The organism is Acidisarcina polymorpha (assembly GCF_003330725.1).
GTDB classification, from domain to species: Bacteria; Acidobacteriota; Terriglobia; order Terriglobales; family Acidobacteriaceae; genus Acidisarcina; species Acidisarcina polymorpha.
Map to the genome: position 1 here is coordinate 230,686 of NZ_CP030840.1, position 115,343 is coordinate 346,028.

Genomic DNA, 115,343 nt, shown 5'->3' on the forward strand with positions numbered 1-115,343 from the left:
AGCGCCCATGGATATTACCCACTTTGGTTCCGGCATCTGGTCATACAGGCGGCGTATGACCGGCGCCATCTTCTGTGACACCCGGCCCGCTATCACCATGAGGTCCGATTGCCGGGGCGAAGGCCGGAATACTTCGGCCCCAAATCGCGCAATATCGAATCGCGAAGCTCCCATGGACATCATCTCGATCGCACAGCAAGCGAGTCCGAAGGTCATCGGCCATACCGAACTCTTGCGCACCCAATTGATCGCAAAATCCAGAGATGTCATGAACACACCCTCGGGTTGCTCATAACCGTAATTGGCTTCTCGCACCTTCTCGCGATTTTTCGAGCTGCTCTCGAGCGAACCGAACAAATATCGATCTGAAGTCGCTAGTGACATATTCTCAATATACCTCCGATCTAACTCATTCCAGACGTTTTTTGCGACTTTCGCCTGCTTTTTTCAAAAGGGAGCACTTAGATTTCGCTCCATGCGACAGCACTACTTCACGGACCGCTTATGCAGGCCGATGGAATCGCACAGCTTTTGGATGTAGAAAACAATGAGGTCGAGCTCAAACATTTTGAGCTTCGCTGCACTTCGGGATGACGGCCGCCGCCGCAACCCGACCGCTCCAGGGTTGGCATTCCCGCCAACCGGCGCTACTTCCTGTGAGAGGCATCTCCATACTCGATTGATGAACCTGATACTCTGACCATCGAAATCAACTTTATATCGCGTGTGCTCAGTCAGGTTGAAAGCGAACAACTATGCAGAAAATTGAAGCGATCATTCAGCCATCGAAGCTCGATGCAGTAAAGGATGCCTTGATCGAGGCCGGCGTCGAAGGCATGACCATCCTTGAGGCTCGCGGTCATGGCAGGCAAAAGGGTCATACCGAGTTCTACCGGGGACGCGAGTACACCGTCGACCTGTTGCCAAAGATCAAGCTGGAGATGGTCGTCAGGGATGAAATGGTCGAGAAAACCGTACAGGCGATCCTCTCTGCCGCGCGCTCAGGCAAGATCGGTGACGGCAAGATATTCATCACCCGAGTGGATGAAGCCATTCGCATCCGAAACGACGAACGAGGCGAGACTGCCCTCTGATACTGCTGCAGAATAGGACCCGGATGCCAGCGGCCGCGGGTCCGAGCTCAGTCCTTCCCCCTGGACGGCGATTTTTGTCCCTTTGAATTCGCAGCATTGCCTGTAGACTTTTTTTACCCAAGTAAATCGGCCTTGACCAGTTAGGCCAAATCATCTTCGGCCACGGGCGGAGTTGCCGGAACTCTCTCAGTTACCGCTTCTCCGGCCTGCGAATACTGCTATACCAGGGGGAAATTGTCGCTAGCATGACCGACGGTGCACTTCTCTCTCAACTGAGAGAGACTTACCAGCAGGAATTCGTGAGCCTCCGCCAAAGCTTTGAGCGGAGCGGCGACGGTGCGGCCATCATCCGACGGCGTGCGATTTCAGTTGATACGCTCTTCAAAGCATTGTGGAGACAGGCGCTGGGCAAAGAGGTTGACCGTTCTGGCGTAGCTGTGGTTGCTACTGGCGGTTATGGCCGCCGCCATTTGTTTCCCTACTCCGATGTCGATTTGCTCTATATCTTTGCGAACGATGAGGCTGAGCGAGAGTTCCGGGAAGCGGTACAGATCGCAAATCAAGGGCTTTGGGACATCGGCCTTCGCGCCAGTCCCGCCATGCGGACCTTGAAAGAATGTGAAAGGATCGATCCAGACAACCTCGAGTTCATTGTTTCGACTTTAGACCGGCGTTTCATCACCGGCGACAACACACTCTACCGGCGATTTCAGATAGATATACTGCCTGGTCTCCTGCTTCGCGAGGGCAACGCCATCACTCAGAAGCTAGCCGAGATGGCGCGTGTCCGTCATGCGAAATACGGCAACACGATCTTTCACCTTGAACCCAATGTCAAGGAGTGCCCTGGCGGTCTGCGGGACTACCAACTGGCGCAATGGATCACGCTGCTACGGTACCTGCACGACCAGCAAAGCTGGCCTAAAGAAGTCGGCCCCACGTTTCAGAACGGTTCGAATGATTCCGAGTCGGCCTTCGACTTCCTCGCCGCAACTCGATGTTTCCTGCATTTCCGCCGCAACCGCGATGACAACACTCTGGATTGGCACGCGCAGGACGAAGCAGCGGCGCTTAGCATAGGCCTGGAAACGCGCGGCACCGCCGACCCGGCCTACTGGATGCGCACCTACTACCGGCATGCCCGGGCGGTTTTTCGCCGCGCCACCCTGATTCTGGAAAGTCTCCCGCCGGCCCGCCAGTCGTTCTACCGTCAGGTGCGGCGGCGACGCACACCTATCGCCGGCACCGACTTCTTCCTCGAACAAGGCCGGATCGACCTCGATGAGACCGCCTCAGTCAATGAAGCCGATAGCATTCTTCGGGTCTTCGCTTTAATCGCATCTCACGGATACTCGCTCACGCAGAAAGCCGAAGATCGGGTAGCCGAGTCACTGCCGGTGCTAGCTGTCCACATGCCGGAGGGTCCGTTCCTGTGGAACTGCCTTCGGGAGATCCTGCTCGGTCCCCATGCCGCCCATGCCCTGCGCACCATGCATGCGCTCGGGGTCCTCGAATTACTCATCCCGGAATTTCACGGCATCGATGCTCTAGTGATCCGGGATTCCTATCATCGATACACGGTCGACGAACATACATTCCTGGTGATTGAGAATATTCACCAACTGCGGCAGCTCCGGCAGGATGGCGAACAGCGCTTCGCGGCGCTTCTACCCCAAATCGAACGGCTCGACCTCTTTCTACTGGCGATCCTGCTGCACGATACCGGCAAGGCGAGACGCAATGGGGATCACTGCGCAGCCAGCGTCGAACTCGCGGAAAGCCTGCTCGCGCGGCTCGACTTTGATCCGGAAGAGCGCGAGACCGTCCGCTCGCTGATCCGCAATCACCTCAATATGTCGCTCGCGATGCGCCGGGACATCTTCGATCCGGAGAATATTCGAAGCTTCGCCGAATCCGTCATCAGCCAGGCCAATCTCAAGATGCTTTGCCTGCTGACCTACGCGGACATCAAGGCCGTGCACCCCGGTGCGCTAACTCCGTGGAAGGCTGACGCTCTGTGGCAGCTTTACATCTCTACTTCGAACCTCCTCGACCGCAGCGTCGATGAAGTGCGCTATCGAGGTGAGGCGGACAGCGGAATGCTGAACCGCATACTCGCTCTGGTACCCGACCGCAAGGAAGAGCTTCGCGCCTTTCTGGAAGGCCTTCCTCAACGCTACCTGCAGAGCCGATTGCCGGAGCAGATCCGCAACCACTTCAAAATGGCTTTAGATCTTCCTAACCAGCCAGTGCAACTAGCCTTCCGCACAACACGTCAGCTCTGGGAACTCACCCTGGTGACCATGGACCGCCCATTGCTCTTCGCCGATATGGCCGGAGCGCTCTCTGCCTGGGGCATGAACATTATCAAAGCCGACGCTTTTTCGAATGAAGCCGGGCTGATCGTCGATACATTTCAATTCACCGACACCTTTCGCACCCTGGAGCTGAATCAGAGCGAGATCGGACGCTTCGAGGAAAGTATTACCGATGTCATCTCATTGAAGACTCCACTCGAAACCCTGATGCGCCGCCGCAGCCATGCCTTCCAGCGGAAGCCTTCGAAAGTCAAGATTGCGAACCGCCTCGAATTCGACAATTCATCTTCGGAGCACAGCACGCTCCTGCAACTGGTCGCGCAGGATTATCCGGGGCTACTCCGCGAAGTCGCCAGGACCTTTGCAGAACACCGCTGCAACATCGAGGTTGCGCTGATCGACACCGAAGGCGAGATCGCGATCGACGTCTTCTATCTCACTTCGGAAGGCGCTAAATTGGACGAGCCGCTGCAAAAGAAATTGAGCGAAGCGCTCAGTTCGGCCCTTAACGAGGCGGCCGCCTAGTCATTGCTGTTGCGGCGGTGTGTCCGGCTACGCGGCGGCAGCCGGAAACGGCCCGCGACCAGAGCTAAAGCTCCAAAGCGCAGGCCGCTCATTCCGACAACAGTCAAGCTGTTGCGATCCGCATTGCCACGAGTTCCGCACTGCCACTAAGGGATGCTCGCGCTATGCAATTGCGCCTCTGCCGCCCCTATAGTGAGATCTGCTCCGACAGGCAATCCTAGAGTGTTCTTCGTATTTACGATGAGTTCAATCGGCACGATTTTTATTTTGTCCGAAAACTTGAGCACTCGATTGAAGTACAAGACGCCGAGATTCGCAACATTGATCATGGTGTTGGGATGGACGTTGACTGTGATCTCCGGATGTCCGGCGACACTGATCCCGGTGAAGGTGCTGCCGCCGGAGAAGTCGAATGAGGTCTCATTGGTAGTGATGGCGTTCGCGGTCGCCGCCACCGCCGTCGCGCTGACCAGGCCCGAGAGCAGATTGACACCGGCTACCGAGGTAGTCGCCTCGCTTGTCGCCTCGGCATGGTTAATATTGCCGCTTCCGGTGACGGTAACGGTTCCGGTTGTCACCACCCCAGGAATGTTCGTAGAAGCGACTGAATCCGTCTCTACAGCGCCGTTGGTGCCGGCGCAAGGGATGAGTTCCCGAACCAGCGGTCCCGAACTCACTGAACCAGTGGTTAGTTGCGGGGAGTATGCGTAGCCGCCTACCAGGGCGAGCCCTTTGACCAATCGAAGCTCGCTCGATGCATCGGAAATAATGATCTCGGTGCCCAGTTTAAAGAGCTCGTTCGCGATCGTCACTTTGACGTGAATCATGTTCACGGTAAGCGCAGATTCTTCGGATTCGACTTTAGTGATCTGCTCGTTAAGGATGACGCTGCCAATTCCGGGAAGGTCGATCGTGGTGTTCGGAGCAGGATTGGCCGCGACTGGAAGCCCAAGAACGGAAAGGTTGCTGAATTCCGATCCGGCGCTGCTGAAGTGATAGACCCCGCTTTCGTCCACCGTTGTTGTGCTGACTGCTTTGATTTCGTTTGCGGAGATGACACCGCCGAGCAGGTTGACTCCGAAGACATCGCTAGTTGCCTTAGAACTGGTCGCGGTACTGGACGAACTGGTGTCGACTAGTCCCGTGCTGAGCAAAGGCGCCTGGCTGATTGACGCGGCACTTGCGGTGAAAGTGCCGACTGATTGGGTGTCGCAGGTTGGCAATATCGCCGGAGCGATCGGGCCCAGAGTTACCTTACTTCCTACATTGACCCGCGCACCGTAGGCCGAGCCGATATGGTAGGTGGTGTTGGCGAAGCAGCCGGGAGTCGCGCCCGCAGTGAGTGCCGCGGCGGCACAAACTGTTCCGATGAAAACGCGATTGAGACGAGTCTTACCGCCGCTCATTGCTTTTTGCATGTGTAGCCTCCACTGAATAAGAGATTGATATCTCCTTCGCTCAGCAAAGTAGCAAATCGCGTCATTTACCATCTTGATCTAAATCAACTTACTTGCTTATTCGCAAAACTTGCTCTAATGGGAATTGTCGTAGATATTGAACAAGTTATTCAAGGATTGATGTACCGGGGAATTTCACATCTCCAGGAAACATTTGATGTTGCGGAGTTGTCGAACAGGGCACCATAGGGAGTATGGCAGACGCGAATCAATAAGAGGCCGGCTTGCCTCAATGAGCCAGTACCGATGTTCGCGTCTGCCGAGAGCGATTAAGCCTGCAATCAAGAACGGCAGAGTAGCGCGCCATCCAACCAGTTACAATACTGCGGTGCGGCCCGTATCATCCGGGTAGCCTAATCTCAGGCTACGCGACGGCACCGGGATTGTTTCCTCTTTTGCATCAGCCGGCTGAGATGCTCGGGGGTAATCGAAAGCAGTTGAGCAAGCTCCATCTGCTTGAGGATCGGCAACGGGTCCATGGTTACCCCGAAGGGATGAACCCTCTCCCGTTCTGTCATGAAATGATCTAAACGCTGTTCCGCACAACACCCGGTCATTTCTATCTGTAGACTGATCTGGGAAGCGAGTTCCAGGCATAGTACCTCAAGGAGATGGGACATCATCTCCGAGCTGGCTTGCAGCAACCGTGAAAACTGAGAGGCGTGGATTCGGGCTACGACACAATCTGTGAGCGCCCGCACAGAATAGATTGTTCGGATGCCCATGAGGACGGAAGTGGATCCAGCATACCAGCCTTCCGAGCGCAGTCCGAGGGTGATTTCACGCCCACTTGTTGTAAGGTGTTCCAGTTTCACCGTCCCTTGGCGCACCAGATAAACGGAACTGGCTGCGCATCCTTGCTCAAGCAGGAGCGTACCCGCCTTTAGCAAGCGGACCGCGGGAAGCAATTGAAATATGTTGAGGCGTCCGGCGAGTACCGGAGTAAACGCCGGCACTCCATTTCCATTCGCAGGTTCAGCGGCAGAAAGAAACGACTCAAGAGGTGATGCGGCAGCCTTGCTCTCCATTGAATAGTCCCCTACGTTGGTTTGTTCAGCGCTTCCGGCCCGGATACCCGTCCCACCGGACGGCGAGCCTGAACTGCTGGCCATACGCAAGAGATAAACAATTGGATTTGGAGCTATAAGAAATATTGTCAGATTTCTTCCATGCGGTATTACCAAAGAAACATAGGAACCTTGAGTAATCAATCCCGTTAACTAAACGGTCAATAACTTCCTGGCAAAAGTTATCAAGAGTGGCGAAGCGATGCCAATCGCGTTTGAAAATGGCGCTGACCTATTTGGACAGCAATATCCGGGGAAGCACAGGCATAGCCGGTGTCTTATCCACTCTTTCGCGGCGCGCTAACCCTGAGCGACTTACTCCGCAAGAAATCTATCTCCCCTGGGAGAAGTCAGCGCGGCAACCGCGGTCAACCCAGATGCCCTTGTTGTTGTACCCCCAGGTTTGTCCCTGGATGCAAGGAGAGCCGCTGCGTTGATAGACCAATCTGACACCTTGGCGAGTGTAGGCATTGCAGAAGTTATAGCCGCCGTTATTCGAGGAGCAAGTCACTACCCCGCCATTCCCGGGCACCGTCACCGGAGGCGGAGGATAGCCTCCTCCCCAATTATTGCCGGGCGGATATCCCGGACCAGGACCCCAGTTTGAGCCGCCGCCGAGAACGACAAAGTCGGCACGGCAGCCGCGATCAACCCAGGTGCCTCGGCGGTCGTATCCCCAGGTCTGTCCCTGAATGCAAGCGGAGCCGCTGCGCTGTCGCACCATCTGTACGCCGCCCCTGGTGTCCACCGGGCAGTAATGACGGCGGCCATCATCGGACGCACAAGTGAAGTTTCGTCCGTTCTGGGAAGTCATGCCGCTTTGGGCAGACGCGCGAGGGGCACCGATCATAGCGAGTACAACCGCAAAGAGCACGTATTTGATGATGCGCATGAAATCCCCCAGATATCTCAGCAGAATTAGAGGCACGTCCTTACAGAGTAAGGTCGAACCGGAGCGCTCCGCCGCCAGATTAGCGAAAGAGGTTTCCGGAGTACTCCCCAGTAACCCTAATTTCGCGCTCTTTGATCGTCAAGATGAAAGCTGCAATGCAGGCGAGGACAGCAACAATCCGGTCACATTCCACACCGAGAGATATGGCAGGAAAGCGCTATTCAGCACTTCCCCGCTTGTGTTTGGGCGGGGAGGGAGCAGGCGCCTGGCCCGACGCGTTTGTCTTGGCCGAGTTTGGCCCGTCCTTCAAGGTGAAGATGACTTCGCCAGGACGGGCGTAATGTAGCTTTTCCCGCGCTTCATGTTCGATTGCGTCCGGATCCCCCTGCAATCGTTCGACATGGGCCTGTAATTTCGCGTTCTCCTGCTTCAACTGGTCGATCTGTTGCGAAAGCTCCGCATCTTCCATTCGCTTCTGCTTATAAACCCGCAGGCCGTTGTCGCCGGCGACCGCGAAATACCCCAGCACGGCAGCCAGCACCATCGCCGATCCGGTCGCCAACCGGCGGCGATTCCGGTAGACCGAACGCCACACCCACCCAGCAGCTGAGATCGAGACCTTCGATTTGTCAATATTTTTTTCACACAAATCCCTCTACTGCCTGCGCGCACTGCAGCGACTAAGCCTGGCCTGTCCGCAAACGCGGAGCACAGCCAGTCTTGATGCTCGAAAACCTGCGAGGCCAACAGTGCACACCGCGCAGCTGGGCTTCAGTCTCAAGACTTGCGCACATCACCATCCATCTTTATGAGAGAAGTCTTCGCCCCTCGAGTCAAGTGGAAGTTCTGTTGGTTTGGCGATGAGGAACCCAGTTCGCCAAATGGCTACTCCGAAGGCCTCATCATTTATCATCAGGAATCAGGGCTATCCTCAGGAAATCGGGGCGTCGACAACCAATTGATGCGCGTTCTTTACGTGATCTTTGTGCTCTGCGTCGGTGCGCTGCTTTGGGCGGCGTTTGCTGCGGCCGGGCATATCCGGCAGCATGAAAAAAACGCCACTCGTTCGGCCGAGCCAAAGTCGGGCGATGAACTGACTGAGAATAAAGAAGTGCTGCTTTCAGGACGCGAGACGAACCGAGACCAGAGATGAAGAACACCGTGGCCGAGATAGCGTTTCCCCAAGTCAGATGGAGCGAGAATTCGGCATCGAAGTCTTTTCTGAAGGCTGTGGCTATTGCAGTTGCGGCCAGTGGTCTGGTTGCGTCGTGCGCCCAGGTGAACATCCCTCTACTGTTTACGCCTGTCCCTCTCAATCTGGCTTCTTTGGCGGCGCTCGTCTCAGGGCTGGTGCTTGGCCCCAGACTCGCCTTTACCTCGCTGTGCCTCTATCTCCTCGAAGGTGCGTTGGGATTGCCGGTCTTTAGTCCTCAAGGAACTCTGGGCATCCTGCATCTACTTGGCCCGGCTGGCGGCTACCTGCTCAGCTATCCGTTCGCCGCAGCAGTCGCCGGATACTTCTACCAGCGCCTTTCAAGGGCTTCTACCTTTGGGGCCTTTGTCTCCGCCGCTGCCAGCGGAGCAGCTGCGAGCCTCCTGACTCTCGTTTTTGGAGCCACCTGGCTCATGCTGCTCACTCATCTTGACATCCGTCTGGTGCTGGCCCAGGCAGTACTTCCCTTCCTGCCCGGCGACGTGCTCAAAGTTTTCGCCGCGGCCGGCATCGCAACTATGGTGTTTCGCTTCCGTGACCCCTGGTGGGAGCGCTTGCTTTGAAGATTCGCCCGCTAATTGGAAAGATTTTGGCTCTTGCCGGAACCGGGCTATACTCGCAGAGCACCCTCGCTTGGCAATCGCGGGTTTTCTGCCTAATCGTTACTTCCACAGAACCAAGGCCAGTGAACCCGGCCTGGCTTATGAACAACTGCGTCACCATCAGGAGAAGAAGTGAGCACATCCCCTTCCAATATTGAATCGGCTGAACCTGCACCGCAGACACCCTCTTCAGTCGATCCTGCCTCGTTCAATGGCCACCCTTTAGTCAGCGGCATCAAGGACATTTCCATCGCGCACAGTCCTGACTCTGACGATGCGTTCATGTTCTATGGCTTGGCGACCAACAAGATCCGCGTTCCCGGCTACAAGTTTCACCACACTCTGACCGATATCGAAACGCTGAATCGCCGGGCCATTGATGAAGCTTTCTATGACGTGACTGCCATTTCCTTCCACGCCTACCCGTATATGCAGGAGAATTATGCTCTGATGGCCTGCGGCGGCAGCGTTGGCGAGGGCTACGGTCCCATGATCGTCGCTCGTCACGCCTACTCCCAGGAGGAAATACGGAAGGTCAAAATTGCGATCCCTGGCGTGTTAACGACTGCCTACCTGACGCTGAAGATCTTCGCGCCCGAGATCGAAACGGTTGCCGTCCCCTTCGATCGCATTATCCCTGAAATCCTCGCCGGCAACTTTGACGCCGGTCTGATCATTCACGAGGGCCAACTGACCTATTCGCACAGCGGGCTTCACAAGGTGCTCGATCTCGGCCAATGGTGGCGAGAGCAGACTCGCCTGCCGCTGCCGCTTGGCGGGAACGCCATCCGGCGCTCGCTCGGCCAGGATTCCATGCTGACAGTGACCCAGGCTTTACGCGATTCCATTCAACACGCCCTCGATAATCGCGAGGCCGCGCTTGACTATGCCATGCAGTTCGCCCGCGATCTCGACACTCGCCTCGCCGACAAATTCGTAGGGATGTATGTCAACGAGCGCACGCTGAACTACGGCGAGGACGGCAGAGAAGCGATTCGCAAGCTGCTGCAAATGGGACACGAGCGCGGGATCATCCCCAACGCCGCCAAGATTGATTTTGTAGGCTAGGCCTTTCACTTTCGACTGAAAATGCTAGGTGGGCTGAGTGGCTTTTCTGCGCAGGCCTGAGGATTAGTGGCTTTCAGCCCTTCTCGCTGTTAGCCTTTCGGCGCATCCCATCTTGTAGGGGTGTGTGGAAAGATGAAAGCAGAGAAGACCGAGTCAGAATTGAAGAACTATTCCGCTCCATGGACGGGCGAGGTGATCCTCGCCTGCAAGCGCTGTCAGAAAAAGCTCCGCCGCGAAAAGCATCCCTCAGAGTTTTCCCGCCTCAAGAAGTGGTTTAAGAATCGGGGGCGCCAACTGCCTTCGACGACAGCCTTCCACATCATTGAAATTCCCTGTCAAAATATTTGTCCGAAGCATGGTGTCGTCGTGCTTAGCCGTCCACAACTCGCGAGTCGGCCACCCCGCTTCTCGATCCTGTCGAGCGAACGACAAGTAGAGCGCTTCTATGAAGCTCTGATTGCCATGAAATCCTGATGAAGTCTCAACCGTGATTTCCTCTCGGGTCGACTCACATCGATGCTGGTATTTTCTGGGAACTGAGCGCTGAACGCTCATGGCGCTTAGCGCGATACCCTCCAAGGCGAAGTCGTTTTCCAGCTTGCGAGTTCCGAGAGGGCCCACTCGTTCGACTTGCCCTCGTGGCAAGAGGTGCAAGGGTTAGGTATCCCGAACTGCTCCGTAAGCTTGGGCGAAATAAAACGGAAGGTATGGCTACTCACAGATGTCTTGCCCAAAGTCTGTTCAATCCTGGGCATGTGACAACTGGTGCATTCGCTTCCCGGGCTGCCTGCCGGGTGATGGGTGTGCTCTGCTACGGATGTACGCAGTCCCGCGGGATTGTCAGCCGTATGGCAGTTCAGACATAAGGCATTCCCGGACCTGATTAGGTTGGAAGGGTTCCGGCCGCTGTGCACCTGGTGACAGTCGAAACAACGCATCTCGCGGTGTACATCACGCTCTGGACGAAGTCATTGCCCTGCATCCGGTTCTTGTGTGCGGTTCCATCCTGCCAGTAGTAGAAATCCTGAGATCCCAGTCGCGAGTCCTCCAGTTTCCAAAAGTCGGATAGTCTTTGCCCGGGCAGGTAGCCGACTGGCCAATCGACATACTTACCATAGCTCGGGGACTCGAGTGGCCTTCCCTGGCTGTGGCATTGCAAGCACGTATCATTCCCGCGTACGAAATCAAGTTTCGCGGGATTCACAATATTCTTCAGGGTCGGCTGCGCCACATGTTCGCTTCCCGGCCCATGGCACTTCTCGCACCCGACATTCCATTCCGTGACTTGCTTTGTGGCGAGGTTGTAGTTTACCGAGTGACAGCCATCGCATGTTGGGCCAGTAGGACGTTCTTCATTGCTTTTTGGATAAAAAGGTACCCACCAGTCAGTTCCATCTGCAACGTGATAGGGCAGCCATTTGCGGTTCGCGATGTCCCATTGTCCAGGTAGCGGATAATAGTCATCTCCCTTTTTGGCGAAGTATCGCTGCTTCCATCGGCTGCCGTACACAAGAGCAACTTGGCCAATATCAAAGGGACGATTTGGATCAGGGTGGTCGAAATCCCCGAGTACGGCTTCCGGATGGACCTTCGGATCGCGAACGACGTTCGCCATCCGGGTCTGCTTCCACCCATCAAACTCTTTTTCGTGACACCTGCGGCAAGTCTCGGAACCAACAAAATGAGAGGTACTAGAACTCTCTTGAGACAGGCCGTTTGGGAGGGAAAACAACGCGAGAAACAAGAAGGGCGCTGCAAATCGTCGTAACTTCAGGGTCGTCATCCTCTTTCTTAGGATTTAGACGGCCCATACTTCAGTTTGGCTTAGGCAGCTGCAACATCATGCCGTTGCTGCCACTCGTCTCGACCGTAGGCAGCTGACCGTTCCATTTGTCGACCAAGGCGCGCTGGTTTTCGAGGCGGCGCAGCTCCAAGAGTTGAGGAGTAATCGATGTCTGCCGGATCCGGTTGGCCTCTGCCTCTCCCTGGGCGCGAGTCACAGCGGACTTGGCTTCGCCATCGGCTTGAGCAATTTGCTTAGCAGCCTGCGCCTGCGTCTCCGCCAGCTCATTGCGCGCCTGCTCAGCATGCTGAATTGCCTGCGCCTTCGCGGTAATCGCTTGAGCAATCACATCCGGCACTCGCGGGGCTCCGATAAAGCCGAACTGCTGGACGCCGACCCCCACGCCAGCCAGCTTTTCCTGAATCTGCGCTTGTACCTTGTGCAAGAAATCGGCCTTTTCCTCGCCATAAATCTGTTCAATTGTGTAGGTCGAGGCGACCTCGTTGAGCGAGTTGCGCACGATGTCCCGCAGAATGCCATGAGTGAATCCCTCTAAGTCGCTCACCCGGTACTTCAGATAAAAATCAGGCACTTTCTGCGGGTCGATGGCATAGGATAACGAAACATCGGCATAGACCTCCATGCCTTCTTTCGAGTTGAAGCTCATCTCTTCGTTGACGGCGTGGCCTTCGTTCAGATCGCGCGTCCACTTCACCGTTTGCACAAAGGTTGGAAACTCGATGATCTGGCTGCGCAATGGGCTGTAGAAGACCCAGCCGGTACGAATCGGGATCTCCGACGGGCCGCGTTGACTGCCGGAGAGCAGAACTTCTACTCCGGTGTAGCCGGCGCCAATGCGGGTAATCGCCGCGACGTAGTTGAAGAAGATAAAAAGCGCGATCAATACGCCTACCCCGACTGCTCCAGCCTTGATCAGCCGTTTCACCGGCAATTCGCCGTACCCAAGCGTCTGTGAGCCTCGCGGTGGTTCTACTTGTCCAAATACTGTCATGACGACCTCCACAATCGGACCAACATCAAGGGGAGAAGAACGACCAGCAGGATGAGCACTGCCGTGCCCTCATACACGGCGCGGTCGCTGGGCAGATTCAGTAGATGGAACGCACCCACCATGCCTTCATAGCCGACTGTAAGGAGGAGCATCGAGGCGAGAATTCGAAATGTAAGCTTCACAGGAGTCTGGCCAATGGGGGATTCCGGGGACTTCCACACTAGGTACGTCCAACTTCCTTTCCCAGGAAGTCTACCGAGCTGAATCTGCCTATTCCACGTCCACCCGAATTCCGATCTTGCTGACCTTACTTCTCAACAAAGTCTACGCCGCTTCACCATCGCCGCTACAGAACAACGGTAACCATGTCAACGAAAGTGATAAGGAATCCATAAGGCCGGTGTCCCGTATCTGCCCTGATCAGCAAAGTCGTCCTGAGGGACTCCTTCGCCGTCCGCTTTGTCACGAGAAAGATTATCGCCCTTGTCAACCGGTTGGGAATGAGAATGGCTTAGGAATTCTCCGAACCAGCCGACTGGACCAAAATGCAAGTCACGTTATCCCGCCCGCCTGCATCATTCGCCGCTTCGATCAGTTGCCGACAGACAAGGTCAAGATCCTTCGCCCCGTTCAGGATACTTTGGATGCGCGCATCGCTAAGCTCCCGCGTCAGCCCGTCGCTGCATAGCAGAAAGACATCTCCAGGCTCAGCTTCAATTTCGCTGATCTCGGCGGTAACCGAGCGCTGGGATCCCACTGCGCGGGTGATCACATTCCGGAGGGGAGATCGGTCTGCCTCTTCCCGAGTCAGTTGTCCTAACTTGACTTGCTCGTCGACCAGCGAATGGTCGTGGGTGAGCTGCTCCAGTTTCCCATCGCGGAAGAGATAGCAGCGGCTGTCACCCACGTGGGCAACCCAGACACTTTTGTCCTGCGCAAAGAGCGCTACCAGCGTAGTTCCCATGCCGTGCAGACGCGCATCGTTGGCCGCCTGGGAAAAGACGAGGTGGTTGGCATCCGCGACCGCCTCGCGCAATAGTGAGGAGACCCCATTCTCAGGGTGTCCGGAGGCCGAGTCGCACTCCACCGAAGCCCCATTAAGAGTTTCTCTAGAATTCGGTTCCTGGCCAGTAGAAGTCGGGTGAGCTGAACTCGATGGCGCGCAGATGCTGCGGAGCATCGTGTCAACGGCAACGCGGCTGGCAATCTCCCCGGCGGCCGCCCCACCCATCCCATCACAGACGACAAACAGTCCATCGCCGGCGCAGATGCCAAAAGCATCTTCATTGGACGTTCGTACCCGTCCCCGGTGAGAGGCAGCAGCAGCAGAGTATCCGTACTTACAAAGTTGAGGCATGCGAAAATGAACAGCTCAAATAGAATTCAATCCAAGAACAGCCACCGGATGACAACCAAGGGTTTGAAGTTCCAGCTCCGCGGCTTTGCGATCCGCCGCTCGATGAGCACCAAGCTAACCAACTCTGGTCTACCAAACAATACACTTTCGTGCTGCCGTCCGCATACCGAAATACCAGCTTTGATGGTTACCGAGAAGCCAAGGGGCTCTTTATTGAAAAATCATCCCCTTCTAGGAATCTGTTCCAGCGAACGATCAGTAACCTTGCCATCGCTAGAACCTGCAGAGGGTGATAGCGCGGCGAGGGTCGGGCCAGCAGCCGTCTTTTCGTCTATGAGGAACGGGGCTCGAAGGCAAGCCATCTCGATGTACCGTATGCCTCGCAAATCCTTGCTTCTAGGTCTAGTTCACCGCCGCAAGCGCCGTCGTGACCGCCGGAAGGTCGTAGACTTCAATCGCGTTTTCGCGCAAGATGACGAAACGGCGCCCGTCGGCGGACAATCCGTAATTTTGGCCGCCGCTCAACATCGGCGTGGCGAACTGGCTCATGGCCAGCTTTCCGGTTTCCACATCCAGAACCTCAATGCGCTGGCCTTGCAACTCGGTTTCATCGAAAGGATCCATAGCACTCACCGGCCGCGCGACTCGCAAGGTGCTAAAGGCGATCCGCTGTCCGTTTTCCGAATAGGCGGTGGTCGGCCAGATGAAGTGGCTGTCCCAGCGGTAGCTCCAAAGCCTCTTGCCGGTTAGCGAGATCGCTTGAAAAACATGATCGCTTCCTCCACCCGAACAGGTGCTGAGAAAGAGCGTTTGGCCGTTCAGTGAGCTTTCGTTGGGATGACAGCTGGATGCGACCTCGGCCACAACCGAAGGTTCTCCCTGGAAGGGCTTATATCGTACCATCCAGTGGTCGCCTTTTGCGGAAAGGGTCTCCAAATATCCGTCCGCTATGAGAGGCAGGTCAGTCGGATTGTAGGCGCGCGCATGACCCACTGCGGTATGGTTATCAACCTGAATGACCGACAGCTGGACGTCTTCCCGGGGCATGGAGAGACCCGCCTGCCGCGCCTCTTCCACCAGTCTCCGATGCTCCTCTTCGGTATGCTTTTCCAGATCCGTCTCGATCAGCAGCAGCCGGGCATCCGGAGAGAGCTTGACCAGTCGAATGGGGGATTTCGACTCTATGTACGGGTGTAGGTTGAGACTTGAATCAGTGGTGAACAGCTGGTCTCTTTGCCGCACCAGGAACTTGCCATCTCGCAGAGCCCACAGGTAGCGTCCCCGATCGTGCATCCGCCATTCCGCCGACCGCTCGACTTTCCCATCGGGTAGATGAATGACCATGGCACGGATCAGCTGGTCCTCATCTTCGGGTCCACACTCCACGAGGCGTTTGAGCAGGACCGGTACCCGGAAGGTGAACAGCAGATGATCGTCGTCGACAAAATCCAGAGAGACCGAAGAGGTGCGTCCCATCAGGTAGAAGCTACTCAGCGGATGATAGCCCAGCGGATCGGTCGGAATCCGAAGCGTCGGAGGGGGCGCCTCGCCCTTGTCGTGTTTCGCACCCCACGCGGTAAGGGTCAGGAACCCCAGCACGGACCAGCTCACCAAACGAATCCCTAAGAGACGCCGCATACTTCACCGCTTCTATTCTCCTATAAGAAGCGATTGACGTGCGGACAGATGGTCGCCGAGCGTTGAACAAACGGGTCGTTAATGCAGGTCGGAAAGAGGGTCGCAAACCTTGTCGCTCCCACCCGAACGACTGCGGCCACCTAAAGAGTCTCTGCTTTAAGTCAGTCAGGGGTTAGCCAGCGGGTGAAGCCACTCGAAATTTGTTGCGCTTTAAACCGATCAGCTCGGGCGTCCAAGGGGCCCGGGTTGAACTCGATGATGCAGCTCTGAGTTTCGAATGGTAATTGAGGTGCGGCATGAAGAATATTCCATAAGACATTGAAAAACGGCATTTTAGATGGATCATCAGTCAGTCTTTCTCGCCTTCACTGGCCGACCGGGCGAAGAAGCCAATGCGGTTTCGACCATCGAGCTTGGCGGTCGCTCTCGCCTGCTTCGCTCGCTCGAGAAGCTCTTCGACGGCATAAAACTGATCAGGCAGCAGAATGCTGACTCCAAAGCTGCAAGTCACGCTTAGGGTGCCGTTTGCGAGCGTCACCGGCTTCCCGCAAAGCGAGTCGTGGATCTTCCGGAGCCTCTCGACACCAGTATCAGCCTCAAATCGGGGCAGCACCAGCAGGAATTCTCCCCCAGCAAAGCGTCCCGCTGCGTCATAGTTGCGGATCGCGTGTTCGATGCGCCGCCCCACCTCCTTGAGAACCTCATCCCCAGCGGGCTCACCATGCTGGTCATTGATCTTCTGCAGGTAATCAATGTCCACCAACACGACACTGAGGGTGTTCTTGTCTCGCACTGAACGCGCCATCTCCCGATCCAGCATTTCGAGTATGGAGCTCCGGTTCAGCAGCCCGGTCAGCTCGTCCCGCATCGAGTGGAGCCGAAGCGTCGCATGAGCATCGATCAGATCGGCCGATTTGCGTGCCAGCTCATCGGTCTTCGCCAAAAGCTCGAACTCAAGACTTTGCCGCTTCTCGACGCAGCCGCTCTCTCGGTTCCAGGTCCTGAGCCAAAGAACAAAGAAGAGAGCGGTCGCTGCACCGAAGCCAATGAACAGCAGATTTGGGGGAAGCGCCATAGGATCTTTGTCGGCATCGCTCTCAAAGCACGAGAGACATCTTTCGAAAAATTGATCGATAGTAGAGATCTTTTTGGTCGAAAGCGGCCGCCTATCGCGGCCCATCAAAGGTTCAAAGGACTCCCGGCATCCTATGAGACGGTAAGCGTTTATGCTTGCACCACAGTATGGCTTCGCGAAAGAGCGCAAATATCGCAGGATCCATTGGCTCCAGACCCGCGCCTGAGGCAAAAATGGACCCAGCCGGCAACGCAGTTGCAAAGGACCTCCCAGAAGACCCTGGCGCGGTGCTGGACCTCTTCCACCCCGTCACTGCCAAATGGTTTCGCGCAGTCTTCGACCAACCGACGGCCCCGCAGCGGCAAGGATGGCCCGCCATCGCGCGCGGTGAAAACACCCTTATTTTTGCGCCTACCGGAACCGGCAAGACGCTCACCGCCTTCCTCTGGTGTCTCGACCGCTTGATGCTGCACCCGCCCAAGGATGAAGAAGAGGCCTGCCGGGTCATTTACATCAGCCCCTTGAAGGCGCTGGCGGTCGACGTGGAACGCAATCTCCGCTCACCGCTTGCTGGCATCGCTAACATGGCAGCCCGAGAGGGTATTCCCTTCCGCCAGCCGGAAATCAGTGTCCGGACCGGCGACACTTCCCAGAAGGAGCGTGGGCTGTTTAAACGCCATCCCGCCGAGATACTCATTACTACGCCGGAGTCGCTCTATTTGCTGTTGACTTCTGAGGCGGCCGCCAGCCTGCGCGCGGTCGACACGGTGATCATCGATGAGATTCACGCCCTGGTCCCGACCAAGCGCGGCGCGCACCTGGCCTTGTCTCTCGAACGTCTTCAGGCCGTCACTTCACAGCCGCTGCAGAGGATCGGCCTGTCTGCCACCCAGCGGCCGCTCGAAGAGGTTGCCCACTTCCTCGCCGGGGCCACTATCAACCCGGCCGGCGACGAGTCCAATGGCGAGAACCTGCTGGCGCAGATGGAGGAGGAGTATTCCTCGACACAAGACGACATCGCGGCAGAGCGGACAGGAATCAGCAAATTCCGTCCGGTCACGATCATCAACGCCAAAGAGCCCAAACGGCTGGACCTCAAGATTGAAGTGCCCGTCGAAGACATGGCGCGACTTGGCCAGATCGAAGAGTTGCCCAGCGGCGCTGCTTCGCAAGGCCCGAAGCGCACCTCGATCTGGAGCGCGATTCACCCCCGATTGCTGGAGATTGTGCGCTCCCGCACCTCGACACTGATCTTCGTCAACAGCCGCCGCATCGCCGAACGCCTTGCCGGAGCGCTTAACGAACTTGCAGGCGAGACCCTGGCCCGGGCCCATCATGGCTCGCTAGCCGCCTCGCAGCGCTCCGAGATTGAGGAGATGCTTAAAGCGGGAGGCATCAAGGCTCTGGTCGCCACCTCATCGCTCGAACTTGGCATCGATATGGGTGCGGTTGATCTAGTCATCCAGATCGAGGCGCCGCCGTCGGTCGCGAGCGGCATGCAAAGGATCGGACGTGCCGGCCACCACGTAGGCGCATCGAGCGAAGGCATCATCTTCCCGAAATACCGAGCCGACCTGGTCGCATGTGCCGCGGTAACCCGCGCCATGCACGAGGGATTGGTCGAGTCGACCCGCTTCCTGCGCAATCCGCTTGACGTACTCGCGCAACAGATGGTCGCTATCGTCGCGCAACCGCCGGCTCTCAGCCGCGTGAAACGCAAACGAGGGGAGCCGCCACCGGAAGCCGAAATGGGCGTCGAGGAGCTCTTCGACATCGTACGCGGGGCCGCTCCATTTGCGGGACTGAGCCGGATGGCCTTCGAAGGAGTACTCGACCTGCTTGCCGGCCGTTATCCGTCGGACGAGTTTGCCGAGCTTCGTCCGCGCGTCACCTGGGACCGGGTCCGGAACGTTGTCACCCCGCGCCAGGGAACGAAACTGCTGGCGATCGTCAATGGCGGCACCATCCCCGATAGGGGCCTTTACGGCGTCTTCCTCTCCGGATCGGAGACCAAGCCGATTCGAGTTGGGGAGCTCGATGAAGAGATGGTCTTTGAGAGCCGCACTGGAGACACCTTCATCCTCGGAGCATCGACCTGGCGCATCGATGAAATCACCCATGATCGCGTTCTGGTTTCGCCTGCTCCCGGACAACCGGGCAAGATGCCCTTCTGGCATGGCGACTCTGCTGGACGCCCGCTCGAGTTTGGCCGCCGCATCGGCGCCCTGGTGAGGGAAATTCGCGAGCTCCCGCACAATGCCGCGATCAGCCGCCTGACCCGGGAACACGATCTCGATCCGGTCGCCGCCGAGAACCTTATCCGCTATCTCGCTGATCAGGAGGTGGCGACTTTTACCGTGCCGGACGATCGCAACATCGTGATTGAACGCTGCCGCGACGAGCTCGGCGATTGGCGAGTCTGCGTCCTGACACCTTTTGGCAGCCGGATTCACGCTCCCTGGGCGATGGCGGTAACCGGAAGGATCCGCGCGGCTGGCGGACCCGAGGTCGAAACGATGTGGGCCGACGACGGGTTCGTCCTGCGCTTCCCAGGCACTGACGATCCTCCTGACTCCGACATTCTGTTGCTCGACCCGGCGGAGGCCATGGACCTCGTGCTGCGTCAACTCGGTTCGACGGCGCTCTTCGCCGCCAAGTTCCGTGAGGGCGCCGCGCGCGCCCTGCTGCTGCCTCGGCGACGCGCCCAGGGTCGCGCCCCGCTCTGGCAGCAACGCAAGCGAGCCTATGATCTGCTCGCGGTGGCCGCTCGCTACCCGGCGTTCCCGATGCTGCTTGAGGCGTATCGCGAGTGCATGCGCGATGTCTTCGATATGCCCGCGTTTCTTGAGACGCTGCGCGCAATAGCTAATCGCCAGCTGCGCGTGCATGTTGTGGATTCAAAGACGCCATCGCCATTTGCCTCTGCTTTGCTCTTCAGCTATGTCGCCAATTACATCTATGACGGGGATGCTCCCCTCGCCGAGAGGCGCGCCCAGGCGCTGTCGATCGACCAGGAGCAATTGCGCGACTTGCTGGGCGACGCCGACCTCCGGGAATTGCTCGATGCCGACGCTATCGCTGAAGTAGAAGAGCAGCTGCAGGCACTGACCGAAACGACGCGAGCGCGCTCTGCCGACGCTATCCACGATTTGCTTTTACGCCTCGGCGACCTCTCGCGCGAAGAGCTCGCCCGGCGTGTCGCATCCCCCAGCCTGCTCGAGCATCTCACCCGGCTGCTGCGAGCGCGCCGGCTTCTGGAGGTCAAGATAGCGGGGGACAAGCGACTCATCGCCATCGAAGATGCGGGTCGCTACCGGGACGCTCTCGGCGTGCCTCTGCCCCCGGGAATTCCAACTTCGCTGCTTGGGCCAGTAGTCACGCCGGTGCTCGAACTGGTGAGACGTTTCGCCCGCACTCACGGTCCTTTCACTCTGCAAGAAGCATCCTCTCGGTTCGGCCTCGGCAACGAACAGACCGAAGCCGCCCTGCGCTCGCTATTGCTCGATGGGCGCATTGTTGAAGGCGGTTTTCGTCCTGGCGGCGTCCATCGCGAATGGTGCGATGCCGAGGTGCTGAGGCTCATTCGCAGAAAGTCACTGGCGCGGTTACGTAAAGAGATCGAGCCAGTGGAGCAGCAGATGTTTGCGCGTCTGGAGACGCATTGGCAGGGAGTTTTGCAACCCCGGCGCGGCCTCGATGCGCTTCTCGACGCGATCGAAAATCTGCAGGGCGCGCCTTTACCCGCGTCGATCCTCGAATCATCGATCCTGCCGGCGCGGCTGACCAATTACTCGCCCAATGATCTAGATACTTTGATCGCCGCCGGTGAAGTGGTGTGGTGCGGGCTAGAGCCTCTCGGTGAGCGCGATGGCCGCATTGCGCTCTATCTCTCCGATAAGCTGTCAATCCTGCTGCCCCCTCGCATCCTGGTCAACGACCCTGATCACCCACTGAGCGACCGTGAAGAGGCCCTGCTGGGGGAGCTCGGCCGCAGCGGGGCCACCTTCTTCTCACAGCTGCATGAAGCAGTGGGCGGAGGATATCCGGGTGAGACCCTCGATGCTTTGTGGTCTCTGGTCTGGCGTGGGTTGATCACCAACGACACCTTCCATGCTCTGCGCGCTTACACAACAAAGCCGGCCGCCGCCAAGCCAGCAAAGCGCCAGCACAATGTTCAGACCTTTCGCTCGCGAAGGACGACTCCGCCGAGTGCGCAAGGCCGTTGGGCGCTTCTGCCGATCGCAGAAGCGGCACCGGGCGCACAAGAGCAAACCAATTGGAGTCATGCGATTGCTTTACAGCTTCTCAATCGATACGGCATCGTGACCCGCGAGTCGGTCTCGCAGGAAAATCTCCCCGGCGGCTTCAGCGCCGTCTACGACGTCCTGAAGGCGCTTGAGGAGAGTGGCCGCATTCGTCGCGGCTACTTTATCGATGGTCTGGGAGCCACCCAGTTCGCGCTGCCGGCAGCGGTCGATCTGCTGCGCTCACTGCGCAACAACGTTCAGGCCGATCGTTCCGAGCTTGTAACCATGGCTGCGACAGATACCGCAAATGCCTATGGATCGGTCTTGCGCTGGCCGGTGGTCGCCGAAGATCCCGAGACTTCCGAGCAAGCAAACCGCTCCCTGACGCGCAGTGTTGGCGCGAGCGTCATACTGCGGAACGGAGACCTGATCGCTTATCTTCGCCGCAACAATCCCAATCTCCAGGTATTTCTCCCCGCCGAGGAGCCGGACCGCAGCAATGCCGCAAGAGACCTGGCACAGTTCCTCTCCGCCAACGGACAGCGGGAGATGAGGCAGCAGGCGGCGGACCACCGCGCTGGGATGCTGATCACCACCATCAATGGACAGCCTGCGCACCTTCACCTCATGTCGAGGCACTTGCAGGATGCCGGCTTTCGGGCGGCCCCACTAGGACTCAACCTGCGCAGAGTGTTGTTGCCGCCCCCAGGCTCGGAAGCCATTCCGGCGGAGACACAATAAGTCAGCCCGGAAGCCAACCTGCAAGATGGATGCTTAGTCGGCGGATATCTCCGTCGAGCTTTCCTGCATGATCGGCGTGGTCCGGCTGAACGCCTCCAAGATGCTCTTCAGGATCACGTACAGCACCGGAATAAACAGAAGGTTGAGAATGGTCGAAAACAACATCCCGCCGACGATCGCAGTACCGACCGAATGCCGTCCCAACTTCCCTGCTCCAGAAGCGAAGTAGAGGGGCAATACGCCCAGGATGAAGGCGAAGGATGTCATCAGGATCGGCCTGAGCCGGAGTTCAGAGGCCTCAATGGCCGCGTCGACGATGCTGCGTCCGTGCCCGCGCAGTTGCTCGGCAAACTCGACAATCAAGATTGAGTTCTTCGCGGAAAGCCCGATCAACATGACGAGCCCGATCTGCACATACACGTCGTCTTGCAAGCCGCGAAGCGAAACAAAGACCAAGGCTCCCAAGACCGCCATCGGGACGGCAAGCAAGATGATGAATGGAAGCGCAAAGCTCTCATATTGCGCCGAGAGGGTCAGGTACACCACCAACAGGCCGAGGCCAAAGATGACAATCGCCTTGCCGCCCGCTTCCACTTCCTCAAGCGCGAGCCCTGTCCACTCATAGGCCATGCCTTGCAGCATATGCTTCTTGGCCAGCTTCACCATTGCATCCTGACCTTGACTGGAACTCAAGCCGGGGCCGGGGACGCCGTCGATCTCTGCCGCGCGGAAGAGATTGTAGTGGTTGATCACCTGTGGCCCGGAAGTCTCAGTGATGGTCACGATGTTGTCGAGCGGGATCAGTCCGTTGGTATTCGAACGGACATAGTACTGGCGTAAGTCCTTGGCGGTCATGCGAAACGGCTGGTCCGCCTGCACATAGACACGATAGGAGCGGTTGTTGAAGTCGAAATCGTTGACGTATTGGGAACCCATGTAGACGCCGAGCGCGGATGAGACCTGGCTGATCGGGACTCCGAGAGCCCCTGCCTTTTTGCGGTCGATACTCACCAGCAGTTGTGGATCATTTGCCGTGAAGCTGGTGAAAAGCCCGGTGAGCTCGTGGCCGTTCGCACTGTCGGCCACGATCTGGTGCGCCACATTGTCGAGGTCCTGCAGTGTGTTTCGGCCAAGATCCTGCAACATGAATTGGAACCCGCCATAAGAGCCGATACCCTGAATCGCCGGCGGCTCAAAGCAGACCAGAATCGCGCCAGGTATTTGGAATAATTTTGGCTGCAAGCGAGCGCGAATGTCGGGAGCACCGTGACCCGGTTTCGTCCGGGTGTCGATTGGATTTAATGGAACGAAGATCAAACCAGCGTTCGAGGAGCTGCCACCTGAAAGCGAAAACCCTGGAACTGCAAAGGTTGCAAAAACATCAGGATCCTGGCGGATCATCTGTTCCGCGCGGCTCGACACATCTGTCGTGTAGCTGAGCGAGGCGCCTTGGGGAGCCTGGACAACGACGATCAAGTAGTTCTGATCCTCACCTGGCACGAAGGCGGTCGGCACGTGAGTATACATATAGCCCGTCGCAGCGAGCCCCACAAAAAACAGCAGCAGCATGACATAACGAAGCTTTAAAGCTAAGTGGACGACGCGGCCGTAACCGCGGCCCATGGCCCGGATGCCGTTGTCGATCCCATGTGCCAATGCTCGGTAGCCATTTGCAAGCGGGCGAATGTGAGTCCAATCGAAGACGTTGTATTTCGCCTCCTCGCCGCGTAACAGGATTGCCGCCAGGGCGGGCGAGAGAGTGAGCGCGTTGAACAAGGAGATCGCGATCGAAAAGGCGATAGTCAACGAGAACTGTTTGTACAAAATGCCTGTAGTCCCGGGAAAGAAGGACACCGGGACAAATACCGAAATCAGCACCAGCGACGTCGCGATTACTGCGCTCGATACTTCGGCCATGGCCACAGACGTAGCGGTGTGTCCATCGGTATTGTCTTCATCGATATGGCGCTGAACGTTCTCGATGACCACGATGGCGTCGTCGACAACCAGGCCGGTGGCCAACGTAATTCCGAACAAGGTCAAAGAGTTGATCGAAAAACCAAACAACTTGATGAAACCGAAGGTGCCAACGAGAGAGACCGGGATCGTGACCGCGGGAATGATGGTCGCGCGCCAATCCAAGAGAAAGAAGAAGATCACCACGATGACGATGATGACGGCTTCTTCCAGGGTCGAGATAACCTCCTTTACAGAATCGCCGACCACAGTCGTCGTGTCGAAGGCGACCACATAGGCCATACCCGGCGGGAACGACTTCTTCAACTCGAGCAACGTCGATTTCGCCAGCTTGTCGACGGTGAGGGCATTGGCATTGGAGAGCTGCTGAACACCGACACCGATTGCCGGATGCCCGCTGAATAACAGGTTGCTGTCGTAGGACTCGGCGCCGATCTCTGCCCTGCCTACATCTTTGAGCTGAACGATTCCGTTAGGGGTGTTCTTGAGGACGATCTCCTCAAACTGGCGAGGATCAGAGAAACGTCCTACGACTCGCAACGTGACTTGAAAACGCTGCTTTGGGTCAGACGGGGCACGTCCGATGGAGCCCGCGGGAATTTCGACGTTTTGGTCCTGTAGAGCCGAGGTCACATCGGCGGCAGTTAGGCCTCGGGTGGCGAGCTTCACCGGATCAAGCCAGATGCGCATTGCGTATTTACGTTCCCCGAAGATGACGACGTCGCCGACCCCGGGAACCCGCTTCAATGCATCCTTGACGTATACATCGATGTAGTTCGATATGTATTGGTTCGAAAGAGAGCCGTCCGGAGAATAAAAGCCGGCCGCGAAGACAAAGTTTGGATTGGCCTTGGTGATCGTAATGCCGGTGTTCTTAATCTCCTGCGGCAGACGACCCTGGGCAGTCGCAACCCGGTTCTGGACGTCGACGGCTGCGATATTCAAGTCGTAGCCGGTGCGGAAGGTCACATCGATCGAGCTCGTGCCATCGTTTGAGCTCGTCGAAGACATGTAGTGCATCCCCTCGACGCCATTAATCTGCTGCTCAAGCGGGATGGTGACGGCCGATTCCACGACTTGAGAGTTCGCTCCAACGTAGTTGGAGGTCACTGTGACCTGCGGCGGCGCCAAGTCAGGATACAGAGAGATTGGCAGCCCGGGGATCGACACCGCACCTGCAAGAATGATCAGCAACGCGCATACAGTCGCGAAGATCGGTCGTCGAATAAAGAAGTCAACCACAGGAATTATTCCTCTCGCCGATGGCTCAGCCGCGGCGGTGCATACTGCGATAGAAGGACTTCAGCTCAGCCCAAAGGCTGCACCGGCATGCCGTCGACTAGAAATTGAGTTCCTGAAACGATTACCTTTTCACCCGGCTTCAATCCGCCGAGCACCGCATAGTCGTTGCCGACGGTGTCACCCAGTGTGACCGCACGCTGCTTGGCCAGGGTGCCCTTGTCGCCTTGCTCGGCGACGTAGACAAAGGCTTGTCCGCCGATGCGGGTGATCGCCAGTACCGGAACCGTCGCGGTCGGCGAGGTGCTCCAGATGACGCGGGCCTTTACCAGTTGCGCGGTGCGAAACTTCCCGATCTCTGATTTGAGCGGCGCCTTCACCAAAATACCTTGGAGACCGTTGTCAACGCTTGGCGCGACGAAATCTATCTTGGTACTCTCCAGAAGCTTGCCATCGGTGTCCACGATGTTGATGCCAAGGCCGTTGCGTATCTCGGATGTGCGCTCGGTGGGAATATAGACATACGCTTCAAAGTCGCGATTTTCGTCGACAGTGGTCAGCATAGTCGTCGGGGAGACGTAATCTCCAAGATGCACTGGAATGTCACCGACGATGCCGTCAAAGGGCGCGCGAATATGGTAGTAGCCTAACTGGCGTTCTTGCGACTCCCGCAGCGAAACGGCTGCTTGATAATCCGCCTTCGAATTGCTATACGACTGTTCGGCCTGATCGAGCACATCGCGGCTAATCACACCGGCAGCGAAGAGTTTCCGCTGCCTCTCCACTTCGATCTCGTTGTAGTGATAGACGGCTAGCTTCTGCCGTTCGGTCGCGACCTGAGAGTCGAGCGTCGCCTGCTGCTTCGCCGGGTCGATCTCCATCATTCTCTGCCCAGCCTTGACTCGATCCCCGGATTTGACAAGAATTTCGGTCAGATTTCCATCGACCTGAGGACTCAGAGTTGCCGACCTGCGGGACTTGATTGTCGCCGTGTATTCATCGCTCTTCGGAACCGGCGAGTTGGTAATGGTGACCGTCTGAACCGGCAGCGCTCTCGCTTCTGGAGCAGCCGCTGGAGCGGACTTGCTGCAACCACTAACGGCAAGAACCGCAGCCAACACAACCATCCCGCCAATTCCCTCGTACCGCTCTCGCCATTCCTTTTTCAACTAAGAACCTCGCTGTCTCTCGGTTAGCCGTATTCCCGTGCGACCCGTGGAACACCCTTGATTTGTTGGGAAATGCAGATCGTAGCCCAAGCGAATTGGGAGAATCAATACTGCCGCTGCTCGATTCAGCTTGACTATTTTCGCTGTTTGTTCGTTTCGAGTTCCCCCAATTCTATAACCAATCGAGTGGGATTGGGGCACACTCCTGCTGATTCCCTAAACTTAACGCATTGGATAGCTGGGCGCCCCACCTTGCTTCAAAAATATTAGGCTCCTCGAAGATGCAACGAGCAGTTCGTCGCTTTGCCGTTCTTAGAAGTACTATGGATGAAGTTCCCTGCGGACGTTGACACTGCTCGTGGGCGTTGATAGATTCAGATTGGCAGGTACTGGCCGAAACTCCTCCTGCACTTTCCTGTACAAGTGTGTCCCCGTCGTCCAGTGGCCTAGGACACCGCCCTTTCACGGCGGTAACACGGGTTCGAATCCCGTCGGGGACGCCAAATATCTTCAACTGAATGAGCGACTTATGGTACTTTATGCGTACCGGGGAGATCTCCGCTTCAAAGTGGGGACTCTGTGGGGACTAACGTACGCCCCTTTTCTTCGGTCTGAGCATTATTTACAGGCAGAACATCACCAAAGACGCGGTCCAGCTTCCCGGCAGAAATCGCCATGTATTCTGGGGATAAATGCGCATATCTGGTGGTCATCCTCGGCGTACGATGACCCAGCATTTGACCGATCGTATGCAGGTTGACTCCCTCCATAGCAAGCCAACTCGCGTGCGTATGGCGCAGGGAATGGAACGATGCGTCCTGGATTCCGACAGCGCCGAACAATCGACGCGTGTAGACGGTTAGCTTATGCGCGTCGACGTCCCCAAAGACTGGGCCCGACGGCTGTCCCACCGGCAGGCTCATGAGCACCAGGGCCGCTAATTCGTTTAAGACCAACACCCGTAAGCTGCCATTCTTCGTCTCGCGGAGATAAAGGCGCCTATTCGGTATGTCCACGTCGATCCATCGCAGACTCAACAGTTCTCCACGGCGCATCCCGGTGAATGCAGCCATGGCAATTGGGGCTCGCATCCACTCTGGCGCTGCCTCGAGTGCCATTTTCAACTCTAGCGGCGTGAGGTAGCGAGTCCGTCCTTCGGGTATCCGCGGCAGCTTTGCCCCTAACGCCGGGTTTTCATGCAGTAATTCCCACTCGACGGCGAGCTTTAGAGCATGTTTCAGAACAGACATCTCCTTCGTCACTGTGCCGGCCGCCACTTCGGTGCTGCGTTCAGAGATAAACTCGCTCACGATTCGTTTGGTGATGTCCTTCGCCCGCGATGGCAAATGAGAGACTAGCGTCTTCAAGATGGTGTCCAGACGTTCGAAAGTGGTCGGCCGGATCCTCATCTTCTGGTGACGCTTGTAGCGCACAAACAATGCCTCAACCGTGATGTCTGACGTGTGTTTGACCCCGAGTATCCGCTCTTGTTGAGCCTTAGTCTTGAACCCTTGCAGGGCCGTTAGCGCCTGGGTGCGCGTGCTGGCCTGTACCTTGACCTTCTTGCGAGCGCCCGTGGCATCGACAAAACTTACCCACCAGCCCGGCCGATCTATGCGCTGAAACACCCCATCTCGTACCTTAGCCTTTGGCACTTGCTGCTCCTTCTGCTTTTGCTTCAATCTCTGTCCAGTTACGGGTCACCCATTTCTCTTGAATGTGAGCTTGACGAGGTCCCATCATGCGATTCACGTGGGCTACAATGTACTTCTTCTGAGATCCATATCGCTTCGTGGGTCTCCAGAGGCTGAAAGCCTCGGCTGCGAATTGTATACGCTTAGTCGCGGCTATGTTCCGAGGACTTTCCGCTGCTGCACGCCTTCCACACTCACTGTGGCGGATCCCGTCCTTATATAGGGCATTTGGTTCACGACTCTTCACGCCGTACTTGTTGCACACTCGACATTTGAAGACCCGGTTGCGCCATGGACTATCTATCAAAAGCGTAAATATGCGCGCTGCTTCCTCTTTGCCATCCAACAACCACTGACCCGGTTCTAACCCCAGGCGTAGTCGCTGTGAGCCAAAAAGGGCGGAAAGACCTCTATCGTGGGCGACGACCATAGGCCGGAAGCTACCCACGTACTCCTGAACCTGACCATATGCGCTGAGGGTATCTTGCAACTTGCGGACTCGAGGCTCCTCGACACCGTCTTTATAAGCAGTGTTGATCCACTCGTCCATGTAGGTCCGCAATAACTCTCCCGCCAGACCATACGAGTTCAATGCGCCGAGTAAGTATTGAGGAGTGATACCCGTTCTAATCTCCATTTATTTATGTTGCACGCTATGGGCTTAGCTTGCAACGTAAACTTCACCAATCGCTCGTTCTTATGCGATGTACTGCTTTTAGAAGCAAGTGTCGCATAACAACGAGCTTGCTCAACTAAGGCAATGTGGAGGGATCGAGTGCTCAATTCTGCAGTTGTGATCAGTGCGGGATCAAGGCGGCGGTATCTGAGCGTCGCGGAAGCGGAGGCGGAATTTGGAATCTCCCGCTGGACGTGGCGACGGATGGCGTATGACGGGCGAATTGCTTCCAGCAAGGTGGGCACGAGACTGCTCATTCCGGTCGGGGAGTGCGATCGCGTTATCCGCGAGGGTGCGCGGCCTCGTCTGGCGGAGGCTGTTAAACGGCTTCCTGCGTAAAACCCTCGAGCCAAAGATTGAACGCGAAATAAGCGAGGCAGTGCAGCCTAGCTGGATGGGCTCCTGGGTGGACATCGACAGCCAGACCTACTTCTTGGGTCAAAAAAACCCGTCGGGAGCGGACCCTAGGGTACAGAAAGGACTACGAATAGCTATGAATAACGATATCGTGCCACTCCCGAAATCGGGATGCCCTTTCCCCGCCGTGCAGCTGCGCCAGTATCGTGCGGAGCTGATCCGCGAAGTTACCCACATCGAAGAGTTTCACCTAGATGCGGATCGGCGCCGCCGGCCGTACCCTGACGCGCTACTAGCGCTTGATCGGCTGCGCCTGGCCCACGAAGAGATTTCGGAGTGCGGCTGCTGGTATGCCCCAGTAAAAGCTGCAAAGGAGGCCGCGTGAAACAGCGTTCTCCTGCCTTTCAATTCTTCCCTCGCCAGTTCGCGGGTGACGATGAAGTCATGTCCATGGACCTCGACACTGTCGGCGCCCACATATTACTAATTTGCGCAGCTGCAGCATCACCGGAATGTTTCCGGATTGCTTCCGACGAGCACGCAATCCGCACGCGACTGCGGAACCCATCAGACGACAACTGGCAAAGAATCAAACTACAGCTGCTGCGCGGTGCATGGAAGATAGACGCCGACGGTAAGTGGTGGATGCAGGACGGATTACGCAGATCCTTTGAAAAACAGAGAATTTTCAGCGAAACTCAGCAGTACAGAGCAAATCAACGCTACCGGAATGTTGCCGGAACGCAGCCGGAAGTGTTACCAAAAGGCTCCCGAGAAGATGCCGGAGATGCACCCAAAAGCTGCTCTTCTTCTTCATCTTCTACTTCTATATATATGTCCGAAAACCTCGGGCTTTATTCAGAGGCCTGGAATGAACTCCGCGGTTCATTAGCAGCCGTTACGAGGCTTTCCGCCGGTCGAAAAGCGAAGTTAAAGAAACGCATTGCTGAAGGCCTGACGCTCGAGACGTTTCGTTCTGTAGTGAAAACGTGCGCCACAACGCCATATCTTTGTGGGGGCGGAAGCGAAGGCTGGCGGGTGGACTTTGAGTGGCTGATTGCAAACGACACAAATGTCTTGAAGGTCCTGGAAGGCAAGTATCGTGCTTCAAAGCCTGCAATCACCGCTCAGGAGTATTTGGTCGACAATCCCTACGACGAGCCCGAATACCAGAGCAATGCAACGGCGGTGCAGCAATGAACGAGATGGTTGCGCGGACAGAGCATGAACTTTTGGGGATCATTCTTCTGGACAATGCCCACTTTCACGAAGCTGCAGAGGGCCTGAACTCTTCGGACTTTGGCCTCAGCAGCCACAGGGAAATATTCTGTGCGATCGCGAGTGTGGTTGAGTCCGGCAGGGTTGCGGACCTCACGAGCGTAGCACAGCGGCTCGACAAAATCGGCGGTCTCGCGAAGGTGGGCGGCTTCGCCTACCTCAACGGGCTAGATGAAGGACTTTTACTCACCCGGCGGAGCGTGGCCAATTTCGTCGACGCGATCAAGACCGCCTCACTGCGCCGCCAACTCAGCAGGATCGGAGGGTCGCTTGTTACCTCAGCCGGTGAACCAAGCATCGATCCGCAGGAAGCTATCAGTCTCACCGAGGAAGCACTGCTGGAGCTACTCGCTAAATCAAGCGCAGTTCAGAATCAGCCCATTACCGAGTTAGTGCCGACCGCCATGGCCGAGATCCGGAAGGACAGAGGCCGCACGGCTGCATTGCTTGGTTTGACAACAGGGATTTCTCGTTTAGATCACCTCACTCGAGGAGTCCAGCCTGGCGAGGTTTGGATTGTGGGAGCGGGATCCGGCGCCGGCAAGACATCGCTCGAAATCCAAATGGCAATCGCAAACTGCGTCGCCGGCGTACCGACCCTACTGTTCTCGATCGAGATGACGGCAGAGCAACTTTTGCGGCGGATCTTCGCAGTCATAAGTGGAGTGCCGTTCTTTCGCGTCCGGGATCCAAGTCTGGCAAATTCCAGTGAGATTGCAGACCTTGAGCAGGCTGCGGACGAAGTCGCGAAGTGGCCGCTGCACATAGAGGACGCAGCTGGGCTAACGATCTCGAAGATTGTTGCCAAGTCCCGGCTTGCCGTGCGGCGTCATGGAGTTAAGTTGATCGGGGTCGATTACGTTCAAATCGTGAATGCTCCCGGTAAAGACGAGAGACTACGGGTGGCTTCCATATCAAGGGCGCTCACGGCCCTTGCAAAAGATGAAGCAGTGCCTGTTATCGCGCTGTCGCAACTCGCAAGAGCCGATCGCTCCTCGCCTAACCGACGACCAAGGATGAGCGACCTGCGCGAGTCATCGCAACTCGAAAATGACGCCCACGTAGTAATCCTCCTCCACAGGGAAATCGACGAAAAGTTTGGGAAGTTAAGCACAAACGGTGAGCTAATTATCGCAAAACAGCGATCCGGCGAGACGGGCGCATTCCCCATCGTCTTCGACAAGCGGTCTTTGACTTTTAGAGAGGCTCCTCAGCAGGCATCCGCGTGAAGCTTTCCCACGGAAGCCGCCACGCGTACAAGGGAAGCGTTTAAATAGGCAGTCCAGCGCGGGATACGCAACAGCCGCCGCGCCTAATTCAACTTTAACGAACTATCCGAAAGGAGACGCATCGTGAGAACTACTCTGCCTCAAATCAGTCTCAGCAAAACCGAAGATCATGCTGAGCTTGAAGCAAAAGTAGCGGCAGTTATTGGCCAGGATTGAACCTCAATTGTTTTCTACTCCTTTTGGAGACGAGCCTGGCAAATCTCGATCATTAGCGTGCGCCTCGGTCCCAGACGGGCCTCGGGGCTACCTAAGAATACGAATAGTCGCTTTAATGGTGGTATCGCCGGAACTCGCCCAACAAGCTGTTCTGGAATGGGTAGCCTCTACCAAATTAGGTTATCTGTTTTAGCTGTGTCCGGTGTTTACATCCCTTCCCGAAGCTGTTATTGCGAGTTCCGGCTGTAACTGCGCGCACGATGGGGCAAAGCTTGATTTGGTCGCGCCTTTCTTTTTAGAAACGAGGAACCCCATGCCGCGAGCCTGCAGAGTTTGTACCGATCGCCGCCGCGACGAAGTTGATGCTGCTCTTCTCTCCGGCGCTTCTGTTGCGTCGGTAGCTCGCGACTTTGATTTCCCTGACACCAACATGCGTCGGCACAAAGAACTGCACTTGACTTCGGCTGCTAGCGCCTCTGTCTCACGGCCCGCCGCACTGATGTCTTCGATTGACTTCTTACAGGCACGCGATGAGGACCTCGCGTCTGTTCAGAGGATGGCGATCACTCGCGGGCACACGCAAGCGGCCGTGGCCGCCCTCAGCCAGAGGATCAAGATCGGCCTCGAGATCGCAAACCTCCGCGGCGAGATTCTTCCAAAGCCAAGATCGGCGTTCTTTGCAACTCTGGACAAAGAGACCGCGGCACGGATCGCCAACAGTTACTTGAAACACGAGGCACTTAGCCATGCAATCATCGACGTCCGTCAAAAGTGAGGAAGTCTTCGCGCTCGCGCGACTCAGCCTGGCAGCCTATGCCCCGCTCATGTTCCCTTCATTTCAGCTGTCCCCGCACCACTCGAAGCTCATTCGCAAACTCGAAGCTGTAGAAGCAGGCCGCCTTCGCCGCCTGCTTATCTCCATGCCGCCTCGGCATGGCAAGTCACTGCTGGCTACGACGATCTTCCCTGCGTGGTATCTGGGGCGCAATCCTGACAAATCGGTGATTACGGCCAGTTACGGCCAGGACCTCGCTGACGATTTTGGCAGGCAGGTCCGAAACTTCGTCAATGATACTTATACGCAGGCTGCTTTCCCGGAGCTCAAAATTGCGGATGACTCAAACTCCATGAAGAGATTCACCACGACCGCGGGCGGGAATTATTTTGCCGTCGGTGTGGGGGCGGCTATCACCGGCCGGGGAGCGAACTTGCTCCTCATCGACGATCCAATCCGCAACATGGAGGACGCCCGCAGCGAAGTTATGCTGCGCACGCTGCACGATTGGTTTTCCACGGTCGCGTACACGCGCCTGGCCCCCAACGGGGCCGTGGTGGTCATCCAGACGCGCTGGTCGCATGACGATCTCATTGGCTGGTTGCTCAGGGAACATCCGAACGAAGGTTGGGACTACCTCAACATGCCGGCGATCGCTGAAGTCGACGGAGACGGTCGCAAGGAAGGGGAAGCGCTTTGGCCCGACCGATTCGACTTGGCGGATCTCAAGTCCAAACGCTCCATACTCGGTGGTAAAGCATTCGACGCGCTCTATCAAGGCCGCCCAACCACTGAAGAGGGCGCGGTCTTTCAGCGGTCCTGGTGGCAGAGCTACACAGAGTTTCCAAAGTTTCGTCGCATCGTTCAGTCGTGGGACACGGCATTCAAGACGGGCTCAGAGAACGATTACTCGGTTTGCACAACGTGGGGAGAGGCTCAGGATGGCTTTTACCTCCTTCACCGTTACAAGAAACGGGTTGAATTTCCCGAGTTAAAGCGCCAAGTAGCACTCTTGGCTGCAGAGTGGAAGCCTCGAATCATCCTGATCGAAGACAAAGCCTCGGGTCAGTCGCTTCTGCAGGAGATCAAGCAAAGCACCCGCTTTGCGGTTCGGCCGATCAAGGTAGACACCGACAAGCTGTCCCGAGCTCACGCTGCAAGCCCTCTAGTCGAATGCGGTAAGGTCTTCCTACCAAAGGCGGCACCGTGGCTGGAAGACTACTTAACCGTCATGTCGACATTTCCCGCCGGCGCCCACGATGATGACGTGGATTCGACAACGCAGGCACTGAACTACTTGCGCGGCAGCAACCAGGCTCATGGACTGATCGAAGCCATGAAGCAGCTGGGCGGCGCGTCGCACGAGGATCAGACTGAGTGGCTGGGCTTATCGAAGCCGGCTGCGCCCGTACCGGACCCGGTCCTGCAGTGTGAGAGATGCGGCTCAGACTTCATCCAGAAACTGTCTTCAGGCTTTCGCTGCGGCATGTGCGCCCACCAGTTTGGCGCGCAGGCATGCGTGTACTCGGAAACTCAGCAGATGCCTTCGTGGAGGATGTGATGCTGTTTAAAGTGAGGCAGGCGTTCGGGGTGAACTCATTGAATTGCAGATTGATTATCGCCAAGCGGCCGCTGCTTTCACAATCGGTACATCAGCGAACTATGAAGAAAATCCCGGAGCTCCAACTAAGGCCTTGTAACGGGGCAAGCCACTTAGTTGAGGTTAAAGTCATTCCAGTGTGTTCAATCTTAAGGAAGCATAGTTTCTATAAACAATCAACGTCAACAAAACAAGTACGTCGTTATAGAGCGTTTGTGGTTCCTTTAAGAGCTAAAGGCGATGAGCGACTTAGGTAATCCTGCGAACCGCTCTACTAGAATGGTCGAATTGGGAAACATTACTCTCAATTCTCCCCGCGGGATTAGCCGAATTTCCGCCAACATGTCCTCAATCTTCTGGGGAGTTGGATGCTTGACCAACGCCCATACTGAAAACCGAAGAGCGTAGCGTCGGATAGGCTTGGGAAGCCAATGGACAAATGGCGTGCTGTAATGCGGCTCTACGGGAAAGCGCGGATCCGGTGTTTGAACCCAATATCGTTTAGCGACCCGGCGTATCTCTGATGCCATTGCACATTGCTGAGCGACTGTGCCCAAATGTTCAATGACGGAATTTGAAAACGCCAAGTCGAATTGACCATCTGCAAATGGCATGTTGGCTGCATCAGCGGTTATCCATGTGCATCCTTCTGGCGGATTGCCCCGCTTTTCAGTATTGTTCAAGATTACGACCCGCGCCGGGAACGGCAGGCCCAAATCTTTCACTAGTCTCCAAAAATACTCCCCTCCCCCGACGTCTAAGACGGTTGTGGACGAATTAATTCCCATTTTCTCGTAGCATAGGGCAATGCGCCTGCTTCTGAAGTACGAGGAACCTACTCGTTTAGCGTTGAAAATTTCTAGCATGGCATGTCTCTCCTTTTGTGCATGCAAGTGCTGTCATCAAAGTTAAGTTCTGGTGGGATACAAGTTAGTTCGATAAGTGACTGTACGTCAAGCACAAAGAGGCAAGAGCAGTATCTGAATAGTCGCCGGCTTAACAAGGGTAAATGTTACGTTGGAGAAGCATTACTGGGCGGTCAATGAGACAAGGGTATGTAGTCCAGTCAGATTCGGATAGAAACAGCGCATCTAAGAGGTAAGTTATTAGTTGTATCTTAGCTTGATCAGCCGTCTCATGGAACCGATAAGGGGTGCGTGCCGGAACCCTCTTGGAACTACAGGAGAACAACTAGACTATCTGTCTTTCAGCTTCGCATACTGCTCCGCACTCAAATTCAGCCAAATCACACCACGCCCGATCGATAGGCCGCGCTCGAAAGCCTGGCGATCCTCGAGCTTCATCACGGCACCGCCTCGTTCGGCGAACGCAAGCAACTCCTCGGGCGTGGCGAAGCAAACCTTCCGCGGTAAAGGCGTCTTGAGGTCCTCTTCAAGGAATCCACATCGCCATCCTTCGCGAAGCATGAAGGACAGATAAACCTTTCGCCGGCGAGGCGCACGCTCAGCTTCGCAGCGGACGCAGTAGCGCTCTCCCGGGAGATCGAAAACCGGCAGAACAGACTCGCAGCTACAACAAATCTTGCCAGCACGACGGCGTCGTCGTGGATGCTCTTTCACCGCCCATACCAGGATGGTATGGCGAAGAAAAGGAGAAAGTCATTGCCCAAGTTTGGTGCGCATGTGCGCGAATCGAAGAATTCGCCGGGCGACAAACCGTACGACTGAGACAAGCATCTCCAACAAACAAGAGTGGAGACGCAATGGCTCGAGTGCGCGAGTTTTGTGCTGCGAATATAGCCAGGCTGGTGCTCAGCATCGTCATCCTGGTAGGCTTACTGTTCGGCTTAGGAATTTGGATGTTCTACTCGGCCGGAAATGGCCGCCTAGTCGATCAACATCCTCAAGCAATTGTGCCCGCCAAATGAAGAGGACGTAGGCCCCGCAGCAAAATCTATGTGCCTCAAAAAGGAGGGGACGCAGAGGGCGCCCCCAGGATCCTGCTGTGTGTTGAGCGAGCCTCTAAGGGTATGGGCTCGCGCTACTGTAGAGATTCAAAATTCAGTGACTAGGGTTGTTCATACCGGTTCTGGTTCACTTCACTTGATGCTCGGCGGTCAGTAGGTGCTGGACTGACGACGTTGACACGGATCTTGCGATCCTTGAGGTCTGTCGTCCAAGTCCGCGCGAAAGAGCGGATAGCAGCTTTGGAAGCCGCGTACACCGAATTAGATGAGAAGCCCTTGCTCCCGACTACGGAACTGGTCAGGACGACCGTCGAGTCCTCTCGCATCAGCGGTAAAGCCTTCTGCACACTGAAAAGCAAACCCTTCACGTTTGCGCTAAAGATTCGTTCAAAATGCGCTTCGTCGATCTGGCCCATGGGTGCGTATTCCGCCGTTCCTGCGTTCGCGAAGACAATATCAAGTCTTCCGAACTCCTTTGTAATTTGATTGAAGAGACGATCGAGGTCGGCCATATCTGCGACGTTTCCCTGTACGCCGATACATCCTTTACCGATCTTCGTCACGGCTTCTTCAACCTTGTCTTTGCGGCGCCCGGTTACGTAGATCTGTGCCCCCTCGGCTACAAAGAGCCTTGCAGTAGCAAAGCCAATTTCGCTCGTGCCGCCGGTGATCAGAGCAACTTTTCCTTCGAGCTTTCCCATGCCACTCCCCTTTATGTTGTCGATCTGTCCGGCGATAGCCTTGACCCTCGCGGTCTGACTACTTCTAACCCTTGGGTTTTAATGTCGATACTTCTACCGTTTCGACCTTCTCTCGCATGCCTTTGCGAAAGGGGGTCTCATCAACTTTCACTTGAGGCTTGAGCTCTTCAGGTCTTGGTTGATGAACATGCTCTTCAATCAATTTTGTCTGCAGTGGCTCTTCAAGATCCGGGCGGTTCGTGATGTTTCCTTCATTGTTTTTCTCTCAAGGAGATCGAAAGAGCCTCCCGGGGTTGGCGTACCTTCGCAGCGAAAAGGAAGAAGTCGAACAATCAGCTTCCGAATAGAGGAGGGCAGGTGTGAGGCAGTTGGTGCATCAGCTCACTTGAACAACGCGCCAGCGCCTTCCAACCGGCAGTCTTTACTTGTCGAAAGATTGACTGGCCCGAACAATAACGTCTGTGACCTCGTCTGGTTTAGCCAGCATGATCACGTGGCACGAATCAGCGGTTATGGTGACGGCATTCATGCGTTTTGACATGAACTCTTCCAACTGTGGCTGAATGATGCGATCTCGCCCTGCAATGATGAACCAGGATGGCTTGGTCCGCCATGCTGCAGCCGTGACCGGTGTACCCAACACATCTTGGGCTGTTGGGCCTTGCGTCGCGATAAGCGTCGTCTTCTCTCTCAGAGGTAGATCTTCTGCAAAGTCGGTCAAGATTCCTTTTGGCAGCAGCTTCAGGTTTCCGAGAGAGTCTGACGTAATCAAATTGTCCGCAGCTATGGGGGCAGGTGGATACATGGAATTGAGCGTCACAGCAGACTCGCCCGCGTCTGGTGCGTACGCCGCCACGTATACCAAGCCAATAACTTTTGGATCATTTCCAGCTTGCGTGATGACAACTCCGGCATATGAATGACCTACGAGGAGTACCGGCGGAGGCGCAATCGCGATCGCACGCTCAACCGTGGCAACATCGTTGGCCAGAGACCTCAGCGGAAGCTGGACCGCCACCACGTTGAGACCCTTCTCCTCCAGACGCGGGATGACCTTTGTCCAGGATGAACCGTCCGCCCATGCCCCATGAACGAGCACTACTGTTCCTATCTTGCTGGGTTTGAACTCTTGAGCCGCTGATTGTCCTGTTGTACAAAGAAGTGCTGCGACCGCGATGCCAGCCGCTATGCCGATCCTGAGTATCTTGAAGCTTTTCATGTTATCTCCTGTTTCCGGGTTGACTTGTATTAGGGGGAGCAATCACTCGGTGAGGGTCAGTGGTTGCCGAATCGAATGAATTGCTCAGTCACCCCTCCACTAGAGACGTAGACAGCATGACCCGTGATTGAGAGAGAGAGTGCATCCGTGGCGACGGCGACCTGCTTGGTTTTATTGCAGTCCGCCCGAGGCTTGTATGATTTGCCCGGTCACCCAGCGTGATTTGTCAGAGGCAAGAAACGTAACGACATCCGCAACGTCCTGGGTCGTTCCAGCGCGCCCCAGTGGCGTTTGGGTAACAAGGTCAACCACAAAGGCCGTCTCAGAATTCATTCCCAAGGCACTGACGCCCTCGGTCAGTACAATCCCGGGATTTACCGAGTTCACTCGGATACCGCGCCTGCCTAGTTCTTTGGCGAGAACATGGGTGATGGAATCGGAGGCTGCTTTGGTTGCCGTGTACATCACCGTGCCAGGCAGATTGAGGGTCGTACCGGCGGTGCCGATGTTGATGATGCTTCCGCCGGCGTCGCCAAAGCGAAGAGAAGCTTCCTTGCACATCAGAAGTGTTCCCAAGACATTCGTATCGAATTGCCTCCGGTACTCCGCCTCTTCGATCTCCGCGAGAGGACCAAACTTGTAAACGCCTGCGTTATTGACGAGGATGTCTACCTTGCCGAAAGCCGCAATCGCCTCCTCGAAGATCCGCCTCACCTCCGAGAGGTTACTAACTGATCCCTGAATGGCTATCGCAATGCCGCCTGCCGCAGTGATTGCGGCCACAGTCTTTTCCGCACCGGCCTTGTCTGAAACATAATTCACGACTATTGACGCCCCTTCGGCTGCCAGCGCTTTTGCGATGGCCGAGCCGAACCCCTTGGAACTTCCGGTGACGATCGCGACTCTACCGTCTAGATCCTTATGCATGAGGAGTCCCTATATCTTTCGAGCGCCGAACTCGTCGGTCATTTCCTAGACTACGAATCTGGCTTCAACTCGTCTTGGCAAATGAGCTTCAGGATTGTTCGAAACAATCGACAGAGTGACGCGATTCTGCACAATCCTCAGAATGGCAATGTCAGGTTCACCAATCAAGCCTGCGAAGGAGGGACCTTTGCTCTTGCTTGCAAGATCTTTCCCCAAACGGCGAGATGATCCAAGATCGCCCAGACTGTCACTCTCGTGTCATCGACAAAGTCGTATTCAACATGAAGCAAGGTATCGCTCAAATCCCTTCTCACAACGATCCGTGCGGACTCCAAGGATCGGAGATTGGCTCTTAGTGCCTTCTTCGACGCCTGAGGAATGAGCCTCATGAGTCGGCTGAGGCAAACGGGTTCGGTTCGCATGGCGCATAGGATTTCCAGGCTCCATTTGCCCTGTATGACCGTTTTTACTCCGGAAACCCGTTGAATGTAATCTGCGCATTCGTGATAGGCCTGCATCAGTCACCCCAAGTCCAAGCAACACTTGGGCAATCTAAATAAGACGACCAGTCGTACTACCATGCCATCTCACAGCAGCGATGTGTATGACAATTTTCTTCTTTGACGATGTCTTCAGACAAAACTCAGCGCGATAAGCCAAGCATTCGGCGGATCGGCACCATATCGTTGTCTGGTTGCCATTGAGACATCCGTGGCGCAGATAATCGAGCAGCCTCTGCGAGGGTGTTCACCTTCTGTCAACGATGAAGGATTGAGCGAGCATGACTGTAAGAAACAATGAGCAGGGGACGCGGTCGCTCATACTTCAAGCTGCATTCGAGATCGTCTGTATCTATGGGTTTTCCGGAGTGACATTAGGGAATCTCGCAAAACACATAGGAATGTCGAAGAGTGGCCTCTTTGCACATTTCAAATCGATAGAGCAACTTCACCGGGAGCTGATTAAGCACATTGGCAGTGTCTTTCGCTCGGAAGTTGTGTCCCCAGCTCTCACTGTCGCCGAAGGGCTCCCTCGATTGGAAGCCACCATCGCAAACTGGTTGACGTGGGCGTCTCGTCCGACGGCGTTAGGCGGCGCTCCACTCTTAGCTGGCTTTTTCGAATTCGATGACCGTGAAGGTTCGGTCCGAGATTCTCTCTTAGAGGAAGGAATTCGTTGGTGTACTCACCTGCGGCAGCTCGTTACCCAAGCCATCGCAATGGACGACTTCCGCCAGGATCTTGACGCAGAGCAGTTTGTCTTCGAGCTTTGCGGTATCTACTTCAGCTTCCATGTCTCGGAGCGCTTCATGCGCGATTCAGGCTCGCGTGGTTTCGCAACACTCGCTGTCGAAGAACTCATCAAACGTGCTCGCAGGCGTTAGCGAGTCATTCGATATGCAAACTCCACAACAAGGGAGATTACACCTTGAAGTCCCTACGCCAGCGGCCGGGGCTGGTGCCCGTGAGCTTCGCGAATGTTCGATTGAAGGACGCTTGGTCACAAAATCCGGCTTGGAAGGCAATCTCTATAAGGGATTCATTGGAGTTGAGAAGGAGCTGCTTAGCGTGATCGACTCGCTGAGCGATGACCCAGCGATGGACAGGAAGTCCGAAGCTTTTCTTGAAGGACCGCGCGAAATGGCTCACAGACAAGCGGCACTCTTTGGCAATTACCGCCAGCTTGACATCGTCGTACGTTCCCTTTGACAAGAGTTCCATCGCCCGCCGCCTCTGCCAGGTGGAGAGTCCGCCACGATGTACCTTTTCGTCCCTCGGCCGGGAGCTCCAAAGATGAACTAAATGTGAGCAAAAGAGCATCACAAAATGATTCATGAAGGTGGACGAGAAGAGAGATGGGGCCTCGATGCAGGGAATGATAAGGCTCGTGAGCTGGACAAAGACCGGAGAATCAGTCAGATCCCCATGGCATTCAATGGAGAGCCGAGGCAGCCCGTTCGCGTCAGTGAAGTCGTTGAGTGTTGTCCGCGGAAGATGAAACTGCACGGAATCGCACGCATGAGCCACCTCAGGTGAAAGTGCATCGTCAGCATCGAAGCTGAGGTTTTCGGCAGTGTCGATCTTGGGATCGGAAGAAACATCAAGCAGCCACCGTTGTTGCACGCGGACAGGGTTGAGATGGACCGTGACGACCAGCCTTGGCAGATGAACGTAGTCAACCGAAGCATTTGTCGTTCGGGCGTGAGGCAATAGAGGTATCACCGCCGTTCTGCCGCGCTTCTCTGATGTGGGCGGGGTATACATGCTGTCTGCGATTGAAGGGAGCGGGCTCCCTGGAACGTTTGTGTAGGGCTGTGGGTTGCGTCTGTCATTCATGTCCGCTACCGCCTTCATGTGCTTCTGCAATTGATAATACGACCAGTCGTACTCAGAAACCATGAAAAGGAATTACCCATTCGTGGGGGGTCCTTTAGGGTGTTTCCTCCTTTTTTTCGCGATTCGACGATCAAGCGACAGCCAATCTGTTGACAGGCAAGAGGTTCCAACGATGCGAACCGCCCGAGATTCGCTGAACAATCGTTGGAGATCGGAGCCTAATGCCTCACGGATACCTTTCGGGCCTGTTCCGCTAAAAGCCGAGTGGCTTCGACAAGAGAACTTCGGCGTATGTCAGTTAGCGTTGCGGTAGTCGATTGCACACAGATTCATTTGCATTTGGAGGATCACTATGCGCAGAAGAGAGAACACCTCATCAGCCGGACGCCGGATCTTATGTGTGGATGACGATCTTGTATGCCTTCAGCTCCGTCAGACTCTTCTTGAAAGTAACGGGTACGCCGTGATCATCTCCGATCGACCGTTCGAGGCTTTGAAGCAAGACTTCGACGCTGTCGACCTAGCTCTTGTGGATTACGACATGCCTGAGATGAATGGCAGAGAGTTGCTGCTCAGAATGCGCGCGTCAAACGCGACATTCCCCATTGTTCTCCTGAGCGGACAAGGCTATACGTTGCCGGTCGAGGTGCGGGTCCTCTTCTCAGCTTGCATCGATAAGGGCGCGCCGGTACGAGAGATGCTCGAAATCATCGAGCGGTTTCAGACCCAGGGAGACGCCGAGGATTGGGGTTAAGCAGGGAGCATTCGGCTTTCAGACCTGCATTGCAGGTCGGTTTACATGCCAACCAGCACAGGAGCAGCGACAGGTGGCCTCAGCTTCGCTATGATTGCACTGTAAACGGAGTGCCATGGCAAACACCGGAACTCGCGAGAAGATCATAGAGGCAGCGTATCTCCGATTCTATGAGTTCGGATACAACGGCACGAGTGTGCAAGACATAGTCGATCTGGTCGGCGTTCCCAAGGGAACTTTCTACAACTATTTTAAGAGCAAAGAACTGTTAGGTCTTGAGGCGCTCGATCTTTATGCTTGTGTCGCCGACAAGGTGTTCACGCCGCCCGAAGTCGCACAAGGATTGCCCAGGTCGAAGAAACCTCAGCCATCGGAGATTGCTCGCCTCCGCGGCCAATTCGAGGAAGCTCTTAAGTTTCAGGAGCGGCAGAAGATCTCTCTCGGCTGCCTTATGGGAAATTTAACCGCGGAATCTTCTGCATTGCCAGAGAGCTTCGGGAAGTTGATTGAAAAGAGCTTCAATCGTTGGATCGCCGCGGTCTCTGCTTCCCTCCGAGCAGCCCAAGTGAGTGGGGAAGTTGCCCAGTCGCATGATCCGGATAGTCTTGCCAGATACCTGATGGCGGCATGGTTCGGCTCGTTGCTGTTGATGAAGAATTCGCAAAAGAAGACACCGATCGATGATTTCTTCAGACTAACCTTTGATACGCTCCTGAAAAGTGAGCCACCGCTAACCAAAAGGAAAGTGCCGCAACGTCGCAAGAAGAAGTGAGAGCCTTTGAACTTCGGGGCGGAGAGCGGGATGACACGTTATCCGTCGAGGAAGCCACGCCTCATCGCGATCGTAACGGCATGATTGCGATCGTTCGCGGATAGCTTCATAAGAATGCTACTCATGTGATTCTTGACGGGGTCTTCGGAGACAGACAGGCGTGCTGCCGTGATTTTGTTCGAGTGACCGCTGGCGACGAGTCGCGTACCTGAATCTCTCGCTCGGTCAAAACTGTATCGCCGACATGCTCCGCGATGCGCTGCGCTATTTCCGCAGGATACAGCGCTCCCCCTATGCGCTGCTCTAGGCGAACAGACCTTTATTCTGCACAATAAACTGCCTCATCCCTAGTGGCTTTCTAAGCGTGATCTTCTCTACCCAGTCGTTTGTTCCTGAGAACAGTCCTTCGCGACACTCCTGTGCGACGGAAGCGATATGCTGCTGGTTAAACGTCTTCGATCCGACTGTCTTCTCCCAAACCGGCATGAACCCTTTGATCTCAAGGGCCTGATAGCTGATTTTTCGTCCGAGGATCTCCGTCAGGAGATCGGCCACTTCGTATTCCGAGAGTTCCGTCGGACCGTAGAGTGGATAGATCTTTCCCGCATGCCCGGTCGGGTCGTTGAGAATGGCAGAGATGACGCGTCCCTGATCTTCGGCGGTGATCGGCGCATAACGCGCGTCGCCAAAAGGAAGGGGAAGGACATTGTCTTTCCGAATGCTTTCCGCAAAATAGATCAACCATTCGGCGAAAAAGGTGGGACGCAGATGAGTCACTGGAATGCCTGAGCGATCGAGCAGTCGTTCAGCTATCCAATGATTCCTGGCAGCCACGCTCTTGGAAATCCTGCATGCTGATATCTGCGACATGTTCACGACGGTGCCGACGCCGGCGTCCAAAGCAGCCTGCGCGAAGAAGGCAGTCGATTCGATGATCCCCGGTATCTGAATTGGATAGCAGAAATATGCCCCCGTGATTCCAATCAACGCCTTGTCGAGGACTGCAAAGTCGAGCAGATCGCCTTCGATGATTTCCGCGCCTTGGGCGCGCAATTGCTCCGAGCGGGCATCGATTCGGTGGACTAATGCCCGGACCGGAATGCCCAGTCCCAGTAGATTGGCGGCGGCCGCGCTGCCGGTAACACCGGTCGCCGCCGTGATGAGTATCTTCTTGTTTCCCATGTGATTTCCCTCCCGTGTTTGAAGTTCGTTCTTTGTCGCGAGCCAAATTTACCGTTTGTCGCGGCACATCAATGGAAATGAGCGTGAATTGCGTGCCTACACCTGGTGACGGTTTCTTGGCTCGACTAGCGCTCTGCCAAAAGGTAGCGTCCGACATCTTCTGGCAGATCAAGTTGCGGCCAATGGCCGGCATCGAGCAGATGTACAGAGGCTCCTTCGAAGTGGCCAGCAAGATTTTGCGCGACCCCGACATTGAGATACGCATCGCTCTTTCCCCAAACAATGGTCGTCGGAATACCCAACTCTGCTAGCTTGCTCACTTCCTGATTGTTCGCAGCGATCTGGGGACGAAGATCTGCAGCTAAAGCCGCGAAGGCAGGTCCGGCACTCGGATGTTGAGCAAAATTGTTGAAGATGAGCGGCTGTACCAGCTTGTCAATCACGTTGATCTGGGCTTGCGAGACGCCAATTTCAAACTGTAGCTGCTGAAACCTCAGAAGAAACGCGAGCTGCTTAGGGTCGGAAGCCATAGCCAATCCAAAGGCGCGTGTCTGAGGTAACGAAAAAAGTTCGATCAGTTCTGGTATACGGAGCGTCGGTGCATCTGCATAGAAGGTGTTCAACAGAACGAGCCCTGCAATCAACTTGGGTTTCGACAAGGTGAAGTTGATAGCGGCCACGCCACCGGCATCGTGGGCGACCGGCACAATGCTGTCGAGTTTGAGGAAGTCGGCAACCGCGTGCAGATCCCCGAGTTGCTGTTTGAAGCCATAGTCGACTCCGGCAGGTTTCTCGGAAGCTCCAAAGCCAAGAAAATCGAAGGCTACGACATGACGGCCAGCAGCCACGACAACTGGAATAAGCAGGTCATAGATATGCAGATTGTCAGGATAGCCGTGCAAGAGAACAAACGTTGGCCCCTTCCCCCCGTATTCTCGGGCATACACGAAATGGCCATCTCGGGGGACGCGGTGTTCTACGAACGGAGGTATGGACTCGGAACCCTTTGCTTGCGATGCTCCTACCCCACCCGAGAGGTTTTCAGGTTGGTGCTTCTTCACCATTGCTCTTGTGGATGACGGCGCTACGAGCCAGGCTGCGGCTGCACCAATTCCGGAGACTATCTCTCGTCTGTTCATCTTTCACTACCCCTTCAGAGCGCGCGCTCATTGTGAGATTGTGGAGCGGCATACCACCTGACCATAGAATTCCCCACGACAGGGGTCTTCCCAAATAAGCTCATGCTTTGACGGGAAGAGCCTAAGATTGCGCGCGCTTGACCATGAAACAGCTTTTGAGTTGGAAATGGAAAAATGCGGTACTTTCTACAAAGAGATGTCTCTCGCCAACCCGTAGTGTCGAACGATGACACAGCCAGCTCATGCGCCGCCAATCGGGACTGTCGGTGCTGACAAAACAGGGGAAGTCAGCAGGGCCGCCACGCTTGCCGCGCTGATACTTGCCAGCGCGGCGGAGACTTGGACCACGTCTGGCGTGAGTCTGACTCTTACGGATCTTACGGGTACGCTGAGCGCCTCTAGCGACCAGGCTAGTTGGGCCCTAACGGTATACATGGCTGCGTTTGCCGTCTCTATCGCGCTGTCAGATCGCCTCTCCCTCAAATACGGAAACCGGCACTACCTCACAGCCCTCTCCCTGTCTTATGCGGTCGCGTCGGTGGGGTGTGCACTCAGCAGCGACCTGAGTACCTTTCTTCTCTTTCGCGTCATCGCCGGATTCGCTGGAGGAGCGTTTCTTGTCCGAGCATTCGTTTTCTTCACACAGCAATATGAAGCTACGGTTCGTCCTACACCGCTGGTTGGTTACGCCATCGCCTACTTTTTTGTTGGTAGGTTCTTGTCGCCGGTGGTGTGTGGGTGGCTCGCAGATGTTGCTTCGTGGAGATTCCTATTTGTTGTACCAACCATCCTGTTACTCACGGCCGCGTGGTTGTTTGATCGGCATGGAGCGAATCACTGGGCGAAGGAGGATTCGCGTAAGCCTCTCGACTCAATTGGCATAGGACTTCTCATTCTCGGTGCTGTATGTCTGCAAACCGCTCTGAGCCGCGGCGAGGTAGACGGTTGGCTTGAGTCTTCGACGCTCACCACCTTTTTCCTCGTGGGGGTCACCGCAAACTCGGTCTTTGTGCTGTGGGAACTGTCTTCCTGGAATAGATATCCTCTGCTTGATTTTGCGATCCTTCGCAATTCTCTAGCTCGCGGGGGCGCCATCCTGGGTTTTCTCGTCGGAGTGTTGCTGGCAGGCAGCCTCTACGTCATTCCCCAGTATTTGCGGAATCTTGAAGTTCATTCTGCACTTCAGACAGGTGTACTTCTCAGCATTGGCGGTGCCTCCTCTGTCCTCGTGCTTTGCTGCTTCCGTTCAATCATTCCTCTCTTCGCGAAGATTGGTGGGACGGGCGTACTTCTTTTTGCTCTTGCCGTGGAAATAGCTTCACAACTGCTCTTTGCGCATTTCGTAACGATTGATACCCCCGATCGAGATCTGTGGCTGCCCTTAGCACTAAATGGGATATTCATTGGACTGTCTGTCCCTACCCTCGGGATTGTGGCGTTCGCAACGGTCGACAACCAAAAGGCTTCGAATGGTCGCGCGATGTATTACGGATGCAGACAACTCGGCGCATCCATGGGGGTCACCTTATCGGCAGTCCTCATCGACCGAAGGATGTCACTTCATTCGTCGAGGCTTTTCGACGCCTTTGTTAATCGGAACCTTTCCGTGCTTGTTCAAGCTTCCTTTCTCAGTGACAGAACTCTGTCTGCGATGGTCCGGAAGCAAAGTTCGGTATTGAGTTACGCCGATACGTTTTACACGATGGCGTTTGTGGCCGCGATCACTGTGTTCTTCGTTCCACTTCTTTCCTATCGCGCGGCGGCCCCGTCACCCACGCGAACTTCTCTCGACGAACCGGCCTCTGCCAGCCTCCCGCAAGCCGCTGGAGGGCGCACATGAAGAGGTCATTGTGGTCGTTTGGTCGTACAGTTTGTTTCACTCTCGGTGGGGCAATTTGCTTGACAACAAATGGGCGAACGCAAAGTACCGGAAGCGGGAGCTCCCCGCAAAATACGGTCGACACCCCTCGTCCCTTCAACCCCGGTCAGAACACCACCAACCCAAGCGCATTTGCGGTGCAATCGCAGAATCCCTTCCTTGGCAGCGTGCCGACAGGACGGGTGTTCCCCGGGGTTCTTGATCTCTCTTTACGCGCCGCCGTCGACTTAGCACTTCGAACAAACCTTGGTTACATCGACTCGGAACAAGATCACCAGCGGTCGCGTGCTGCAAGGCTTCGCGCTCTCTCGACGTTGCTTCCGCAGATTGGGGTCGAATCCACTGAGGACTACAGAAATCTCGTGATGGACGCCTTGGGCACGGAGAAGCTTGGCGTACCGCACGTCGTCCAAGGCTATAACTACCAGACGGCTCACGCCACACTCCAACAGCGAGTTGTAGATGTCCCGGCACTGCGTGATCTGAAAGCTTCGAGCAAAGAGATGGAGGCCTCGGCTGCATCGATGGCCGACGCCAGGAATATCGTCGTTCTGGCCTCAGTCAGTTCTTACCTGCTAGTCGCGGCGAGTCAAACTAGGCTGGAAACCGCACGAGCGCAGTTCGCAACCGCCAAGACCATTGAGTCCATTCTGTCGAGCAGGGTGGTACATGACCTTTCTCCTCGGATTGACGAGATACGAGCGCACGTCGCTATGCGTTCTGCAGACCTTCGGGTGACTCTTGCGACGACCACGCTGGAAAAGGACAAGCTAGCCCTAACTCGGATCATTGGTCTACCCATCGAGCAAGAGTTCACGTTAACAGACGGGTTGAGGTACCTTGAAACCCCTTCCACCAATCAGGCAGAACTGCTATCGAAAGCCGCAGAAAAGCGCCAGGACTTACGAGCTGCGAGGGCGCGCCTCGATGCAGCTGAGCTGAGTGTGAAGGCGGAACGAGCACAGCGGTTGCCGTCCGTCGAGGTACTCGCCAATGGCGGCGAAACAGGCATCACCTATGGACACCCCTATCGGGATTATGACGTCGAGGGGAGAATCTCAGTGCCTATCTTTACCGGTAGGCGGATCGAGGCGGATGTGCTGGGCGCAAAGGCAACCGCTAACCGGAGGAGAGCCGAGTTCGCCGACACGCAGGCAAGGGCAGGCTTCGATGTCCGGACTGCCCTTCTGGATTTGACAGCTGCCAGCAAGAGTGTCGAAGTATCCCTGGAGAATCAAGCCCTGGCGGTCGAAGGCCTTCGCCAGGCAAAGGACCGATTCGACGTCGGTGTGTCGAATGCGGCCGACCTCATCCAAGCTCAGCAGTCCGTGGCGGAGGCCGAGGATAACCGGATTGCCAGCATCTACGCGCATCAGGTCGCGAAACTTATGCTCATCCGAGCCACTGGCACAGCAGAGCAAGACTACTTATCGTATCTGGGGGCACACTAATGGCATTGACCGAGACCAAAGGCGGGAAGGCTAGCAATACTCTGCTCGTCGCGTTATTTGTCGCGGTACTCATAAGCGCGCTCTTGGGCCTGTATTTTGTGGTTCATCCCAACGAGGTGAGCACGGATGACGCGCAGATAGACGGCCACGTTCACCCGATTAACACTCGAATCGGAGGGACCATCACCTGGGTAAACCCAAATGTTGAAGATACGTACTACGTGACGGCTGGCACCGTGATCGCACATCTGGACCCCAACGACTATCAACCAACAGTCAATCGATTAGAAGGCGAAGTACAGGCTTCCGAAGCGCAGGAGCATGCCGCAGCGCTAAACCTACCTATCGCTTCAGCGACCGCCTTGAGCAGGCTGACCTCAGCTCAGGCCTCGCTTGCGGAGGCAGATGCAGACTTGGAATCTGCCTTATCTCAAAAGACCGCAGCCGAAGCGACGGTTGCTCAGACCGAGGCGAATTATCGCAGAGCAGAAGATGATAGGGTCCGATATCAAGCCCTTGTGGCGACACACGAAATCTCGCGATCCGAGTACGATCAGCGCGCGACGGATGCTAAAAGTACCGCGGCACTTCTTGCAGCCGCTCAGGCCAACAGCGCCAGCGCTGATCAAAGGATTGAGGCATCACGCCAAAAAATCAAAGAGCGGCAAAGTGATCTTCGCATGGCCGAAACCGCTCCAGAGTCGATCGCGAGTGCGCGTGCAAACGTGCTCCGCGCTTCAGGTGAAACAAAGAAATCGCAAGCCGCGCTTTGGAATGCGCAGCTTGACCTCGGCTACACCAATCTGGTCGCACCTGTCAGTGGAATCGTGGGTCGTAAATCTATGGAAGTTGGACAGCGAGTGGCAGCCAATCAATTGATGCTAACTCTCGCACCGCCTAAGGACGTGTGGGCCATTGCCAACTTTCGGGAAACGCAGATGAAGAAGATGCGCATTGGCCAGCCTGCAACTGTGCACGTCGATTCGATAGCTCGTGATTTCCAAGGAACTGTAGAAAGTATCGGAGGGGCTACCGGTTCCAAGTACTCAGTGATCGCCCCAGACAATGCAACCGGCAACTATGTGAAGGTCGTGCAGCGCCTCCCTGTGCGGATTCGGCTGAATGGTCTTGAAGCGGCGGGCCCGCTCTTGTTACCCGGTATGTCGATCGAAGTTTCAGTTCGAGTGAGCCCATAGCTCAAGATCGGACCTGTCCTCGCCTCTATCCACGAAGCCTGTGATTCGCCAGGCTAGAGATGGCGTATGAGTACGAAGAACACAAACACAGCCAGAACCACCATCCCCACCAGCAGAGTCGACACAAAGATGAGCGCGCCGCGCTCCTTTGCAGTGTCGGAGGTGTGATACCAACGGTGAGGATGAACGCTTGTGAGATCGCCCGCAACGGATTTTTCATGGTGTTTAGCGCCGCTTGATCTATCGCAGATAGATGACGTACAAGCAGCAACGATAGAAGAACAAGGGGTGGAGTTCTTTGCGAAAACGCCTGTGATTTGTCGCAGACGATAGGGATCAACGCCAAACTCTAGGGCGGGAGAAGTTCGCCTTAAAGAATGAAACCATTTGGCAGCAGCACTGCCAAAATGCAGTGCGATTTGAAAATCTTTCTTGGAGCAAGGTCAGTAGTCTCGCTGTATTGGCAACCGGGGACACTGTCTTTGGTAGCTGGTCTGGTATCTGTTCAACCAGGGCGGAACAAAGGAGATCAAATGACAAAGTCAAAGATTTTGGTGACCGGCGCGACCGGGGGAACCGGCGGCGCGGCGACGCGCTTCCTTCGCGATGAAGGACATGAAGTACGAGCATTTGTCCTGAAGGACGACGCGCGGGCCGACGAATTGCGCTCCCTGGGGGCGGAGATCGCGGTAGGCAATCTCCTGGATATCGATAGCGTTCGCGCCGCGATGGAAGGCGTTGGTGCTGCATATTTTGTCTACCCTCTTGCCCCACAACTCCTGGAGGCAACGGTCGCCTTCGGACAGGCAGGAAAGGAAGCGGGGGTTGGTGCCATCGTCTACACCTCCCAAATGACCTCAAGACGCGATTCTAAGAGCCATGCGGCTCAGAGCCATTGGCTCGCCGAGCAGGTGTTCGACTGGTCCGGTGTACCTGTCACCCACCTTCGGCCAACCCTGTTCGCCGAGTGGTTGCTTTATCCCTTCTCTTGGAAGGACTATGCGACCAAGGACACACTCGCGCTGCCATTCGGTCGCGGAAAGTTTGCGCCGATCACTACGGAGGATCAGGGACGCGTGATTGCAAAGATTTTGGCAGATCCCGCTCCCCACGCAGGCCATCTCTACAAGTTGCTTGGGCCCGTCGAACTTGACGTATATGGGATAGCCGCCGCGGCGAGTGAAGTGCTGGGACGCACCATCACGTACACTCCGCTCGAAGTCGATGAGTTCTTAGCGATTCTCGGGAAGCTCCCAGACTACTCCTCGCCCTTCTTTACCCAGCACATCGGGGCAGTGGCTTTGGATTGTCAGAATGGGATAACCGGCGGAACGAACGACGATGTTGAGCGGATTACGGGACGCCGACCGATGACCATCCAGGAGTTCGTCACCAAGCACAAGGCCGCGTTCGAGGTTACCCCGAACTCCAAGGCAGCCGGTTAGAGATAACCAGCCCCCAGTTAGACGCGCCAATACCGCCCGCAGCCGACGCGGTTGATTCAAACGGCTAGTTCGTATCCCGCGTCGAGATCTTATCCCTAAAGTAGTCGCATGTGTGACGATTATTGTTTTCACACCAGGGGCCGCAAATGTACAACGGACTCAGATCATCGAATGCGGCTCGAGACACCCGAATGGGGGTAGGGAGCCAACATGTACCTGACGATCGCCTTGTAGAACAGATCAGGATAGGAAGTCATGAAGCCTTCGAGATTCTTCGAGGTAGGCACGAGAAGCGTCTACTGAACACGGCCATTCATATCCTGCGGAACAGAGAAGATGGCGAAGACGCCGTGCAAGACTCTTTCCTGAAGGCCTACCGGCGCATCGAGACCTTCAATGGACGTTCTGCCGTTTCGACCTGGCTGACTCGAATCGTGATCAACACATGCTTGATGCAGTTGCGAAGGCAGCGAACGAGACCTAGCGTGTCTCTCGATGATCCCAACGAACACGGTCTTTCCAGGCTAGATGGCATACCCGACCGAACGATCAGTATCGAGGCTTCTTACGTCGTACGGGAGAGGCGTGAGTTACTGTCAATTGCAGTGTCCCGGTTGAAACCCTCACTGCGTTCCGTGGTCGACGCCTACCGTCACCACGACTACACGATGGCCGAACTCGCGGAACAAAGCAGCTTGTCGGTACCGGCTGCTAAATCTCGTTTGCGACGGGCACGTCAAGCTCTGGAGAGATCCCCGGTTATGACCGCATGTCGATAGTCTTCTCCACGATGTTGTTGCACGCATCGCCACAAATTTGCAACCAAGGAGTTCGCCGATGATTTACCTCCCGCTTCCTATCGGTGTCTTTTTTCTGGGAGTCAGTGCTCTGGCTCTCTTCTTGTTTGGCAAAGCCGTTCGCGGGTCCAAGCCGGCGATCGTGGTTTCGCTGGTTTGGATGGTGTTGCAATCGGTTATCGCAGTCAGTGGCTTTTACCTGATCACGAGCACGATCCCGCCACATTTCATCCTTGTGGTCGCCCCGCCCATCCTTCTAATTGCTGGCTTATTCCTCACGGGAGCTGGTAGGCGCTTCGTTGATCGGATGGACCTGAAGTGGTGCATCCTCGTACACACGATCCGGATCTTTGTGGAGGCGACTCTCTACTGGCTATTCCTGTACAAACAAGTACCCGCACTGATGACGTTTGAGGCTGGTAATCTCGATATCCTGGCCGGTGTAACGGTGCCTTTCGTGTGGTGGGCGTTCAACACCGGAAAGATGGGAAGAAGAGGTTTGTTCATTTGGAACGCCCTCTGTCTACTCAGTGTGCTCAACGCTCTCGGCCGAGCGATGCTCTCCGCTCCGTTTCGCTTCCAGCGCTTCGCCTTTGATCAGCCGACAGTCGCTATTCTTCATTTCCCGTTCGTGCTGCTGCCCGCGTTCATCGTTCCAGCTGTTCTGCTGTGCCATTTTGCGCTCTTTAGAAAGCTAACGTCTTCAATGAGCTTGCCCCAATAACTTTGTCTCTGGGTGCTCTGTAGCCAGTCGCTTGGATACCTCGCCCTAAGGCTTTTAGAGACGGCCCTCAGTCTCAGCGACACCCAGCGCGTTTTCGGACTTCCGCACTGTCGTCAGGATTACAAGTGTGCCGACGAGGGTGGTTAGCGCACAGCCGAACATCACATGCCGGTAGGCGGTTACAAACGAGCTTTCTACCATTTCTTCCGCACGCAACGCCGGCGAAGACCCAAACTGTTGAGGGATCGGGATAGCAAGCATCAGCCCTTCTGAGTGGACGAGTATGCGTTGCATCTCGACCGGTAAGCCCGACGATTGCATTTGCCTTCCAAACTCATGGTTGAACGTGTGGCTCACAGCCACGGCCACGATTGAGACTGAGATGAGACCGCCAAGCCTGGATACAGAGTTGTTCACTGCGGATGCGACCCCCCTGCGGCTGGCGGCGATGGAGGACATGAGAAAAGACGTGAGAGGTGCAACGGTCAAAGTGATGCCCACACCCAATACCAGGACTCCAGGCAGAAAGCCATAAGAGTAATGGGCTTCCTTCGAGACCAAGCCTAATAAGGCGAAACCTCCCGCTGTCAGGGCTGAGCCCGCCACCATGAACTTTACTTCACCTACTTTGGCAGCTATCGTACCGACCCTTCCGGAAAAGGCGAACATGATCGCAATCATCGGCAAAAAAGCAGCGCCCGCGGAGCTGGGCAAGAGATGCCGTGCGCCAATCAGGAAGTACGGAACAATGTAGAACGCCCCGCCGAGCGCCCCATAGGCAAGGAAGGTCAGGGCATTTGCACCAGAAAATGCGGAACTTCGAAACAACGAGAGCGGAACGAGAGGGTTTTTGCTACTTCGTTGTGACAGAACGAAGACAATAAGCAAAACCAATCCAGCGAAAAGCGAGAGCCCGATGCGCGGATCTTTCCAGCCGAGTTGCGGCACGAAAGACAGGGCGAAAACGATCGCGGCGAATCCTAGAATGTTGAGCGCTGCGCCCCGATAATCCAGAGGAGCAGGGGCGGCTGCCGAACGGGCAGCTGTTGCGCGCCTAAGCTTGGGGGCGAGCCACATTATCCAAACAGTCAGGGGAATATTGAGAAGGAAGATCGCTCGCCAGCTAGACACCTGGATTAGCCATCCGCCGACTATGGGGCCAATTGCGATCGAAACAGAAGTCCAAGCTGACCACGCTCCGATGGCCTCGGCGCGCTCGCCTTCTGGGTAGGTATCAGAAAGTATTGCGAGCGCTTGCGGGATCAGTAGTGCTGCGCCGAAGCCTTGGATTGCACGCGTCAAGATCAGCTCGGTAAGGTTCAACGACGCTGCACAGCCGATCGAGGCTAGAGCGAATACAGCGACACCCAACAGGTACATTCGCGTTCGGCCGAAGCGATCGCCCAAAGCTCCGCATAACAGAAGCAGCGCCGAGCCTAGAAGAGAATAGGCCTGGGCAACCCAGAGGATGTGGGAGGAAGTGGCCCTAAAACTAGCCTGAAGCGTCGGTAAAGCCACATTCACAACGGACCCGTCCATGAATGCCATGGATGATCCCAGCACAGTGAGTACGAGGATTGATCGTCGATCGGAGGCAAGGCACCGCGAGTCCGCTGCGGCCTGGACCCCGGCTGCGACACATGGCGGACTCATCGGCGACCGAGAAACGGCAGATGTCATAAGTTATTCCGCTGGAATGAACATGGCGTTGCCGCTGACTGTTTTCTCAGGCGGCACCTCCTCCTGCATTACATCCCAATGCTCAACGAGCTTGCCGGCGACGACCCGAAAGATATCGACAGCAATCAAAGGTTTGGGTGCCCAACCCGTGTATCGCCCGTGAATGGCGACGAACTCGCCTTCAGCGATGACCATGCCCATTTCGTACCTAAATTCGGCCGGCAACGCACGAATCAGCTCAGGGATAGCAACACTGCCATTCGCAATTGTAGGGTTGTGTTGCGTGTAGTTCATATTGAACAGCTTTTGGGGCACATCGGTGTCTCGTTTGATAAAGACCCCTGTGATCGCCTCGATAGCAATCGCCCTGTTCCTTGCAGTTATCTCGTCACTCATCGGATCTCAATTCTAATGGGTGTGGGGTAAAGATTTAATGCCGGTCACTTGCGGTTCATGGTCGGGCGTAGTCCATGGTCCATACAGCCTTGTCGCCGACATGATATTCGTTACCTTCCCAAGGACTCCCGCAGACGTGCAGGTAGGAATAGGGCGTTCCTGAGAACATCACCCACGCTCCTCTATCCCGGACCGTAGTTGGAAGTCCATTGGCCTGAGCATCGAACGGCCAGGTAATCATCCAGTGAGGGCCGATCGGGATCGCGGGACTTGTCGTGTCTCGTGCGTCCGTATTACTCCGCTGAGTTGCGCCGCAGAGCATATAAATCATGCCGGGCGCTGCATTCGTCGGCTTCGGCTTGCCCTGCATTGCATCCATCATCCACTGCATACCGAGCGGATTCATACACATTGGCGGCGAACCAATTCGATTCTCGTCTCCTGGGACGCACACCCACTCGTTCGATCCTTGAACCAAGACCTTCATGACCCCGTTCGGCCCAAGTTCGGCCACGGTTGCGTTCTTCGTAACCTGCTCCGGCCCTGAGAGCCGCGCTCTGGTGATCCTTGGATCCTCTGCTTGGTCCTGCATATGTTTGCCCCTTTCCGTCTTTCCGAGCTTGTGTTCTGACTCCGCCGCGCCTCCGGCTAAAGCGCCTGAAGTTTGGCCTGAGCTGCTCGCCAACGAAGCTGCTGTGGCAATCGTCGCGGCGATGAAAGTTCTACGAGTCGTCATATCGAAGGCATACCCTACTTGGCAATCTTGCTGCCCAGCTCAGTCAATAACGGGGCGCAAGGGGCTCTAGTACTCTCCCTCGCGCCGTCTGGAGCCAGCCCCAAAACTCAACCCTTGATGAACGCAAGCACATCAGCGTTGACCTGATCGGCGAAGGTGGTGCAAAGCCCATGTGGCTGACCAGGGTAAATCTTCAGCGTGGAGTTTTTGACCAGCTTGGCGGTGAGAGGCGACGAGATCTGCAAAGGGACAATTTGATCATCGTCGCCCTGCAGGACCAGCGTCGGGACCGTGATCTTTTTCAGATCCTCCCGAAAGTCCGTCTCGGAGAATGCCTTGATGGAGTCTAGTTCGCCTTTCACGGAACCCATCATTCCCTGAAGCCAGAAGGAATTCTTGATGCCTTCCGAAACCTTCGCATCCGGTCGATTGTAACCATAGAACGGAACGGAAAGCCCACGGAAAAACTCGGCGCGATTGTTCACAACGCCTTGTCGCAATCCGTCAAAGACCGACATGGGGGCTCCGGGATGATCGGGAGTCCCGAGCATGAACGGCGTTACAGCTGAGATGAGGACTGCTTTCGATACGCGCTTGCTGCCGTGCCGTCCGAGGTACCGGCCAACTTCGCCCCCGCCGGTCGAATGGCCAACCAGGACAGCATCCTTTAAGTTCAATTTCTCGATCAGCTCCGAAAGATCGTCGGCATAGGTATCCATATCATTCCCGTTCCAGGACTGGCCCGAACGGCCGTGGCCCCGACGATCGTGAGCGATGACCCGATACCCTTGCTCGCCGAAGAAGAGCATCTGCGCATCCCAGGCGTCTGCCGTTAGCGGCCAACCATGTGAGAAGACGATCGGCTGACCCGCGCCCCAGTCTTTGTAGTAGATGGATGTTCCGTCTTTGACCTTAAGCATGTCCAGTGAATCCTCTCCAGAGTGTGGCCTCGAAAAGGAATTTTCCGTGGCGTGTTGTGAAGCGAAAGACTCAAGCGGAAGCGCCAACGATGTGGCCATTGCAGCGCCGCCGATCAGGATAGTTCTGCGTGAAAACTGGCTTGTCCCATCGACATGTTGAACGCGGTCTTCACTCTCTTCCAGCAATTTGTTCTCAAGGTTTGACATGTCGTTCTCCTGGGATTCCGCACGTATAAATGGATGTCGACGATCAGCAGCCGTAATTATTGCGCGTGGCGCATTTCCGCAGCTTTGAAGTGTTTCGCCCCAGTTGATCGTTTCTGACTGTTCTCTAAGCTACCGAAAGAGAAAGCGATCCTCTTTCTGATTGCAACTGTATTTTGACGAATTCAGCTTCGATGTTTCGGCGGCCTTCGCACTCCCGACCTACGGTGCAAGCGTGGTTGAAACACGTTCGGATTAGTCCTTTCTTTCGACAAAACCTAGCCGCTTTGGCAAAGAGAGATTATGCGACTCGGCTCTATGGTCACAACAGACATGTCTGTGGGCGTAACTGCCGGATCAGCGTCACCAGAAACCAATAAAGCAGTCAGGAGAATCTCATGAGTTTGAAAAGCCAAGAAACAATACAGGGCGCAGATGACCTGAAAATATTCTTTCGGTCCTGGCGTCCTGAAACGAAAGCCCGCGCCACCGTAGTCATTGTGCCTGGATTCAACGCTCATAGCGGGTACTACGAACATGTAGCCGAGCACCTCGTTGCCGACGGCCTATCCGTATACGCGGTCGATCTTCGTGGCAGAGGTAACTCTGAAGGCGAGCGATTCTTTGTTGAATCGTTCGATGACTACGTGCGTGACGTCGAGGCGGTCATGGAGATCGTGAAAACCCGGGAACCGGCGCTCCCGATGTTCATGCTCGGTCATAGCGCCGGAGGTGTCGTCGCGTGTCTATACACGCTCGATCACCCAGCCGATCTAACGGGGCTAATCTGCGAGAGTTTCGCCCACGAGCTACCCGCTCCCGAATTTGTTTTGTCAGTCTTCAAAGGATTGAGCCATCTCGCTCCGCACGCACACATCCTTCATCTCCCGAATGAGCGATTCTCAAGGGATCCTGTTGTTGTAGAAGCGATGAACAACGATCCGCTGATTGAGAACGAGACTCAGCCTACACAGACCATGGCCGCGATGGTTCGGGCGGACGAACGCCTCAAGCAGGACCTCCCGCAGATCACGCTGCCTGTTCTCATTCTTCATGGAACAGAAGATAAGAACACACGGCCAAGTGGTAGCCAGCACTTCTACGACAATGCTGGCTCTCCCGACAAAACGCTCAAGCTCTATGAGGGCGGATTCCACGACCTCCTGAACGATGTGGATAAGGAAGTGGTTTTGGCCGACATCATTGGCTGGATCAACGCTCATTTGGTAGTGACCGCGCACATTCCCGAAGAACTCCCTGCACTTGCGCATTGATGTCGTGCGACCAACGTTATGCGCCCCTTTCCTCTGCCGCGCTGCGTTATGCCGCGCGGCAGCTGTTTTGCTCCTAGGGTCAGAGCGATGAAGCGCGACGAGATCGATGGAAAGGAAGTTTTGTTATGACTGTGGAGAACTACGAAAACGTCGTCATCGGCAGCGGCGAAGGTGGCAAATACCTCGCTTGGCATTTGTCACAGTCTGGACAACAAGTCGCTGTAATCGAGCGGCGCTGGATCGGGGGATCCTGCCCGAATGTAAACTGCCTCCCGAGTAAGAACGAGATTTGGAGTGCCAAGGTCGCGTACCTCTCGCAGCACGCAAGCACCTTTGGTGTGGCTCCCACCAAACCCCCATCTGACATGGAGGCGGTCCAAGAGCGCAAGCGAAGAATGGTGCAGGGCCTAATCGCTACGAATTTGGAGCACTACAAGAGTAGTAGCACTGAGCTTGTGATGGGTGAGGCAAAGTTTGTTGGTCCGAAGACGCTTGCAGTCCAACTAAACGACGGTGGGACTCGAACACTGAAAGCAGAGCGGATCTTCCTCAACCTGGGAACCCACGCCTCTATCCCCCCGGTGCCGGGCCTCGCAGAGGCTCGGCCTTTAACCAATATCGAGCTTCTTCAACTCGATCGCATCCCCGAGCACCTTATCGTCTTGGGGGGAGGATATGTCGGGCTCGAGTTCGCTCAGGCGTTTCGTCGTTTCGGAAGCCGAGTAACGATCCTGCACCGAGGGTCGCAGTTGTTGACGAATCAGGATGCAGATATCGCTGGCTCTCTACTTGAAACGTTACTCAAAGAGGAAATCGAAGTGATTGCCGTCTCCGAGACTCTGAGGGTGGCGGGGACATCGGGTTCTAGCGTCACTTTGCGCGTAAAAACTGATGCTGGCGAAACCACGGTTGCAGGAAGCGATATCCTCGTCGCGACCGGCCGAGCCCCGAACACCACCTCAATAGGTCTAGAGATCGCTGGTGTTCAGCTCACTGAACAGGGGTATGTGAAAGTGGATGATCGTCTCCAGACGACCGCTGCGGGTATATGGGCAATCGGGGAATGCGCAGGGAGTCCGCAGTTTACTCATATTTCCTACGATGATTTCCGTGTGATTCGTGACAATCTCGCCGGCATTGATCGGACGACAGCCGGCCGCCTGGTACCCTCCTGTCTCTTCACCGATCCACCGGTCTCGCAGATTGGTTTGACAGAAGAGGAGGCTCGCCGTCGCGGAATACCTGTACGAGTAACCAAGTTACCCATGGCTGCTGTGCTAAGAACCCGCACCCTCGATGAGAGCCACGGGTTCATGAAGGCACTGCTTGAAGTGGGAGGGGACTGCATTCTGGGCTTCTCCATGATTGGACCGGAGGCGGGCGAGGTCATGGCCATCGTGCAAGTTGCAATGCTGGCCGGTCTTCCTTATACAACCTTGCGTGACGCCACATTTACACATCCGACGATGGCCGAGGGCCTCGTCTTTCTCTTTTCAGAAGTGGAGCCACGACGTTGACGGTCCGGTAAAGCCCTCACAACGTTCTGCGGAAATGGAAAGGACTTGCTATGGCAACACACGGATTTGGCGCGCAGCTTAGTAATCGAGAGTTTTTTATCAAACGTTGGCAGCAAGAACACTCTGCCTTTGTCAATGTGATCGCGGCATTGCCGATCGATCTATTAGACTTCCGACCGCATCCTCTTTCGCGTTCAGCGGCACAGCTAGTTGCGCTGCTCATCTCGGCTCAGCGGAGCTGTATTCAACTCTGCGACAACAAGAAGAGCTCTTACACTGGGATGCACTGGCAAGAACCAACCACCTTGGATGATCGTTTTCACACTGTGGCTACCTACGAACGAGACCACGGCGAATTGAGAGCTCAGCTTGGCGCCTTGGACGATGACAGTTGGAATCATCGAGCCTGGTTGATCCAGGGGAAGGACGAAATCCTACTAAGGGATACTTTGGGTGGGCTTCTATGGATTGCTCTGTTCGATACGATTCATCACCGCGGCCAGTTGACTACCTACATCCGTCCCATGGGTGGTAAGGTCCCGAGCATCTACGGCCCGTCGGCCGACGACCAAAGGGAATGGCACTAATGGCTCGAACTAAAGATCCATTCGTCGGGTCCCCAGCGTCGACGCGTTAGTCATAATCGAACGCACAACGCCAATCGGAGAGGAGACTCGCACATGTCGATCGATAACAACGAGAACCACTCATTACTCTTTCCTCGCCTTGACGCTCAAAGCCTCCAAACGCTTCAGAGAAAAGGTTCGGTGCGAAAGACTACGGTGGATGAGGTCCTTTTCAACCGGGAAACTCTACAGCATGGGCTCTTCGTTGTGCTGAGCGGCAGTATTGATCTCGTCGGCGTTACAAACGGGCATGAATCCATTATCAGCGTACTCGCTCAGGGTGAGTTCACGGGCGAGTTGACTCAGCTCTCTGGTCGGAGAAGTCTTGTCTCTTGTCGAGTTTCGACAGCCGGCGAAGTTCTTGAAGTGGATCGCGAATCATTGCGCCACATCATGCAAACGGATGCCGTCGTCGGCAATCTGCTGCTGAATGCCTTTGTGCAACGAAGAATCTATCTGATTGCGAATGCCGTGGGTGACGCAGTCTTAATCGGCTCCACCCATTCCAGTGACACCCTACGCTTGCGCTCGTTCTTGGTACGTAACGGGCACCCCTATACCTATCTGGACATTGATGAAGATCCCGATATTCAAACCGTTCTAGATCAGTTTGGTATTGAAGTGGCCGACATTCCGGTTCTGATTTGCAGAGGAGACGTGGTTCTGCGTGCTCCTAGCAATGCAGAAGCAGCCGTATGTTTCGACCTGAACGCTGGGGTGGACCAAACTAATGTGTTCGATGTGGTTATCGTTGGAGCTGGACCATCTGGATTGGCGGCCGCAGTTTATGGAGCATCCGAAGGACTCAACGTATTAGTTGTTGAGAGTAACGCTCCTGGTGGGCAAGCTGGATCGAGCTCGCGCATCGAGAACTACCTCGGATTCCCCTTCGGGATTTCGGGACAGGAGCTGGCGGACGCTGCTTACATTCAGGCAGAAAAATTTGGAGCTAGGTTATCCATTGCTCGAAGCGCCTGTACGGTGCAATGCGAGCAACATCCTTATCGGGTAAAGCTCGATGACGGAACTTTGATCCAGACCCGAACTGTTGTCGTTGCCACCGGATCTCGTTATCGTCGATTGGATATCCCTGATGTCGCTCGCTTTGATGGTAACGGAGTCTATTACGGGGCGACACAACTTGAGGCTCCTCTGTGTCAAGGCGAAGCGGTTGTAATTGTCGGCGGCGGAAATTCTGCCGGGCAAGCTGCGATCTTCCTTTCGAGTTTCGCGACTAAAGTCTATCTGCTTGTTCGTGGGCCAAATCTCAAGATCAACATGTCCAAATACCTGATCTCAAGAATTGAGGCTTCGCCAACCATCATCCTGAAGACGCGCACGACTGTATTGGCTCTGGAGGGTGGAGACAGGTTGGAGGGTATTCGTTGGATGGATCACTTGACAGGCGAATCAGAAGACCATGAGGTCCGGCGCCTGTTCATGATGGCTGGGGCCGACCCAAACACAAGCTGGGTGAGCGGCTGCCTTTCCTTGGACACCAAGGGATTCATAAAGACGGGTACGAGCGTGCTTGCAGACTGGAGTCTTCAGCGTGCTCCCTATCCCCTAGAGACAAATGTGCCAGGAGTGTTCGCTGTAGGAGACGTGAGGGCTGAAAGCGTGAAGAGAGTAGCGTCGGCTGTTGGAGAAGGTTCCATGTGTATTCAGTTCGTTCATCGTGCATTGGCGAATCAATGATCGCAAACCCGCCAGCCAGAGAGCGATTTCTTTTGACAAACGCTGGCGGCTTCCGCAAAGACCTACCCTCGAAGAGATCCTATCGTTGGAACCAGATTTCGGAGAAATCATGACCTTCGTTGACACAATCACTCTACGAAACGACGAGTTTGCCAAGGAACGGTATTCGACTGATCTGAAGATTATCCCCTCAGCGAAGAGCATCATCATCGGGTGCCTCGATCCCAGAGTCGATCCGGTAGACGTCTTCGGGTTGAAGTCGGGCGAGGCGGCAATTTACAGAAATGTTGGCGGCAGGATCAATCCTGCCCTCGTCGAAGCCATGGTCTTGCTCCCGATCGTGACCAGAGCCGCAGGCCAAGAGATGGGCTTAGGGTGGGACCTCATCATTCTCCACCATACCGAGTGCGGCATCATCGGCTGTTATAAACACGCGCCTGATCTGCTCGCAATCCATCTGGGTGTTAGCAGGTCCCAACTCGATCTGATGGCGATCGCCGACCCACGCAAAGCTGTGGCCATGGATGTTGAATCCTATAGGAGCAACAAAGACATCCCTGGTGGATTCATGATCTCTGGGCTTGTCTACGACGTTGCAACAGGGTTGATCGAAGTCGTCGTGCCTCCAAGCCGACTCCGCTTGGGTGCGTAGGGTCAAGCTCGCGCCGATCGGATTCGACCTTTGCCCTCCTTCCAACCGTAAATCAGCAACGCAGAAGTGATTCTGATTCCCAAGATCGAGTGAGACGAGCCATGAATTCTGATCAGGTAAGCAAGCGTAGTGCAGCATCTGACACGGACACAAAGCTGATCCTGGTTACCGGGGCAACAGGCGACACTGGACGGCCAACGGTGAAGCTCCTGCTGGAGAGAGGTCATCGAGTAAGAGCATTGGCGCGCAAACAAGATGGGCGCTCCAGAGCACTTCAGGAGCTTGGCGCCGAAGTCGTCTTTGGCGACATGTTGAAGATTGGCGACATTAGGGCGGCGCTGAAGGGTGTCAGGAGTGCCTATTTCGTCTATCCTCTGGCGCACGGACAAGTCGAGGCCTCGGTAATCTCTGCCAAGGCCGCGGAAGAAGAAGGACTGGAACTCGTCGTAAACATGTCTCATAAGCAGTCTCGGCCTTTCGCGAGAAGCCAAGCAACGATGGCTCATTGGCTTTCGGAGCAAGTCTTTGACTGGTCAGGAATACCCGTAACGCACCTCCGGATTACGTTCTTCGCCGAATGGATACTTTACATCTCCGCCCTTATTCGCAAGGGGCGTTATGTAGTTCCGTTCGACGGCGACAGCCGCTTTGCGCCCATCGCCTCAAGCGATATTGCGCGGATCGTGGTCGGTCTACTTGAGAATCCAGCGAAACACGTCGGGCAGGCCCTATCCCTTCACGGGCCCGTTGAATATAGCCACGTCGAGCTTGCGGCGCTTATCGCGGGGGTTCTCGGAAAAGACGTTCGCTTCGAACAGGTCTCTACGCCCGAGTTCCTAGAGTTGCTTGGCATTCCGAACGACACCGCAAAGGGAGCGCACTTCGAGGCGGTGAAGATTGATCAGCAGGAGGGACTTCTCAGCGGAACCGACAGCCTAGGATCGGAGATTGCCGGCGGTCCACTCATGACGATGGAAGAGTTCGTTGCAAACCATCGTGCACAACTGATGTGAACTGCGCGGATTCAGACGCATACCGCAGACCGCCCGCGCTCGAAATCAGTGCCTTCTCGTTTTGCCCGATCCAGCAATCATGCGATAAGCAATCCACTTGTTCAAAGTCTTAATCGCATTTAGCGGAGACGTTCATATGGTGACTGAGATCACGGATAGCTCCACAAACATCAATTTAGTTCATCAGGTCTCCCCCGGCATCAACCCCTGGGTGGTTGCACTCACAGTAACGCTTGCAACCTTCATGGAACTGCTTGATACGTCCATAGCGAACGTTTCTTTGCCTTATATCGCTGGCGGTCTCGGTCGCTCCTTCGATGAGGTGACATGGATATTGACCACGTATCTCGTTGCGAATGCAGTAGTCCTCCCGATGTCAGCTTGGCTTTCGCGCGTATTCGGTCGGAAGAACTACTACATGGCATGCGTATTTCTCTTCACCATTACTTCCTTTCTGTGCGGGATCGCGCCGAGTCTCCAGGTGATCCTTATCGCGCGCGTGCTTCAAGGCATAGGGGAGGGGGTCTCGCCCCTGTCGAGCAGGCCATCCTAGTCGACGCATTCGAGCCTGCTAAGCGGGCTTCGGCTTTTGCGCTTTACACCGTAGCAATCGTGACAGCACCAGCGATAGGACCGGTGCTGGGGGGATACATCACAGACAACTTCAGTTGGCGTTGGGTGTTCTTTATCAACATTCCGGTCGGCATCTTGTCGCTCATTTTGACGAATCGATTCGTACACGCCCCCCCCGCCTTCATCAAAGAGCGCGCTTCAGTTCGGGTCAATGGAAAGCTGCGGGTGGACGGAATCGGAATTGCTCTGGTCGGCATTGGTTCTGCCGCTCTGGAAGTGTTGTTGGACCGCGGCCAGATCGATGACTGGTTCGGCTCAACGACCATACGTTGGTGCACGGTTATAGCGGTTGTATGTCTCAGTGCCGCTATGTATTGGGAACTGCACACTCCGGACCCGATTATCAACTTTAGGCTCCTGAAGGTACGTAACTTCGCGATCGCGAACGTCTTCTACTTCGTTTTCGGGGTCGGGCTGTTCGCCTCCACCACAATGATTCCTCAGATACTGCAGTCACTTTTCGGATATCGAGCGATCGACGCTGGACTTGTTCTTGCCCCGGGGGCGCTGGTCATAACGTTGTTGGCTCCCCTTGGGGTCTCTCCAGGGTTTTGGCTACGCCTTCTTCTTTGTTCCTCTTTCTGTTCTAGCCTATTCACAGCTGGCGCCCGAGGACAACAATAAGGCGTCTTCCCTCACTAATTTCTTCCGGAATTGGGGAGGCAGCTTTGGAATTGCGCTGGTCACGATCATGAGCGACAGACGGGCTAGCTTTCATCAGTCGGTTGTCGTTGCAAACCAGACGGCATCGACGGTGCCCTTCCAAGCCTCGGTGAAGCAGATAGTTGCTTATCTCCAGATACACGGGCTCTCCCATGCGGACGCCATCCATGCCGCGACCGGTCGTATTTACGAACAGCTCCAAGTCCGGACCAGATTCCTGGCCTTCATGGATTGCTTTTACATTTTAGGTGTTGGAACGTTGATTGCTGCTCACAAAGGGATTTCAGATCGGCTCAAGAGCGCCTAGCGGAGACTAGAAGCGGTCTCATAAATGTCTGGTTAGCATATGCATACAAGCGACTTGGACGAATCCGAGGAAGTTCCGGTGTCCCACAAATCCAGGGCTCACGCAGCGCCAAGAGCCCCGGCGGCGGCGGACTACTTCTAACCCAATGCCAAGCCAGTTGACAGAGGTCTATGTTCTCTTGTGCTTCGGGCTTCAAAACACGTTTCGCCGTGAATGCGTGAATACCAACGGTGCCTGGATTTCACAGATGCTCAGCATTTCGGCAAGCTACGTTACACTAACATGAAATCGATTGCAAAGCTCGGGATGACCAACCGGCACGTCGACGGCCGATGTGTCCTCGGGCTTTAAGGGCTTTGAAGCGAAACAGTGACTCAGGTTGTGATCGAATTCTCAGTTGAGACCTCCTCACGCGCTTGTTACGCACCACATTCGACGTGGTTTTCGCCCTGAAGGGAACATCTATTGAGACCAGACCCACACTTCGTCGCGCCTGTGAGGAGAGCGGCGCGGATCTGGAGGCTGCTCGGAGCAGGTCAAGGTACTGCTTGGGTCCTTTCTTTGTCTCCCGCCGGAAGTATGCTCGACTCCTTAATCGCTGCCTGTGGTCCGGTAGTGGCATTGTTTATATTCTCTTGCGCCCTCTGCGCGGCGGAGCCATGCAAGCCGGATCATTATCCAGCTCCTACGCTCCAGGTTGCGCAGGCCGGTGTGAATGAGCAGACTATAAAGTTGCCGATTATTGAAGGGAGGGAAATTCGATTCTCCCGGCTATCCGCCGCCCAGGGCCTATCTCAAGTCAGAGTCTCGAATATCATCCAGGACGATAGAGGTTTCATGTGGTTTGGGACGCAGGACGGTCTAAATCGCTACGATGGTTACAAGTTTAAGGTCTTCAGGCACGATAACGCGCATCCGGACAGTTTGAGCGGGGTCTACATCTATTCCTTATTCAAGGACCGCTCTGGCACCATTTGGGTTGGATCGGATCAATATCTTGATCGATTCGACGCTCTCACCGAAACATTCACTCACTACCGAATTGACGCGCAAAATTCGAGCGGTTCAGCGACTGCCATCAATCAGATCAGCCAAGACGACTCCGGCATGCTTTGGTTATCTACAGGTAGCGGTCTGTACAAGTTAGATCCCACGAGCGGGCTGATTAGCCATTATCGCCACGTTCCGACTGACCCATCTAGCCTCGGTGACAACGATATAAAAACGACTGGCGAAGACCGGGCGGGCACCTTCTGGGTCGGGACTGGTAGAACTCTTGACGAATTCGATCGTATAAGCGGGAAGGTGAAAAGGCATATTCCTCTCGGCGATTCCGGGATGGGAACCTATTTCCACGAAGATAGATTCGGTGTGTTTTGGATCATCTACGGCGAAGATGGCGTTATAGCGACATTTGATCGGAAAACGAGCACGCTGACTCGGTATGAGCTGACACCGGAGAGCGGTGCGGGCAAAGTAAGAAACCCGGCCTATACGATGCTCGAGGATCACCAAGGAACAATGTGGTTTGGAACAGGTGCCACAGGCTTGCTGAGATTTGACCGCGAACGTAGGCAATTTATAAGCAACAATAATCGCCCAGGCGATAGCGAGAGCCTAGCAGATACGCGGGTAATAACTCTATTCGAGGATAGCGAAGAGAATATCTGGGCCGGCTTGCATCAGGCAGAACCCAATTTTTTCGAAAGCAAGTCGCCGCCGTTCGAAAGCTTCACGCATGGCACCGGAACTCACAATGGCTTGGGAGGAGCTTTGATTGGTGCTCTCTACGAGGATCGGCAGGGCGTTTTGTGGGTAGCTACAGAAAGTCTAGTGAAGCGCATCGTACGCAAGACCGGCCGCTCCTCTACCTTCAGGCAGCTCCGTAACTACGAAGTCCTCTCGATCATCGAGGAAGGATCGGACACTTTGTGGTTTGGAACTGGTGGTCAGGGGCTCATGCGTTACAACCGTAGGACTGGTCGGATACGCACCTACCGTCACGATCCAACTGATTCCACCTCATTGTGCAGCGATCTTATCGAGCGCCTACTTATCGATCATCGTGGCAATCTTTGGGCGGCAACCTGGGATGGTCTTTGCCGCTTCGATCCAACGAACCAGCACTTTATTACATACAAACCGGATCTAAACACGCGTGGCTTGAATTATTACGCTATCGCTGAAGCGGAAAATGGCAGCCTGTGGCTTGGCAGCAATCTGGGGTTGCTGAGTTTTGACCCAGGTAGTGGCCGTTTCAAGATTTATCACCATAATTTGGATGATCCCCAAAGTCTCAGTGACAACCGGGTCAACGCTGTATTCTTTGATCACCTAGGACAGATGTGGATTGGCACGCAAAATGGTTTAGATAAATTCAATCCAGAAATTCACACGTTTGCTGCCTATGGTGAACGGCAGGGGATGGCTGGAAATGTTGTGAGTTGTATCCTGGAAGACACGCGCGGTCGTCTTTGGGAAAGCACAAATAAAGGTGTGTCGAGCTTTGACCCACCCACAGAACAATTCAACAACTACACCACCGCTGACGGTCTTCCTGGCCCTGATCTCACTGGATGGGGTGCATGTTACAAGAGCGCGGCGGGAGAGATGTTTTTTGGAGGCTTCAGCGGTGCGGCTGCCTTTTACCCAAGCCGGGTCCGCGATACAGTTCAAGTCCCGAATATTGTTCTGACAGATTTTCGGCTAGCTGGCGCAGAAGTCCCAATAGGCAATAAGTCGCCGCTTAAAGAGTCAATCACGGATACGAATTACATAACCCTCACGAGCAGGCAGAACATCTTCTCATTCGAGTTTTCTGCTCTCAGCTACTTTAACTCAGAAACCACTCGTTATCGCTATAAGCTAGAAGGGCTTGATATTAAGTGGAATGAAGTCGATAGCACACAACGAATTGCGAGCTACACGACTTTGCCTAAGGGTGACTACACCTTGCGCGTACAGAGTGCGTCGAGCAGGGGGCCTTGGAATGAGCCCGGCGTTTCGCTCCACGTTCACATACTGCCGCCGTGGTGGGATACCTGGTGGTTCAGGACAACTTATGTGGCAAGCATCACGCTATGTTTATGGTTCGGATACCGCTTTCGATTGCAAGAAGTCACGCGGCAGCACAATCTCCGTCTTCAGGAGCGACTCAGGGAACGCAGTCGGATAGCGCGCGAACTGCACGATACTCTCTTGCAAGGGTTCCAAGGGCTAATGCTACAGTTCCAAAATGTGCTCAACACTCTGCAGCATGATGAGCCTATCTACAGAAGAATCGAACACGTTCTGGGGCGCGCCGATGACGTTTTGTTGGAAGGGCGCCAGAGCATTAGCGGTCTCCGCGATGAGGGCAGGAACGAGGGCGATCTTTCGGAACTTCTAATGCACTACGGCGAGCAACTTGCGGAGGATCATACCGTCCCTTTCAGCTTCTTCTTAATTGGCGAGGCGCGGCATATAGACCCGGCGATGTTAAGGGAAATTTATTGTATAGGGCGCGAAGCCATACGGAATGCGTTCCAACATTCGCGTGCGGCAAAGATAGAGGCAGAATTGTCATACGAACGGACTGTTGTGACACTAACTGTTCGTGACAATGGCATCGGTATCGAGCCTCAAGTGTTGGCTGCAGGACTTAATGGGCATTGGGGTGTTTCTGGTATGCGTGAGCGCGCTGAAGCTATAGGCGGACAATTGAGTGTATGGAGTGGCCTAGGTTCCGGTACGGAAATTACTCTGACGGCACCGCTAAGCGCGATTGATTCCCCTTTTAAATGGGAGTCACTGTGGCGTCGCATAGGCGTCTTGGGAAGAAAGGTCTGACCTGCCATTCACGGCCATTTCGAGGAACAAATGCGGAAGCGGATAAAGTGACTTCATGTCGTCCGAGCCAGTTCCGGATTGTAGGGCGAATCGGGTGAAGTAACGAGATTAGATAGTGGGTTCGCCGCATCGACTCGTGATATCTATCTCTAGTCAGGTCACCGCCCGTCTCTGGATCGGCGGGGTTGATCATAAAATATCCCGGCCTTTGTTCAAGAGATGTGCAGATTGCGATGATATGAATGGTGATGGTGCGTGTCCCAGGCTGTTCGAAGGCCCTGCGCCATCGACCGGGACTGATACCCATGAGTGTTAAGAAGGCTCGATTGAAGCAGGCTTGGTCCGCGAAGCCAGTACAACAGGCCACCTCGACGAGAGGCTCGTCTGAATTCACGAGCAGGTTTTTGCTTTTTCGACTCGCTGGGCCAGAATCTACCGATGAGCGGGCATTCCGAAAGGGGCCTTAAAGGACCGAGCGAAGTGGCTGACCGAGGGTCGACACTCTTTCGCCCAAGCTGTGAGACTTAGTGGCTCGTTGATATTGTTGCCGAGCAGTTCAACCGTCCGTCGCGTCTGCCAGGAGGATGACCCGCCGCGGCTTATCGTGCAGCTAGGACCGCATCCGTGAATAAGGACAAGCTGAGCGCAGAAGAGCTTCGCGAAGTGTTCCATGAAGAATGAAGTCACGAGTTCTGGAAAGATGAGCGAAGGCAAGATCAGCTGTGTGAGTCGAACAAAGACAGGGCACTGATAGGTCTTTGACTCCCCTTTCACGAGATCCGGTCATGCCCGCGTCTATCGTCGTATTCGTTGAGCGTATGGAGCGGAAGATGATAGTCAATGGCGGTGATAGGCTCCATCACATGGCTGGGCCTGAAGGATTCCCGAAGATGCCAGTCAGATCGTGACGTTCTTGATACTCAACACTGCCGCACGAACCCGCTTCCAATTGAACAATTATGCTCAACATCTCCTGTATGGCTCGGCCATCCACTGTGCGCGGATCAGTCGCATCCTCCAAGAGCACTACCGCTCTCGGCGTACTGGAGCGGTTTGTAGTCGAGAAGAGTGGCTCGGAGCTCATTGTCCAAGTTGCCAGTCGCATGATTGCACCTCTGAGCAGAGACTGCCGACGATTGCTCGCGGCTGTAGTCCTAAAGGTAGGAGTAAGCTTGTAGGAAATTTGGGGGCACCACTCTGGAGTCGCATCGACTACCAATTTCCCGAGCGAGCGGAGCCTGTTGACCTCAGACAAAGGTCGATACAGCTCTTCAGCAATTCCATCCCTAATTTCCTAATGATCATCGTGGAATGTGATTCGCCGTCTTCCAAAGAACCGGGCGTCGCATGAGTAGGCCCCCGGACCGATGATCGCCAGCGCAACAGAGCAGAGAAGGCAGGTTGTGAGGATGCTCGCTTCAACAAAGTGGAGACGACAGATGCTTAGACCTTGAACGGCAGTGGCGAGAGAAGCCATGTAGGGCGTCCAAACGCCTATGGACAAAGCGAGTGCGATCGCAGCAATTGCGAATGCTGACCAAGTCGGCAACGCTATCGAAGAGAGTGCAAATCTAAGCCAGATCAAGGATCCGGCCACAGAGACTCGGAGCAAAATCAGGGCGAATCCTGGGAGACCAGCGGGAAACATCGTGAACATTCGCTGCACGATATCGAGCTTACGCGCGTGGCGGAAGTGCGGCGACGCTGCCGGTCATGGCCTGGGATAGGAAATTTGGGGGGTCGCGCCACACAACACACGGTGTAACATTTTGAGATATGTCGGCTAGCGAATATGCGGGCCTCGATAGAAAACCTTCTTTTGGGGAGCCGCCCTACCTGTGCCCGCGACAGTCAAGCGTGATCTGCGCAATCCTCATCTTTGGGGAAGGGAACTTTTGGGCGCCAGGCCCTAACCAGGCCCTGATGCGGGTCTTAATCCACGTGGTGCATGAGATGGAATCGCTCGTCTATGACAAATTACAGACTAGCGAAGGGTACCTATGGCTTCCGACGGCTTATTGTCCTTCGGCGGGATTGGCATGACGCCCACTAGCAGCCGGATTCGCGTGCTGAGCGTCGACGATCACGCGATGATCCGGGAAGGTGTCGCTGGCGCAGTGAATGCTCAGCCCGACATGGAACTTGTTGGAGAGGCGAGGGACGGGCAAGAGGCTATCGAAGCCTATCGGCGTTACCATCCCGACATTACGCTCCTTGATCTTCGGATGCCAATCATGAACGGCGCTGAAGCATTGAAGGTGATTCGAGGGGAGTTTCCTGGTGCACGAATCATCGTCCTTACGACGTATGACGGGGACGTCCAAGCCGTGCGGGCACTGCGGGCGGGAGCGCAGGGATATCTGCTGAAGAGCATGCTTCGAAAGGATTTGCTTGACACGATCCGCCTGGTCCACGCCGGCCGAAGGTGCATACCACCCGAGATCGCAGAACGTATGGCAAAGTATTTCGACCAGAGTTCGCTTACAGATCGGGAGACCGACGTCCTAAGACTAGTTGCCAGCGGGCATTCAAATAAGATCACCGCACAACGGCTGTCGATCTCTGAAGATACTGTCAAGAACCATATGAGCAGCATCCTCTCTAAACTTGGGGCGAACGATCGCACTCACGCCGTGACCATCGCGCTCAAGCGAGGATTTCTTGAAGGCTAGCCGGCGGGGCTTTCCCTGCATCGCATCCATCATCCACCTCTTACCACTGGGGATGAAGCATATTGGAGGAGGATTGATCCTGTTCTCGTCATCGGGCACAGGAATACCTATTTCATCTCAACTCTTCGGGTTGACGAGCCTTGAGGCTGGCTAGTGAGAGTTATCTGAAGATCAACTACTGAAAGGTCTGCGGCGGTCGTGGGTACGGAAGCGCCTCAATTCTCTGGGCACGATCGCTTTTGCAGTTTCTCGTCGATTGTTCCGCATGCTTTCGACATCACGGAAGCCCCGGCCGCTAGGCGCTCGCCAAGGGCGTCAGCGAGCTGCTTGATGAAGGCCTCACCCTGGGACTCGATTGGGACGATTTCCTTATAGCCGTCGCGATAGAGCAGATCGACGCAATGCCGCTCGAACTTTGCGCCGTCCAACTCGTTATTAATCGTCCACCGAACTTTGCTCTGCATGGTTGGCTCGAACTCCTGTGTCCATCTGTCGGGGCAGAATGCCGCCGACGTCAAAATTCATTAGTACGCGCTCCTACGAATTCATCCGTCTGCTCTACCTTCGCAAACCGAGTGCTCTGAGCCATGCATCGACTTAGCCGATGTGTCTCGCTGCAACTGGTCGGCCGATCGATCGCGCATTCATCTGGATTCCTGACAAATGTTTTACGCAGTCGGGGCCGTGTGAGCCGTCTGATTGAAACTTCCGCTCTACGAAGCCATATCCCTTGGCGCCGCTCGGATGTTCAAGCAGTGGCCGACAAGCTAATGCCAGAGCGTCGATGCCGTCAGGGTAGCGCGGATGCAGTAGGAGATGTCGTATGCATCCTCTGCTTGTATAGCCCGTTTAGGGCGTAACCCCTTCATAGCGAGCAATGCAGGGATGGAACGAACGGCAATCTCCACCTCGTTCTTGCCTCCCTTGGGCAACCTGTGCGCCGGGCTGCGCCTTGGCGGTCACCTCGGCAATCATCTCGTCCTGCCGCTCTTTGGTGACGCCCTGAGCATCCCGGAGTTCCCGGAGCCTCTGCTTCGGGTGGTCAGGCGCTACGTCCACATGGTCGGGTTCTCCCTCTGGAAGCTGTGGAACGGATCGGAGAATCCTGCCAAAGAGTCTGTACTGCACATCCGGATGAACCGCATGGTTTCGTCCGTGAATTGACTCTGGCTTCTGAAGAACTGTGTGAGCTATCCCGCCACGACCCAGCCCACGGACCTGAAAAGTTCGTGTCAAAGTTTGTGTCAAAGATCGCCAGAAGGCCGGTTTTGCCGGTTTAGCCGGTTGATAACCGGCTTACCGTCAACAACTTAGCTTTAAGGCGCCTCCATGGCATGAAAGAGTCAAACCCAAAGGCAAGACATTGGAGCGGCGAATAAGCGGTCCCCGAAAGGGACTACCTTCGTTCCGTCATACATCACGATTCCAAGTTTCAGATCATCACCACAAGTGTCCAACAGCTTCCTCATCCCTTTGAAGTCGTTCGCGTGGACGGTTGCGCTTGCTTTGACCTCAATACCGACCAGTGCGCCGTGTTCATCCTCTACGACGATGTCAACCTCATCCTGATCCTTATCCCGATAGTGATGGAGCGTATAGCCTTCGTCGGACCATGTGGTCTGCTTCATGACTTCGCGCGTTGGCTTTGTAGTCGGCAACCCAATGGGTAGGACTATCCCTGGTGATTTGGATTCCCATCCACACTCGCTGCGACCGTCTGAGAGACTCGACGGCATCTTGGTGTGTTGTCTCCCAGAATCGGCAGCGGCAATAGAGAGCCAGCCAGCTTCAGTGCGTGCGACACCACGCCCATTGCGACGCGGTGAAATGTTCGAATGCCTGGAATGTTGCGGGGAGAAAAGGAAGGCATGACATACTTCCACCATGTGCCTTGTGAACGCGTATTACATTGCTGGTGTGGTTTCTGCCCTTGCGGCGGTCGTCGGTCTGTATGGGCTTTGGTATTACGCGAATGAAACGCACAAAGACAAAAGAGGGCTAGCGAGCTTTTGGCGTTCGTCCGCCCCCGGATGCAAGTCCCAAATACGAACTAATCAAAATAAACCGGCACTTTTCCGTTAATTCCTAAGTCGGCTAGGTCATACTCCTACTAGCCCCCAAAACACAGTAATTGCGAGACACGAAATGAAATATACGGTGCCGCAAACTGCGAGAGTCCTTGGCGTGAGTGACAAAAAATCTGGGCCGATGTAGGCCGAGACAAATCATCGTCTATCGGATAGTAAATGCGTGCGGATTGGTGAAAACGACATTTAGCGGATCGACAATGCTCGGCGCTGACGGGAGGATTTATGGCGAAACGCGGTGTCCTGGAGCACGAAAAAACTTTTCGTTTGGCGGACGCTCTCGATATTCCTGAACTTTATGCACTTGGTGTCCTCGAGGGATTCTTTCATTGGGTCGCTCGGTATCGGCAAACGGGCGACCTTACAGGCATCAGCCCGAAGATGTTGGCCCGAGCAATTCGATATCCGGGCGACGGGAATGTCTTGGTGGCCGCTCTGATTGATTCCAGGTGGATAGATCAGGTGGGCGAGTGCATGATCGTTCACGACTGGAGCGAGCACGCGGATAACGCTGTCCACAAAGCACTCAAGGACAAAGGGCTTCCCTTTGCCGATGGCAATAAACCGTTCAGCCGAAATAAGACGCGCGCGACATCGAGTCACGACGAAGTCATGACAACTCACGAAAATCCCAAAACGAAACCGATTCGAATGATGCCACCGTCGTCCCAGCCAGAGCCAGAGCCACAGCCAGAGCCAGAGCCACAGCCAGAGCCAGTGCCCGAGGAAAAGACGGATGCACCGAGCGCTGACGCACTCGCTGCCGTCGTCCTCCTCCCGCTCAACAACAAAACCTTTTTCCCGGTGACGGACATGCAGATCGCCGAGTGGAAAGTGCTTTACCCGGGCGTCGACGTGCTGCAGCAGTGCCGGTCAATGCGAGGTTGGTGCGAGGGAAATCCCCAATACCTGAAAACCAAGAGCGGGATTTTGAAATTTATTCATCAATGGCTCAACACGGAGCAAAACCGGAGTGGGCAGAAAGGCGACAACCGTGGAGAAATTAAGCGATCAAGCGCTGCGGAGCGGGTGGGCGCTAATAAAGCCGCCCTCGCGCGAGCATTTGCCGCACGAGCAGGCCGAATTGCTGGCGGTTCTGTTGAACCAGACGGCGGCCCGATACCCGAACCAGGACGTGTCCGGGGCAATGGCCGGTTACCTGATGGACTTCGAGGCCTTGGCAGTCCGGTACAGCCTGGATCACGTGCAGTGGGGGCTGCTCGAGCTCCGGATCCGCCCGGAGCAGAAATTCTTCTTCCAGCCAAACGAAGTTGCTGAAGTGATCGAGGATTTTATGGCAAATCGAAAAGCCGAATTACAAGTAATAAACGCGTTCGCGCCGTGCTCGAGAACCGACCGTATCGACACGTTTGTCACCATAACCACGCCCGAGGGTGTTCGCGAGGCGTCGCCAAGCACGGCGTTGCGAGTGCGGAAGATCGTGTGAGTCTTCGGCAAAAGCAGTTGATAGGAACGCAAACAATCGGAGATGACAGCCGAGAATGGACTGGGCTACAGCGGCTTCGCATAAATCAAGGATTCACATCGCTGAGCTGACCATGTGTGAAGAATAAAGTCGCACCCTAAAAGGGGAACAAGGAGCCATTTGAGCAGACCATTCAAGATTGTGGATCCCGCACAGGTTCGCATCCTAGCGTCAATTGGATGTCCCGTCGCCGACATCGGCAAGGTCTTAGGCTGCGGCTCGAAGACTCTCGAACGGCGCTTCATGCGAGAGATGGAGATTGGGCGCGCCGAGCGAAACACCTCCCTGCGACGTAGGCAAGTCGAGTTAGCGTTAGCCGGTAACGTGACGATGTTGATCTGGCTCGGAAAGCAGTATCTCGGGCAGAAGGACAAGCAGGAGGTGATGACGGGGGAGGACGGCAATAACGAAGGTCCTATTCGAATCGCCTCTCGGCTGGACTTATCTAGAGTCGGCGACGCAGACCTCGAGACTTTGGAGAGAATACTAGCGGACGCACACCGTAGCTCCGATGATCTGGTCCGCCTCTAGGTGCGGACGTTGTGAAAAAAAGAAACACCCATCCCGTATAGAGCGGCCACGCCATTTCCACCGAAGTCCGACCTAGCGCCGCCTGCAGCGCCACTCGTGTTTGCGGTCAATACGACCGACATACTTCGCGTCGAATGGAGCCTGAATGGACGCAGGCAGGGCGTCAGCAGCAGGCGAGCGCGCCGGTCCAGGACCAATTTCTAGGCCCTTCTTGTCCGAGTAGTAAGCCACCGTTTGCGTGGCGGCAGTGACGATCTCGGCAATGTGGTCGTACGCGGTTACTTTTCGGAAGCGGTCATGAGGTGAGTGTACGCTGTGAACCACTTAGGTTGGGTCAGCATACCCGCCGTTGACCGGAGCGGCGGGTCTATTTCTTAGCAGCACGAGCGAAAGTGTTTGAGCGACTAACGGTTTCTTCTCATTCTTGTCGTCTTTTGGTGCAGCAGCAGTGCTTTTGCGTTCTGGACGTGCTGTGCCAGCAAGGTCCCATTCCCTTAACTCAAACGTTGCCAAAATACCGGCAAGGTCATGGTGCTGCTTGTCCTTGCTGTCAATGAAGTACTTGAAAATGCTCATGATGGAGTGGATGATTTTCGCTAGGTCGCCCAAGCTGGGAATGGTTCCAGCTAAGGAGTGAGGCACTCGAAAAGCCTGTGGTATTCGGTCTCAAACTTATTGAGATCATCCGCAGCGTGCTTAGTGTCGATGGGCTCTTTCGGTTTTACGGCCCCAACCAACAGACCTTGAACTTGATCTGAAATCCCATTGAATTCAGACATTGCGTCCGCCTATGCGGTGGGTGCTGGTTGTATGGCAGGCGCCGCTGCGCGTCGGATTTGACAGTCGCTCCGCAGTGAGGCAACGACCTCCATGCCAGTTATGGCGTAACCCGCCATGACTGGCGTCTTTCAAATGAAGTGCCGAAAGTGAACAGCAGGTACGCAGAGATCATTTTCAAGAAGCGCATCCGCTCCTCGGCCTCACGTTCGTTTGCCTTGCGCATTTCGCCCTTGCAGACACTATAAGGCAAAAATAGAGGCGAACGTATCCACAGACTAGCCGCCCGAATTTACCCTCTGATCTATGACCATCCCCAAACAGCCAGAACCGCCGCCGCGCTGCTCCTTTTGCGGCATGGACAGGCATTCCGTCCGCATGCTGATTAGCGGGATAGACGCGTACATCTGCGATGAGTGCGTAAAACTGTGCGTCGAGATCGCGGAGAATGAGAGCCGTGCTTAAGTTCGTCGACCAGCAGTGGCAGAGCAGCGCGCTAATATTCACAGAACATGTTCCCTGGATTCAGCGGGCTGCTGTTCATCGTGGTCATAATGGCGACGACATGCGCTGGGGGCTTGTCCCCTTCTTCACCAAGCAACTGTCCGACGTGAAAGGGATATCGACCATCAACGCAAAGGCGGAGAATGTAGAAAACAGCCCGACCTGGCGGACGCAGTTTTCCGGGGCGGGTCAAAAACCGAGAATCTCCAGCTACCACTGGTAGAGTTTCTCGGGGGCAGGTCATGCCAAGCTTCCGGCAGATTCCCCCTCCAGAAAGTCTCTTGATGCCAGCTACTGATGACCACTCAGGTCATTAAGGTACCGGACTCAAATTGTAGAATAACTCTCTTATTAGGAACACTTGCATTTCCATCAGATGTGTCTAAAGTGAGAACGTCAGCGGGGCGCATGTATTCGTTACCAGGTAGCCTGGAGATGCCTGGAGATGAGTTACGGCTTGAACCTACTGGTGAGTGCAGCGCTCAAAACTGCAGCATAAAACCAGCCAAGCAAGATAACCAGCCATCTGCTGGCGGTCAGGAAGCTATAGCTGTTGAACCACCCTAGCCAGTTCAGCCACGTATACTTTGGGAACCAGGACTTCCCGACGTGCGACGGATCGGGGGTCCATTTGTCATCGATTCCCAGCTTCACTAGTGGAACGGCATTCTCAAGCGTGTAGATAAGAGGCTGGAAACGGGGATAACGAGCGAGCGCGGTGCCAGCAAGAGGCTGTCCGTCCTTGTCTCGCGCTGTCGTGATCATGGCTCCGCTGAGATCGGGGCTCGCCCCAGTAAAGATCAGCCAACCAATGAGTAGAGTCGGAATGATAAAACGTACGATGCGGGTCGGGGCCTCTTCCAGCCACGCGAAAGCGGTCATTGCGCGGCGCTTTAGCCACCATTTCTCAGACGCTTGTAGGGAGCGGAACTCGTATAGAGCGTGCTTGGCGGCGGTTTTGTTGTTGGTCGATTCAAAAAATTTGCTCAGTTGTACCCACGGCTGCGGACTTAGTCGGTTTTTGACAGACTGCAATTTGAGCCATGCGATGCGCCTGTCTGCGTCAAGAGGTAAGGATTGGCTGACTCTGCCCACATCCACGTCCTCCTGAGTTGGATTGTTATGCAAAATAAGATCGTCGTAGACAAAGTTGTCGAGGTGCATTTCGCCGTCTGCGGGCCAGCTTCCCTCGTCGTCGCGGAGAGTCTTGACCCGCGCCCTACGCAGGTCGAGGTTTGTCTCCGGCTTCTTCTGGATACCGAGCCACATCAAGTCCCCGGAGAGATCCATGTTGTAGCAGAGCACAGCGCGAACATCCGCGCCTATGAAATTCAGATCGCCTTCAATATGACAGTTGGGCATGCGGATTCTGCCGGCGCATTTCAGCTTTCCGTTAAGAAGAAGATTCCCTCCGATTGTCGCTTTGTCCAGAGTCAGGGCATCCTCGTTGCCCATGAGCTTTGCACCAGAGAATTCTGCAGATCCTTCAATGTGCGCTCGGATCAGGGTGATTTCTCCTAGACACACAAAGTCCTTGTCGCACGAGAGATCACCCTTGATCATTGCACCGTCAAGTGAGAGGGCGACGCCTTCGGCAGCTAGCTTTGCCCCCTGTAACTCGAGGTTGTTTTCGATCGTGGCGTTGCTAAGGTCAATCTCGCCTTCACAATTTGTACGTTTTAAAAATAACGGGACCATGCACCACGAGTCCGTTCGCCTTCATGCCTTTGGACATGGAACAGTCCGTAATGTTGATACCTCGGATCTCGGAACCCTCTAGTAATATCCGACCTGTCACCGTGCAGCGGCGAAAGTCAAAGCTAGGAATCTGGACTTGCTTGCCAAGGTCAAGGTCACCGGTAATAGTAGAAGAATAGATACGAAGCCCCTTTGCATGAACGAGGGGACGAGCTTCCAAATCTGTCGCCAGCCAGCAAAGGAAGGCGGCGCGCACTTCAGGGCGCGGAGTGCTTTCGTCGTAATGGCCTTCCGGACATGGCGCGGTTGGCTCGGGAGACGGTAGTTCGAGCGAGCGGGCCGTGTCACTAAGCACCCGGAGCTCTGCGGGCTTAAGCATCCCATCGAAACGTCTGCGGCCGAGCTGAACCAGCATCTCGCTCACGGGCCAAACTTGCTCGCTGCGCCGGATTAAAAACCGGTCAAACCAAGTCATTCATAGTTCCTGTGCAATGAACTCAAGCCCCATTAGTGATAGATGTTGGCAAGAGCCATTTTGCCTGAACTAAAAGCTGAATGGAAGGAGAAACAGGCATGTGGTATCCGAGGTCAGCTGTGACGAGTCACGGTACTTCCTGCCCACGGTTTATTTGCCTGCCCTTGACGTCGCACGCATATTCGCAGGCGGCGTTGGCTTGATCGTGCCACTAGTATTGCCTCTGAACCGAATCTGAAGGATCGAATCGAGGACTTGTTTTCCAGACTTCCCTGGAGCATCGAATTAAGCAGCCTTGCCAATTCGCCGACGAATGCGCACATCGGCGAAACGACCTCTCTCACCATGGTGGCCCACGGAACCGTGGGGAGCACGCCACGAAACGTTCATACTGCAGCTGATGAAGCTGACCGGCGCTCTGGCCATTCTCTATCATGCGGCGCTACTGCAAAAGATTGGCGTTGATGACCACACTTTACAGTTGCCAATGGAGAGCAACCCAGTTTGTCTTAGACTTCGCCTAGGCGGAGCTAAGTCTCCCTCCGCTCGACGAGCCTGCGAAGCAAGTGTCGCCGTCCGCTCTGCCGACGGAGAACTGATTGTTGGGCTAAACCCAACAACGCTGTAACCACGGGCAATTGTGAGGCGTTTTTCGGGGTCGCTACACCAAACGTCAAAAATCGTACGTTAGTGCGCCGGGAGACCGGAAAGGAGTATCGGGTGAGAGTCCCGCGCAGTGAAGGAATAGCAAACCACACTGGCCCCGAGTCATGCGTACTGCATCGCGAGGTGCAGGATGAAGCGTTGACAGGGGAGTCTGTAGGCCAGCCATTGAGCCGCGAAAGCGATAAATCAGTTCAGGGAGCCGACGCCGTTAGCGTGGTGGAAGGCAACATCGACGGGCGCGATAGTGCGAGTGCCTGCTCGGCCCTGCGTGGTCTTAGAACCTGGCATGCAGAGACGCTCTTTATCCGGGAACCGGGAGATCTCCGGCCTGATCGCTCTGGATGTGCCGGAGCGGTCCGCATCGGGAAGACGAGGAGGCGAAGCCGATGACGCACGGGCCGGAGAAGTCAGACCTTTCCATAGTAGCGATGAAGCTGGCGAACAAATCCGGGCAACCGGGGGCGGAGACAGTGGAGCGAAGGGAAAGGGCCGAGGGAAACACGGGAGAGCCGCACATGCGCCGGACACAGAGCCGGGAGAGCGTGTCCCAGGGGCTTGATCGTGTACGAGAAGCAGCGCAGCAAAGAAAGAAGGAACGGTTCACCGCTTTGCTCCACTATGTGACGGTTGATCGACTGAAGGACGCCTATTCCAGCCTCAAGCGGGAAGCGGCTCCGGGAGTGGATGGCGCCACATGGCAGAGCTACAAGCATGACCTTGAAGTCAATCTTGCGAGATTGCACGACCAAGTGCATCGAGGCACGTACCGGGCGCTCCCTTCGCGGCGGCGATATATTCCGAAACTCGATGGCCGGCAGCGTCCATTGGGCATCGCCGCTCTGGAAGACAAGATCGTTCAACGTGCGGTGGTGCAGGTGCTCAACGCAATCTACGAAGAGGACTTCGTGGGCTTTTCGTATGGGTTCCGACCGGGACGCAGACAGCACGATGCGCTGGACGCGTTGGCAGTCGGTATCACCATGACGAAGGTGAACTGGATTGTGGACGCCGATATAGCCGGGTTCTTCGACGCGGTCAGCCATGAGTGGCTGATCCGCTTCGTCGAGCATCGTGTCGGCGACAGTCGCATCCTCCGTTTGATTCGCAAGTGGTTGAAGGCTGGTGTCATGGAAGATGGAAATCTCGTGCCGACCGAGGCGGGCACTCCGCAGGGAACTGTTATCTCGCCGCTGCTGGCCAATATCTATCTTCATTATGCATTCGACTTGTGGGCCGACCAGTGGCGCAAGAAACATGCCAAGGGCCAGGTCATCGTGGTGCGGTACGCTGACGACATCGTCATCGGCTTCCAGCACGAACGAGAAGCGAAGCGGTTCATGGCGGACATGCGACAGCGGCTGGGGAAGTTCGCGTTATCGCTGCATCCGGAGAAGACCAGATTGATCGAGTTCGGTCGCTTTGCGGCTAAAGATCGAGAAAGCCGCGGTCTAAGCAAGCCGGAAACGTTCAACTTTCTTGGGTTCACTCACATCTGCGGCCAGTCCCGTCGGGGCGCCTTCCAGCTCAAACGGCAGACGCGCCGCGATAGGATGCGGGCAAGGTTGCGAGCGATCAAAGAAGAGTTGCGGCGGCGCATGCACGAACCAATCCCGCTTCAGGGCAAGTGGCTGCGGCAGGTCGTTCGCGGATACTTCGCGTATCACGCGGTGCCGACCAACAGCAGGTGCCTCGGTGCCTTCCGGCACTATGTAGTCGATCTCTGGAGGCGTTCGCTTGTGCAGCGCAGCCAACGCGATCACACTACCTGGAACCGGATGGCGAAACTCGCGGCAGAGTTCTTGCCACCGTCTCACATACTTCATCCTTGGCCCAGCGTGCGCTTCGCCGTCAAATACCCAAGGTGGGAGCCCGGTGCGTGAATCACGCCCGCCGGGATCTGTGCGGGGGGTGCGCAGCAATGAGCATCCCTACCGCGATACGGGCCTGTTGCGCAAACCTGTCGCCAATGGAGCAGCAATCGCAACAGCTTTTTGCAACTCAAATTGCTCGCGATTGAGTCTTCCCTGAGATCGTTGCGCAAACGTTCGTTTGTGCAACACAGCCTGAGTAAGACACATTGCCGGCGAGAAGCAGAATCATCGGAAATCCCCGAGGCGGGGCTTTTGATTGAACCGGCACCCACGCAGGTATAGCATTAAACCAGCGTGAAGGACGCATCCGGTTCGCGGACAGGGTAGAAGCCCACCTTTGCTTGACCAACCTAGCGCAACTTCTTTCAGCCCGCTAAAGCGAACATCGGGCATTTGAAAGGAGTTCGCATGTCAGATTCCCGTTCCCCCGCGCTCACACTTCCTGCAAACCCCAACCTCCGTCACCTGAGAGATCAAGCCAAGGATCTGCTCAGAAGCGGCTCCGCGCCTTCGCTCGCATCGGCTCTATTTCAAACGGCACGCCTGTACGGCTTTCAGAGTTGGCCAAAGCTGAAGGCCCACGTTCTCTCGCTAACACTGGCGGGCGCACTGAAGGGAGCAATTGATAGCGACGATCTGCCCGACGTTCGTAAGTTGCTGTCAAAGCACCCGGAACTGAAAATCGCGCCAATCGGCTACGGAGGCGATGGGCCGTTGAGTTGGGCTGCCGAATGCCGCGGATATGGAGAACCGACGAAGGAACGGCTGGAACTCGTGGAGTGGCTGATCAGCAGTGGATGCGACGTTCATGAGGGAGGAGACGGGCCACTGATGAGGGCGAGCCTGAGTGGTTCGCGAACACCCATGATGGCGCTTCTCGTGAGCCACGGGGCGGATGTGAATGCAGCCTGGCACGATTTCTTCCCCATCCTGTACGCTCCATGCGAGGTCATCGATCCGACATCTCTGAGCTGGCTTCTACAGCATGGCGCAGACCCCGATTGCGGCACAGCATCACGATGGCAGCGTATGGGCAAGGCACATCCGGGAACTGCCCTGGACAGCCTCCTGGGGACCTATGTCCGAAGCTCGGATGCTCTGAACGAATCGATCAAACTTTTGCAAGATGCCGGAGGCACCTCCAGGTACGACGAGCCGGGTGTCCTCGCCGCCATTCGTGGTGATGTCCAGATGGTGAGCGATCTGATTCACGAGGATCGGTCAATCCTGCAGAAGAGGTATCCGTCCCTTGATATCGGGACTACCGGCGAAAGAATGCTGACCTTGAAAGGCGCCACGTTGCTACACGTCGCAGCGGAATTCGGGCACGCTGATGTCGCCCGGTTACTGATGGATTCTGGTGCCGGCGTCAATGAAACTGCTCTGATAGACGCGGACGGGATCGGAGGACAAACACCGATATTCCACGCTGCTACGCAGGGTGGCGACCGCGGTCTTGCAGTCGTGCGGCTGCTGTTAGAAAGAGGAGCGGACCTTAGCGTGCGCTGCCGCATACCCGGTCACTACGAACGCCTTGACGAAGTGTTTGAGGGGAGTGCGCTCGAATATGCCGAGCGCTTCCCGGAATCAGGCAACCAAGCTGTCGCGCTGTTGAGAAATCATCCCAACTCGAAAGATTCCGACTGACGAACGCCCTTCTAAGCCACCAAGAAGTCTCGGTGGGTGTCGAGTTGGGTTGTGTATACCGTTTGGCGCTCAAGTGGTGACTTCAATCCAAGTCACTCATCGAACCTCGCCTAGGTCTTCGGGGAACAATTGTGGACTGTCTGAGACCTGAAACTTCCCGTTAGCGTACGTTTTTTGACGTTTGGTGTAGTGCCCCCTCACCTGGCTCTACGGGCGGCGGCTGCGGTAGGCCCAAACGTTGTAGCCATTCATAGAAGCCGTCGACCGGGACCAAGCACCGCGTATGCTGAAACGGTCCTCGCCAAATGGGCTTGTCGAGGATAGATTCGGCCCGCGCGTTCGTGGTCGTGTAGACCTTGAACGCATCTGGGTCGGCCAACTTCGCCGGAACCAGACCCCAGCGCATCAGGCTCAGGCAGCGCTCTCCAGTCTCCGGATCAGTCCGAATGACCGGTTGATTGGTGCTTGGAGCAATGTTGTAGTCGGCAGGCAGCTGGAAATCTGATGGGAGTTTCCCAAGGCGAAAGGCCTCAGCGATGCGCTGCTTGTCTGATCTTCGATAGTACCGACCGCACATGATCCCGGGCGCTCCTCAGATCACTATGGTACAGTAGATGTATCTAGCACATTCTAAACGGCTTACGTCCGATAAGAAGGATTACGTAAAGTAGAATTGTAGCCGCAAGTTTAAGATTCCATAAGTGGGCTTCGAGGTGCGTCCTGATCGAAAAACTGATTGGGACCGGTAAGGTGAAATTGAGATAGCCCCGGCTAAAGGGAGTGATTTCAACCATCGGTTGATCCCTTTGTATGGCGGACAAAGTCTGGCAGAAGGATACGCCCGGAAGTACGAGGATAGATGGCGCGGAGGCAGTAACAAGCGTCGGCAACCGTTTCGGCAACGTCGCAGGAACCTCGCCAATGGCCACCTCTAGCTATGATCTCTGCTAATGAACGCGCTCTCAATGGGGCAGGCTGTATGTGCCATCACATTGCGTGAATTCACACCTTAATACCCCTTATCGCACGGCGAAGGCTCTCAGGAACGGCTGAGAGCCTTTGCTGTCTCGGTACGAGCCAGAGCCTCACAACGGCGATTTCACACATTACCACCGCCCATCGAAGCCGTCGCGCTCGATGAAGTCGAGCGGATCGCCTTCTAAAACGCACTTCACCGCAAGGTACGACTTCAAGTCACTTGCAGTGGTATAGCCCTTTAGTCTTTGCCATCCGGCGATCGGGGCAGAGATATCGCTTAAAGGCGGACGACAAATGGCTACTGATCTGTACGCAGCAATCGAGCAGTCTTTCATTGATAAGGTCATCCAAGACGCTAGTTACCCTCTAACGATAATCAACACCTGGCAAGACTTTCCGAGAAACTTCACGGACGCGGCCCACCCGCGTATCTCCGAGGAAGAAGTCGGAAAAATATTGCGAGCGAATATCGATTGCTCCGACGACAGCAATGAAATTGGCTGCCGTGTTATGCAGGCGAATATTGTTAGGGTGAAAGAGATCAACAAGGTTCGTGAACACAAATCCCATGCGAAAAACAGCTGGAAAGGTCCATCGGACGAAGAGCTGAATGAAATGGAAGCCAAGACTCGCGGCTTTGAGCTTGCATTTTTCCTTCAGCACCTTCGAATTGATGTACGAAATGCTCCGTTAATCAAACTCTCCGGCATCTCCACAGCCGTCAAGAATGTATCGCTGTCGGTTGATGCAGCTGCTCAAGTGTGGATCAAATACCCTCACTGGGTGTGCACGAGAGATTGTAACTTTGGCGGATTAGGCTTCTGCTGTGAAGGCCATTTTGAAGACCGGTGGGATCTCTTACAACAAACCACTATAGGTGACTTCTACATGGGCGCGGATGGCCACGTGAACCTGGAAGTCCGCGGGCAGGTCGTCTATGGATTAGCCAGCTTCGACAAGTTGTTTATCGATTACCCCATACTGAGAGAGATCAACCTTGCAGCCTATGTAATCCAGTTTTTTAAGATCGATCCATTTCAAATTGTTGATGCTCGATCTCTCGTAGCGGTGATCCCGTACGCAAATACGCGATATCAAATATCCAGCATAGCGTTGAAGGGAAAGGGCGAAATAAGAGCCGAGCTAACGCTTGCAAAACTGTGAGCTTTTACTTTTGCTCGCGTCTCGGCTATCGTCGGCATGGACGCCGGCGATTATTACAGGCAAGGCTAGCGATGCTCGCTGCGGCTGCATGAAAAGGGCGGAAAGGAACATGGCCTGCCTGTCCTCCCATCGTTCATCCTTCCACATTTCTTCGTCTTTCACCTGTCCCATGTGCTTCCCTCTTGCGCTTTTGACTTTATTTCAAAATGGTTCCGCTTCCCCGGGCATGGGGCTTCCCATCGCTAGAGCTGTTGGCCGACTATAGCACCCACCACGGATGAGCGCCCAAAGATGCGGGTATGTCTTTGAGTCTGTCGATTTCGAGATTTAGGGAAAACGGGGTAACGAGGGATGCGAGCACGACGGTACCGACGAGAAACATCAGCACTCGCTTCCACACGACCCCGCCATAGGAACTTTTGTCCGACACTGCCTTCAGAGACATTTGAACGCCAAAGAGGAGTGCCACGGTACCAATAGTTCCGAAGAAAAGCCCGGAACCCGAACTGAACCAAAGGGAAGGATGAATGATTGCGTAGAGGGCAGTCGCAACTTGCAGCCAACAATAATAGGCCACATGCGGCAACTCGCATACCCATACAAATCCTGCGATCCAGAGCCACAACCAATGGCGAGAGGGGATCAGTAAGAGTTGGTCCGTCAGTTCTTCGTCATTGCGTGATGTAGCGCCCAGAAAAGAACTCGCCAACCCGACGACCAACGTCAGCGATGAAAGAAATATGATCGCTTGCCTCGCAGAGAGTGGATGTCCAAACACGCTTTCGCCTATTGGTTTGTCGAAATCAGCACGCATGAAGAACAGCAACGCTATCCAAACTGACACCGGTACGAATGTCGAGCAGATTCCGACCGCCACTCTATGTGTCTTGGACAGGCGGCTGGCCAAAGCTATTCCAATTCCCGATCCTAGCGCCCAAGCAACTGACGCCAGCAGCCCATGCGCATCAGGTGTCTCTCGATAGAGGTATTTCACACCGGTAGTCGTAGCAGAAGCGAAAATTGTCGAGTACCACGCACCAAAAAGAAAGGCGGCTGCGAAGTGCATGTGCGCCGTCGGAAGAGGGGTAACGACGTACTCGCCCGCGTCCGCTTCATCGTATGTGGATTCGTACTCTTCAGATGGTTCATTTTCCATCGCGTCTTCTCACCCAAGTCCTTTCCTGTCTCGCATAATGGAAGCGATCACCCACAAGATAAAGATGGCTGCAACAATCATGTCTAACGTGCTCCAGTCCGAACGGTGCATCCGCATCGAAAGGATTGGATTGAACACGACGGCGACGACGCCGAATATCCAAACCCACACCGTTCTTCCAGCAAGGAACGAGGTCCGAGCTAGGTACAGCCCTATAGCGCAAACCGTCAACCGCAAGAGAACGTAAAAAACGTACGGCCAATGGGAGGGGATCGCAAGGAGCAGAAAGCCCGCAACCACTAGAGCGGGAACGAAGTCCGTTCTTCTTAGCGCCTTATAGCCGAGCAATTTGCGCCCACACTATCATTGAAGGCTACCAGGCACGTCGAAAATTATCGCCTCTGTCATAAATCATGGTTTGTTCGTGCAAACTCCACTCCATAGCTGCTCACCGAGCGTGTCTGGAGCCACGACGCTCCACTTTCCCCCTGAGCCGGAATCACTTTTGGGGTTGTTGTGAGAATCGTAAACGATACTCGACGCCCCTCGCAGTTTGTGCGCTACACAGTCTATGTCAAATGCCATGACCTCGGATTCTTTAGCACCCACTCGTTTTACCCATAATTGCGGCAACCGACCAGGCGTCACCTCGGAACTTTTTACATCGAGATAGTAGCTGTCTCCGTGCCCGAAGGTTCCAAGCGAGCGCCATCTCTCCGTGGAATCGACGTGCCCGGGAATACCGCCGAAGATACGTTGAAAATCGAGAATTCCCCGTCTGTAATCTCCACTTTTTAGATAAGCATCGCCACGCGACTCATACAATTCGCTGAGAATGAAGGTGATGGCCATTTTGCCGTTATCTTGGGTTAAAAGCTTATTGAAAGGCGCCGGTTCATAGTTGGGCGCAAACAGCCGGTTAAGTTTCTGAAGCAGAACAGCATCTGACATCGAGGCGTACTCGGGATATATACCCCGGAACTGGGAGAGGCTCAGAACCATTACTTGAATCGCCAATCGTTATCTCAGCGCAGTGCTGTAATCATCGATGGCGCGCTGATAGTCTCGCACCTTGACATAGGTATCGCCGCGGTTTGCATAGAGCGTGGAGATGTACGAATCCCCTTCATCTTTTGCTCGAATTGCATCACCAAAATCAGAAATCGCCGGATAGTATTGGCCTAGCTCCAGGTGGGCAATCCCGCGATCTGAGAGCGCTGTAGAAATGTCGGGCTTCAACGATAGAGCTTTGTCGAAATCTTTGATTGCCAGGGCGTCTTGTTTCAAGTTCAGGTAGACTTCGGCCCTAGCGGCGTAAGCCTTCGCAAATCCAGGGTCTAGCTGGATGGCTCTGGTAAATGACGGTATCGCAGCTCTGTAAAAAGCATCGCGTGCTGCATCGGAGGCCCATGCTTTCTTCGTCCAAAACGCAGTGGCCATGTGTAGCTCTCCCTGTAGATAAGGCACAACTGCCGTCCTGGGATTGAGGATAGATGCTTTCTGGAATGCCGCGGTCGCTTGTGGGAAAGTGCTTTCACCGAATGTAGTGAAAAACTGATAGTAAAGGCCCACTAATGCGAATGATCGCCAGTCCTTCGGAGCATTGGCAGAAAGCAGACTGAGGTCCGTCAAGTTCCAAGTACAGAAGTCCGATGTTTTCGAGGGCTCTGTGCCTTGGATATTGAAAATATTGTCCGCGGTATCGAGGTCTTCTTCCATCGCGCTATCGAGAAGATCCAAAGCAGTTCTATATTCGCCACTTGAACTCGCAATCTTAGCGAGGAGGGAGAGTGCCTGCTTCTTGTCGTAAATGGAAAGGTCACCACGTTCGGCAGAAATGGCGGCCTGAAGGTCCCCTTTGGCATTAACCAGGTTTGGTGGGTTAGTTTCACACGCTACGATCTGCGCCCGTGTGAACCGGGCATCTCCAAACTTCGGGTAGATCTCAATGAATCGGTCTAACAGCGAGAGGTCCGCCGCTGATGTATCTTTTCCCACTTGCTGCAAAACGTCCAAGAACGCTTTCTCAGCAGGCGACGCGCTTGGGTAAGTTTTAGGCGGTCCCATCATCTCAGGAGGATCAGAAACCGCAACGAATGGGCCGGACTGTGCAACCGTCGTCCGTGCGTAACCAAAGCCAAGGACAGCAATCAGGAAGTAACAAATCGTTCTACGAGCAGCCAACGTTCAACCCCCGTCTTACACTTTCACCAATCGTGCAGTTCCCTAGATTTGTGGTTAGACCGGTTCTTTCATCGTGTCGAGGAGCTGGCGCAAATAGATCTCCGGTCCAAGCTCACGGATGAGCCTCGCATTCGCTTCGATCCATTGACCCTCACTGATGACGGGCGGCGTTGACAAACAATACTTGGGGTTCAGCAGGATGTTCCGCACATCTTCAGATGTCCAGTCGTTCTTCGGCATAAGCACCTCAGTCTTCGACCTCAACCGGAAGCCTCAACTGCTCCATCGCTTTCGGCAATTCCAAGTCTAAGGGCAAACTGAGCTGTTCCTTGCCCTGTGGATGTTTTTCCCGCCACAAGATCAGCAGCAGCGGCGTCATTTCGCCAAGAACCATCTGCGTACGCTCCACAATTGCGTGGCAGCGTGTGCAGAGGGTAATCATCAACTCCAGCTTGGATACGCCAGGCTTTCGATGATGGACGCATAGTTTGCGCCTCTCCAGGTTGGGACAGGCGCGGCACCGCCGCTCGTCCGATCCAAAACCACTTCGCGCAGGCCGCCGTAGTTCTCCTCATCCTGACGCTTCATTGAATAGCACGAAGCACACAGCCCGAGCGCGAGGATTTCCGTCCGCCCACAGGGGCAGCAGATTCCGCGCTGCTTCACTGGCTGCTTACGCTTCATAGTTCCCGACCCGCCCGCTTCCGTGCCGGCTTCGCCGTCACCTTGCGGGGAGCCACAACAGCCAGATAACGATAGAGCGTGTCCCGGCTGATTCCAAAGTCTCGCGCAATTCCTGATTTGGATTCGCCGGCCGCCGCCCGCCTTCGCAGCTCCGCTGCTCGTTCGGCGGTCATGGTCGGCTTCCGGCCCCGATACTTCCCTGCCCGCTTTGCCAACGCGATCCCCTCCCGCTGGCGCTCGTGGAGCAGCTCGCGCTCAAACTCGGCGAAGGCTCCCATGACGCTCAACAGAAGATTCGCCATCGGCGACTCTTCCCCGGTGAACGTCAGGTTCTCCTTCACGAAGCACACATGAACACCACGTTTCGTCAGCCCAAGAACGATCTTCCGCAGATCATCGAGGTTTCGAGCCAGCCGATCCATCGAATGACAGTACAGCGTGTCGCCGTCACGGACGAAATCGAGCAAGGCCTCCAGCTGCGGGCGCTTCGCGTCTTTGCCGGAAGCCTTGTCAGTGAAAACCTTGTCCAGTTCCCTGCCCTCAAGCTGCCGGTTTTCGTTTTGGTCCAAGGTGCTCACACGCACATAACCGACGTGCTGCCCTTTTGACGACCGCCCCGCCCGCGAAGCTCGAGATTTTGTCCGAATAGGCTTTATAACTTTTGTCATTGGCTGTACGATAACACTGAAACGCGGTCTTATCGTACATCATTTTCAACCGGATCGTACGCCAGCTTAAGGTATACCCCAAAGCGCACTGAACAAACAGGTATGGAATTCGGAGCGACGCTAATGCAAGCACCCATTGTTGTACTTACTGGCGGTTCTGGTTCTGGCAAAACGACGATAGCGCACAAGATCGAAGCTGAGCATCCTGAGATCACTGTTCTCCGATTCGACTCCATCGGTATTCCCTCCCCAGAAGTCATGGCCACCTACGGAGACGGACACCAACCCGGGGGCGCATGGCAGAGAGCTATGACCCTAGAGTGGTTCGACAAAATCGCAGACGTTCTTGCGCTAGGACAACCGGTTCTATTCGAAGGACAAATGAGAATCGCGTTCGTGCGGGAAGCGCTTCAAACGAGCGGGATTACAGATGCACGGGTCATTTGTGTGGAGTGCGACGACACTACACGCAGCGCTCGCCTTACCGATGACCGCCTTCAGCCTGAACTCGCAAGCGAGGCGATGATGGGTTGGAGTCGCTACTTGCACCAGGAAGCAGTTGAGGAGGGCTACGAGGTCTTCGACACAAGGGGCCTCTCTCCCGCTGAGAGCACAGCACACGTCCTCGCGGCGTTCCGACTGGGTTGAAGAGGAAGAAACCGCCGCCAGTTGTTCGCTGCGTCGTCAGCCGCATTGCTCAGGAAGATCCGATACTAAGGGACGAACCGATATGCGGCTAAACGGATAAATTGATAAACCAATTAACTCGGAGCCGTGTCCGTAAGACGATCCTTCAACGGACAACTTGTAAACGATCAGTGAGTCGCCGAAACAAGGCAATCCGTGTCTCACATAACTGGTACGGTGATATTCTCACGTAAGGCCCGCCAGACGTTACGCCCGTATGCCAAAAACTGTCATCGGGTACGCACGATGCTCCACGGACAAACAGGACCTCACCGCGCAGCGGGATGTACTCGTCGAGTTGGGCGTAGCTGCGAACCGGATCTACGTCGACCACGGATTGACCGGAAAGAATCGGGCTAGGCCGGGACTTAACCAGGCGCGCTCGCCGGTGTCCGTAAGGGCGATACTCTGGTCGTGCCAAATCTGGATCGGCTCGCCCGCTCAATACCTGATGCCCGGTCCATCGCAGATGAATTGGCAGCATGAGGCGTGACGCTTGCACTAGGCCGGGCCGCTATGACCCAGCCGATCCCATGGGCAAGATGTTCTTCAACATCCTGGCTACCTTTGCGGAGTTCGAAGCTGACCTCATTCGGCTGCGTACCCGTAAGGGCATGAAGATCGCTTGCGCGAAGGGCAGACTCTGGGGCAAACAGCCTAAATTGTCAGAAAGCAGCAGAAAGAACTCGGTCGCATGCATGGAACAGGTCAGTACACGATCAGCGACTTGGCTGAGCTGTTCTCCATCTCACGTCCGACCGTCTACCGAACACTTCGTCGTTCCGCGCAACCATAATATTCTCTCCACCAGACGGATGGACGTTCTCCGATTTTCCTGAGTACTCGCTGAGTGCATTGACGATTCGCGCTAACCCGCTAGGGCGAGAGGGGATGCTTTGTGGTGTTTGGATAGAGTGTTGGACGCCCGGAGGGGAAGGAGCCTTGGTATCAGGCGATGAGGATACCCCGAAATGACGGTAAGCTCGCTGCTATCATGAAAATCCATGTGCGGCCGCTACTACCGAACGATCCGATAAACAGCGCATCGGCGACGCCTTCAACAACAGCGACCTTCCTTCCAGCCTGGTCATCTCCGAGGCCGATTACAACGTGGCGCCGACCACCTTTCAGCCTGTCATCCGAAATGACAAAGACACAGGCGATCGCTTTCTACCGAGGGGCACCGGAAGCCCTTCCAGATAGAACCCGTCCAATAATGTCGAAGGTCTTAAGGAATGAGCTGCCTCCCGAGGCTGCGGCCAGCACCATAAGAGTTGGAGGCAATCATTGATGATTAAAGAAAGCGTGAACGCGCTCATGTTTTACATAAGCAAGAAGCAAAAGCACTATCGTCATACCGATGGCTGCCGGGTCCTCTTCGCAGATGCTTACTGAAACGATCTCGATCAAATCTACAACTTTGGTGGTACAGACAGTCTAGCGGTCGTCGAATATAAACGTCGTCATGCGCTAGCCCTTGTGCTTTGCAGGGAGCACCGTTTTCTCGCTTACGCTAACTTCTCCTCAGGTTCGTCCAGATCATCGGCGGCTTGACAGTTCTCGCTGCCAGGCATCACACGCACACTGCACCGACGATTCACCTAACTTCGCTCCTCAACACGGTCGGCGTTGTTTGGTTGTTGGGATAGGGACATGAAAATGACCTGCCAATCCTCCCCACCCTTAACCCTAACCTTTGGCGAAAGTAACCAGCAGCCGTTCCGAAAGATGACGGCACTCCCTCATCTCAAGAGGAGCAACCATGAAGAGCTTTCTGCCCGTCGCACTTTCCTTATTGGCCATGAGCCCAATGGTCGTCAATGCTCAAGAACTTAACCCCTCGGTTGCAGCCGCGAACCAGAACCTCGCGCCCTCGAAGCTTGTCTCTCCAATGAAGGCCGTGCCGCCTGCGATCACAGCCGCTTACGGCAAGCTGCCGCTAAGCTTTGAAGCTAACCGAGGCCAGAGCGATCCGCAGGTGAAGTTCCTCTCCCGCGGACAAGGCTATACGCTTTTCCTGACCGGCAACGCGGCGGTGCTGACGCTAAGCAAGGACTTGAGTTCGCAGCCGAAGACCAGTGCAATGGCCGGCAAAGCGGCGCTTCAAAGACCCGCCAAGATCAAGACGGATGTGGTGCGCATGGAGCTTGCTGGCGCAGCACGCGGCATGCAGGTGAGCGGGGCCGACGCGCTGCCCGGCAAAGCGAACTACTTCTTCGGCAAAGACTCGTCGCAGTGGCATACGAACCTGCCCACTTACGCCAAGGTGAAGTACAGCAATGTCTATCCCGGCATCGACCTGGTCTATTACGGCAACCAGCGGCAGTTGGAGTACGACTTCGTCGTCGCGCCCAATGCCGACCCGAAGCAGGCCCGGCTGCACTTCGCCGGGGCTAGCAAGCTCAAGCTCAACAGCGGAGGCGACTTGGAGATCATCGCCAAGGACGGAGAGATCGCCTTCCATAAGCCAATCATCTATCAGATGAAGGATGGACAGCGTCAGCCGGTCGAAGGCAGCTTTCAGCTGCTGGCTAACAACACCGTCGGCTTCACGCTTGCGAGCTATGACCATAGCAGGGAGTTAGTGGTCGATCCGGTACTGGCTTATTCTACTTATCTTGCGCCGGATGCCTCAAATGGTTTTGGAGGCAATATGCTTGTAGGAATGACTGTGGACCACGCGGGTTGCGCTTACTTGACCGGATATGCTCAGGCATTTTTCCCGACGACGGGCACTTCCTTTCAGCCAACCCGCGCGAGCTCAAGTCAGGACGTTGCTTTTGTTACCAAGATCAATTCATCTGGCACGGCGCTGATCTATTCGACCTACCTGGGAGGGCCCGATGTTCCGGGAGCGGCCGTGGGTGGAGGAAGCGAGGGAAATAGTATTGCGGTGGATCAAGCTGGAAATGCCTATGTGACTGGCAACACGTTCTTGAGCTATTTCCCAGTAACCGCCGGAGCATTTCAGACGGTCAATAAAAATACCAGCAGCACCTATTTCGAGACTGGCTTTGTCACCAAGCTCAACGCTTTTGGCTCGGGATTGGTCTACTCGACGTATCTTGGCGGAAGCGCTTACGACCAGCCAGACTCGGTCATCGTGGATGCCGAAGGCAATGCCTACATCACAGGAGGGGCCTCCTCGACCGACTTTCCCGTCACTCCCGGTGCATATCAAGTCGAAAATAAGGCGTCTAGCGGCAATCAAACCGGCTTTGTCACGAAGTTAAATGCTACCGGTACCGCGCTGGTCTACTCGACGTATCTTGGCGGAAGCGTTGCCGAATCTTTGTCGTTGTGGAATTACGTCGATCATGAAGGCCACGTTTATCTCACCGGAACCACGTCCTCCTATGATTTCCCGACCACTCCGGGCGCCTTCCAAACGTCCGCTCCGGGACTAGGCCCTAATCTATACGCGATCGTTGTGACCAAACTAAACATCGCCGGATCGGGACTCGTCTTCTCCACCTTCCTGGGTTCTGCTTCCTCTTCCAACTTCGGAGGTGGGGTCGCAGCAGACGATGAGGGCAACGTTTACGTAGCAGGCTCTGTCTCAGCTAAATTCCCTACGACCAAGGGTGCCTTCCAAAGTGTCAACAAAACAAACGGGGGTATTACTGGATTTGTTACCAAGCTGAACCCTTCCGGCTCCGCGCTGCTTTATTCCACCTACCTGGGAGGGAGCGCCGACAGCTCTGCTGGATCGCCTGCTTTGGACAGTTTGGGCAATGTATACGTTACCGGCCAAACCGCTGCCACCGACTTTCCCGTCACCTCGGACGCATTTCAGAAAACGAATATGGGCAGCACGGCTTACAGCTATCTCAACTGTATCTTTACAGAATTGAACGCATCCGGTTCGGCCCTGGTGTATTCCAGCTATCTGGGAGGAGTGTATAGCAGTTGCGGCCCCTTGGCGCTCGACGGTCTGAACAATGTTTATGTGGCAGGCTTTGCGCAAGGAAACTTTCCCACAACTCCAGGCGCATTTCAGGAGCAGGGGGGTGGTGGGTTTGTCTCCAAGTTCGCCCTGAACGGCGTAACTTCAACCACGCTGACGAGCAACGCCAACCCGCAGGTCCTGGGTGAACCAGTGACCCTCACCGCGCGGGTGACGTCGGCTTCTGGCGGCGGTATACCGTCCGGTATCGTGGGCTTTGTCGAAAAAGGAAAGGTATTTGCGCACGAGTTTCTAGACAATGCTGGAAGCGCCAGCTACACCACCAGCAACCTTTCGCCAGGCGAGCACACCATTGTCGCCAGCTATGAGGGAAGGTGGGCTACCTTCGAGGGGGCGCCAACGACCTACTCCTCAAGCAACGGCGTATTGAATCAGGTCATCACTGGCGGACAAGTCGCGACACCAACCTTTCCTGTTCTGGGAGGAACTTACGGGATCAGTATCAAGGTGACCATCGAGACGCCCACGGCGGGCGCGACCATCCATTACACAACCGATGGCGCGATGCCGACTTCTTCTTCGCCGACCTATACCGGGCCCTTCAAGATTTCCGGCACAACGACGGTGAAAGCGATTGCGACTCTGACAGGAGATACCCCCAGTGCCGTAGCGTCCGCAACTTATACGTTGGTCTCGGGAGTAAGTTCTACGGCCACTACAATCGCGTCATCAGCGAACCCTTCCACATTGACAGAGGCTGTGTTGTTCACAGCGACAGTGGTCTCCCTCGGTGCCGGCGGCCCGACGCCGACCGGATCGGTCTCTTTCAAGGATGGCGCCGTAGTGGTCGGCACCGCCCCGCTTGTCGACGGCGTGGCCCGCTTCACCACCTCCGGCTTATCGCTTTATGGACACGCGATAGCCGCCATTTATACCGGCAGTGAAACCTATTTGTCCAGCGGAGCGAGCATCACGCAAGAGGTGCAGTAAACTTACCCACCCGCGAGGGCCGGCAGCAGACACAATCCTGCTGCCGGCTTTGCTCTATTTCAGGATCGGCAAGGGGATAGACGCACTCAGATCCGAAGTTAGGTCAGGAGGAGCGCCAGGCCGCCAGCCCGAGGAAGCATTGAAGATTTCCCAGGAGATGATGCGCCAAGCCCAAGCGATGCAAGCTGGCCAACTCCGCTTCAAAGGCACCAACTAAGCGGACTACGGGCCGCAAGTTCCGCGACGAAGGCGAATAACGACCGCTTGCTAACCGACAGCCGATAACTGTATGTTGTGCCACCAATCAGGTGGAGCAACTAGATGCGCATGTCCCCTCAAACCACTTCGCTGGCCTGATGTGGCCGTTCACGCGAAAACCGTCCCGGTCAATTCGGCGCCGGGGTGTACTCCGGCAGCATTCTAACTGTGGAATGGAACAGGTGATAATTGGAGAAAGCTGTGTCGTTCAAAAGCGATTCGAAAGGAGCGTAAACGTTGAAGTCGAGGCCCCATTCATGAAGACCCAGGATGTGCCGCTGTCTGGAGATAGAGACGCTTTTCAACGGACAGACGTAAGTGTTGCCACCGATTGCGACGGGACCGTACTCGACCATCACGTCGGATTCATCGAGCGGCATCCTGGGCTGGAAGTCCGCCTGCATCGTCAGGCGAAGAATAGCTCCGCTTTGCGGATCGATCGCCAGCTCTCCATGAAACGGCACGTTCATCTGAAAGGGGACGATCTTCCCGTCCTCAGAGAGTGACTCGGCACCCACCGCAAAAAGAGGTTTTTGCGGCCTGGCATGATAGCGAAAAACCGCATCTGGTCCGCGTAGGCCCTTTTCCCAATAGCTCCAGGTTATATCGCTTTGAGGTGCCGTGGCACCCACCAGAGCGATGGCTAAGATAGGCCCAAATATCCCGACGGTCTGCAATGTAATTGCTTCCAGCGTCGATCTTTTGACCTTCTCGCCATTTGATACCTCTTTGCCGTCCCGAAACATCACAGTGGATTTAGCCGTTTGCACTATATGCAGGGATTGATCACCTGTCGCTGTCTTCCAAGTTTGTCCCGGCTCCAGCTGAACCTGTTCATACGAGATCGTCAGGCGGTCGGCGATGAAATCAGGTATTTTGGGCAAAGTCTTCTGCACATATTGGACCGTTCGCGAGAGCATTAGCTCCTGGGTGTGTTGCTCAGCCGGTGGATCGGAAAGAATATCCGACGCCGGTGGGGCACGAAAGACCGATCGGTCAGCGAGAGCAGCGAGCGCCTCGCGCGATTTCTTACCTTTCAGCCCGCTGCGGAGCGCCGCCGCCTTTGTGTTGCTTAGCCGTTCCGTCAATTGCATCCCCGACAGTTGCCGCGCCATCTCTGCATCCGACGTAACGCTTCCAGCTTTTAGCGTCTGTTCCAGCTGTTCTACCGAAAGAAACACGGAGTCCGTCATTGGTTGGTCGTAAAAGACTGGCTCGTCTAAGTAGAAGGTACTTGTGTAGGACCCTCGGCTCCGAACACGGCGGCCTAAAACCCCGGCGTTTTTCCGGGGACGCTGTGGGGACTAAGAACGATGTACGTGGGTGCAAATCCTGCTCATCACAGACAAGGGTGTTCTAAGTTCTATCACCCTGATAAAATGACATTTATACAAATACCTACCAGTCAGTGCAAACGTAGCCAAATGCCAATCTATCCCCCTTTCACGGCGGTAACACGGGTTCGAATCCCGTCGGGGACGCCAACATCTATTCAAGCACTTAGCGCTTTTACCCATTTTGTCTGAGGCGAAGAGTTTGGCGGATCAAGTGCCTTTGTCACCCGCTTGAACGCCACGAGCTCGCATCTGGTCTATTCCACTTATCTGGGTGGGTCCGGCCTCCTGGCACCCGGGGATAGCGGCGCGGCCATCGCCCTCGACCTCATGTGACCCCCATTTTGTTGGGTTTACTTACTCCTCCGACTTTCCTCTGTCGCCGCCAATGATAAGACCGATCGCGCGACGGCCGCTACCGGCTTCATGGCCCGGTTCAACTTCCCCGGAGGCACCACCACGGCTCTCTCTTCCAACGCCAACCCACAGGAGGCCGGCGGCCACGTCACCTTCACCGCTGCTGTTCAGCAAGTGGCTGGCGGAGCCGCACCCAAAGGATCTGTGGACTTCGCCGTCGATGGCCACTTCGTCGAAAACGTACAACTCGATGGCACCGCCCTTGCGAGCTACACTGCGAGCACACTCTCTGTCGTGCCGCACATGATCGCAGTTACTTATCTCGGCGAGCCAGACACCTATAGCGCCAGCGGCGGCAGCCTCACCCTGTGGATCACCGGCCAGGTCGCGGCCCCAACTTTCCCCCGCCTGGGTGGCACCTACCGTAGCCAAATTCTTGCAAAGTGCTATTGCGCCTGAGAGCCAATGGCAGGATCGATCTGTGCAATCCTCTGCCCTATCAATTCACGCTAGGTCTTGAGCGGATTGCCAAGAGCAGGCTTACTCAATCACGCTACCACCGCATCCGACCTGGACGCGGCGACATTCCCCGTAGCGCCGCTACGTGCCCGATTTGCGCGGCTGGCGAGGTATTCGGCGAATATCAAGCATGCCCCTATCGCAGTCAGGTTGTATACGGCGGCGCCCCATGTGGGCTGACTATGCGGCCTGGTGACAATTGGAGGCACTTCTACGAGACATTCAAATAGCAACAGCATCAAAGCAAGAAGCCGCGCTGCCAGCACATCCTTTATTCCTGAGCAAATTGCACATCCCGCCAAAAAGAAGGCGATTCCGGTCAGCCCCGCCCAAAAGTATCCGAACGGCATCCACTGCGGGACAATCTTTGCGAAGGCTTGAATGGCTGCGAGGTGTAATAAGCCGAAGAAGATAGGAGGTAATCCCAACATCCAACGTGCGGCGGTAGCTGCTCTTCCTTGCAGGAGGAGATCCGGTGAGTCGGTAGACGCAAAAACGATCGCTGCCGGAGCCGCCAGGAATACCTGTTGAGCGACCCCGAAAGAGATGCCTAGCAATACAGCGATTCGCAAGCCATAGGTATGAATTCCGGCAGAATACCCAAGTAGCCCGAAAGCCGCAAAGATCAGGTAGACGCTGGCGGATGCCGCGGCGCCAATCCTTGCGGTGCGACGCCACAAGACTGCAAGGCCTGCCGTGACCAGCCAGACGCCCGAGACGTAGGCCATTATTTGTTGTCCGGGAAGATTCTTGCCCAGAGATTGGATGGGCTGATGAGAGGCATCGAATGCACCCCAGGCGATATTTAGAATGCCGGTGAGAATCGTGCCCAATCCATAGAACCAGAGTCCAACTTTCATCCTTCGATCTACCATGGGTCGCTCCGGAAGAAGCGCGAAACTCGATAACGATGCCTGCGCTTCTTGATTTCGAAATTGATACTAGGGCGACGGTGGTACATTGAACAGAGCCATTTTAGGTGATTTCATTTGGACCATTTGAAATGCCAAAATCCATTAGCTCGTTCGAGCTCACTCTCAAGAGCCGAGCGCGCAATCAGACCCTGACCAACTGGTTGTACGGCGAGCTGCGCTCTGCGATTCTTGACGGTCGGCTCGCGCCAGGCGCCAGATTGCCAGCGTCCAGAGACTTCGCCAGTCAGGATGAACTCTCCCGGGGTACAGTCGTCAGCGTTCTGGAGCGTTTACAAGCCGAGGGATATATCAGTTCCCGGATCGGATTCGGGACGTGGGTCAATCGTGTGGAGGCGCCGCGGCCAGCCCGCCTGGCAACCGCGACGCCGGCGTACATTCGTGGCGTCATTTCGACCTATAAACGGCCGAAGCCCTGGGTCGACCTGCCTTTGGTTGAAGGGATCCGCCCCTTCCGGATCGGGGAGCCGGCCATCAACGAATTCCCTTCTGAGCTTTGGGGACGTGTCGCCGCACACCGAGCACGTAATTTTGGGGCATGGTTAAAGAAAGAGGCTGATCCGCGTGGGTACCGGCCATTGCGCGATGCAATCGCCGAGTATTTGCGCACGTCACGGGGTGTGCGATGCACTGCGGAACAGATCATCGTTGTCTCCGGAATACAACAAGCGCTCGACCTGCTGGCACGTCTGCTCTTAAAAAAGAGTGATCCGGTATGGATCGAAGATCCTGGATACTTCGGAGCAAGCATCGCGTTTGATACTGTCGGAGCTAAGATCATTCCGGTACCAGTGAATGATGAAGGGATATCTGTTTCCGCTGGAATTAGAATCTGTCCGGATGCGAAGGGTGCCTACGTAACGCCGGCACACCAATTCCCGCTGGGGGTAACGATGTCGCTGGAGCGGCGGATGGCCCTTCTCAGCTGGGCCTCGCGCGCTGGTGCTTTTGTTATCGAAGATGACTATGACAGCGAATACAGGTTTGAGGGACCACCTGTACCTGCCCTGCAAAGCCTCGATAATCACTCAAGTGTGATCTTCATCGGATCGTTCAGCAAGACGCTATTCCCAGCCTTACGCGTGGGCTACATGGTGTTGCCTGCGCCATTAATCGACCACTTTCTGGGTTTCCGTTATCGAACCGACTTCCGGAATTCATCTTTTGACCAGGCGGTGCTCTGTGACTTCATCATCGATGGCCACTTGGCGCGTCATCTGCGAAGGATGCGCAATCTATATGCGGAGCGCCTCGCAACGCTCATCGAAGGAGCCAGGCAGCACCTGGGTGGGTTGCTCGAGATCTCGAACGTCAGGGCGGGCCTCTACACGATCGGGTACCTCAAGAATCAAATGACTTCACGGCAGGCGGAAAGGCTGGCGGCGGCCCAGGGTGTTGAGGTTCTTGCTGTCGATCGATTCACTGTCAGAGGTCCTGATCCAAACGCGTTGCTCCTCGGCTTTGGCGGATTCGACGAGCTTGCGATACGGCAAGCACTCATCCGACTTGCAAAAGCACTGAGATAGCCGACTGCCCGGCGCCACCATTCTAGAGAAAGTCTTTTCGACCTTGTCTGTGAAGCTTTATCTTTGGTGGCCGCGATACTCGGAGTCGCTGCCGACGTCACGGGAAAAACACCGGATCCGGAGAACGACGACGCGATGACTCTCCTGCGCGAACAGGACTGCGCCTCTACGTTCAGGTCCCTGCATCGGGCGCCTGACAACTGCCGCATGCTGGCTGTCAAGGGAACTCGTGCTCGAGACACGATGTTTCATAGGACAATATCTCCGGAATGGTTTCTTCCATCTATTCCGCAGCAACCACACCGGCCGGAGGATCATCGGGGATCAAGCAGTATGTGCACCAGTGAGCTTGAGACACCAGGCGAAGTCGCACGGTCGATTCGACTCCTGCTGTAATTGCTCAGGAACCGTGACGACTAACCCCTGTTGCGCGTCCCATCTGGTTACAAGGTCATTGGGGTATCCAAGCATCTTCACGCTGGTCGCCTGTGCCGCTTCCACTGATTTGATCGAAAGGATTTTCCCAGGCCATTTAAGCAGGAAGCAATAAATCGTCTTATTGTCCTTGCTGCGGGTAAACCGCAGGTTATCGCCTTCAGACCATAGAGTTCCGGGCCGGGGGCGGGTGGCATAAATGCCTTCGCCGTTCACCTTCAGCCACTTTCCGGTTTCGTGAAGTTGCTCAACCGCCGTCGGATGGAAGCTGCCCTGGCCGCTCGGGCCAACACCAACCATGAAGTTACCACCTTTCGCCGTCGCATCGACCAGGTTGTTGACGATCCATCCTGTGCCTTTGTACTTCGACCCATCGCTTTCATAGGAGAACGAAGAGCCGAGTGGATAAATCACAAACCACGGCATTCTGGTGGCCTCTTTCGAGGAGGGAACAAAACCTTCAGGAGTGTAGTAGTCGCCATAATTGCCGATACCCCTCGCGCGCAACATGACGTCCGGCTGAAGCTGCCTCATTTTGACGATCGTCTCCCGCATCTCAGGCCAAACCTTCGGCCCCCAGAAGATGTCCAGGCACATCATGTCGATATTGCCGTAGTTGGTGAGTAACTCGGTCAGCTGGGCGCGATGCCGCTGGACCATCCTCTTTACTTCCTCTGGCGTGGGGTCGGGTACGATCACAAGCTGACCGGCAAATCGCTTCTTTAGCTTGTCCCAGAACTCCTGCACCGTTCCGTCTCCTGACTCGCGTGCTGTGAGTTCAGGGGACGACGGCACCTGCAGCGGGTGCCAGCCATAGGGGCGAAAGTCAGCATCGTACCAGTCGGAATGAGAGAAGTAAAGATCGATTTTGATTCCCCGTTTATGCGCAGCGTCGGTCAGCTCTTTGACTACGTCGCGGCGGAAAGGAGTCTCCATGATGCTGTAGGAGAGATCGCAATCCTCGATCTTCGGTCCGCCGGCTGCCGTCCAGTTGGCGCGCTGACGCACTCGCGTCTTGGTATCAAACATGGAAAATCCTTCTTGATGCTTCGAGGTGAAAGCAAACATCTTCAGGCCGGACTGCTGACACAAACTCATCCACGCATCGGCGTCGAACTGGTCAGGATTCCAGGTTTGATAAGCGTGGTTGTAGCTTTCACGCTCGCTAAAGGGAAGCGTGAGAAAAGGCCAGGACTCACCCCGTCGACCAAAGATTGAGTAGAGTCCCCAATGAATCCGGAGGCCGAATTTTAAATCCTGAAAAGCTTCGACGGCGCGCTCAGAGGCCCAGTGATATTCGTGCAGAGGGACATCCTCGATGTAGGAGCTGGAACGCTGGAAGTCAGCATCGGTAGGCGGCAACCGGTGTTCGATCGGAGGCTCTGCATGTTGTGCAAAGAGCTTTACGGGAAGGGCGGCGGCCAGAGTTGCGGCGCTCGCTGCCGAGAGAAATACGCGTCGATCCATAGCTTCTCCGATGTTTCGAGAACGCGATAGGTCAGATAGATCAGCCGAGCACGATTGTGTGAAGCTGTGCTCGAATGCTGATTGTAAGAGCTATCACGTCTCTTCTACATTAGCTGCTGCACGCGACCACAACAGCTGCCGAGCGCAGGTCATCGATTGGGCATCCAAGTCGCCAGTCAAAACCCTGACCGCATATCTGGATGCCTCATTACTCCAGCCAAAACTCTGCTCTCAGGTGTTCCATCCGAAAAGGAGCGTTCACACATTCGTCCGTTGGAGTGCAGACCTTCATCGATTCCGCCGTCTTGATCAAGCTATTTGATCTCCTCTTCAGGCTCGCTTGAACCAGACTTAAGACGATACAGTAAACGCTACCATATCGGTCCCGGCGGTTTGGACAGCGGCAGGTCGGACATACAATCGGACCGACTGCACGTGATGACCTAAGTTGAGCCGCAACCCAGCGTGGTTTGGTGCAAAAGCCAGCGCGATACACCCGGAGCCCGAAACCGGGAGTACTTCTTCCGTCCGATGGCGAGATCATCCCGGCGCAGAAAACGCTTCCCAAGGAAATCCTTGACACTTCTATCCGTGCATGAATAGGATTCTCGCGTTAACGATAAAGTAGTGGTTGTCTGTCGACTAAAACGCAGCCTGATGCAATCCGGACCGCCACGCTCGTGAAGTAAATTCTTGGGAGACCATCATGAAACAGTCGCTCGTAAAGCACTGGAATCCACTCCGGTACCTCAGCACCCCTTTGATCCTATGTTGTCTTCTGGTACTCACGTCCTTTACCGCCCGCGCGCAGCAGGCTACCGCGAGCGTCAACGGCGTGGTCACTGACCCGTCAGGCGCCGCAATTCCGGGCGCACGGGTGCAACTCGCAAACGTCAACACGGGCGTGATCAGGACAACGACTACCAACAACGACGGAGCCTATGACTTTCCCAGCGTGGCGCCAGGCGGCTATGGGATGCAAGCCTCTGCAGACGGCTTTGCCGCGGTGTCGCAACCGCCGGTAACGCTCGAGGTCAGCCAAATTGCGACGTTCAACTTTCAACTGACCATCGGCGCTGCGACCAGCAACGTCACCGTGACCGCCGCTCCGGCCGCGATGCAGACTTCAAGTTCCGAGTTGGGTACGGTCGTTTCCACAGCAGAAGTGAACAACCTGCCTCTGAATGGCCGCAACTTCACTCAACTGTTGACGATCACCGCAGGCGTGGCCAATATCAATACCGACCAGAACAGCGGCGGAGGCGGTGGGTGGAACGGTAAAACGATCGGGACCACCGATATTCCGGCGGTCAATGGAGCCCGCAACCGCAGCAACATGTTTATTCTGGATAGCGCGAACGACTTGAACACTCTGTCGGGGGTATACAACTATGCCCCGATCGTCGACGCCATTCAGGAATTCAAGACCCAGGACCACAACGATCTCGCTGAATACGGCGGGGCCGCCGGAGGCGCCGTAACGGTGGTCACGAAGGGCGGAACCAACCAGTACCATGGAGCCGTTTGGGAGTTCCTGCGAAACGAGCAGATGGATGCGCGCGGCTACTTTGAGGCAAACCGCACACCGCTTCGGCAGAATCAATACGGCGCTTCGGCCGGTGGTCCCATTTCCATCCCGAAGCTGTATGACGGCAGGAACCGTACCTTTTTCTATCTAGCGTGGGAAGGTTATCGATACGCATCCGCCCAGGAAACTGGAGCGCTCGGACCGACGGACGCAATGCGCAACGGCGACTTCAGCGCCCTCGGCACCCCGATCTACGATCCGGCGACGACCGTTCTCGACCCTGCCACCGGGGCCTACACGCGGCAGACCTTCACCCAGGAGTACAACGAGCCCAATCCGGCGTATTGCGGCGGCGATATCAACTGCATCCCTGCCAGCCGGATCAATCCAGTTTCGGCGCTATACCAGTCGGCTATCCCGCAGAGCGGCGCTCTGGTGAACGGGAGCAACGTCTTCGTCAGCGGAAGTTCCTGGACCAACCAGGATTCGGGAACGATTCGGGCCGATCATAGCTTCGGCAACAGCGACCAGCTCATGTTCCGCTATAGCCAGTTCGGTCAGTTTGGGATTTCCCCATCGGGCACAATCGGCGCTGGCTTCGATCAGGTCGCCGGGCATAACTACATCGGGCACTGGACCCACACCTATAGTCCGACCGCCTTCTCGGACGTGTACTTCGGCAGAAACTATGGGTACAGTCTGATCGGCACATCCTGGCCTGGCCAGGGCGCGGGATTTACCGGGAAGCTGCAGGCGCTTGGGGTCTCTACGTCCTGGATGACCTTGGACGGCAAACTGTACCCGCCCCAGTTTTCGGCAGACAATTACGTCGGATTTACCGGCTCGCAACTGCAGGGAAGCGGATTGGCGGATAACTGGCAGTTCGGTGGCTCTTTTACCAAGATCGTGGGCAAGCACACGTTTAAAGCCGGCGGCGATTTTGAGACCAACAATTTCGTCTCGCCGATCGCGTATGCCGGATCGAATTTCGGGGTCGCCCAGACCGGGGGGCTTGGGGCCGATCAAGGCGTGGGCGGAAACAGCTGGGCATCCTTGCTGCTCGGTATTCCGCGCGAAGCCAGCTATCGGAATGTCAATGAGGTGGTGCATGGGGGATGGATCGATGCGTTCTTCCTTCAAGACCAGTTCAAAGCCACGAGCCGGCTTACCATCAACATAGGTTTCCGTAACGACATGGTGTTCACGCCGATTTACGGAACCGGCAACGGCGGGAACTTCTATACGGGCGAGGCCAACCCTGTCACCGGACAGTACATCCTCAATGCGCTTCCCCCGAACTGTTCGGCGACCCAGGGCGCGCCCTGTATCCCCAATGGCATCTACACCTCGTCGACTACGCCCGCGCCGGGCGGACTTCCCCCGAACGCGATCGTCCGCTCGAATCCCAGGATGATCAATAATTCGCTGGCCGACTGGGCCATCCGGCTCGGCGGGGCCTACCGTCTGAACGACAAGACGACCATCCGCGGCGGTTACGGTCGCCAGTACGATCTGTGGGCAACCATCATTCAGCTCTCGCAAAACTTCGCCGGCAACTGGCCAGCGGTCAATACGATCGACAATGCCGGGCTGAATAACAACATTCCCACCGTGAATACGGCCGATCCGTTGGGATTAGGCGGCGGTGGAGCGCTCATTTACCCCATCAACGACTTCAGCCAGGTCAGCCAATGGATGGTGGATCCGAACTTCAAAACTCCTTATCTGGACCAGTGGAACATAGGCGTCGAGCGGCAGTTGCCCGCTAACATTGCGCTCGATGCAAATTACGTCGGCTCCGTCGGAAGGCATCTAGACTGGGGCCCCACGATGAATACTCCCCAGCCCGGACCGGGCACCGTGCAGGCCCGGCGCCCTTACCCGTACATGCTGCAGCAGTGGTTTGACCAGAGCGCCGGTGACAGCCGTTACAATGCCCTTCAGATCACAGTCAACAAACGGACGAGCCACGGCGTAACGTTCCTGGCTGCCTACACACTCGGCCACTCGAACGATGACGGATGCGGGCTTGGCGCAAGCTGCAATTCTTCCAATCCGTACAATCGCGCCGCTGATTACGGCACATCTGACCTGAACCAGAAGCACGCGTTTTCAGCGGCGTTCACGGCACAATCTCCATTCACCAGATCTCCCAATAGATGGGTCTCCAATTTTGCCGGCGGATGGGCGCTCAGCGGCATCGTGCAGTTCAGTTCCGGACAGCCCTACACGGTGACCACCGGCAGCGATCCGGAGAATATCGGGTGCTGTTTGCAGGAACGGTTGAACGTGGTCGGTAATCCGAACAGCGGGCCTGGCATCCGCACCCGGGAGCAATGGTTCAACACCAGCGCATTTGTAACACCAGCGCCATACACGTACGGCACTGAGAAGGTGAACCCCTACACCGCGCAGATGCGTCACGAGGTAGACCTGTCCGTACTTCGCCAATTCCATGTTGGGCTCGGAGAACAGAGATTTTTCGAGTTCCGCGTCGACTCTTTCAATCTCTTCAACAACGTCGTCTTCAACACTCCGGATGCGACCATCTCTGACACGACATTCGGACAGATCAAGACCCAGCAAAACTCACCGCGACAGTTGCAAGTGGCCCTGAAGTTCTACTATTAGCCCTGACTGTAGCTTGTAACTACAATGGCTCCATTGCTGCACGCGCTTGCAGCAGTGGAGCCATTCTTTAGATGGAGTGAGCTATGCTCAAAGGCGATGGTGCGGAGGAATGCGTTTAGAGTTGCTCATTCTTATTGGCTCTCTGGCGCCGGGTGCGATCGCGTGTGGACAGAGCGTCTCGCCGGGTCCGATCCGGTTCGAAGATATCGCCCAAAAAGCTGGCGTGCATTTTGTCACTGAGAACAGTCCGACCGCAGAGAAGCACCAGCCCGAGACCATGCCCGCCGGCGTTGCATTGTTCGACTACGACGGGGACGGGTTTCTCGACATCTTTCTGGTCAACGGCGCGGAGATGCCGTCCCTGGTGAAAACCGGCCCGAAATACTACAACCGCTTGTTTCACAACAATGGAAATGGAACCTTTACCGACGTCACCGAACATGCCGGGCTCGAGGGGGCAGGTTACGGAATGGGCGCAGCAGTAGGCGATTTCGATAACGATGGCCGACCCGACCTGTTTGTCGCCAACGTCAACGGAAACCAGATGTTCCACAATAACGGTAACGGCACTTTTACGGACGTCACCGCCAAAGCCGGTGTGAGTGGAGCAAAGCACAAGGATCGCAAGATGTGGTCGATTGCGGCGGGGTGGTTCGACTACAACCGCGATGGACTGCTGGATCTATTCGTGGTGAATTACTGCGACTGGGACCCGCGTTACGAACCCAGTTGCATGGGCATCGATGGCCGCGGTTACTGCCACCCCGACAGCTTTCCTCCCCTGCGAAACACTCTCTACCGCAACAACGGCGACGGGACGTTCACCGACGTTTCTGAAGAAACAGGAATATCGAAGGTCGATGGCAGAGGGATGGGAGTTGCATTTGCCGATTACGACAACGACGGCTGGCCCGATGTCTTTGTGGCTAACGACAACAGCCCGAACCGTCTCTTTCATAACCTCGGAGGAAAGCGCTTTGAAGAGGTGGGCCTGGAGGCTGGAGTGGCTTACAACGACGACGGCAACGTCCTGGCCGGGATGGGTGTGGATTTCCGCGATCTCAACAACGACGGATTACCCGACATCTGGCACACCGCGCTCGAAAACGAGACGTTCCCACTTTATCTCAACAAGGGAAAAGGCAGGTTCGCCAATGCGGGACACGAAAGTGGGCTTGCAAACCTGACAATGCCCATGTCCGGCTGGTCGAACGGCATAGCCGATTTCGACAACGATGGATGGAAGGACCTTGTCGTGGCACGCGGCAATGTGCTGGATAACATCGAGCAAATATCCCGGCACTTTCGCTATGCCGAACCGAACGCCGTGTTTCGAAATCTTGGCAACGGCAAGTACGAGGATGTTAGCGTCTCGGCCGGGGCCGACTTCACGCGGCCGGCGGCGCACCGCGGCCTTGCCTATGGTGACCTCGATAACGACGGCCGCATCGATCTAGTGATCACTGCGCTGGGTGGCCCGGTGAGCGTGCTGCGCAATGTCACCGAAACTCACAATCACTGGATTCTGCTGAAACTGGTCGGATCAAAAAGCAACCGGATGGGGCTTGGTGCACAGATTTGCCTCACCACCGATGATGGGAGGAGACTTTACAACGAGGCCACCACCAGCACCGGCTATGCCGGGTCCAGCGATCCGCGCGTTCACTTCGGTGTCGGCAGTTCGCGCCTTATTCGCGAAATCGAGATTCGCTGGCCGTCAGGTACGCGCCAGCTGCTGCACGACGTGTCGGTGGACCAGGCTTTGGTAGTGACGGAGCCGGGGGAAGGCGCTCAGCGCTAGTGGTGGAGGGTGCGATCACACAGTGTAAACGCATCATGAACGGACCGCTCCTTGGTTGTGGCGCGTTGCTGCTTCTCTTTGGAACGCCGGCCTTTGCGCAACTGCCGGCCGCCTGTAAGCCACCCGCATCCGCGGCGCACCCGCCTCCGGGCACGCCGCCGGCGAGGGTCTATGACGCGGTGGGTGCCTGGTTCGCCGAAAAGGGCGATCTGAAATGCTCTGTGGCGGCATTCGAGGAGGCGTTGCGTCTCGATCCGCATTCGGCCGAGGCGCATTTCGATCTCGGGCTTGCCCGGCAACGCGAACAGCGGACCGATGCCGCCGTCCGCGAATTTCAGCTCGCCTTACAACACGATCCTAAGTTGCTGCAGGCGCGCTGCGCACTCGGCTCGGCGTTGTCAGACCAGGCTGCGGCAGAAGCGGAATTTCGCAAGGCGCTCGCGAGCGATCCGCAGCTTGTCTGCGCGCTGGATGGCCTCGCCCAGGTTCTCTTCAACGGCGGCCGGTACGATGCCGCCCGGGATTACTGGCAGCAGGCTGTGCGCCTTCAACCCGATGATCCCGATTTACAGCTCGCCTTGGACACCGCCGTCTACAAGACTGCCAAAGCCCGCCAGGCCGATGGACAGCCGCCAGTCGAAGGCTCGACCGTGGCGGACGCAATTCGCCTTCTTACGGGATTGATCGAGAAGCATCCCGGCACGACTGCCGCCCACTTCACGCTCGGCAACATTTATGCCAATGAGCGGCGCTTTCGCGAGGCCGCTGACGAATACCGCATCGTTGTCCAGCAGGACTCCGCGGACACGATGGCGTTAGCCGCCGAGGTCAAGGCGCTCGTCGATGCGGCTGCGTTCACCGATGCGCTTGCGCCGGCCCGCGACTATGCGCGCCTGAGGCCTAACGAGCCTTCGGCACATATCCTGCTCGGGATGGTGTACCGCGGTCTCGGTGACTACGCCAAGGCAGAGCCGGAACTGGAGCTTGGGATCGCCGGCGCACCGGAGGATTTTGCGGCGCGGTATCAACTTGGCTTCGTTCTGGCCAAGCTCGGCAAACCTGGGCAAGCGCTGCCCCAATTGCGAAAAGCAGTGGCGCTGAATCCGGCAGACAAGTCGGCCCAGTTCCAACTTGCGGCAGTCCTGCGCTCGCTCGGTCAGACTGAAGAAGCGGGTAAGATCGTCGAGCAGTTCCGCAAGACGACCGATGTTGAATTCCGAAACAGTCAGCTGACCTCGGACGGCATTAAAGCCAACGATTTGCTCGAGGCGGGAAAGCCGGCGGAGGCCGCCGAAATCTATCGCCGCATGCTTGAAGAGAAAGGCGACAGCGCCTGGACCGCCTACAACCTCGCGCTGGCGCTGGAAGCGATGCATGACACGAAGGGGGCTGAAGAAGCGCTTCGCAGAGGTATTGGTGTCGACCCGACATTGGCGAAGCTTCGCGCCGAATTAGGCCGCTTGGAACTTACAGACGGTGACACTGAATCTGCCCAGCAATCACTCCAGTCAGCCGTGGACCTCGAACCGCAGCTCGTCGACGCCCGCGGCAACTTGGCCATGATCTTCGCCAGAAAGGGCGATCTCTCGACTGCCGAGAAGCTGCTTCGCCAGGCTCTCGAAGACGATCCGCGGTATATCGAAGGCCATCTCAACCTCGGCCTGATTCTTGCCCAGCAGGGGAAATTGCCTGGCGCCAAGCAGGAGCTCGACCAGGCCGTCACGCTCGATCCTCAGGGTCCCGACACCCTCTCCACCGTCGGTAAGGCCCTGGCGCAGATGGGCAAGATGAGCGAAGGAGTCGCCCTGCTGCGCAAAGTGGTGGTGCTGAGGCCCGATCTGGCCGCCGCCCATCTGGATCTCGCGCTCGCGCTCGCCGACAGTTACGATCTGCCCGCGGCACTGGCGGAGACCGGCGAAGCGGTCCGTCTGGCTCCCCAGTCCGGGGTCGCTCATTTCTATCGCGGCAGGGTGCTGTATGACCTTGGCCGCGCGACCGAAGCACAACCGGAGTTCGAGATCGCCCACCGGCTGGTTCCACAAATACCCGAGCCTCCGTTCTACCTTGCCCTCATCGCGAAGCAGGAGGGCAAGTACGCCGCCGCCGCCGGCCTGTTGGAAGAGACCGTCAAGCTGCAGCCCCGCAACGTGATGGGCTGGTATCTGCTGGGCCAGTGTTATGAAAAGCAGTCCGATACCGACAGAGCTGTAGCGGCGTGGCGGCAGGCCATCGCCATCGATCCGAACCTCAGCCAGGCGCTATTCGGCTTGGCGCGTGCCTTGCGGTCGTCCGATCCCGACGAGTCCGGCAAATTCATGGCCCGGTATACCGAGATCCAGAAGCAACGCCGCATCCTGGACAGTGCGGGCACTCTGGCAAACAATGCTGTGGTCGCCGCCTCCGCCCACGATTGGCCTGAAGCTACTCGCCAGCTGAGTGCAGCCATCGCCGAGTGCGGCGACTGCGCCGTCAAAGCCGACCTCCATAAAAAGCTCGGCCTGATCGACTGTCAGGATGGAGACCTCAACAACGGCGAAAAGGAGCTGCTGGCAGCAAAGGCCCTCAAGCCGGCGGATCCCGAGATCCAGCGCGCGCTGCAACTCATCGCCGAGGCGCGAAACCAGCACACGACTTCTGCCGCAAGGAAGGTGGATTAGTGCGATCCATTCGCGGATCTCTTCCGCTCGCCATCAGTCTCTCGTTGCTCGCGGCTTCCCTGCTTTCAGTGAAGCTACCCGCCCAGATGGTTGGGGGAACTGCTACCGATCAGCCGGTGCGCCCTCTTCCTCCCGGCATGAAGGCGCCCATCGTCGATTTTCGCGACCTGGCCGCGCAGGCCGGGCTCACCGCGAAGGTCATCTCCGGCGAATTGGACCAAACCTACATTGTCGAAAATACCGGCACCGGCGTGGCGATTTTTGATTACGACAACGACGGACTCCCCGATATTTTTCTGGTGCAAGGTGACCGTCTGCAGAGCTCTGCTCCGCCGCTGACTCCTCACCTTTACCACAACCTGGGCGGCCTTCGTTTCGAGGACGTCACCGCAAAATCCGGCATCGGCCACCTCGGTTGGGGGCAGGGAGTCTGCGCGGGCGACCCGGACAACAACGGCCACGTCGATCTCTTCGTCACCCAGTGGGGACACAACGTCTTCCTGCGCAACATGGGAAATGGCGTCTTCCAGGAGGAGACGAAAGAGCGCGGCCTTGACCGGCCCGAGTCGCGATGGAGCACCGGATGCGCGTTCATCGACTACGACCGGGATGGCTACCTCGATCTCGTGGTGGCTAATTACGTCGACTTCAAAGCACAGGATTCGCCGCGGCCTCGCTCCGAAAGCGGCTGTAACTGGAAGGGCATGCCTGTTCCTTGCGGACCCCGCGGCCTGAAGGGCGAGACCATGACCCTCTATCACAACGACGGTCACGGGCATTTCGTCGATGTCACGAAACCGTCAGGAATTGAAACCCCGCGTGAGTACTACGGATTTACTGTGCTCACTGGCGACTTCGACAATGACGGCTGGCCCGACATCTTTATCGCCTGTGACTCTACCCCCAGTCTCTACTTCCACAACAAACGCAATGGAACGTTCGAAGAGATGGGCCTCGCCAGCGGACTTGCGGTCAACGAGGACGGCCGCGAGCAGGCCGGCATGGGAGCCACTGCCGCCGACTACGATGGCGATGGGCGTCTGGACATTTTCAAGACCAATTTCTCCAACGACACGGATACGCTTTACCGGAATCTTCCCAATAACGTCTTCGACGACGTCACCAGCGCAACCGGTCTCGCGGTTCACACCCAGTACGTGAAATGGGGTGCGGCGTTCCTGGACTTTGACAACGATGGCTGGCCCGACCTGTTCGTCGCGGACGGCCACGTGTACCCGTTCGTGGAAAAGTACAACCTCGGAGAAGAATTCAAACAGCCCAGGCAGTTATTCTGGAACCGCGGCGACGGCCAGTTCTTCGATGTGTCTTCGACCGGCGGCTCCGCCCTTACGGCAAAACACTCCTCCCGCGGCATCGCTGTCGGCGATCTCGATAACGACGGCTCCGAAGAGATTGTCACCGTGAATCTCTTCGAGGCTCCATCGCTGCTCAAGAACTTTGGGCCTCGAGGCAATGCGCTGCTTGTCCGCGCGCTTACCGCAACGGGACGCGACGCGGTCGGCGCGCGCATCACTCTGACCGTCGGAGAGCGGAAAGAGATCGACGAGGTCCGAAGCGGCGGATATCACATATCCCAGGGAGATTTCCGCGTCCATTTCGGCATGGGCCATGCTGCCAAAGCAGACCTGACGATCCGCTGGCCCGACGGCCCTGTGACCAACGTGGAAACGATTCACGGAGTGGACGCCAATCAATGGATCGTCGTCCGCGAAGGCCGCGGCATCATCGAGCGGCATGCCTTTGCTCACACCGCGCCGTAGTGCGGTTAATTAGGCCTTGAATTGACACGGTCGCTCCGCCAGCGTTGCACAGGCTGCTGTGATCGCGTTATCTCCCTAGCGTGGACGTAAGTCTAAGCCCGGCCAGCCTGCCGCCCCAGAGACAGGCTGGTGGTCATGTCTACAAACGAAAAGCACTAGCTTGCGGCCGGGTACGTGGTGTACCCCTCTGGCCCCGGTGTGTAAAAGGTATTCTTATCCGGGTCGGCGAGAGGAAGGCCCTTGCGAAAGCGATGAACGAGATCCGGATTGGCAATGAATGGCCGGCCGAAAGATACGAGGTCAGCAAGCCCGTCCTCGATGACCTTGTTGCCAGTCTCAAAGGTAAAGCCATCTCCGATGTTGTAGAGGGATCCGCAAACTTACGTTGCATTTTTACAACCCGCTGCTGTGAGCTTCAGCAAATACAGCTCCTCCCAGGCATGTCGCCGTGCAAACAACCGAGCGCATGATGAACACGATTCTCAGAAAGCTCGGGGTCACATGGGTGGTGCACAATGTGTCTTTGCACGGAAATGCCACTTCGATACGGAGCAATGATGAGTCCACGGCATCCTCAAGGCAAGCTCAACCGCAGAGAAATGCTTCGCCTGTCCGCCGCCGCAGTAGCTGCGTTGCCGACTAACAGGGTTTTCGTTCCGGCCATTGCCCACGCTGCCCCTGCATCGTCGCCCCTGCCCGAGAACCAGCTCTACTCGGGCCTGCTCAAGACCTGGTGCGACGGCCTCATCGCCCGTCAGATTGTGGCGATGCGCGATCCGGCATTCTATGGCGGGTTGCTCTGTCCTGCCTGTGCTCTCATCCACGGTCGCTGCGGCGACGCGGTCTACCCGCTGCTCAAAGTGGCACATACCACCGGCGATGAAAAATACGTTCGCGCGGCAAAACTCGTCTATGAATGGTCTGAGGCGCAGGTGAGCTGGCCGGACGGCAGTTGGATCAACGATGTTACGCTCGGCCATTGGCAGGGCATCACTGTCTTCCATTCCATCGCGCTGGCCGAGGCCCTTACACACCACGGTGCGGTGCTTGACACGGCCACGCGCAGCGCCTGGACCCAGCGCCTTGCGGCAGCGATCCAATTCCTTGATCACTTCATCAGCATCGAAACCGGTAACGTCAACTACCCCGCTACGGCTACATTGGCCTTCGTGCTTGGTGGCCAGGTGCTCGGCCAGTCCCATTACATCGACCGCGGCCGCAAGCTCGCTCAGCGAGTCATGGAGCAGTTCACTCCCGAAGGCTTCCTCTTCGGTGAAGGCCATCCCCTCGACGGGGTCTCGCCCAAGGGCTGCCGCCCCGTCGATCTAGGCTATAACGTGGAGGAGTCGTTGCCGGCGCTCGCCTTGTACAGCCTGCTTGCTGAGGACAAGCACGTAGAACAGCAGGTGATCGCCGCTCTCAAAACGCATATGGAATTTCTGCTTCCCGATGGCTCGTGGGACAACAGCTGGGGCACGCGCAACTACAAGTGGAGCTGGTGGGGCAGCCGCACTAGCGATGGCTGTCAACCCGGGTACCTGCTCATGGCCGGGCACGACCCGCGCTTCCGCGAAGTTGCTCGCCGCAATACGGAGCTGATGGCAGTCTGCACGGAAGACAGCCTGCTCTATGGCGGCCCGGACTACAAGGCCCACGGGGACCTGCCCTGCATCCATCACACTTTCCCCCACGCGAAGGCCCTGGCCTCGGCGCTCGACCGCGGCGTCTTCCCCGCAGTTTCCGAGCGGCCCGCGCTTCCGCGCGACGAGCCCTACGGCATCAAAAGCTTTCCTTCGATCGGTACACATCTCGCCAGCGTCGGTGCTTGGCGCGCCACTGTCATCGACTACGACTGGGAGTATCAGGAGCATGCGCAGGCCAGCAGCGGTGGTGGCCATGTCACCGGTGGCACCCTCTCTTCGCTTTACCACATGGCGCTCGGCCCCATTCTCACCGCCAGCATGACCCAGTACGAGCTGATCGAGATCTCCAACCAACAACAGGAGCGCGCCGCACCGCACATGCCACTCACCCCGCGCATCGAGTGTATCTCCGGTGACACATACACGAACCTGAATGACTACAAGGCTACGCTCTCGGCGACACGCTCGAGCTTGGGAGCAGTCTTCGAAGCCCATGGCCGCTTGATGAGCAACGCGCACAAGTCGATGGAGGGCGATGGCATGCGGTATGACGTGCGCTGGACGATAGCTGAATCAAGCGTGGAACTCGCAGCCAGCGCCACCGGCCAGTTGCCGGCGTCAGCTTCGCTGCAATTGATCGTCCCGCTGATTGCCGGAAAGGGCGAGCGGGTCGAGCAGTTGAGCCCGCAGAGCGTCCGTATCTCGAAGTCCAAAGGTTTACTCATCGTCAGCATCGACGCCGCCCAT

Annotated in this window: 99 protein-coding genes, 1 tRNA gene and 1 pseudogene (2 of these 101 only partly in view); 54 read left to right on the top strand and 47 right to left on the bottom strand. The window is 55.9% G+C overall.

Going from position 1 to position 115,343, the window contains the following annotated elements; translation table 11 throughout:
* Positions 1–384 carry the 5' portion of an NADH-quinone oxidoreductase subunit B gene (locus ACPOL_RS01070; RefSeq protein ID WP_114205418.1) on the bottom strand. The gene continues 186 nt to the left of window position 1, outside the view, so the window shows 384 of its 570 coding nt (coding positions 1–384); its start codon is at positions 382–384; the stop codon falls past the left edge of the window.
* Positions 385–755: 371 nt separating this feature from the next.
* Here ACPOL_RS01070 and ACPOL_RS01080 point away from each other — a divergent pair, with 371 nt between their 5' ends.
* Positions 756–1,094 carry a P-II family nitrogen regulator gene (locus ACPOL_RS01080; protein WP_114205420.1) on the top strand — a complete coding sequence of 113 codons (339 nt, stop codon included), beginning with the start codon at positions 756–758 and terminating at the stop codon, positions 1,092–1,094.
* 245 nt (positions 1,095–1,339) lie between these two features.
* On the top strand, positions 1,340–3,937 hold the full coding sequence (gene glnD, locus ACPOL_RS01085; protein WP_114205421.1) for a [protein-PII] uridylyltransferase: 2,598 nt from the start codon (positions 1,340–1,342) through the stop codon (positions 3,935–3,937).
* Between the two features lie 146 nt (positions 3,938–4,083).
* Here glnD and ACPOL_RS01090 read toward each other — a convergent pair whose 3' ends face one another.
* The 4 genes from ACPOL_RS01090 to ACPOL_RS01105 form a co-directional block, all read right to left on the bottom strand.
* Entirely contained in the window at positions 4,084–5,355 is a 1,272-nt protein-coding gene (locus ACPOL_RS01090; RefSeq protein WP_114205422.1) for a choice-of-anchor P family protein, read from the bottom strand.
* A gap of 398 nt (positions 5,356–5,753) precedes the next feature.
* On the bottom strand, positions 5,754–6,350 hold the full coding sequence (locus ACPOL_RS01095; protein ID WP_236657149.1) for a Crp/Fnr family transcriptional regulator: 597 nt from the start codon (positions 6,348–6,350) through the stop codon (positions 5,754–5,756).
* Between the two features lie 442 nt (positions 6,351–6,792).
* A complete protein-coding gene (locus ACPOL_RS01100; RefSeq protein ID WP_236657150.1) occupies positions 6,793–7,353 on the bottom strand; it encodes a DUF3011 domain-containing protein in 561 nt (186 codons plus the stop codon).
* A gap of 217 nt (positions 7,354–7,570) precedes the next feature.
* Positions 7,571–8,002 (bottom strand): FtsB family cell division protein, encoded by a 432-nt coding sequence (locus tag ACPOL_RS01105; RefSeq protein WP_236657151.1) that lies wholly within the window; start codon positions 8,000–8,002, stop codon positions 7,571–7,573.
* A gap of 159 nt (positions 8,003–8,161) precedes the next feature.
* Here ACPOL_RS01105 and ACPOL_RS01110 point away from each other — a divergent pair, with 159 nt between their 5' ends.
* The 4 genes from ACPOL_RS01110 to ACPOL_RS01125 all read left to right on the top strand — a co-directional run bounded on the left by ACPOL_RS01110 (position 8,162) and on the right by ACPOL_RS01125 (position 10,710).
* Entirely contained in the window at positions 8,162–8,506 is a 345-nt protein-coding gene (locus ACPOL_RS01110; RefSeq protein WP_114205424.1) for a hypothetical protein, read from the top strand.
* A complete protein-coding gene (locus ACPOL_RS01115) occupies positions 8,503–9,129 on the top strand; it encodes a biotin transporter BioY (protein ID WP_114205425.1) in 627 nt (208 codons plus the stop codon). Before ACPOL_RS01110 ends, ACPOL_RS01115 begins: the two co-directional genes overlap by 4 nt.
* 273 nt (positions 9,130–9,402) lie before the next feature.
* Positions 9,403–10,236: a menaquinone biosynthesis family protein gene (locus ACPOL_RS01120; RefSeq protein ID WP_114210542.1), complete on the top strand. Its 834-nt coding sequence runs from the start codon at positions 9,403–9,405 to the stop codon at positions 10,234–10,236.
* Between the two features lie 132 nt (positions 10,237–10,368).
* On the top strand, positions 10,369–10,710 hold the full coding sequence (locus ACPOL_RS01125) for a hypothetical protein (protein WP_114205426.1): 342 nt from the start codon (positions 10,369–10,371) through the stop codon (positions 10,708–10,710).
* A gap of 86 nt (positions 10,711–10,796) precedes the next feature.
* Here the strand turns inward: ACPOL_RS01125 and ACPOL_RS34425 are convergent, their stop codons facing one another.
* The 7 genes from ACPOL_RS34425 to ACPOL_RS01155 all read right to left on the bottom strand — a co-directional run bounded on the left by ACPOL_RS34425 (position 10,797) and on the right by ACPOL_RS01155 (position 17,101).
* Positions 10,797–11,174: a cytochrome c3 family protein gene (locus ACPOL_RS34425; RefSeq protein WP_236657152.1), complete on the bottom strand. Its 378-nt coding sequence runs from the start codon at positions 11,172–11,174 to the stop codon at positions 10,797–10,799.
* The gene (locus tag ACPOL_RS34430) at positions 11,120–11,851 is read right to left on the bottom strand and encodes a cytochrome c3 family protein (protein WP_236657153.1); all 732 of its coding nucleotides are present in this window, start codon (positions 11,849–11,851) and stop codon (positions 11,120–11,122) included. The genes ACPOL_RS34425 and ACPOL_RS34430 overlap by 55 nt, the downstream gene beginning before the upstream one ends.
* A gap of 199 nt (positions 11,852–12,050) precedes the next feature.
* A complete protein-coding gene (locus ACPOL_RS01135) occupies positions 12,051–13,031 on the bottom strand; it encodes an SPFH domain-containing protein (RefSeq protein ID WP_114205427.1) in 981 nt (326 codons plus the stop codon).
* Entirely contained in the window at positions 13,028–13,213 is a 186-nt protein-coding gene (locus ACPOL_RS33365) for a hypothetical protein (protein ID WP_236657154.1), read from the bottom strand. The genes ACPOL_RS01135 and ACPOL_RS33365 overlap by 4 nt, the downstream gene beginning before the upstream one ends.
* Positions 13,214–13,542: 329 nt before the next feature.
* On the bottom strand, positions 13,543–14,388 hold the full coding sequence (locus ACPOL_RS01145; protein ID WP_114205429.1) for a Stp1/IreP family PP2C-type Ser/Thr phosphatase: 846 nt from the start codon (positions 14,386–14,388) through the stop codon (positions 13,543–13,545).
* Between the two features lie 402 nt (positions 14,389–14,790).
* Positions 14,791–16,026, bottom strand: a complete 1,236-nt coding sequence (locus ACPOL_RS01150; protein ID WP_114205430.1) for a hypothetical protein — start codon at positions 16,024–16,026, stop codon at positions 14,791–14,793.
* Between the two features lie 349 nt (positions 16,027–16,375).
* A complete protein-coding gene (locus tag ACPOL_RS01155; RefSeq protein WP_161557122.1) occupies positions 16,376–17,101 on the bottom strand; it encodes a GGDEF domain-containing protein in 726 nt (241 codons plus the stop codon).
* A gap of 233 nt (positions 17,102–17,334) precedes the next feature.
* Here ACPOL_RS01155 and ACPOL_RS01160 point away from each other — a divergent pair, with 233 nt between their 5' ends.
* Positions 17,335–22,089 (top strand): Lhr family helicase, encoded by a 4,755-nt coding sequence (locus tag ACPOL_RS01160; RefSeq protein ID WP_114210543.1) that lies wholly within the window; start codon positions 17,335–17,337, stop codon positions 22,087–22,089.
* 33 nt (positions 22,090–22,122) lie between these two features.
* Here ACPOL_RS01160 and ACPOL_RS01165 read toward each other — a convergent pair whose 3' ends face one another.
* Together ACPOL_RS01165 and ACPOL_RS01170 are read right to left on the bottom strand one after the other, a co-directional pair.
* Complete coding sequence (locus tag ACPOL_RS01165; RefSeq protein WP_114205432.1) at positions 22,123–25,308, bottom strand: efflux RND transporter permease subunit; 3,186 nt, start codon at positions 25,306–25,308, stop codon at positions 22,123–22,125.
* A 65-nt stretch (positions 25,309–25,373) separates the two neighbouring features.
* On the bottom strand, positions 25,374–26,474 hold the full coding sequence (locus ACPOL_RS01170; protein ID WP_236657155.1) for an efflux RND transporter periplasmic adaptor subunit: 1,101 nt from the start codon (positions 26,472–26,474) through the stop codon (positions 25,374–25,376).
* A gap of 427 nt (positions 26,475–26,901) precedes the next feature.
* Between ACPOL_RS01170 and ACPOL_RS01175 the strand changes: the two genes are divergently transcribed.
* Positions 26,902–26,977 (top strand) — tRNA-Glu (locus ACPOL_RS01175).
* 60 nt (positions 26,978–27,037) lie between these two features.
* Here the strand turns inward: ACPOL_RS01175 and ACPOL_RS01180 are convergent.
* The gene (locus tag ACPOL_RS01180) at positions 27,038–28,129 is read right to left on the bottom strand and encodes a tyrosine-type recombinase/integrase (RefSeq protein ID WP_114205434.1); all 1,092 of its coding nucleotides are present in this window, start codon (positions 28,127–28,129) and stop codon (positions 27,038–27,040) included.
* A gap of 814 nt (positions 28,130–28,943) precedes the next feature.
* Here ACPOL_RS01180 and ACPOL_RS01190 point away from each other — a divergent pair.
* The 6 genes from ACPOL_RS01190 to terL all read left to right on the top strand — a co-directional run bounded on the left by ACPOL_RS01190 (position 28,944) and on the right by terL (position 34,260).
* The gene (locus ACPOL_RS01190; protein ID WP_161557123.1) at positions 28,944–29,183 is read left to right on the top strand and encodes a helix-turn-helix domain-containing protein; all 240 of its coding nucleotides are present in this window, start codon (positions 28,944–28,946) and stop codon (positions 29,181–29,183) included.
* 154 nt (positions 29,184–29,337) lie between these two features.
* Complete coding sequence (locus ACPOL_RS01195; protein ID WP_150132863.1) at positions 29,338–29,586, top strand: hypothetical protein; 249 nt, start codon at positions 29,338–29,340, stop codon at positions 29,584–29,586.
* Positions 29,583–30,401 carry a hypothetical protein gene (locus tag ACPOL_RS01200; RefSeq protein ID WP_114205438.1) on the top strand — a complete coding sequence of 273 codons (819 nt, stop codon included), beginning with the start codon at positions 29,583–29,585 and terminating at the stop codon, positions 30,399–30,401. The genes ACPOL_RS01195 and ACPOL_RS01200 overlap by 4 nt, the downstream gene beginning before the upstream one ends.
* Complete coding sequence (locus tag ACPOL_RS01205) at positions 30,398–31,708, top strand: replicative DNA helicase (RefSeq protein WP_114205439.1); 1,311 nt, start codon at positions 30,398–30,400, stop codon at positions 31,706–31,708. Before ACPOL_RS01200 ends, ACPOL_RS01205 begins: the two co-directional genes overlap by 4 nt.
* A gap of 529 nt (positions 31,709–32,237) precedes the next feature.
* A complete protein-coding gene (locus tag ACPOL_RS01210) occupies positions 32,238–32,699 on the top strand; it encodes a hypothetical protein (RefSeq protein ID WP_114205440.1) in 462 nt (153 codons plus the stop codon).
* Positions 32,671–34,260, top strand: a complete 1,590-nt coding sequence (terL, locus tag ACPOL_RS01215) for a phage terminase large subunit (RefSeq protein WP_114205441.1) — start codon at positions 32,671–32,673, stop codon at positions 34,258–34,260. Before ACPOL_RS01210 ends, terL begins: the two co-directional genes overlap by 29 nt.
* A gap of 263 nt (positions 34,261–34,523) precedes the next feature.
* On the opposite strand, the gene ACPOL_RS01220 is transcribed toward terL, so the two are convergent.
* Both ACPOL_RS01220 and ACPOL_RS34435 read right to left on the bottom strand, forming a co-directional pair.
* Positions 34,524–35,024: a class I SAM-dependent methyltransferase gene (locus ACPOL_RS01220; RefSeq protein WP_161557124.1), complete on the bottom strand. Its 501-nt coding sequence runs from the start codon at positions 35,022–35,024 to the stop codon at positions 34,524–34,526.
* Positions 35,025–35,495: 471 nt separating this feature from the next.
* Positions 35,496–35,726, bottom strand: a complete 231-nt coding sequence (locus tag ACPOL_RS34435; RefSeq protein ID WP_236657156.1) for a hypothetical protein — start codon at positions 35,724–35,726, stop codon at positions 35,496–35,498.
* Positions 35,727–36,022: 296 nt separating this feature from the next.
* Here ACPOL_RS34435 and ACPOL_RS33370 point away from each other — a divergent pair, with 296 nt between their 5' ends.
* Entirely contained in the window at positions 36,023–36,187 is a 165-nt protein-coding gene (locus ACPOL_RS33370; RefSeq protein ID WP_161557125.1) for a hypothetical protein, read from the top strand.
* Between the two features lie 140 nt (positions 36,188–36,327).
* Here ACPOL_RS33370 and ACPOL_RS01230 read toward each other — a convergent pair whose 3' ends face one another.
* The 4 genes from ACPOL_RS01230 to ACPOL_RS35925 form a co-directional block, all read right to left on the bottom strand.
* Positions 36,328–36,927 (bottom strand): SDR family NAD(P)-dependent oxidoreductase, encoded by a 600-nt coding sequence (locus tag ACPOL_RS01230; protein WP_114205443.1) that lies wholly within the window; start codon positions 36,925–36,927, stop codon positions 36,328–36,330.
* Between the two features lie 421 nt (positions 36,928–37,348).
* Entirely contained in the window at positions 37,349–38,146 is a 798-nt protein-coding gene (locus tag ACPOL_RS01235) for an alpha/beta hydrolase (protein WP_114205444.1), read from the bottom strand.
* A gap of 171 nt (positions 38,147–38,317) precedes the next feature.
* Complete coding sequence (locus ACPOL_RS01240) at positions 38,318–39,073, bottom strand: glucose 1-dehydrogenase (RefSeq protein ID WP_114205445.1); 756 nt, start codon at positions 39,071–39,073, stop codon at positions 38,318–38,320.
* 164 nt (positions 39,074–39,237) lie between these two features.
* A complete protein-coding gene (locus ACPOL_RS35925) occupies positions 39,238–39,591 on the bottom strand; it encodes a winged helix-turn-helix transcriptional regulator (RefSeq protein WP_114205446.1) in 354 nt (117 codons plus the stop codon).
* 263 nt (positions 39,592–39,854) lie between these two features.
* On the opposite strand from ACPOL_RS35925, the gene ACPOL_RS01250 reads away from it, so the two are divergent.
* A complete protein-coding gene (locus ACPOL_RS01250) occupies positions 39,855–40,457 on the top strand; it encodes a TetR/AcrR family transcriptional regulator (protein WP_114205447.1) in 603 nt (200 codons plus the stop codon).
* 37 nt (positions 40,458–40,494) lie between these two features.
* On the opposite strand, the gene ACPOL_RS01255 is transcribed toward ACPOL_RS01250, so the two are convergent.
* Positions 40,495–41,409, bottom strand: coding sequence for a helix-turn-helix domain-containing protein (locus ACPOL_RS01255; RefSeq protein WP_161557127.1), 915 nt, complete (start codon positions 41,407–41,409; stop codon positions 40,495–40,497).
* Between the two features lie 352 nt (positions 41,410–41,761).
* Here ACPOL_RS01255 and ACPOL_RS01260 point away from each other — a divergent pair, with 352 nt between their 5' ends.
* Both ACPOL_RS01260 and ACPOL_RS01265 read left to right on the top strand, forming a co-directional pair.
* Positions 41,762–42,163, top strand: a complete 402-nt coding sequence (locus ACPOL_RS01260) for a response regulator (RefSeq protein ID WP_114205449.1) — start codon at positions 41,762–41,764, stop codon at positions 42,161–42,163.
* Between the two features lie 115 nt (positions 42,164–42,278).
* Complete coding sequence (locus ACPOL_RS01265) at positions 42,279–42,935, top strand: TetR/AcrR family transcriptional regulator (protein WP_114205450.1); 657 nt, start codon at positions 42,279–42,281, stop codon at positions 42,933–42,935.
* A 38-nt stretch (positions 42,936–42,973) separates the two neighbouring features.
* On the opposite strand, the gene ACPOL_RS01270 is transcribed toward ACPOL_RS01265, so the two are convergent.
* From ACPOL_RS01270 to ACPOL_RS01280, 3 genes are all read right to left on the bottom strand, one after another.
* Positions 42,974–43,267, bottom strand: coding sequence for a response regulator transcription factor (locus ACPOL_RS01270; protein ID WP_236657157.1), 294 nt, complete (start codon positions 43,265–43,267; stop codon positions 42,974–42,976).
* Positions 43,239–44,117, bottom strand: a complete 879-nt coding sequence (locus ACPOL_RS01275) for an NmrA family NAD(P)-binding protein (protein WP_114205451.1) — start codon at positions 44,115–44,117, stop codon at positions 43,239–43,241. The genes ACPOL_RS01270 and ACPOL_RS01275 overlap by 29 nt, the downstream gene beginning before the upstream one ends.
* Before the next feature lie 125 nt (positions 44,118–44,242).
* On the bottom strand, positions 44,243–45,256 hold the full coding sequence (locus tag ACPOL_RS01280) for an alpha/beta fold hydrolase (protein ID WP_114205452.1): 1,014 nt from the start codon (positions 45,254–45,256) through the stop codon (positions 44,243–44,245).
* Between the two features lie 226 nt (positions 45,257–45,482).
* Between ACPOL_RS01280 and ACPOL_RS01285 the strand changes: the two genes are divergently transcribed.
* The 6 genes from ACPOL_RS01285 to ACPOL_RS01315 all read left to right on the top strand — a co-directional run bounded on the left by ACPOL_RS01285 (position 45,483) and on the right by ACPOL_RS01315 (position 52,748).
* Complete coding sequence (locus ACPOL_RS01285) at positions 45,483–47,096, top strand: MFS transporter (protein WP_114205453.1); 1,614 nt, start codon at positions 45,483–45,485, stop codon at positions 47,094–47,096.
* The gene (locus ACPOL_RS01290; protein ID WP_114205454.1) at positions 47,093–48,586 is read left to right on the top strand and encodes a TolC family protein; all 1,494 of its coding nucleotides are present in this window, start codon (positions 47,093–47,095) and stop codon (positions 48,584–48,586) included. The genes ACPOL_RS01285 and ACPOL_RS01290 overlap by 4 nt, the downstream gene beginning before the upstream one ends.
* Positions 48,586–49,782 (top strand): HlyD family secretion protein, encoded by a 1,197-nt coding sequence (locus ACPOL_RS01295; RefSeq protein ID WP_114205455.1) that lies wholly within the window; start codon positions 48,586–48,588, stop codon positions 49,780–49,782. The genes ACPOL_RS01290 and ACPOL_RS01295 overlap by 1 nt, the downstream gene beginning before the upstream one ends.
* A 533-nt stretch (positions 49,783–50,315) precedes the next feature.
* On the top strand, positions 50,316–51,227 hold the full coding sequence (locus ACPOL_RS01305) for an NmrA family NAD(P)-binding protein (RefSeq protein WP_114205457.1): 912 nt from the start codon (positions 50,316–50,318) through the stop codon (positions 51,225–51,227).
* 191 nt (positions 51,228–51,418) lie between these two features.
* Positions 51,419–52,006 (top strand): RNA polymerase sigma factor, encoded by a 588-nt coding sequence (locus tag ACPOL_RS35930; RefSeq protein ID WP_161557128.1) that lies wholly within the window; start codon positions 51,419–51,421, stop codon positions 52,004–52,006.
* Positions 52,007–52,064: 58 nt separating this feature from the next.
* Entirely contained in the window at positions 52,065–52,748 is a 684-nt protein-coding gene (locus ACPOL_RS01315) for a hypothetical protein (RefSeq protein ID WP_114205459.1), read from the top strand.
* Positions 52,749–52,802: 54 nt separating this feature from the next.
* Here ACPOL_RS01315 and ACPOL_RS01320 read toward each other — a convergent pair whose 3' ends face one another.
* The 4 genes from ACPOL_RS01320 to ACPOL_RS01335 form a co-directional block, all read right to left on the bottom strand.
* The gene (locus ACPOL_RS01320) at positions 52,803–54,428 is read right to left on the bottom strand and encodes an MFS transporter (RefSeq protein WP_114205460.1); all 1,626 of its coding nucleotides are present in this window, start codon (positions 54,426–54,428) and stop codon (positions 52,803–52,805) included.
* A gap of 3 nt (positions 54,429–54,431) precedes the next feature.
* On the bottom strand, positions 54,432–54,824 hold the full coding sequence (locus ACPOL_RS01325; RefSeq protein WP_114205461.1) for a nuclear transport factor 2 family protein: 393 nt from the start codon (positions 54,822–54,824) through the stop codon (positions 54,432–54,434).
* Positions 54,825–54,879: 55 nt separating this feature from the next.
* Positions 54,880–55,560 carry a hypothetical protein gene (locus tag ACPOL_RS01330; protein WP_114205462.1) on the bottom strand — a complete coding sequence of 227 codons (681 nt, stop codon included), beginning with the start codon at positions 55,558–55,560 and terminating at the stop codon, positions 54,880–54,882.
* A 107-nt stretch (positions 55,561–55,667) separates the two neighbouring features.
* Positions 55,668–56,486, bottom strand: coding sequence for an alpha/beta fold hydrolase (locus tag ACPOL_RS01335; protein WP_114210545.1), 819 nt, complete (start codon positions 56,484–56,486; stop codon positions 55,668–55,670).
* Positions 56,487–57,082: 596 nt separating this feature from the next.
* Between ACPOL_RS01335 and ACPOL_RS01340 the strand changes: the two genes are divergently transcribed.
* From ACPOL_RS01340 to ACPOL_RS01375, 9 genes and pseudogenes are all read left to right on the top strand, one after another.
* On the top strand, positions 57,083–57,958 hold the full coding sequence (locus ACPOL_RS01340; RefSeq protein WP_114205463.1) for an alpha/beta hydrolase: 876 nt from the start codon (positions 57,083–57,085) through the stop codon (positions 57,956–57,958).
* A gap of 125 nt (positions 57,959–58,083) precedes the next feature.
* Positions 58,084–59,475 carry an FAD-dependent oxidoreductase gene (locus tag ACPOL_RS01345; RefSeq protein ID WP_114205464.1) on the top strand — a complete coding sequence of 464 codons (1,392 nt, stop codon included), beginning with the start codon at positions 58,084–58,086 and terminating at the stop codon, positions 59,473–59,475.
* A 50-nt stretch (positions 59,476–59,525) separates the two neighbouring features.
* Positions 59,526–60,062, top strand: a complete 537-nt coding sequence (locus tag ACPOL_RS01350; RefSeq protein WP_114205465.1) for a DinB family protein — start codon at positions 59,526–59,528, stop codon at positions 60,060–60,062.
* 93 nt (positions 60,063–60,155) lie between these two features.
* Positions 60,156–61,799 carry an FAD-dependent oxidoreductase gene (locus tag ACPOL_RS01355; RefSeq protein WP_114205466.1) on the top strand — a complete coding sequence of 548 codons (1,644 nt, stop codon included), beginning with the start codon at positions 60,156–60,158 and terminating at the stop codon, positions 61,797–61,799.
* A 109-nt stretch (positions 61,800–61,908) separates the two neighbouring features.
* Positions 61,909–62,451 carry a carbonic anhydrase gene (locus ACPOL_RS01360; protein ID WP_114210546.1) on the top strand — a complete coding sequence of 181 codons (543 nt, stop codon included), beginning with the start codon at positions 61,909–61,911 and terminating at the stop codon, positions 62,449–62,451.
* Between the two features lie 101 nt (positions 62,452–62,552).
* Complete coding sequence (locus tag ACPOL_RS01365; protein WP_114205467.1) at positions 62,553–63,464, top strand: NmrA family NAD(P)-binding protein; 912 nt, start codon at positions 62,553–62,555, stop codon at positions 63,462–63,464.
* A 244-nt stretch (positions 63,465–63,708) separates the two neighbouring features.
* Positions 63,709–64,721 (top strand): annotated as a pseudogene (locus ACPOL_RS01370) (DHA2 family efflux MFS transporter permease subunit).
* 67 nt (positions 64,722–64,788) lie between these two features.
* Positions 64,789–65,067 carry a hypothetical protein gene (locus ACPOL_RS34440; RefSeq protein WP_236657158.1) on the top strand — a complete coding sequence of 93 codons (279 nt, stop codon included), beginning with the start codon at positions 64,789–64,791 and terminating at the stop codon, positions 65,065–65,067.
* A 711-nt stretch (positions 65,068–65,778) separates the two neighbouring features.
* Complete coding sequence (locus ACPOL_RS01375) at positions 65,779–68,895, top strand: ligand-binding sensor domain-containing protein (protein ID WP_236657159.1); 3,117 nt, start codon at positions 65,779–65,781, stop codon at positions 68,893–68,895.
* On the opposite strand, the gene ACPOL_RS35935 is transcribed toward ACPOL_RS01375, so the two are convergent.
* Entirely contained in the window at positions 68,843–69,295 is a 453-nt protein-coding gene (locus tag ACPOL_RS35935; protein WP_414633406.1) for a helix-turn-helix domain-containing protein, read from the bottom strand. The genes ACPOL_RS01375 and ACPOL_RS35935 overlap by 53 nt on opposite strands.
* 1,600 nt (positions 69,296–70,895) lie before the next feature.
* Between ACPOL_RS35935 and ACPOL_RS01385 the strand changes: the two genes are divergently transcribed.
* Positions 70,896–71,567: a response regulator gene (locus ACPOL_RS01385; protein WP_236657160.1), complete on the top strand. Its 672-nt coding sequence runs from the start codon at positions 70,896–70,898 to the stop codon at positions 71,565–71,567.
* A gap of 215 nt (positions 71,568–71,782) precedes the next feature.
* Here ACPOL_RS01385 and ACPOL_RS01390 read toward each other — a convergent pair whose 3' ends face one another.
* Positions 71,783–72,031 carry a hypothetical protein gene (locus ACPOL_RS01390; protein ID WP_114205470.1) on the bottom strand — a complete coding sequence of 83 codons (249 nt, stop codon included), beginning with the start codon at positions 72,029–72,031 and terminating at the stop codon, positions 71,783–71,785.
* Between the two features lie 421 nt (positions 72,032–72,452).
* On the opposite strand from ACPOL_RS01390, the gene ACPOL_RS01395 reads away from it, so the two are divergent.
* Positions 72,453–72,731 carry a hypothetical protein gene (locus tag ACPOL_RS01395; RefSeq protein WP_114205471.1) on the top strand — a complete coding sequence of 93 codons (279 nt, stop codon included), beginning with the start codon at positions 72,453–72,455 and terminating at the stop codon, positions 72,729–72,731.
* A gap of 179 nt (positions 72,732–72,910) precedes the next feature.
* Here ACPOL_RS01395 and ACPOL_RS33905 read toward each other — a convergent pair whose 3' ends face one another.
* Positions 72,911–73,195, bottom strand: coding sequence for a DUF4143 domain-containing protein (locus ACPOL_RS33905; RefSeq protein ID WP_201759049.1), 285 nt, complete (start codon positions 73,193–73,195; stop codon positions 72,911–72,913).
* Between the two features lie 684 nt (positions 73,196–73,879).
* Between ACPOL_RS33905 and ACPOL_RS34445 the strand changes: the two genes are divergently transcribed.
* From ACPOL_RS34445 to ACPOL_RS01410, 3 genes are all read left to right on the top strand, one after another.
* Positions 73,880–74,932 (top strand): hypothetical protein, encoded by a 1,053-nt coding sequence (locus tag ACPOL_RS34445; protein ID WP_114205473.1) that lies wholly within the window; start codon positions 73,880–73,882, stop codon positions 74,930–74,932.
* A 16-nt stretch (positions 74,933–74,948) separates the two neighbouring features.
* A complete protein-coding gene (locus ACPOL_RS34450) occupies positions 74,949–75,101 on the top strand; it encodes a hypothetical protein (protein WP_236657161.1) in 153 nt (50 codons plus the stop codon).
* A gap of 159 nt (positions 75,102–75,260) precedes the next feature.
* The gene (locus ACPOL_RS01410; protein ID WP_114205474.1) at positions 75,261–75,671 is read left to right on the top strand and encodes a hypothetical protein; all 411 of its coding nucleotides are present in this window, start codon (positions 75,261–75,263) and stop codon (positions 75,669–75,671) included.
* Between the two features lie 324 nt (positions 75,672–75,995).
* Here the strand turns inward: ACPOL_RS01410 and ACPOL_RS01415 are convergent, their stop codons facing one another.
* On the bottom strand, positions 75,996–76,247 hold the full coding sequence (locus ACPOL_RS01415; protein WP_236657162.1) for a hypothetical protein: 252 nt from the start codon (positions 76,245–76,247) through the stop codon (positions 75,996–75,998).
* A gap of 507 nt (positions 76,248–76,754) precedes the next feature.
* Here ACPOL_RS01415 and ACPOL_RS35940 point away from each other — a divergent pair.
* Positions 76,755–76,913, top strand: coding sequence for a ClpX C4-type zinc finger protein (locus tag ACPOL_RS35940; RefSeq protein WP_114205476.1), 159 nt, complete (start codon positions 76,755–76,757; stop codon positions 76,911–76,913).
* Entirely contained in the window at positions 76,906–77,175 is a 270-nt protein-coding gene (locus tag ACPOL_RS01425) for an SOS response-associated peptidase family protein (protein ID WP_161557131.1), read from the top strand. Before ACPOL_RS35940 ends, ACPOL_RS01425 begins: the two co-directional genes overlap by 8 nt.
* Positions 77,176–77,402: 227 nt before the next feature.
* Here the strand turns inward: ACPOL_RS01425 and ACPOL_RS01430 are convergent, their stop codons facing one another.
* A complete protein-coding gene (locus ACPOL_RS01430) occupies positions 77,403–78,650 on the bottom strand; it encodes a hypothetical protein (protein WP_114205478.1) in 1,248 nt (415 codons plus the stop codon).
* A complete protein-coding gene (locus ACPOL_RS01435; protein WP_114205479.1) occupies positions 78,616–79,125 on the bottom strand; it encodes a hypothetical protein in 510 nt (169 codons plus the stop codon). The genes ACPOL_RS01430 and ACPOL_RS01435 overlap by 35 nt, the downstream gene beginning before the upstream one ends.
* A 1,052-nt stretch (positions 79,126–80,177) precedes the next feature.
* On the opposite strand from ACPOL_RS01435, the gene ltrA reads away from it, so the two are divergent.
* A complete protein-coding gene (gene ltrA, locus ACPOL_RS01450; protein ID WP_114205481.1) occupies positions 80,178–81,671 on the top strand; it encodes a group II intron reverse transcriptase/maturase in 1,494 nt (497 codons plus the stop codon).
* A 399-nt stretch (positions 81,672–82,070) separates the two neighbouring features.
* Entirely contained in the window at positions 82,071–83,309 is a 1,239-nt protein-coding gene (locus ACPOL_RS01455) for an ankyrin repeat domain-containing protein (RefSeq protein ID WP_114205482.1), read from the top strand.
* A gap of 160 nt (positions 83,310–83,469) precedes the next feature.
* On the opposite strand, the gene ACPOL_RS01460 is transcribed toward ACPOL_RS01455, so the two are convergent.
* Positions 83,470–83,886, bottom strand: a complete 417-nt coding sequence (locus ACPOL_RS01460; RefSeq protein ID WP_114205483.1) for an SOS response-associated peptidase family protein — start codon at positions 83,884–83,886, stop codon at positions 83,470–83,472.
* A gap of 695 nt (positions 83,887–84,581) precedes the next feature.
* Between ACPOL_RS01460 and ACPOL_RS01465 the strand changes: the two genes are divergently transcribed.
* Entirely contained in the window at positions 84,582–85,451 is an 870-nt protein-coding gene (locus ACPOL_RS01465; protein WP_114205484.1) for a hypothetical protein, read from the top strand.
* A 259-nt stretch (positions 85,452–85,710) separates the two neighbouring features.
* Here ACPOL_RS01465 and ACPOL_RS01475 read toward each other — a convergent pair whose 3' ends face one another.
* The 8 genes from ACPOL_RS01475 to ACPOL_RS01505 form a co-directional block, all read right to left on the bottom strand.
* Entirely contained in the window at positions 85,711–86,607 is an 897-nt protein-coding gene (locus ACPOL_RS01475; RefSeq protein ID WP_114205486.1) for a hypothetical protein, read from the bottom strand.
* 9 nt (positions 86,608–86,616) lie between these two features.
* Entirely contained in the window at positions 86,617–86,955 is a 339-nt protein-coding gene (locus tag ACPOL_RS35945; protein WP_414633329.1) for a DUF6804 family protein, read from the bottom strand.
* A gap of 63 nt (positions 86,956–87,018) precedes the next feature.
* Positions 87,019–87,624, bottom strand: a complete 606-nt coding sequence (locus ACPOL_RS01485; protein WP_114205488.1) for a hypothetical protein — start codon at positions 87,622–87,624, stop codon at positions 87,019–87,021.
* 3 nt (positions 87,625–87,627) lie between these two features.
* The gene (locus ACPOL_RS01490; protein ID WP_236657163.1) at positions 87,628–88,326 is read right to left on the bottom strand and encodes a tetratricopeptide repeat protein; all 699 of its coding nucleotides are present in this window, start codon (positions 88,324–88,326) and stop codon (positions 87,628–87,630) included.
* Between the two features lie 519 nt (positions 88,327–88,845).
* Positions 88,846–89,031 carry a hypothetical protein gene (locus tag ACPOL_RS01495; RefSeq protein ID WP_114205490.1) on the bottom strand — a complete coding sequence of 62 codons (186 nt, stop codon included), beginning with the start codon at positions 89,029–89,031 and terminating at the stop codon, positions 88,846–88,848.
* 7 nt (positions 89,032–89,038) lie between these two features.
* A complete protein-coding gene (locus ACPOL_RS33915; protein WP_201759051.1) occupies positions 89,039–89,185 on the bottom strand; it encodes a hypothetical protein in 147 nt (48 codons plus the stop codon).
* Between the two features lie 47 nt (positions 89,186–89,232).
* Positions 89,233–89,475 (bottom strand): hypothetical protein, encoded by a 243-nt coding sequence (locus ACPOL_RS01500; RefSeq protein ID WP_201759052.1) that lies wholly within the window; start codon positions 89,473–89,475, stop codon positions 89,233–89,235.
* Positions 89,472–90,143 carry a recombinase family protein gene (locus ACPOL_RS01505; RefSeq protein ID WP_114205491.1) on the bottom strand — a complete coding sequence of 224 codons (672 nt, stop codon included), beginning with the start codon at positions 90,141–90,143 and terminating at the stop codon, positions 89,472–89,474. The genes ACPOL_RS01500 and ACPOL_RS01505 overlap by 4 nt, the downstream gene beginning before the upstream one ends.
* A 123-nt stretch (positions 90,144–90,266) precedes the next feature.
* Between ACPOL_RS01505 and ACPOL_RS01510 the strand changes: the two genes are divergently transcribed.
* The 4 genes from ACPOL_RS01510 (at position 90,267) to ACPOL_RS01525 (ending at position 95,727) form a co-directional block, all read left to right on the top strand.
* Positions 90,267–90,791 (top strand): P-loop nucleotide/nucleoside kinase family protein, encoded by a 525-nt coding sequence (locus ACPOL_RS01510; protein ID WP_150132865.1) that lies wholly within the window; start codon positions 90,267–90,269, stop codon positions 90,789–90,791.
* A gap of 256 nt (positions 90,792–91,047) precedes the next feature.
* Positions 91,048–91,323, top strand: coding sequence for a recombinase family protein (locus ACPOL_RS36780; RefSeq protein ID WP_422652856.1), 276 nt, complete (start codon positions 91,048–91,050; stop codon positions 91,321–91,323).
* A gap of 168 nt (positions 91,324–91,491) precedes the next feature.
* Entirely contained in the window at positions 91,492–91,626 is a 135-nt protein-coding gene (locus tag ACPOL_RS34460; protein WP_414633407.1) for a helix-turn-helix domain-containing protein, read from the top strand.
* Positions 91,627–92,592: 966 nt separating this feature from the next.
* On the top strand, positions 92,593–95,727 hold the full coding sequence (locus ACPOL_RS01525; protein ID WP_114205493.1) for a DUF7948 domain-containing protein: 3,135 nt from the start codon (positions 92,593–92,595) through the stop codon (positions 95,725–95,727).
* 386 nt (positions 95,728–96,113) lie between these two features.
* On the opposite strand, the gene ACPOL_RS01530 is transcribed toward ACPOL_RS01525, so the two are convergent.
* Entirely contained in the window at positions 96,114–97,178 is a 1,065-nt protein-coding gene (locus tag ACPOL_RS01530; protein WP_114205494.1) for a hypothetical protein, read from the bottom strand.
* Positions 97,179–97,745: 567 nt separating this feature from the next.
* On the opposite strand from ACPOL_RS01530, the gene ACPOL_RS01535 reads away from it, so the two are divergent.
* Entirely contained in the window at positions 97,746–98,135 is a 390-nt protein-coding gene (locus ACPOL_RS01535; protein WP_114205495.1) for an Ig-like domain repeat protein, read from the top strand.
* A gap of 89 nt (positions 98,136–98,224) precedes the next feature.
* On the opposite strand, the gene ACPOL_RS01540 is transcribed toward ACPOL_RS01535, so the two are convergent.
* Positions 98,225–99,070 carry a hypothetical protein gene (locus tag ACPOL_RS01540; RefSeq protein WP_201759053.1) on the bottom strand — a complete coding sequence of 282 codons (846 nt, stop codon included), beginning with the start codon at positions 99,068–99,070 and terminating at the stop codon, positions 98,225–98,227.
* Positions 99,071–99,198: 128 nt separating this feature from the next.
* On the opposite strand from ACPOL_RS01540, the gene pdxR reads away from it, so the two are divergent.
* Positions 99,199–100,653, top strand: coding sequence for a MocR-like pyridoxine biosynthesis transcription factor PdxR (gene pdxR / locus ACPOL_RS01545; RefSeq protein ID WP_114205496.1), 1,455 nt, complete (start codon positions 99,199–99,201; stop codon positions 100,651–100,653).
* Positions 100,654–100,977: 324 nt separating this feature from the next.
* On the opposite strand, the gene ACPOL_RS01550 is transcribed toward pdxR, so the two are convergent.
* Positions 100,978–102,555, bottom strand: a complete 1,578-nt coding sequence (locus ACPOL_RS01550) for an alpha-L-fucosidase (RefSeq protein ID WP_114205497.1) — start codon at positions 102,553–102,555, stop codon at positions 100,978–100,980.
* Positions 102,556–103,261: 706 nt separating this feature from the next.
* On the opposite strand from ACPOL_RS01550, the gene ACPOL_RS01555 reads away from it, so the two are divergent.
* The 5 genes from ACPOL_RS01555 to ACPOL_RS01580 form a co-directional block, all read left to right on the top strand.
* Positions 103,262–106,714, top strand: coding sequence for a carboxypeptidase-like regulatory domain-containing protein (locus tag ACPOL_RS01555; protein ID WP_114205498.1), 3,453 nt, complete (start codon positions 103,262–103,264; stop codon positions 106,712–106,714).
* A gap of 109 nt (positions 106,715–106,823) precedes the next feature.
* Positions 106,824–108,515 (top strand): CRTAC1 family protein, encoded by a 1,692-nt coding sequence (locus ACPOL_RS01560; RefSeq protein ID WP_114205499.1) that lies wholly within the window; start codon positions 106,824–106,826, stop codon positions 108,513–108,515.
* Between the two features lie 35 nt (positions 108,516–108,550).
* Complete coding sequence (locus ACPOL_RS01565; protein ID WP_114205500.1) at positions 108,551–111,172, top strand: tetratricopeptide repeat protein; 2,622 nt, start codon at positions 108,551–108,553, stop codon at positions 111,170–111,172.
* Positions 111,172–112,953: a CRTAC1 family protein gene (locus ACPOL_RS01570; protein WP_114205501.1), complete on the top strand. Its 1,782-nt coding sequence runs from the start codon at positions 111,172–111,174 to the stop codon at positions 112,951–112,953. Before ACPOL_RS01565 ends, ACPOL_RS01570 begins: the two co-directional genes overlap by 1 nt.
* Positions 112,954–113,507: 554 nt before the next feature.
* Positions 113,508–115,343 carry the 5' portion of an ulvan lysase-like protein gene (locus tag ACPOL_RS01580; protein ID WP_114205502.1) on the top strand. The gene runs 135 nt beyond the window's last position, so only the first 1,836 of its 1,971 coding nucleotides appear in the window; the start codon lies at positions 113,508–113,510; the stop codon falls past the right edge of the window.

Coding starts and splice junctions, on each gene's coding strand:
- ACPOL_RS01080 (WP_114205420.1), top strand. CDS start 756: ATGCAGAAAATTGAAGCGATCATTCAGCCATCGAAGCTCGATGCAGTA.
- glnD (WP_114205421.1), top strand. CDS start 1,340: ATGACCGACGGTGCACTTCTCTCTCAACTGAGAGAGACTTACCAGCAG.
- ACPOL_RS01090 (WP_114205422.1), bottom strand. CDS start 5,355: ATGCAAAAAGCAATGAGCGGCGGTAAGACTCGTCTCAATCGCGTTTTC.
- ACPOL_RS01100 (WP_236657150.1), bottom strand. CDS start 7,353: ATGCGCATCATCAAATACGTGCTCTTTGCGGTTGTACTCGCTATGATC.
- ACPOL_RS01110 (WP_114205424.1), top strand. CDS start 8,162: ATGAGAGAAGTCTTCGCCCCTCGAGTCAAGTGGAAGTTCTGTTGGTTT.
- ACPOL_RS01115 (WP_114205425.1), top strand. CDS start 8,503: ATGAAGAACACCGTGGCCGAGATAGCGTTTCCCCAAGTCAGATGGAGC.
- ACPOL_RS01125 (WP_114205426.1), top strand. CDS start 10,369: ATGAAAGCAGAGAAGACCGAGTCAGAATTGAAGAACTATTCCGCTCCA.
- ACPOL_RS34425 (WP_236657152.1), bottom strand. CDS start 11,174: ATGCGTTGTTTCGACTGTCACCAGGTGCACAGCGGCCGGAACCCTTCC.
- ACPOL_RS34430 (WP_236657153.1), bottom strand. CDS start 11,851: ATGGCGAACGTCGTTCGCGATCCGAAGGTCCATCCGGAAGCCGTACTC.
- ACPOL_RS01135 (WP_114205427.1), bottom strand. CDS start 13,031: ATGACAGTATTTGGACAAGTAGAACCACCGCGAGGCTCACAGACGCTT.
- ACPOL_RS01145 (WP_114205429.1), bottom strand. CDS start 14,388: ATGCCTCAACTTTGTAAGTACGGATACTCTGCTGCTGCTGCCTCTCAC.
- ACPOL_RS01150 (WP_114205430.1), bottom strand. CDS start 16,026: ATGCGGCGTCTCTTAGGGATTCGTTTGGTGAGCTGGTCCGTGCTGGGG.
- ACPOL_RS01155 (WP_161557122.1), bottom strand. CDS start 17,101: ATGGCGCTTCCCCCAAATCTGCTGTTCATTGGCTTCGGTGCAGCGACC.
- ACPOL_RS01160 (WP_114210543.1), top strand. CDS start 17,335: ATGGACCCAGCCGGCAACGCAGTTGCAAAGGACCTCCCAGAAGACCCT.
- ACPOL_RS01195 (WP_150132863.1), top strand. CDS start 29,338: ATGAATAACGATATCGTGCCACTCCCGAAATCGGGATGCCCTTTCCCC.
- ACPOL_RS01205 (WP_114205439.1), top strand. CDS start 30,398: ATGAACGAGATGGTTGCGCGGACAGAGCATGAACTTTTGGGGATCATT.
- ACPOL_RS01210 (WP_114205440.1), top strand. CDS start 32,238: ATGCCGCGAGCCTGCAGAGTTTGTACCGATCGCCGCCGCGACGAAGTT.
- terL (WP_114205441.1), top strand. CDS start 32,671: ATGCAATCATCGACGTCCGTCAAAAGTGAGGAAGTCTTCGCGCTCGCG.
- ACPOL_RS34435 (WP_236657156.1), bottom strand. CDS start 35,726: ATGCTTCGCGAAGGATGGCGATGTGGATTCCTTGAAGAGGACCTCAAG.
- ACPOL_RS33370 (WP_161557125.1), top strand. CDS start 36,023: ATGGCTCGAGTGCGCGAGTTTTGTGCTGCGAATATAGCCAGGCTGGTG.
- ACPOL_RS01230 (WP_114205443.1), bottom strand. CDS start 36,927: ATGGGAAAGCTCGAAGGAAAAGTTGCTCTGATCACCGGCGGCACGAGC.
- ACPOL_RS01235 (WP_114205444.1), bottom strand. CDS start 38,146: ATGAAAAGCTTCAAGATACTCAGGATCGGCATAGCGGCTGGCATCGCG.
- ACPOL_RS01240 (WP_114205445.1), bottom strand. CDS start 39,073: ATGCATAAGGATCTAGACGGTAGAGTCGCGATCGTCACCGGAAGTTCC.
- ACPOL_RS35925 (WP_114205446.1), bottom strand. CDS start 39,591: ATGCAGGCCTATCACGAATGCGCAGATTACATTCAACGGGTTTCCGGA.
- ACPOL_RS01250 (WP_114205447.1), top strand. CDS start 39,855: ATGACTGTAAGAAACAATGAGCAGGGGACGCGGTCGCTCATACTTCAA.
- ACPOL_RS01255 (WP_161557127.1), bottom strand. CDS start 41,409: ATGAATGACAGACGCAACCCACAGCCCTACACAAACGTTCCAGGGAGC.
- ACPOL_RS01260 (WP_114205449.1), top strand. CDS start 41,762: ATGCGCAGAAGAGAGAACACCTCATCAGCCGGACGCCGGATCTTATGT.
- ACPOL_RS01265 (WP_114205450.1), top strand. CDS start 42,279: ATGGCAAACACCGGAACTCGCGAGAAGATCATAGAGGCAGCGTATCTC.
- ACPOL_RS01275 (WP_114205451.1), bottom strand. CDS start 44,117: ATGGGAAACAAGAAGATACTCATCACGGCGGCGACCGGTGTTACCGGC.
- ACPOL_RS01280 (WP_114205452.1), bottom strand. CDS start 45,256: ATGAACAGACGAGAGATAGTCTCCGGAATTGGTGCAGCCGCAGCCTGG.
- ACPOL_RS01285 (WP_114205453.1), top strand. CDS start 45,483: ATGACACAGCCAGCTCATGCGCCGCCAATCGGGACTGTCGGTGCTGAC.
- ACPOL_RS01290 (WP_114205454.1), top strand. CDS start 47,093: ATGAAGAGGTCATTGTGGTCGTTTGGTCGTACAGTTTGTTTCACTCTC.
- ACPOL_RS01295 (WP_114205455.1), top strand. CDS start 48,586: ATGGCATTGACCGAGACCAAAGGCGGGAAGGCTAGCAATACTCTGCTC.
- ACPOL_RS01305 (WP_114205457.1), top strand. CDS start 50,316: ATGACAAAGTCAAAGATTTTGGTGACCGGCGCGACCGGGGGAACCGGC.
- ACPOL_RS35930 (WP_161557128.1), top strand. CDS start 51,419: ATGGGGGTAGGGAGCCAACATGTACCTGACGATCGCCTTGTAGAACAG.
- ACPOL_RS01315 (WP_114205459.1), top strand. CDS start 52,065: ATGATTTACCTCCCGCTTCCTATCGGTGTCTTTTTTCTGGGAGTCAGT.
- ACPOL_RS01320 (WP_114205460.1), bottom strand. CDS start 54,428: ATGACATCTGCCGTTTCTCGGTCGCCGATGAGTCCGCCATGTGTCGCA.
- ACPOL_RS01325 (WP_114205461.1), bottom strand. CDS start 54,824: ATGAGTGACGAGATAACTGCAAGGAACAGGGCGATTGCTATCGAGGCG.
- ACPOL_RS01330 (WP_114205462.1), bottom strand. CDS start 55,560: ATGACGACTCGTAGAACTTTCATCGCCGCGACGATTGCCACAGCAGCT.
- ACPOL_RS01340 (WP_114205463.1), top strand. CDS start 57,083: ATGAGTTTGAAAAGCCAAGAAACAATACAGGGCGCAGATGACCTGAAA.
- ACPOL_RS01345 (WP_114205464.1), top strand. CDS start 58,084: ATGACTGTGGAGAACTACGAAAACGTCGTCATCGGCAGCGGCGAAGGT.
- ACPOL_RS01350 (WP_114205465.1), top strand. CDS start 59,526: ATGGCAACACACGGATTTGGCGCGCAGCTTAGTAATCGAGAGTTTTTT.
- ACPOL_RS01355 (WP_114205466.1), top strand. CDS start 60,156: ATGTCGATCGATAACAACGAGAACCACTCATTACTCTTTCCTCGCCTT.
- ACPOL_RS01360 (WP_114210546.1), top strand. CDS start 61,909: ATGACCTTCGTTGACACAATCACTCTACGAAACGACGAGTTTGCCAAG.
- ACPOL_RS01365 (WP_114205467.1), top strand. CDS start 62,553: ATGAATTCTGATCAGGTAAGCAAGCGTAGTGCAGCATCTGACACGGAC.
- ACPOL_RS34440 (WP_236657158.1), top strand. CDS start 64,789: ATGAGCGACAGACGGGCTAGCTTTCATCAGTCGGTTGTCGTTGCAAAC.
- ACPOL_RS01385 (WP_236657160.1), top strand. CDS start 70,896: ATGGCTTCCGACGGCTTATTGTCCTTCGGCGGGATTGGCATGACGCCC.
- ACPOL_RS01390 (WP_114205470.1), bottom strand. CDS start 72,031: ATGCAGAGCAAAGTTCGGTGGACGATTAATAACGAGTTGGACGGCGCA.
- ACPOL_RS01395 (WP_114205471.1), top strand. CDS start 72,453: ATGGAACGAACGGCAATCTCCACCTCGTTCTTGCCTCCCTTGGGCAAC.
- ACPOL_RS33905 (WP_201759049.1), bottom strand. CDS start 73,195: ATGAAGCAGACCACATGGTCCGACGAAGGCTATACGCTCCATCACTAT.
- ACPOL_RS34445 (WP_114205473.1), top strand. CDS start 73,880: ATGGCGAAACGCGGTGTCCTGGAGCACGAAAAAACTTTTCGTTTGGCG.
- ACPOL_RS34450 (WP_236657161.1), top strand. CDS start 74,949: ATGGCAAATCGAAAAGCCGAATTACAAGTAATAAACGCGTTCGCGCCG.
- ACPOL_RS01415 (WP_236657162.1), bottom strand. CDS start 76,247: ATGAGCATTTTCAAGTACTTCATTGACAGCAAGGACAAGCAGCACCAT.
- ACPOL_RS35940 (WP_114205476.1), top strand. CDS start 76,755: ATGACCATCCCCAAACAGCCAGAACCGCCGCCGCGCTGCTCCTTTTGC.
- ACPOL_RS01430 (WP_114205478.1), bottom strand. CDS start 78,650: ATGGTCCCGTTATTTTTAAAACGTACAAATTGTGAAGGCGAGATTGAC.
- ACPOL_RS01435 (WP_114205479.1), bottom strand. CDS start 79,125: ATGACTTGGTTTGACCGGTTTTTAATCCGGCGCAGCGAGCAAGTTTGG.
- ltrA (WP_114205481.1), top strand. CDS start 80,178: ATGACGCACGGGCCGGAGAAGTCAGACCTTTCCATAGTAGCGATGAAG.
- ACPOL_RS01455 (WP_114205482.1), top strand. CDS start 82,071: ATGTCAGATTCCCGTTCCCCCGCGCTCACACTTCCTGCAAACCCCAAC.
- ACPOL_RS01460 (WP_114205483.1), bottom strand. CDS start 83,886: ATGTGCGGTCGGTACTATCGAAGATCAGACAAGCAGCGCATCGCTGAG.
- ACPOL_RS01465 (WP_114205484.1), top strand. CDS start 84,582: ATGGCTACTGATCTGTACGCAGCAATCGAGCAGTCTTTCATTGATAAG.
- ACPOL_RS01475 (WP_114205486.1), bottom strand. CDS start 86,607: ATGGAAAATGAACCATCTGAAGAGTACGAATCCACATACGATGAAGCG.
- ACPOL_RS01490 (WP_236657163.1), bottom strand. CDS start 88,326: ATGGAAGAAGACCTCGATACCGCGGACAATATTTTCAATATCCAAGGC.
- ACPOL_RS01495 (WP_114205490.1), bottom strand. CDS start 89,031: ATGCCGAAGAACGACTGGACATCTGAAGATGTGCGGAACATCCTGCTG.
- ACPOL_RS33915 (WP_201759051.1), bottom strand. CDS start 89,185: ATGGTTCTTGGCGAAATGACGCCGCTGCTGCTGATCTTGTGGCGGGAA.
- ACPOL_RS01500 (WP_201759052.1), bottom strand. CDS start 89,475: ATGAAGCGTAAGCAGCCAGTGAAGCAGCGCGGAATCTGCTGCCCCTGT.
- ACPOL_RS01505 (WP_114205491.1), bottom strand. CDS start 90,143: ATGACAAAAGTTATAAAGCCTATTCGGACAAAATCTCGAGCTTCGCGG.
- ACPOL_RS01510 (WP_150132865.1), top strand. CDS start 90,267: ATGCAAGCACCCATTGTTGTACTTACTGGCGGTTCTGGTTCTGGCAAA.
- ACPOL_RS36780 (WP_422652856.1), top strand. CDS start 91,048: ATGCCAAAAACTGTCATCGGGTACGCACGATGCTCCACGGACAAACAG.
- ACPOL_RS01525 (WP_114205493.1), top strand. CDS start 92,593: ATGAAGAGCTTTCTGCCCGTCGCACTTTCCTTATTGGCCATGAGCCCA.
- ACPOL_RS01530 (WP_114205494.1), bottom strand. CDS start 97,178: ATGACGGACTCCGTGTTTCTTTCGGTAGAACAGCTGGAACAGACGCTA.
- ACPOL_RS01535 (WP_114205495.1), top strand. CDS start 97,746: ATGGCCCGGTTCAACTTCCCCGGAGGCACCACCACGGCTCTCTCTTCC.
- ACPOL_RS01540 (WP_201759053.1), bottom strand. CDS start 99,070: ATGGTAGATCGAAGGATGAAAGTTGGACTCTGGTTCTATGGATTGGGC.
- pdxR (WP_114205496.1), top strand. CDS start 99,199: ATGCCAAAATCCATTAGCTCGTTCGAGCTCACTCTCAAGAGCCGAGCG.
- ACPOL_RS01550 (WP_114205497.1), bottom strand. CDS start 102,555: ATGGATCGACGCGTATTTCTCTCGGCAGCGAGCGCCGCAACTCTGGCC.
- ACPOL_RS01555 (WP_114205498.1), top strand. CDS start 103,262: ATGAAACAGTCGCTCGTAAAGCACTGGAATCCACTCCGGTACCTCAGC.
- ACPOL_RS01560 (WP_114205499.1), top strand. CDS start 106,824: ATGCGTTTAGAGTTGCTCATTCTTATTGGCTCTCTGGCGCCGGGTGCG.
- ACPOL_RS01565 (WP_114205500.1), top strand. CDS start 108,551: ATGAACGGACCGCTCCTTGGTTGTGGCGCGTTGCTGCTTCTCTTTGGA.